This window comes from Bacillus sp. FSL W8-0116 (assembly GCF_038003825.1).
Classification (GTDB): Bacteria; Bacillota; Bacilli; order Bacillales; family DSM-4216; genus Bacillus_O; species Bacillus_O smithii.
In genome coordinates this window covers 1,956,373-2,071,715 of the sequence record NZ_JBBOPY010000001.1, presented here as the reverse complement: position 1 = coordinate 2,071,715, position 115,343 = coordinate 1,956,373, and the positions used below count along the sequence as shown (strand labels likewise).

The 115,343-nt window shown below is 40.8% G+C and carries 110 protein-coding genes, 10 tRNA genes, 3 rRNA genes, 8 pseudogenes and 2 other annotated features (1 of these 133 running past the window's edge); of the genes and pseudogenes, 16 read left to right on the top strand and 115 right to left on the bottom strand.

What is annotated here, in order from left to right; translation table 11 throughout:
• From N1I86_RS09860 to N1I86_RS09845, 4 genes and pseudogenes are all read left to right on the top strand, one after another.
• Nucleotides 1–349: the 3' end of a polymer-forming cytoskeletal protein gene (locus N1I86_RS09860; protein WP_327796764.1), read on the top strand. 383 nt of this gene lie to the left of the window's left edge; only the last 349 of its 732 coding nucleotides appear in the window; its start codon lies off the left edge, out of view; its stop codon occupies nucleotides 347–349.
• 36 nt (nucleotides 350–385) lie between these two features.
• A complete protein-coding gene (locus N1I86_RS09855; protein ID WP_341096080.1) occupies nucleotides 386–1,918 on the top strand; it encodes an MDR family MFS transporter in 1,533 nt (510 codons plus the stop codon).
• A 285-nt stretch (nucleotides 1,919–2,203) separates the two neighbouring features.
• Nucleotides 2,204–2,383 (top strand): annotated as a pseudogene (locus N1I86_RS09850) (ATP-binding protein); the annotation flags it as partial.
• 321 nt (nucleotides 2,384–2,704) lie between these two features.
• The gene (locus N1I86_RS09845; RefSeq protein WP_341096078.1) at nucleotides 2,705–3,580 is read left to right on the top strand and encodes a fructosamine kinase family protein; all 876 of its coding nucleotides are present in this window, start codon (nucleotides 2,705–2,707) and stop codon (nucleotides 3,578–3,580) included.
• Between the two features lie 40 nt (nucleotides 3,581–3,620).
• Here the strand turns inward: N1I86_RS09845 and N1I86_RS09840 are convergent, their stop codons facing one another.
• From N1I86_RS09840 to N1I86_RS09830, 3 genes and pseudogenes are all read right to left on the bottom strand, one after another.
• The gene (locus N1I86_RS09840; RefSeq protein ID WP_003353044.1) at nucleotides 3,621–3,989 is read right to left on the bottom strand and encodes a DMT family transporter; all 369 of its coding nucleotides are present in this window, start codon (nucleotides 3,987–3,989) and stop codon (nucleotides 3,621–3,623) included.
• A 265-nt stretch (nucleotides 3,990–4,254) separates the two neighbouring features.
• A pseudogene (locus N1I86_RS09835) lies at nucleotides 4,255–4,992 on the bottom strand (TauD/TfdA dioxygenase family protein); the annotation flags it as partial.
• Nucleotides 4,993–5,997: 1,005 nt separating this feature from the next.
• On the bottom strand, nucleotides 5,998–6,087 hold the full coding sequence (locus N1I86_RS09830; RefSeq protein ID WP_244878026.1) for a putative holin-like toxin: 90 nt from the start codon (nucleotides 6,085–6,087) through the stop codon (nucleotides 5,998–6,000).
• Nucleotides 6,088–6,687: 600 nt separating this feature from the next.
• Between N1I86_RS09830 and N1I86_RS09825 the strand changes: the two are divergent.
• A pseudogene (locus N1I86_RS09825) lies at nucleotides 6,688–7,846 on the top strand (DUF2515 domain-containing protein).
• A gap of 349 nt (nucleotides 7,847–8,195) precedes the next feature.
• On the opposite strand, the gene N1I86_RS09820 reads toward N1I86_RS09825, so the two are convergent.
• The 9 genes from N1I86_RS09820 to N1I86_RS09780 all read right to left on the bottom strand — a co-directional run bounded on the left by N1I86_RS09820 (nucleotide 8,196) and on the right by N1I86_RS09780 (nucleotide 19,827).
• Nucleotides 8,196–9,569, bottom strand: coding sequence for an IS1380-like element ISGsp2 family transposase (locus N1I86_RS09820; protein WP_341030492.1), 1,374 nt, complete (start codon nucleotides 9,567–9,569; stop codon nucleotides 8,196–8,198).
• A gap of 480 nt (nucleotides 9,570–10,049) precedes the next feature.
• Nucleotides 10,050–10,823 carry a polysaccharide deacetylase family protein gene (locus tag N1I86_RS09815; RefSeq protein ID WP_003353058.1) on the bottom strand — a complete coding sequence of 258 codons (774 nt, stop codon included), beginning with the start codon at nucleotides 10,821–10,823 and terminating at the stop codon, nucleotides 10,050–10,052.
• 645 nt (nucleotides 10,824–11,468) lie between these two features.
• Nucleotides 11,469–11,876, bottom strand: a complete 408-nt coding sequence (locus N1I86_RS09810; protein WP_341096075.1) for a hypothetical protein — start codon at nucleotides 11,874–11,876, stop codon at nucleotides 11,469–11,471.
• 55 nt (nucleotides 11,877–11,931) lie between these two features.
• Entirely contained in the window at nucleotides 11,932–12,525 is a 594-nt protein-coding gene (locus tag N1I86_RS09805) for an alpha/beta fold hydrolase (RefSeq protein ID WP_341096073.1), read from the bottom strand.
• A gap of 211 nt (nucleotides 12,526–12,736) precedes the next feature.
• Nucleotides 12,737–14,089 (bottom strand): dihydrolipoamide acetyltransferase family protein, encoded by a 1,353-nt coding sequence (locus N1I86_RS09800; protein ID WP_270584064.1) that lies wholly within the window; start codon nucleotides 14,087–14,089, stop codon nucleotides 12,737–12,739.
• Nucleotides 14,090–14,116: 27 nt separating this feature from the next.
• The gene (locus N1I86_RS09795; protein WP_003353064.1) at nucleotides 14,117–15,136 is read right to left on the bottom strand and encodes an alpha-ketoacid dehydrogenase subunit beta; all 1,020 of its coding nucleotides are present in this window, start codon (nucleotides 15,134–15,136) and stop codon (nucleotides 14,117–14,119) included.
• 26 nt (nucleotides 15,137–15,162) lie between these two features.
• Nucleotides 15,163–16,149 (bottom strand): thiamine pyrophosphate-dependent dehydrogenase E1 component subunit alpha, encoded by a 987-nt coding sequence (locus N1I86_RS09790; protein WP_003353065.1) that lies wholly within the window; start codon nucleotides 16,147–16,149, stop codon nucleotides 15,163–15,165.
• Nucleotides 16,150–16,396: 247 nt separating this feature from the next.
• Entirely contained in the window at nucleotides 16,397–18,325 is a 1,929-nt protein-coding gene (locus tag N1I86_RS09785) for a sigma-54-dependent Fis family transcriptional regulator (protein WP_341096072.1), read from the bottom strand.
• Nucleotides 18,326–19,005: 680 nt separating this feature from the next.
• A complete protein-coding gene (locus N1I86_RS09780; RefSeq protein WP_341096071.1) occupies nucleotides 19,006–19,827 on the bottom strand; it encodes a GGDEF domain-containing protein in 822 nt (273 codons plus the stop codon).
• 717 nt (nucleotides 19,828–20,544) lie between these two features.
• Here N1I86_RS09780 and N1I86_RS09775 point away from each other — a divergent pair.
• Nucleotides 20,545–20,883, top strand: coding sequence for a helix-turn-helix domain-containing protein (locus tag N1I86_RS09775; protein WP_003353068.1), 339 nt, complete (start codon nucleotides 20,545–20,547; stop codon nucleotides 20,881–20,883).
• Between the two features lie 219 nt (nucleotides 20,884–21,102).
• Here the strand turns inward: N1I86_RS09775 and N1I86_RS09770 are convergent.
• From N1I86_RS09770 to N1I86_RS09760, 3 genes and pseudogenes are all read right to left on the bottom strand, one after another.
• Nucleotides 21,103–22,305: pseudogene (locus N1I86_RS09770) on the bottom strand (transposase).
• 249 nt (nucleotides 22,306–22,554) lie between these two features.
• On the bottom strand, nucleotides 22,555–24,237 hold the full coding sequence (locus tag N1I86_RS09765) for a hypothetical protein (RefSeq protein ID WP_341096070.1): 1,683 nt from the start codon (nucleotides 24,235–24,237) through the stop codon (nucleotides 22,555–22,557).
• Nucleotides 24,238–24,525: 288 nt separating this feature from the next.
• Nucleotides 24,526–25,275 carry an SDR family NAD(P)-dependent oxidoreductase gene (locus N1I86_RS09760; protein ID WP_341096069.1) on the bottom strand — a complete coding sequence of 250 codons (750 nt, stop codon included), beginning with the start codon at nucleotides 25,273–25,275 and terminating at the stop codon, nucleotides 24,526–24,528.
• 488 nt (nucleotides 25,276–25,763) lie between these two features.
• Here N1I86_RS09760 and N1I86_RS09755 point away from each other — a divergent pair, with 488 nt between their 5' ends.
• From N1I86_RS09755 to N1I86_RS09745, 3 genes are read left to right on the top strand one after another with little or no spacing between them, the layout of a single operon-like run.
• Complete coding sequence (locus N1I86_RS09755; RefSeq protein ID WP_340397533.1) at nucleotides 25,764–27,062, top strand: hypothetical protein; 1,299 nt, start codon at nucleotides 25,764–25,766, stop codon at nucleotides 27,060–27,062.
• The gene (locus N1I86_RS09750; protein ID WP_341096067.1) at nucleotides 27,046–29,028 is read left to right on the top strand and encodes a hypothetical protein; all 1,983 of its coding nucleotides are present in this window, start codon (nucleotides 27,046–27,048) and stop codon (nucleotides 29,026–29,028) included. Before N1I86_RS09755 ends, N1I86_RS09750 begins: the two co-directional genes overlap by 17 nt.
• The gene (locus tag N1I86_RS09745; protein WP_340397530.1) at nucleotides 29,012–30,892 is read left to right on the top strand and encodes a hypothetical protein; all 1,881 of its coding nucleotides are present in this window, start codon (nucleotides 29,012–29,014) and stop codon (nucleotides 30,890–30,892) included. Before N1I86_RS09750 ends, N1I86_RS09745 begins: the two co-directional genes overlap by 17 nt.
• A gap of 259 nt (nucleotides 30,893–31,151) precedes the next feature.
• On the opposite strand, the gene N1I86_RS09740 is transcribed toward N1I86_RS09745, so the two are convergent.
• Nucleotides 31,152–32,197, bottom strand: a protein-coding gene (locus N1I86_RS09740) for an IS630-like element ISBs2 family transposase (RefSeq protein ID WP_076611651.1) whose coding sequence is annotated in 2 segments (ribosomal slippage) — nucleotides 31,152–31,691 and nucleotides 31,694–32,197 — 1,044 coding nt in all. Because the reading frame shifts where the segments join, the coding sequence is not laid out codon by codon here.
• Between the two features lie 787 nt (nucleotides 32,198–32,984).
• On the opposite strand from N1I86_RS09740, the gene N1I86_RS09735 reads away from it, so the two are divergent.
• Complete coding sequence (locus N1I86_RS09735; RefSeq protein WP_003354865.1) at nucleotides 32,985–33,425, top strand: hypothetical protein; 441 nt, start codon at nucleotides 32,985–32,987, stop codon at nucleotides 33,423–33,425.
• Between the two features lie 297 nt (nucleotides 33,426–33,722).
• Here the strand turns inward: N1I86_RS09735 and N1I86_RS09730 are convergent, their stop codons facing one another.
• From N1I86_RS09730 to N1I86_RS09700, 8 genes and pseudogenes are all read right to left on the bottom strand, one after another.
• A complete protein-coding gene (locus N1I86_RS09730; RefSeq protein ID WP_341095507.1) occupies nucleotides 33,723–34,892 on the bottom strand; it encodes an IS256 family transposase in 1,170 nt (389 codons plus the stop codon).
• A 246-nt stretch (nucleotides 34,893–35,138) separates the two neighbouring features.
• Nucleotides 35,139–35,717: pseudogene (locus N1I86_RS09725) on the bottom strand (DUF3231 family protein); the annotation flags it as partial.
• Between the two features lie 71 nt (nucleotides 35,718–35,788).
• A pseudogene (locus N1I86_RS16750) lies at nucleotides 35,789–36,349 on the bottom strand (methyl-accepting chemotaxis protein); the annotation flags it as partial.
• A gap of 402 nt (nucleotides 36,350–36,751) precedes the next feature.
• Nucleotides 36,752–37,042 (bottom strand): annotated as a pseudogene (locus N1I86_RS16745) (HAMP domain-containing protein); the annotation flags it as partial.
• A 308-nt stretch (nucleotides 37,043–37,350) separates the two neighbouring features.
• Nucleotides 37,351–38,793: pseudogene (locus tag N1I86_RS09715) on the bottom strand (IS1380 family transposase).
• A gap of 461 nt (nucleotides 38,794–39,254) precedes the next feature.
• The gene (locus N1I86_RS09710; protein ID WP_003355039.1) at nucleotides 39,255–40,085 is read right to left on the bottom strand and encodes a GGDEF domain-containing protein; all 831 of its coding nucleotides are present in this window, start codon (nucleotides 40,083–40,085) and stop codon (nucleotides 39,255–39,257) included.
• Between the two features lie 119 nt (nucleotides 40,086–40,204).
• Complete coding sequence (locus N1I86_RS09705) at nucleotides 40,205–40,432, bottom strand: PilZ domain-containing protein (RefSeq protein ID WP_234395499.1); 228 nt, start codon at nucleotides 40,430–40,432, stop codon at nucleotides 40,205–40,207.
• Nucleotides 40,433–40,748: 316 nt separating this feature from the next.
• Nucleotides 40,749–41,285, bottom strand: a complete 537-nt coding sequence (locus tag N1I86_RS09700) for an EAL domain-containing protein (RefSeq protein WP_341096057.1) — start codon at nucleotides 41,283–41,285, stop codon at nucleotides 40,749–40,751.
• A gap of 97 nt (nucleotides 41,286–41,382) precedes the next feature.
• Here N1I86_RS09700 and N1I86_RS09695 point away from each other — a divergent pair.
• Nucleotides 41,383–42,428 (top strand): IS630-like element ISBs2 family transposase gene (locus N1I86_RS09695; RefSeq protein ID WP_076611651.1). Its coding sequence is split into 2 segments (ribosomal slippage): nucleotides 41,383–41,886 and nucleotides 41,889–42,428, totalling 1,044 coding nucleotides; the frame shifts between segments, so codons are not numbered across the junction.
• 4 nt (nucleotides 42,429–42,432) lie between these two features.
• On the opposite strand, the gene N1I86_RS09690 is transcribed toward N1I86_RS09695, so the two are convergent.
• Together N1I86_RS09690 and N1I86_RS09685 are read right to left on the bottom strand one after the other, a co-directional pair.
• Nucleotides 42,433–42,627 (bottom strand): hypothetical protein, encoded by a 195-nt coding sequence (locus N1I86_RS09690; protein WP_341096055.1) that lies wholly within the window; start codon nucleotides 42,625–42,627, stop codon nucleotides 42,433–42,435.
• 621 nt (nucleotides 42,628–43,248) lie between these two features.
• Nucleotides 43,249–43,905 (bottom strand): TnsD family Tn7-like transposition protein, encoded by a 657-nt coding sequence (locus N1I86_RS09685; RefSeq protein WP_341097315.1) that lies wholly within the window; start codon nucleotides 43,903–43,905, stop codon nucleotides 43,249–43,251.
• A 135-nt stretch (nucleotides 43,906–44,040) separates the two neighbouring features.
• Between N1I86_RS09685 and N1I86_RS09680 the strand changes: the two genes are divergently transcribed.
• Nucleotides 44,041–44,280 (top strand): hypothetical protein, encoded by a 240-nt coding sequence (locus tag N1I86_RS09680; RefSeq protein WP_003355043.1) that lies wholly within the window; start codon nucleotides 44,041–44,043, stop codon nucleotides 44,278–44,280.
• Between the two features lie 250 nt (nucleotides 44,281–44,530).
• On the opposite strand, the gene glmS is transcribed toward N1I86_RS09680, so the two are convergent.
• From glmS to sigW, 6 genes are all read right to left on the bottom strand, one after another.
• Nucleotides 44,531–46,333: a glutamine--fructose-6-phosphate transaminase (isomerizing) gene (gene glmS, locus N1I86_RS09675; protein ID WP_341096052.1), complete on the bottom strand. Its 1,803-nt coding sequence runs from the start codon at nucleotides 46,331–46,333 to the stop codon at nucleotides 44,531–44,533.
• A 469-nt stretch (nucleotides 46,334–46,802) separates the two neighbouring features.
• Nucleotides 46,803–48,149 (bottom strand): phosphoglucosamine mutase, encoded by a 1,347-nt coding sequence (glmM, locus tag N1I86_RS09670; protein WP_340395812.1) that lies wholly within the window; start codon nucleotides 48,147–48,149, stop codon nucleotides 46,803–46,805.
• Nucleotides 48,150–48,189: 40 nt separating this feature from the next.
• On the bottom strand, nucleotides 48,190–49,509 hold the full coding sequence (locus tag N1I86_RS09665; RefSeq protein ID WP_341096048.1) for a CdaR family protein: 1,320 nt from the start codon (nucleotides 49,507–49,509) through the stop codon (nucleotides 48,190–48,192).
• Nucleotides 49,502–50,344: a diadenylate cyclase CdaA gene (cdaA, locus tag N1I86_RS09660; RefSeq protein ID WP_270584140.1), complete on the bottom strand. Its 843-nt coding sequence runs from the start codon at nucleotides 50,342–50,344 to the stop codon at nucleotides 49,502–49,504. Before cdaA ends, N1I86_RS09665 begins: the two co-directional genes overlap by 8 nt.
• Before the next feature lie 141 nt (nucleotides 50,345–50,485).
• Nucleotides 50,486–51,088 (bottom strand): anti-sigma factor, encoded by a 603-nt coding sequence (locus tag N1I86_RS09655; protein WP_341096045.1) that lies wholly within the window; start codon nucleotides 51,086–51,088, stop codon nucleotides 50,486–50,488.
• Between the two features lie 19 nt (nucleotides 51,089–51,107).
• Complete coding sequence (gene sigW / locus N1I86_RS09650; RefSeq protein ID WP_341096042.1) at nucleotides 51,108–51,671, bottom strand: RNA polymerase sigma factor SigW; 564 nt, start codon at nucleotides 51,669–51,671, stop codon at nucleotides 51,108–51,110.
• A 165-nt stretch (nucleotides 51,672–51,836) separates the two neighbouring features.
• Between sigW and N1I86_RS16740 the strand changes: the two genes are divergently transcribed.
• The gene (locus N1I86_RS16740) at nucleotides 51,837–51,998 is read left to right on the top strand and encodes an aspartyl-phosphate phosphatase Spo0E family protein (protein WP_081473101.1); all 162 of its coding nucleotides are present in this window, start codon (nucleotides 51,837–51,839) and stop codon (nucleotides 51,996–51,998) included.
• Between the two features lie 356 nt (nucleotides 51,999–52,354).
• Here the strand turns inward: N1I86_RS16740 and N1I86_RS09640 are convergent.
• From N1I86_RS09640 to N1I86_RS09575, 14 genes are all read right to left on the bottom strand, one after another.
• Nucleotides 52,355–52,427 (bottom strand) — tRNA-Ala (locus tag N1I86_RS09640).
• Between the two features lie 18 nt (nucleotides 52,428–52,445).
• Nucleotides 52,446–52,517, bottom strand: a tRNA-Gly gene (locus N1I86_RS09635).
• A 13-nt stretch (nucleotides 52,518–52,530) separates the two neighbouring features.
• A tRNA-Lys gene (locus tag N1I86_RS09630) sits at nucleotides 52,531–52,603 on the bottom strand.
• Nucleotides 52,604–52,645: 42 nt separating this feature from the next.
• Nucleotides 52,646–52,720 (bottom strand) — tRNA-Gln (locus N1I86_RS09625).
• Between the two features lie 56 nt (nucleotides 52,721–52,776).
• A tRNA-Tyr gene (locus N1I86_RS09620) sits at nucleotides 52,777–52,861 on the bottom strand.
• Nucleotides 52,862–52,866: 5 nt separating this feature from the next.
• Nucleotides 52,867–52,942 (bottom strand) — tRNA-Thr (locus N1I86_RS09615).
• An 11-nt stretch (nucleotides 52,943–52,953) separates the two neighbouring features.
• Nucleotides 52,954–53,029, bottom strand: a tRNA-Val gene (locus N1I86_RS09610).
• Between the two features lie 8 nt (nucleotides 53,030–53,037).
• Nucleotides 53,038–53,109 (bottom strand) — tRNA-Glu (locus tag N1I86_RS09605).
• Nucleotides 53,110–53,125: 16 nt separating this feature from the next.
• Nucleotides 53,126–53,198, bottom strand: a tRNA-Thr gene (locus N1I86_RS09600).
• A gap of 1 nt (nucleotide 53,199) precedes the next feature.
• A tRNA-Asn gene (locus tag N1I86_RS09595) sits at nucleotides 53,200–53,274 on the bottom strand.
• Nucleotides 53,275–53,282: 8 nt separating this feature from the next.
• Nucleotides 53,283–53,398 (bottom strand): 5S ribosomal RNA (rrf, locus tag N1I86_RS09590).
• A gap of 124 nt (nucleotides 53,399–53,522) precedes the next feature.
• Nucleotides 53,523–56,455, bottom strand: a 23S ribosomal RNA gene (locus N1I86_RS09585).
• 259 nt (nucleotides 56,456–56,714) lie between these two features.
• Nucleotides 56,715–58,269: ribosomal RNA gene (locus N1I86_RS09580) — 16S ribosomal RNA — on the bottom strand.
• Together the 16S, 23S and 5S rRNA genes with 10 tRNA genes alongside form the textbook arrangement of a ribosomal RNA operon.
• A 224-nt stretch (nucleotides 58,270–58,493) precedes the next feature.
• Entirely contained in the window at nucleotides 58,494–58,724 is a 231-nt protein-coding gene (locus N1I86_RS09575) for a hypothetical protein (RefSeq protein ID WP_003354735.1), read from the bottom strand.
• A 119-nt stretch (nucleotides 58,725–58,843) separates the two neighbouring features.
• Here N1I86_RS09575 and pdaB point away from each other — a divergent pair, with 119 nt between their 5' ends.
• Nucleotides 58,844–59,593, top strand: coding sequence for a polysaccharide deacetylase family sporulation protein PdaB (gene pdaB, locus N1I86_RS09570; protein ID WP_341096040.1), 750 nt, complete (start codon nucleotides 58,844–58,846; stop codon nucleotides 59,591–59,593).
• Between the two features lie 296 nt (nucleotides 59,594–59,889).
• Here pdaB and N1I86_RS09565 read toward each other — a convergent pair whose 3' ends face one another.
• Nucleotides 59,890–60,567: a KinB-signaling pathway activation protein gene (locus tag N1I86_RS09565; protein WP_341096038.1), complete on the bottom strand. Its 678-nt coding sequence runs from the start codon at nucleotides 60,565–60,567 to the stop codon at nucleotides 59,890–59,892.
• Nucleotides 60,568–60,713: 146 nt separating this feature from the next.
• On the opposite strand from N1I86_RS09565, the gene gerD reads away from it, so the two are divergent.
• The gene (gerD, locus tag N1I86_RS09560) at nucleotides 60,714–61,310 is read left to right on the top strand and encodes a spore germination lipoprotein GerD (RefSeq protein ID WP_341096036.1); all 597 of its coding nucleotides are present in this window, start codon (nucleotides 60,714–60,716) and stop codon (nucleotides 61,308–61,310) included.
• A gap of 36 nt (nucleotides 61,311–61,346) precedes the next feature.
• Here gerD and N1I86_RS09555 read toward each other — a convergent pair whose 3' ends face one another.
• The 57 genes from N1I86_RS09555 to sigH form a co-directional block, all read right to left on the bottom strand.
• Nucleotides 61,347–62,408 carry an Mrp/NBP35 family ATP-binding protein gene (locus N1I86_RS09555; RefSeq protein WP_270584596.1) on the bottom strand — a complete coding sequence of 354 codons (1,062 nt, stop codon included), beginning with the start codon at nucleotides 62,406–62,408 and terminating at the stop codon, nucleotides 61,347–61,349.
• Nucleotides 62,409–62,454: 46 nt separating this feature from the next.
• A complete protein-coding gene (locus tag N1I86_RS09550; protein ID WP_003354740.1) occupies nucleotides 62,455–62,604 on the bottom strand; it encodes a hypothetical protein in 150 nt (49 codons plus the stop codon).
• A 19-nt stretch (nucleotides 62,605–62,623) separates the two neighbouring features.
• Entirely contained in the window at nucleotides 62,624–63,319 is a 696-nt protein-coding gene (gene cwlD / locus N1I86_RS09545; protein WP_341096033.1) for an N-acetylmuramoyl-L-alanine amidase CwlD, read from the bottom strand.
• 93 nt (nucleotides 63,320–63,412) lie between these two features.
• Nucleotides 63,413–63,661, bottom strand: coding sequence for a DUF2521 family protein (locus tag N1I86_RS09540; RefSeq protein WP_341097313.1), 249 nt, complete (start codon nucleotides 63,659–63,661; stop codon nucleotides 63,413–63,415).
• Nucleotides 63,662–64,059: 398 nt separating this feature from the next.
• Entirely contained in the window at nucleotides 64,060–65,343 is a 1,284-nt protein-coding gene (locus N1I86_RS09535; RefSeq protein WP_270584767.1) for an IS110 family transposase, read from the bottom strand.
• Nucleotides 65,344–65,422: 79 nt separating this feature from the next.
• Nucleotides 65,423–65,662 carry a DUF2521 family protein gene (locus N1I86_RS09530; protein ID WP_341096031.1) on the bottom strand — a complete coding sequence of 80 codons (240 nt, stop codon included), beginning with the start codon at nucleotides 65,660–65,662 and terminating at the stop codon, nucleotides 65,423–65,425.
• 168 nt (nucleotides 65,663–65,830) lie between these two features.
• The gene (rpsI, locus tag N1I86_RS09525; RefSeq protein ID WP_003354745.1) at nucleotides 65,831–66,223 is read right to left on the bottom strand and encodes a 30S ribosomal protein S9; all 393 of its coding nucleotides are present in this window, start codon (nucleotides 66,221–66,223) and stop codon (nucleotides 65,831–65,833) included.
• Nucleotides 66,224–66,244: 21 nt separating this feature from the next.
• A complete protein-coding gene (gene rplM, locus N1I86_RS09520; protein WP_003354746.1) occupies nucleotides 66,245–66,682 on the bottom strand; it encodes a 50S ribosomal protein L13 in 438 nt (145 codons plus the stop codon).
• A 150-nt stretch (nucleotides 66,683–66,832) separates the two neighbouring features.
• Nucleotides 66,833–67,576, bottom strand: a complete 744-nt coding sequence (gene truA / locus N1I86_RS09515; RefSeq protein WP_003354747.1) for a tRNA pseudouridine(38-40) synthase TruA — start codon at nucleotides 67,574–67,576, stop codon at nucleotides 66,833–66,835.
• A gap of 14 nt (nucleotides 67,577–67,590) precedes the next feature.
• A complete protein-coding gene (locus N1I86_RS09510; RefSeq protein WP_003354748.1) occupies nucleotides 67,591–68,388 on the bottom strand; it encodes an energy-coupling factor transporter transmembrane component T family protein in 798 nt (265 codons plus the stop codon).
• A complete protein-coding gene (locus N1I86_RS09505) occupies nucleotides 68,385–69,254 on the bottom strand; it encodes an energy-coupling factor ABC transporter ATP-binding protein (protein WP_003354750.1) in 870 nt (289 codons plus the stop codon). The genes N1I86_RS09510 and N1I86_RS09505 overlap by 4 nt, the downstream gene beginning before the upstream one ends.
• The gene (locus N1I86_RS09500) at nucleotides 69,230–70,072 is read right to left on the bottom strand and encodes an energy-coupling factor ABC transporter ATP-binding protein (protein WP_003354752.1); all 843 of its coding nucleotides are present in this window, start codon (nucleotides 70,070–70,072) and stop codon (nucleotides 69,230–69,232) included. The genes N1I86_RS09505 and N1I86_RS09500 overlap by 25 nt, the downstream gene beginning before the upstream one ends.
• Nucleotides 70,073–70,610: 538 nt before the next feature.
• Complete coding sequence (rplQ, locus tag N1I86_RS09495; protein WP_003354753.1) at nucleotides 70,611–71,006, bottom strand: 50S ribosomal protein L17; 396 nt, start codon at nucleotides 71,004–71,006, stop codon at nucleotides 70,611–70,613.
• A gap of 45 nt (nucleotides 71,007–71,051) precedes the next feature.
• Nucleotides 71,052–71,996 (bottom strand): DNA-directed RNA polymerase subunit alpha, encoded by a 945-nt coding sequence (locus tag N1I86_RS09490; protein WP_003354754.1) that lies wholly within the window; start codon nucleotides 71,994–71,996, stop codon nucleotides 71,052–71,054.
• Nucleotides 71,997–72,161: 165 nt separating this feature from the next.
• On the bottom strand, nucleotides 72,162–72,551 hold the full coding sequence (gene rpsK, locus N1I86_RS09485; protein ID WP_003354755.1) for a 30S ribosomal protein S11: 390 nt from the start codon (nucleotides 72,549–72,551) through the stop codon (nucleotides 72,162–72,164).
• A gap of 24 nt (nucleotides 72,552–72,575) precedes the next feature.
• Entirely contained in the window at nucleotides 72,576–72,941 is a 366-nt protein-coding gene (gene rpsM, locus N1I86_RS09480; RefSeq protein ID WP_003354756.1) for a 30S ribosomal protein S13, read from the bottom strand.
• Between the two features lie 21 nt (nucleotides 72,942–72,962).
• Entirely contained in the window at nucleotides 72,963–73,076 is a 114-nt protein-coding gene (gene rpmJ, locus N1I86_RS09475; protein ID WP_003156543.1) for a 50S ribosomal protein L36, read from the bottom strand.
• A gap of 35 nt (nucleotides 73,077–73,111) precedes the next feature.
• The gene (gene infA / locus N1I86_RS09470; protein ID WP_003354757.1) at nucleotides 73,112–73,330 is read right to left on the bottom strand and encodes a translation initiation factor IF-1; all 219 of its coding nucleotides are present in this window, start codon (nucleotides 73,328–73,330) and stop codon (nucleotides 73,112–73,114) included.
• A 485-nt stretch (nucleotides 73,331–73,815) separates the two neighbouring features.
• Nucleotides 73,816–74,469 (bottom strand): adenylate kinase, encoded by a 654-nt coding sequence (locus N1I86_RS09465; RefSeq protein WP_270583947.1) that lies wholly within the window; start codon nucleotides 74,467–74,469, stop codon nucleotides 73,816–73,818.
• A 49-nt stretch (nucleotides 74,470–74,518) separates the two neighbouring features.
• On the bottom strand, nucleotides 74,519–75,811 hold the full coding sequence (gene secY / locus N1I86_RS09460) for a preprotein translocase subunit SecY (protein WP_003354759.1): 1,293 nt from the start codon (nucleotides 75,809–75,811) through the stop codon (nucleotides 74,519–74,521).
• Nucleotides 75,811–76,251, bottom strand: a complete 441-nt coding sequence (gene rplO / locus N1I86_RS09455) for a 50S ribosomal protein L15 (RefSeq protein WP_003354760.1) — start codon at nucleotides 76,249–76,251, stop codon at nucleotides 75,811–75,813. The genes secY and rplO overlap by 1 nt, the downstream gene beginning before the upstream one ends.
• Before the next feature lie 33 nt (nucleotides 76,252–76,284).
• Nucleotides 76,285–76,467 carry a 50S ribosomal protein L30 gene (rpmD, locus tag N1I86_RS09450; protein ID WP_003354761.1) on the bottom strand — a complete coding sequence of 61 codons (183 nt, stop codon included), beginning with the start codon at nucleotides 76,465–76,467 and terminating at the stop codon, nucleotides 76,285–76,287.
• A 12-nt stretch (nucleotides 76,468–76,479) separates the two neighbouring features.
• The gene (rpsE, locus tag N1I86_RS09445) at nucleotides 76,480–76,980 is read right to left on the bottom strand and encodes a 30S ribosomal protein S5 (RefSeq protein WP_003354763.1); all 501 of its coding nucleotides are present in this window, start codon (nucleotides 76,978–76,980) and stop codon (nucleotides 76,480–76,482) included.
• A gap of 21 nt (nucleotides 76,981–77,001) precedes the next feature.
• Nucleotides 77,002–77,364 carry a 50S ribosomal protein L18 gene (gene rplR, locus N1I86_RS09440; RefSeq protein WP_003354764.1) on the bottom strand — a complete coding sequence of 121 codons (363 nt, stop codon included), beginning with the start codon at nucleotides 77,362–77,364 and terminating at the stop codon, nucleotides 77,002–77,004.
• 32 nt (nucleotides 77,365–77,396) lie between these two features.
• The gene (rplF, locus tag N1I86_RS09435; RefSeq protein WP_341096024.1) at nucleotides 77,397–77,933 is read right to left on the bottom strand and encodes a 50S ribosomal protein L6; all 537 of its coding nucleotides are present in this window, start codon (nucleotides 77,931–77,933) and stop codon (nucleotides 77,397–77,399) included.
• 32 nt (nucleotides 77,934–77,965) lie between these two features.
• The gene (gene rpsH, locus N1I86_RS09430) at nucleotides 77,966–78,364 is read right to left on the bottom strand and encodes a 30S ribosomal protein S8 (RefSeq protein ID WP_003354766.1); all 399 of its coding nucleotides are present in this window, start codon (nucleotides 78,362–78,364) and stop codon (nucleotides 77,966–77,968) included.
• A 30-nt stretch (nucleotides 78,365–78,394) separates the two neighbouring features.
• Nucleotides 78,395–78,580, bottom strand: coding sequence for a type Z 30S ribosomal protein S14 (locus tag N1I86_RS09425; RefSeq protein WP_003354767.1), 186 nt, complete (start codon nucleotides 78,578–78,580; stop codon nucleotides 78,395–78,397).
• Between the two features lie 32 nt (nucleotides 78,581–78,612).
• The gene (gene rplE / locus N1I86_RS09420) at nucleotides 78,613–79,152 is read right to left on the bottom strand and encodes a 50S ribosomal protein L5 (RefSeq protein WP_003354768.1); all 540 of its coding nucleotides are present in this window, start codon (nucleotides 79,150–79,152) and stop codon (nucleotides 78,613–78,615) included.
• 26 nt (nucleotides 79,153–79,178) lie between these two features.
• On the bottom strand, nucleotides 79,179–79,490 hold the full coding sequence (gene rplX, locus N1I86_RS09415) for a 50S ribosomal protein L24 (protein WP_003354769.1): 312 nt from the start codon (nucleotides 79,488–79,490) through the stop codon (nucleotides 79,179–79,181).
• Between the two features lie 42 nt (nucleotides 79,491–79,532).
• On the bottom strand, nucleotides 79,533–79,901 hold the full coding sequence (gene rplN, locus N1I86_RS09410; protein WP_003354770.1) for a 50S ribosomal protein L14: 369 nt from the start codon (nucleotides 79,899–79,901) through the stop codon (nucleotides 79,533–79,535).
• Between the two features lie 45 nt (nucleotides 79,902–79,946).
• Nucleotides 79,947–80,210, bottom strand: coding sequence for a 30S ribosomal protein S17 (rpsQ, locus tag N1I86_RS09405; RefSeq protein ID WP_003354771.1), 264 nt, complete (start codon nucleotides 80,208–80,210; stop codon nucleotides 79,947–79,949).
• 19 nt (nucleotides 80,211–80,229) lie between these two features.
• A complete protein-coding gene (rpmC, locus tag N1I86_RS09400) occupies nucleotides 80,230–80,433 on the bottom strand; it encodes a 50S ribosomal protein L29 (RefSeq protein ID WP_003354772.1) in 204 nt (67 codons plus the stop codon).
• Nucleotides 80,423–80,857: a 50S ribosomal protein L16 gene (gene rplP, locus N1I86_RS09395; RefSeq protein WP_003354774.1), complete on the bottom strand. Its 435-nt coding sequence runs from the start codon at nucleotides 80,855–80,857 to the stop codon at nucleotides 80,423–80,425. The genes rpmC and rplP overlap by 11 nt, the downstream gene beginning before the upstream one ends.
• A 1-nt stretch (nucleotide 80,858) precedes the next feature.
• A complete protein-coding gene (gene rpsC / locus N1I86_RS09390) occupies nucleotides 80,859–81,515 on the bottom strand; it encodes a 30S ribosomal protein S3 (protein ID WP_003354776.1) in 657 nt (218 codons plus the stop codon).
• Between the two features lie 3 nt (nucleotides 81,516–81,518).
• On the bottom strand, nucleotides 81,519–81,860 hold the full coding sequence (gene rplV / locus N1I86_RS09385) for a 50S ribosomal protein L22 (protein WP_048622378.1): 342 nt from the start codon (nucleotides 81,858–81,860) through the stop codon (nucleotides 81,519–81,521).
• Nucleotides 81,861–81,878: 18 nt separating this feature from the next.
• Nucleotides 81,879–82,157 carry a 30S ribosomal protein S19 gene (gene rpsS / locus N1I86_RS09380; protein WP_003354778.1) on the bottom strand — a complete coding sequence of 93 codons (279 nt, stop codon included), beginning with the start codon at nucleotides 82,155–82,157 and terminating at the stop codon, nucleotides 81,879–81,881.
• Between the two features lie 60 nt (nucleotides 82,158–82,217).
• Nucleotides 82,218–83,048: a 50S ribosomal protein L2 gene (gene rplB / locus N1I86_RS09375; RefSeq protein ID WP_003354779.1), complete on the bottom strand. Its 831-nt coding sequence runs from the start codon at nucleotides 83,046–83,048 to the stop codon at nucleotides 82,218–82,220.
• 26 nt (nucleotides 83,049–83,074) lie between these two features.
• Nucleotides 83,075–83,359: a 50S ribosomal protein L23 gene (gene rplW / locus N1I86_RS09370; RefSeq protein WP_003354780.1), complete on the bottom strand. Its 285-nt coding sequence runs from the start codon at nucleotides 83,357–83,359 to the stop codon at nucleotides 83,075–83,077.
• Complete coding sequence (rplD, locus tag N1I86_RS09365; RefSeq protein ID WP_327797716.1) at nucleotides 83,359–83,982, bottom strand: 50S ribosomal protein L4; 624 nt, start codon at nucleotides 83,980–83,982, stop codon at nucleotides 83,359–83,361. Before rplD ends, rplW begins: the two co-directional genes overlap by 1 nt.
• A 29-nt stretch (nucleotides 83,983–84,011) precedes the next feature.
• Complete coding sequence (rplC, locus tag N1I86_RS09360; protein WP_003354782.1) at nucleotides 84,012–84,644, bottom strand: 50S ribosomal protein L3; 633 nt, start codon at nucleotides 84,642–84,644, stop codon at nucleotides 84,012–84,014.
• A 34-nt stretch (nucleotides 84,645–84,678) separates the two neighbouring features.
• Nucleotides 84,679–84,987: a 30S ribosomal protein S10 gene (gene rpsJ, locus N1I86_RS09355; RefSeq protein WP_003354783.1), complete on the bottom strand. Its 309-nt coding sequence runs from the start codon at nucleotides 84,985–84,987 to the stop codon at nucleotides 84,679–84,681.
• 348 nt (nucleotides 84,988–85,335) lie between these two features.
• Nucleotides 85,336–86,523 (bottom strand): elongation factor Tu, encoded by a 1,188-nt coding sequence (tuf, locus tag N1I86_RS09350; protein WP_003354788.1) that lies wholly within the window; start codon nucleotides 86,521–86,523, stop codon nucleotides 85,336–85,338.
• Between the two features lie 130 nt (nucleotides 86,524–86,653).
• Nucleotides 86,654–88,732, bottom strand: coding sequence for an elongation factor G (gene fusA / locus N1I86_RS09345; RefSeq protein ID WP_270583431.1), 2,079 nt, complete (start codon nucleotides 88,730–88,732; stop codon nucleotides 86,654–86,656).
• 181 nt (nucleotides 88,733–88,913) lie between these two features.
• The gene (gene rpsG / locus N1I86_RS09340) at nucleotides 88,914–89,384 is read right to left on the bottom strand and encodes a 30S ribosomal protein S7 (protein WP_003354790.1); all 471 of its coding nucleotides are present in this window, start codon (nucleotides 89,382–89,384) and stop codon (nucleotides 88,914–88,916) included.
• Between the two features lie 35 nt (nucleotides 89,385–89,419).
• Nucleotides 89,420–89,839, bottom strand: a complete 420-nt coding sequence (gene rpsL / locus N1I86_RS09335) for a 30S ribosomal protein S12 (protein ID WP_003354791.1) — start codon at nucleotides 89,837–89,839, stop codon at nucleotides 89,420–89,422.
• 94 nt (nucleotides 89,840–89,933) lie between these two features.
• The gene (locus N1I86_RS09330) at nucleotides 89,934–90,185 is read right to left on the bottom strand and encodes a 50S ribosomal protein L7ae-like protein (RefSeq protein WP_003354792.1); all 252 of its coding nucleotides are present in this window, start codon (nucleotides 90,183–90,185) and stop codon (nucleotides 89,934–89,936) included.
• Between the two features lie 133 nt (nucleotides 90,186–90,318).
• Nucleotides 90,319–93,927, bottom strand: coding sequence for a DNA-directed RNA polymerase subunit beta' (gene rpoC, locus N1I86_RS09325; RefSeq protein ID WP_341096019.1), 3,609 nt, complete (start codon nucleotides 93,925–93,927; stop codon nucleotides 90,319–90,321).
• A gap of 123 nt (nucleotides 93,928–94,050) precedes the next feature.
• Nucleotides 94,051–97,608, bottom strand: a complete 3,558-nt coding sequence (gene rpoB, locus N1I86_RS09320) for a DNA-directed RNA polymerase subunit beta (RefSeq protein WP_341096018.1) — start codon at nucleotides 97,606–97,608, stop codon at nucleotides 94,051–94,053.
• Nucleotides 97,609–97,847: 239 nt separating this feature from the next.
• Nucleotides 97,848–98,450 (bottom strand): class I SAM-dependent methyltransferase, encoded by a 603-nt coding sequence (locus N1I86_RS09315; RefSeq protein WP_270583434.1) that lies wholly within the window; start codon nucleotides 98,448–98,450, stop codon nucleotides 97,848–97,850.
• Between the two features lie 99 nt (nucleotides 98,451–98,549).
• Complete coding sequence (gene rplL, locus N1I86_RS09310) at nucleotides 98,550–98,915, bottom strand: 50S ribosomal protein L7/L12 (RefSeq protein ID WP_003354796.1); 366 nt, start codon at nucleotides 98,913–98,915, stop codon at nucleotides 98,550–98,552.
• Nucleotides 98,916–98,976: 61 nt separating this feature from the next.
• A complete protein-coding gene (rplJ, locus tag N1I86_RS09305; RefSeq protein WP_003354797.1) occupies nucleotides 98,977–99,477 on the bottom strand; it encodes a 50S ribosomal protein L10 in 501 nt (166 codons plus the stop codon).
• Nucleotides 99,478–99,519: 42 nt separating this feature from the next.
• Nucleotides 99,520–99,663 (bottom strand) — a sequence feature (ribosomal protein L10 leader region).
• 39 nt (nucleotides 99,664–99,702) lie between these two features.
• Nucleotides 99,703–100,407: a 50S ribosomal protein L1 gene (gene rplA / locus N1I86_RS09300; RefSeq protein WP_003354798.1), complete on the bottom strand. Its 705-nt coding sequence runs from the start codon at nucleotides 100,405–100,407 to the stop codon at nucleotides 99,703–99,705.
• Nucleotides 100,408–100,519: 112 nt separating this feature from the next.
• Entirely contained in the window at nucleotides 100,520–100,945 is a 426-nt protein-coding gene (rplK, locus tag N1I86_RS09295; RefSeq protein ID WP_003354800.1) for a 50S ribosomal protein L11, read from the bottom strand.
• 156 nt (nucleotides 100,946–101,101) lie between these two features.
• Nucleotides 101,102–101,632 (bottom strand): transcription termination/antitermination protein NusG, encoded by a 531-nt coding sequence (gene nusG / locus N1I86_RS09290; protein WP_040341608.1) that lies wholly within the window; start codon nucleotides 101,630–101,632, stop codon nucleotides 101,102–101,104.
• Between the two features lie 321 nt (nucleotides 101,633–101,953).
• Entirely contained in the window at nucleotides 101,954–102,136 is a 183-nt protein-coding gene (gene secE, locus N1I86_RS09285) for a preprotein translocase subunit SecE (protein ID WP_003354802.1), read from the bottom strand.
• Nucleotides 102,137–102,169: 33 nt separating this feature from the next.
• A complete protein-coding gene (rpmG, locus tag N1I86_RS09280; protein ID WP_040341604.1) occupies nucleotides 102,170–102,313 on the bottom strand; it encodes a 50S ribosomal protein L33 in 144 nt (47 codons plus the stop codon).
• Nucleotides 102,314–102,390: 77 nt separating this feature from the next.
• Nucleotides 102,391–102,996 (bottom strand): RNA polymerase sporulation sigma factor SigH, encoded by a 606-nt coding sequence (gene sigH / locus N1I86_RS09275; RefSeq protein ID WP_147542803.1) that lies wholly within the window; start codon nucleotides 102,994–102,996, stop codon nucleotides 102,391–102,393.
• 152 nt (nucleotides 102,997–103,148) lie between these two features.
• Here sigH and N1I86_RS09270 point away from each other — a divergent pair.
• A protein-coding gene (locus N1I86_RS09270; protein WP_076611651.1) for an IS630-like element ISBs2 family transposase occupies nucleotides 103,149–104,194 on the top strand; the annotation gives its coding sequence in 2 pieces (ribosomal slippage) (nucleotides 103,149–103,652 and nucleotides 103,655–104,194; 1,044 coding nt in all).
• A 60-nt stretch (nucleotides 104,195–104,254) separates the two neighbouring features.
• On the opposite strand, the gene N1I86_RS09265 is transcribed toward N1I86_RS09270, so the two are convergent.
• The 11 genes from N1I86_RS09265 to radA all read right to left on the bottom strand — a co-directional run bounded on the left by N1I86_RS09265 (nucleotide 104,255) and on the right by radA (nucleotide 115,097).
• Entirely contained in the window at nucleotides 104,255–104,764 is a 510-nt protein-coding gene (locus N1I86_RS09265; protein WP_341096014.1) for an NYN domain-containing protein, read from the bottom strand.
• A 1-nt stretch (nucleotide 104,765) separates the two neighbouring features.
• Entirely contained in the window at nucleotides 104,766–105,509 is a 744-nt protein-coding gene (rlmB, locus tag N1I86_RS09260) for a 23S rRNA (guanosine(2251)-2'-O)-methyltransferase RlmB (protein WP_003354805.1), read from the bottom strand.
• Nucleotides 105,510–105,526: 17 nt separating this feature from the next.
• Nucleotides 105,527–105,931 carry a Mini-ribonuclease 3 gene (locus tag N1I86_RS09255; protein WP_003354806.1) on the bottom strand — a complete coding sequence of 135 codons (405 nt, stop codon included), beginning with the start codon at nucleotides 105,929–105,931 and terminating at the stop codon, nucleotides 105,527–105,529.
• A gap of 4 nt (nucleotides 105,932–105,935) precedes the next feature.
• Nucleotides 105,936–107,333, bottom strand: a complete 1,398-nt coding sequence (gene cysS / locus N1I86_RS09250; protein WP_341096013.1) for a cysteine--tRNA ligase — start codon at nucleotides 107,331–107,333, stop codon at nucleotides 105,936–105,938.
• Entirely contained in the window at nucleotides 107,314–107,979 is a 666-nt protein-coding gene (gene epsC / locus N1I86_RS09245; protein ID WP_003354808.1) for a serine O-acetyltransferase EpsC, read from the bottom strand. Before epsC ends, cysS begins: the two co-directional genes overlap by 20 nt.
• A gap of 256 nt (nucleotides 107,980–108,235) precedes the next feature.
• Nucleotides 108,236–108,473 (bottom strand) — a binding site (T-box leader).
• A 39-nt stretch (nucleotides 108,474–108,512) separates the two neighbouring features.
• Nucleotides 108,513–109,970 carry a glutamate--tRNA ligase gene (gene gltX, locus N1I86_RS09240; protein ID WP_003354810.1) on the bottom strand — a complete coding sequence of 486 codons (1,458 nt, stop codon included), beginning with the start codon at nucleotides 109,968–109,970 and terminating at the stop codon, nucleotides 108,513–108,515.
• 189 nt (nucleotides 109,971–110,159) lie between these two features.
• A complete protein-coding gene (gene ispF / locus N1I86_RS09235; RefSeq protein WP_327804292.1) occupies nucleotides 110,160–110,636 on the bottom strand; it encodes a 2-C-methyl-D-erythritol 2,4-cyclodiphosphate synthase in 477 nt (158 codons plus the stop codon).
• Between the two features lie 17 nt (nucleotides 110,637–110,653).
• Entirely contained in the window at nucleotides 110,654–111,343 is a 690-nt protein-coding gene (ispD, locus tag N1I86_RS09230; protein WP_341096010.1) for a 2-C-methyl-D-erythritol 4-phosphate cytidylyltransferase, read from the bottom strand.
• 22 nt (nucleotides 111,344–111,365) lie between these two features.
• On the bottom strand, nucleotides 111,366–112,451 hold the full coding sequence (locus tag N1I86_RS09225; protein WP_341096008.1) for a PIN/TRAM domain-containing protein: 1,086 nt from the start codon (nucleotides 112,449–112,451) through the stop codon (nucleotides 111,366–111,368).
• A gap of 201 nt (nucleotides 112,452–112,652) precedes the next feature.
• Nucleotides 112,653–113,720: a DNA integrity scanning diadenylate cyclase DisA gene (disA, locus tag N1I86_RS09220; RefSeq protein ID WP_341096005.1), complete on the bottom strand. Its 1,068-nt coding sequence runs from the start codon at nucleotides 113,718–113,720 to the stop codon at nucleotides 112,653–112,655.
• Nucleotides 113,721–113,723: 3 nt separating this feature from the next.
• On the bottom strand, nucleotides 113,724–115,097 hold the full coding sequence (gene radA, locus N1I86_RS09215; RefSeq protein ID WP_341096003.1) for a DNA repair protein RadA: 1,374 nt from the start codon (nucleotides 115,095–115,097) through the stop codon (nucleotides 113,724–113,726).
• Between the last annotated feature and the right edge of the window lie 246 nt (nucleotides 115,098–115,343).

The following is a 115,343-nucleotide window of genomic DNA, read 5'->3' as shown; positions in this document are numbered from 1 at the left end:
CTTAAAAGGAGCCGTCGCCATTGGCAGAACGTTAAATGCAGAAAAAGTATCTCTCTATCTTCATTTTGAGGATAGCCGTATTGAAGAAATTGGCGGAGAAGTCATTCGCGTCACCAAAAGCAAAGCATTTAATGTCATCAATTTTCTAAAACGATTTAGACATGATTCCGCCAAGCTCGTTGCAGAAAGCATTGAAGGAGATGACATTTATTTAGAATACACGAAAGCAAAAGTCGTCAGAGGAAAAGAAGTAACGATTGGTCCAGGTTGTGAGATTGACCTAGTAGAATATCAAACCAGCTTTCAACAAGATGAAAAAGCGATTGTAATAGATAGTAAAAAAGTATAGAATCGAATCGTTCCATTTAAGGGGAGGTGGCTTTCGGTGAAAAAGAAAGAAACGAACATAGCGTGGGTTGTGGCAGGTTTATTATTAGGAATTTTCGTTGCGGCAATCGATAACACCATTGTGGCAACGGCTATGGCGACCATTGTAGCGGATCTTGGAGGACTGGACAAATTTGTTTGGGTAACATCCGCTTATATGGTGGCCGAGATGGCTGGGATGCCGATTTTTGGAAAACTTTCGGATATGTATGGCCGAAAACGGTTTTTCATTTTTGGGCTAATCGTGTTTTTAACCGGTTCGATGTTATGCGGCGTTGCCCAAAACATTGTTCAGCTCAGCCTTTTTCGAGCGATTCAAGGAATTGGCGGCGGTGCGTTAGTTCCTATTGCCTTTGCCATTATGTTTGATCTTTTTCCGCCTGAAAAACGCGGAAAAATGGGGGGTTTTTTTGGAGCGGTATTTGGTTTGTCGAGCATATTCGGACCATTGCTTGGCGCTTATATCACGGATTACTTCGATTGGCGCTGGGTATTTTATATTAACATCCCTATTGGTCTTCTATCGTTCTTTTTCGTTACCTTTTTTTACCGCGAATCGCCTGTTCATGCGAAGCAAAAAATTGATTGGTGGGGAGTCGTTACACTCGTTCCCGCGATCATTTGCCTAATGTTTGCTCTTGAACTGGGCGGAAACCAATATGAATGGAGCTCCAAAGTCATCATCGGTTTATTTTCCGCTTTCGCTGTTTTATTTTTGCTGTTTCTTTATGTGGAGACAAAGGCAAAAGAACCCATTATTTCCTATCATATGTTTAGAAAACGTTTGTTTGTAGCAAGCAATCTTGTAGGGTTCTTTTCCGGAGCTACCTATATAGTTGCCACCGTGTACATTCCAATTTTTATCCAAGGAGTGATCGGCGGTTCAGCAACGAATTCAGGGCTGGTTTTGCTGCCGATGATGTTGGCGACGACGGTATCCGCTCAATTAGGCGGTTTTTTAGCCAATAAAATGAGTTATCGAAACGTCATGATCATCTTTACATCGATTTTCATTATCGGCATGTTTCTATTAAGCACAATAACAGTCCATACTTCTCGCCTTATGATTACCTTGTATATGATTATAACCGGATTAGGGGTAGGCGCTTCTTTTTCCGTTTTAGGTATGGCGGCTATCCACCATTTTCAGCATAAAGATCGTGGGGCGGCCAGTTCAACCAATTCCTTTTTGCGTTCGCTTGGAATGACGATTGGGGTCACGGTGTTTGGAATTATTCAAAGAAATCTTTTTAAACATAATTTAACGGACACATTCAGTGGCATGTCGCAAGCACCACAAAACTTGAATTTCAAAGATCCAAGAGCGATACTATCGCCGGACACGCGCTCCCACATTCCAGAACCAGTGCTTGATAAAATCACATCAGCGTTGTCATCTTCCATTGCCCATACCTTTGTGTGGAGTCTTATTCCAGCGCTGCTGAAATTATTATTTGTAATGTTTATGACGAATGATCAACTATCCACCAATTTCAGAGCACAACCAGTTAAAATCAATGAAGGAAAATAAGGTTGTATTCTGGGGCAACAAAGCCGATATTCTCTTCATGAATGTTACAACAGATGTTTTAGATCTATCATTTTTCAACAAGACAATTGGCAACACTTTTCGTGTCCAGCATTATTAAGACACTTTGCCAGCAAAATAATAGAGTATAAACTTAAGAAAGAAAACTTGGTGTTCCATTCCCCCTTCCGTCATCGTGATGGTTAGGGGGATAAATTTATATATGCTTTCTTTCCATGATTTTTAGGCCAAATTCACGTAGGAATAATGAGTAAAAAGATAAAACGTCCTCTACTTTTCAATCGGTTTTACCGTATAGATGAAGCGCGAACACGCAACAGGGGCGGTATGGGATTGGGGCTCGCTATCGCCAAGGAATTCATATTAGCCCATGGCGGCACAATAGAAGCAGAAAGCCAACCAGGCAAAGGCACCACTTTCATCGTCAGATTGCCTTTCATGGATTGAAAACTCCGAACTCTAATTTCGAGTTCGGAGTTTGTTGGATGATTCTGATTCGTATCAGTCTCTTTGGATAAAGATGCTTCATCCAAACTGTAATTTCTTAAATTTATCCCAATGCAGTAAATGTTTCAATATGACAAGCATATGTTCCTATGAACTCTATAAAAAGATTTTCTGATATATAATAAATTACAAGCTATTTGATTCGTTCTCAACACCTTTGCTTTTAACGAGTATCGAAAATTCAATCTCTTATACCCTTTCGATCCATACACCCCCTATGATTCGTTTCACTAGTTTGCCACAATGAAAGGAGATAGTAGTATGAACCTTTCTTCGATTTTACGAGAAGCGCTTGATCAAATCGGCGACAAAACAGCGATCGTCCAATGCAAAAGCGTATCCGGCGGCGATATCAACGCTGCCTATTATGTAAGAAGTGAACATCGTTCCTATTTTGCCAAAATCAATGAGCGTATTCCTCCTCGCTTTTTTCAAAGTGAAGCAGCCGGTCTTGAATTGCTGAGGCAAACGAATGTCGTTCGTGTTCCAAAAGTATATCATTGCGTGGAAGCCGAAGACGGATCTTATGGTTTGCTGTTGCTTGAATGGATTGAAGGTGAAGAAACGGATCAAACTGCGGTTTTGCTAGGTCAGGCAGTAGCTCGCCTTCATCAATGTTACGGTCAGTATTTCGGATTAGCCGAAGATAGCTTCATTGGCCGTCTTCCTCAAAAAAACGGACAATATGAAAACTGGATCGATTATTTTCGGGAACGGCGGCTTCTTCCGCAAGTTCAATTGGCAAAACAAAAAGGAAGAATGCCAACATATAGACGAAAGAAAATGGAAGCATTGTTACAGTCGCTTGATCAATGGCTCCCACCTACATGTAAGCCATCTTTATTGCACGGCGACTTTTGGGGCGGAAACTGGATGGCAGGCGAACATGGAATTCCTTATCTCATTGACCCTTCAGTATTTTATGGGCATTCAGAAATGGATATTGCCTTCACGGAACTGTTTGGCGGATTTCCAAATGCTTTTTATCGCGCGTACAACGAAATTCAGCCACTTTCTCCGGAATATGAGGATCGAAAAGAGCTGTATCAACTGTTTTACTTGCTCGTTCACCTGAATCTGTTTGGAGAAACATACGGAGCTTCCGTCGATCGAATCTTGCAAAGGTATGTTGGATAATTTAAAGGCGAACAGTGACCATTCCTGTTCGCCATTTTCATTATTTTATATGTAGATTCGATGAAGGGACTGAAGAGACTTCTTTTCCATGCGCTTCTCCACTGACATTTAAGATAATCACACCGGCAATAATCATTAAGATGGCCACCATCTTTAAGAAAGAAAAGTGTTCTTTGAAGTATAAAATGCCTATGATGGCAATAATCGCAGTACCAAGTCCGGACCATATGGAATAAGCGATGCTTACATCTATCTTTTTCAGTGCCAATGTAACTAACGTAAGGCTGGCTCCATAAAATACAAACATGAGTACAGAAGGAATGAGCTTCGTAAATCCTGCTGACATTTTCATTGAAGTTGTGCCTAAAACCTCCGAAAGAATTCCTAATAAAAGCAAAATCCAACTCATAAACGTTTCACCTCCCTTTTTCAGAAGTACATATCATGAAAGGATATTATGAAATTTTCATCACATTGATGCCTTTACAAAGAAGGGTACCATAATACATGTGCAATCGCGATAAATCTTGTTCTTGGCGCTTCGGTTTGAGCTTGAAAATCGGACCTGGTCAAACTTTTTTCGCATTTGTTGAAATAATCCGTGCATGATATTGTGATCAGAACACAACGAATGGAACCTAAAAAGGTTCCATTCGTTGTTCCAATGATATTGCTTAATATGGACGATCCCCAACGATTGCAACGCGTTCAGCCTTACGCGGATTTGGATAATAGTCCGATACCGCATAATGTTGGGTTGCACGATTATCCCAGAAAGCGATGGAGTCCTTTTCCCAACGAAAACGCACCTGATATTCAGGAATGTGAGCTTGACGGAACAAATACTGAAGCAGCTCTTCACTCTCATCAGGGTCCAGACCTACGATTCGAGTCGTGAACGATGGATTCACAAACAAAGTCTTCCGTCCAGTTTCCGGATGGGTTCGAACGATCGGATGTTCAACAGGCGGAAATTTTTCTTGTTGAACCGCTAACTCTTCCGGTGTCAATAAATCGCTGAAAGCAGGAGTAAAATCGTGAATGGCAGTAAGGTGATCAATACGCTCCTTCACTTCGTCAGGTAAATTATCATATGCAGCGGCCATATCTGCCCATAACGTGTCGCCCCCGACAGGAGGAACTTCTATTAATCTTAATATCGCTGCTTTCGCAGGATTGGGGCGAAAAGTGACATCCGTATGCCAAATATTTTCTTTTCCAGTTTCTTTCTTCCCTTTGGAAAAGCGAACAATCTCCTCAGATTGATCTTCTTCAACAGGATAAAATGGATGAACTTCTAATTCACCCCACAGCCGAGCAAACGTCCGCTGCTGTTCACTCGTGATTTTTTGGTTGCGAAAGAAAAGAACCTTCCATTCCAATAATGCCCGATTCAACTCTGCTTGCTTTTTATTTGTCAATCTTTTTTGAATATTGTTTTTTCAATTATCACGATCAACAGCACCACAAAGCGATATATAACGAAAAAAATTCCTTCTACTTGACTTTGGATTTATCGCGATTTAATTAAAATCCTTCAAAAGTTGAAAATTCCTTTATTTTTACAGCGAAAATTTCTATACAAACGGATTCATCCTCACCTGCGTCATTTCTTGTCATCTTTCCTGTTTTATGATTATAATAAAATGGAATAGCATAAAATCGAGTAGGAGGGAGCGATTAACTCCCGTCCTCTCACACCACCGTACGTACGGTTCCGTATACGGCGGTTCAATTAAGATAATTGACGCAAGTCTTTATAACTTCCGTGAATAGCTGTTCTCTTTATGCCAGTGGTCACTCCACCCTCCAAGAGGTCTCCCACGGGATTCACCGCTTCCTCCCTCAAGTGAGGTACTACGTTTTCTGTGTTCATCATGACTCACTGAATACCAAGGGCTATTCTCTCTTAATTGTTCGGTCCTTCTTAGTTGTTCTAGACCAACTAATACTATGACCTCTGCTGACTTCTGACGGTTCAGCTACTTATCACTAAGTAGGTTATGAAGAGCACTTCACATATCCGCCAGACCTCCCCGGGTAAGTACATGCACTTTCACACCATCTATCCGCCTCATTTACTCGATATGACCTTCGACAGAAAGGGCTTTGTTTTGTTATGCAAACTCACTCCATCATACCTAGCCTTATATGAGGTTCGTGTTCCTCGGACCGGTGTTTTGCCTCCAGCTTCCTTCAGATTCCGCGTCACCACGGACACCCTTGCTCTTGGCTAACCTCTACTTCTGTCTTCGGGGTTCGGGACTTACACCCTATAGTTCATGTACATGCCGGGCGCACATAAAAAAGACATTGGCGGTCACCAATGCCCTAACATACACAGCTTACTGCAAGAAGTGCAGTGGCCCTCGTATTCGCGGATATGACCCACCCTTACTTAGGCTCGGCAGGGTGGGTTACTTTTTGTCTTTCGACACAGAAATGACGGCAACGATTAAGGCCGCAAACGAAATCATTAACGTCAACGCATCGGAAACCGTCATCATCAGTGATACCCCCCTTTCTTCAAGGGAGTAATCACTGCCCACCCTGCATGCAGCTGTGCAAGTTTATTATTCATACATAATTTCCATTTTTTTATTTTTAATCCAAATGATGTAAACTTTCCCCATAGCTGAATTCCGGAAAAACAATAAAAACGCTCTAACCTAAATCACTAAGAACTGCATTTCAAATACCCTTTCACGGGAAAGCTAAACATCCTTATCCATTTATTGACAACGATGACTAAAAAAATGATCTTCGTTCTTGTTTTGGTCCTGCCCTCCCATTTTGCGATGAACGTTTTTCGCCTGATCTACGCTTCCTACCCTTCTGCCCACTCAGTTACGTTTCTTAATTCCTGTTTGCCTTATTTCTTTATTTTCGAATTTTGCCGGCAGTGCTTTCATAAAGTCTTCATCATTTATTTTCAAAGCACGTAATAAGATGATCATATACACATCTCGTTTCCATTGGTATGACCTCTTTAGATTATCTATTTTCCATGTATTCAAGACTCAGTGGACTTCGTTTGGAACGCTAAACGTCACACTTGCCATCCCTTTCATTTAACAAAATGTTTTGTTGAGGGAGGGGTAGACATTTTGGGGCTGATAAAGAAAAAGAAAAAACGGAATACACCCCCATTTCTTCTTGAAATCAATGAGGAGTTAAAGAAAAAGGGCAAAGGTTTCAAAATGGCCGCGGTAAATGAATCTGATTTAACGATAGAGGAAAGAAAACTCATCCAACAAATACTCATCCAAACCGAAATCAAAAATCAAAACAATATCACCAGAACGAAAAGCTACTTGGATGTTTATTTGCGTCATCCGGAAATTCATTGGGCGTTTTTGGGACATATGGTTTCCAGAAACGGCGGTTGGAATATGACTGACTTAAAAGGTGATCTCTTGTCCCATTTATTAACGGAACAGGAACAACAATTTTTCTTTTCCTTTTTGGAACGTGGAAATTGGCTTATTTTTCAAGATATATACCCGCAGTTTTTGCTTTATGAAGAAAGCATAAAAAGAAAAAAACCGCTTTTTTCCCTTCTCCCTTTTTTTTCATGTCTCCACTTTTATGGAAACGATCTGGAACCACTTTTGGAAATATCGTGACCCTTATATTCTCGCCATTGCTCTTGTCATAAATGAACAAAGCTATTTAGAAAAGCGAGTCATTCAAAATGCCCTTTTTCAAAAAAACGTCTTTCATACAATAGAGTTTAAGCTTCAAGATTTTCTTCGATTAAACCATATTTTGTTTCCTTACTATAAAGAAAATGAGAAGCGAAGTATCGGTCTTATGGGGCAAACATTGCAACGTTTCGATTCCCTTCATGAACGGATTTTATTAGGAAAACGGTTATATTCCTTGCTTTTTTATAATAAAGAGGGGGTAGACACGTTCATTCGTTGGGCCGTTTCTTGCCCTCACACTGGATCTCGCAAAGATTACTGGCCCCACCTATTTCATGACGTTCGTGAATCGATTCCGGGCCGGCCCTATCGACGCCGTATGAAAAACGGCCAAATACAAAAAGGGGTCCCTCGAATCTATAGTCCAAGATTAGAGTACGCATGGAAAAACGTTTCACATGAGAAAGCAGACATTGGAGATTGGTTCCATGACTGGACGATTACGGATTATTTCAACAAGCTAGATGAAGAAATAAACGGGGAGATTGCCGATGAATATTGTGAAACGATCGAAAAAATGGAACTTGCGGTTATCGCGAAGAAAGCCATTTTCCGTTAAAAGCAAAACAATTGCTGCCTATATTTTGACCGCTTTGTTCGCCTCATGGATAGGAACTTATTTGGATCTTTATTTTGTCGGAAACGAGTGGTACAGCTTTCCGTTAAGACCCTATTCAGCCATTTTCACCTTTTGTTTTCTACCTGAATCCGTGATGAATTGAAATCGACTTTGATTTTGTTGTAATTTTGATGGATTGATAATCCATAAAACCCTTTTTATGCTTATGACCTATGTCATCTCTATTTCCGAAAATGGAACAAATCTCTTTTTTAGGTATACGAACCAAAAAAATAGACAAAAAAGCACAGGGAGTGACGTTGGACATCAGTGCCCGAACATTCGTTCGTTATCTTGCCTCTCTCCATTTCTGATAGACGTTCAGTAGGGGCTCGCTATAGCCACTCCTTCGCGTCCGTTTCATCCAGATCTGTCGTGATCGACGGACGAGTCGCCCTGCCATCGTGATCACCGTCTGAATAATCGTCTTGATGCGGCGGCGTTTCACTTTGTGGTGCAACGGATGTCTCGGATCGCTTAATAGATCTTGTCCAATCAGACGAAGAAGATTGTAAACGAAGGCTCCCATGACCAACACGAGCGCATTCGTTTTCATCTTCCCAGATGGAAGCCGCTCTAAATCTAAGTCGCTCTTCAGTTCGCTATGAAACTGTTCGCATGTCGCATGGTCATGATACAACGCGAGCACATCGCTCATTCGAACATGCTCGTATCCTTTGAGCCGCACCCAATAGCTTTCCACTTCATAATCAGGAACGAGCATCAGCTGTCCATTGCGTTCCATCGTCCGTTCCGTCACTTGGGTGACTTGAACGTACGTATACGTGTTTCCATCGATCGCTGCCTTCTGTGGAAGGCATAGCTCATAGGTTTGTACTCCTTCGCTTTGTCCATCATCGACACGTTTGCCCTTTTGCGAAGCGATCTGGAACCAAAGCGCTTTCGATTCTCGGCGTAAGTTTCGCTTGATGACAAAGTCCACGTCTTCCTTTAGGCATACGTGCACATTCGCTTCTGCATCGTTTCCTGCATCCATGCGAACAAGCAGACGAGATGAAGTCAGTTGACGAGCTCGACGGATAGCGGTGACTAAAAACGAGGGCATGTTGTCTTGCACATGTTGTTTCCCTGGACGCAACTCGGCATGAACGAGATACCCTTCCTTCCCTGCATACGCAAACAACGGTGTAAAACCGTCAAATCCTTTATACGTTCGACTGACTCCTTCTTTTTTCGTATCGGAGTTGTCAAATGGGGAACCATCTATATCAAGGGGAAGCCATGTCGTCTTTCCTTTGGTCCAACAAGGGGACAAAGTGGCATGTCGTTGAATCAACAGACGTATGGACTCCTCCCAAAGAATCGTTTCGGTCATCGGAAGACAAGCGAGCTGATCGAGTCGTTGTCGCAAGGTTGGAGAGGAAGGCACGTGCTGAATCCCCATCGATGCCGAAAAGATATCGTCCTGACGATACGCTTCGATATGATCGAAATCCGTTTTTCCTGTGGCAAGCAAGCCAATCATCGAGCGAATGACATCGCTATGGGAAATGTGCACTTCTCGACGAACCGTTGGAAGCCGAAGTGCGTTTACCCGTTTATCCAGTTTCGTTCGATGGAGTAAGTAGCCAACGAGAGCAAGCCCAGCACTTGGGGTAATCGCTTCATCTGTCAATACAAACCGAATCGGGAAATCTTTCATCACATCACCTACTTGATGAAGAATCGTCAACGTCGTTTTTCCTTATCGTATCAACGGTTTGCGACCATTGTAAAGATGTTTTGTCACGGATTCAGGTTCTATATTTTATGGAAAAGTTAAACATTTGGAAAAAAGGGGCTTTTATCATCATGGCAAGTCTAGCAATGTCATTTGTTGAAAAACAATCAGAAGCATTCGGGTGGTTTGTTCATCATAATCAATGGAAACATTCCTATTCTTTTTTTGGATATGGTCTTTTTATGATCATCGTATGGAAGTTCTTTCGATGGATGAATTCAATCATGAGTTAAATAATAAAATGTCTTTTCAAGAATAATGGTTTTGTGGCTCTCTTCCGCATGTAATCTTTATAACAGTACACTATTAGAAAAGGTTTGCAGTCGAGAGCCGTGGACATGAATTTTGCTTTAATAAAATTTGAGTGCGGATTAGCGACGTTTCCGTCCTCCGACTCATTCTTTATCCTGACGTCCAGTCAAGATATCTATACTTTGGATGCATTTGTAGTAATTCTGATACGGTCACAAATTTATATCCTCTTTTTTGAAGTTCCGGTAAAATTTTTTTTAGTGCTTCAATCGTTTGACGACGGTCTCCGCCGTTATCATGAAATAAGACAATATCCCCATTTCGGGCGTTAGATAAAACCTTTTTTACAATATTATGAACGCCCGGTTTTTTCCAATCATACGTATCTTGATGCCACGACCACATCACAACCGTATAACCTTCTTGGTTCGAAACATTAATAATGGTTTCATTATAATAACCTCCTGGCGGGCGAAACAATTTAGGAGAATATCCAGTCAGTTGCGTAATCGTTTGTTTTGTTTTTCTTAATTCATTTCTAATTTCTTCCTCGCTAAGCCCCCTAAAAACGGAATGATGGTATGTATGGTTCGCTAATTCATGTCCATCCAAAATTTCTCGTTTCACTACATCAGGATGAGCTTTTACACAGGTCCCCACCACAAAAAAGGTTGCTTTAGCATGATATTGTTTTAAAATATCCAGAATTTGCGGAGTATATTTTGAACTAGGTCCATCATCGAATGTCAATGCAATGACTTTTTGTTTGGTCGGTATTTCCCAAATGGCTTTTCCGTGTTCTTCATAAAACTTTCGGCCTCTATTCAAATCGTTCGCTTTTACGAAAACTGTACAAATAAACGACAGAGCAACCGAACAACCTATGATCAAGATACACCATAGGACGAACTTTTTGTTGATCATCAAGCAACAACACCTTTTGTGTAAATTCGTTGTTTAGGTTAGGATGTTTCAAAATCATGTCTGCAAGAATGATTCTTCCATTGTTATTTTTCACATCCATTCAAATGGAAAAAATTCAAGCACCGTTTACATACGATGCCAACAAAGAATGGAACTCTCTCCCAATTCACATCTGTCAAAAGCGGAGCAATCTCTATGGACTTAGACCCTTCAACAAGAAACGTTGAACAGAATGGAGTTAAAACAAACGAAATAACATCGGACAGCAACATACGTTTCATGGAAAACAAAAGGGATGATATCAGGTTTTACACTTTTAGATAATAGAAACGTTCTTTCGTTCGCTATTCACATCACACATCTTTTACTCATTTTTCGTCTCCCTTATTTTGTCCAGATGATTAATTTTTATCGAAAACAGATTATGCCAAAGCAACTGGACAAACATTGTTGACTACATTGACAGAAGTGCATTTCATTAATGAGTCATTTTTATTCCATTCCTTTATTCAAACAGTTTTTTTTGAGAGAGAGGTGGTTTCCCCTGACCTTTACATCAGAAAGAACCAGAGCCGGTTTTGCTCTGGTTCTTCAACTTTCGGCCATACTATATGACCTTGTTTAGAATCCGCTCTGCAGCCGTTCTCAAACGGGTGTAGACAAAAGGTTCTTCAGCTGGGCATCGATGTAATTTTTGTCTTCTTCAAAAAATCCCATCATGGTGAAGTGTCCCCACAAGCTGGGAATGACTCGCAGTTCGCTGTTAGGAATCATCTCTTGTTCGGCTTTGCAGTCTCGGACAGGGAAGAACATGTCTTCTTCAAACGGCATCACATATACTTTCGCTTGAATCCGTTCCAAAGCCGCTTTCAAGTCTCCGCCAGTGTTGCGGCTCACATCTCCCTGCTGCCATTTCCATGCCATACACAGCAAGTTGTTTGGATCCATCGGCAAAAACCAATTATCCCAGTATCCCACCAAAAAGTCGTCTAAAGATGAGAAGCCGAGACGACTCCACTGTTCCTGCTTGTAAAACTCGGTACATAGCCCCATCACTGCCCAAATTCGGGAGTGGCGGCGCAAACCACGGTGGACTTGTTGATGATCTTCATACCATCCGTCTTGAAATGCAAGGGTCAGAAGTGATTGCCTCGATTAAAGTTTCGGTAAAAAGAAAATCGTGAGGTGTATTTTTAGCCGTCCCGCCAATCGGGGCCGCTCGCTTCACCATTTCCGGATACCGCACCGCCCATTCATAGGTCTGCTGAGCTCCCATGGACCAACCGACCACCAACTGCAAAGTGTTGATTCCGAATTTTTCGGTGACCAGTTTATGTTGAGCCCGGACATCATCGCTGATCCTCACCTTGGGAAAATCCCCTCGGCCAAATGGAAACGGAGTATTGTGAGGTGAACTGGATAAACCATTGCCAAGCTGATTCGGTAGAATAATGAAGTATTTGCTTGGATCTAACGCCATCCCCTCTCCGATATAAATTTCCATCGCCTTGTGGGTTCCGGAATACATGTGGGGAAACAGGATCGCATTATCCTTCGCTTCATTCAGCTTGCCGAACGTTTTGTAGGCCAATTTACAGTCTCGAATAGTGCCTCCTTCTTCCAACTGAAAGTCTCCCAGTTCAAAGATTTCATAATCACCGTGAACTTCATGAGTATAATAAGCGTTTTCGATTGTTTTCAAAAGTAACGCCCCCTTTGTTTATTCAATATAAACAAGAAATGTTGCTGGAAAACCGTGAAAAATTTTAGTTGTTTCATAGATGAAAAGATATATGTCTCCCTTTCAATGAGCATGAAGAACAACAGCCCACTAAACCTTTGTGAAAATGTCATTCCGCTGTTTCTGTTTTTATTGATGAAACTTCAATTTTTTAGAACTACGAATGAAGTATTTACTGAACAAATAACAAATCCGGTTCGCTTAAATATTTTTTCAGTTCATTTAAAGCTTTTTGTGCTAAAACGCCGTCGATCAGGCGATGGTCGTAGCTGAGGGACAAAGCCATCATCGAAGCAATGTCAATCGAATCATGAACTACGATCGGTTTTTTCTCCATTCTGCCAATGCCTAAAATACATGATTCCGGATGATTGATAATTGGAGTAAACCAAGAACCGTCTACCGATCCGATATTGGATATTGTGCAAGTGGCTCCTGTCATTTCATCGGCTTTGATCGATCCATCTCTTGCTTTTTTCGCAAGTTCTTGGATCTCTTTGGCGATTTGAAACAACGACTTTTTGTCTGCATGTCGAATGACCGGAACGACAAGACCATGATCGGTGTCCGCTGCAAAACCGATATGGTATTCATCCTTCAAAATGATTTCATCGCGTTCATCGTCCAACGAAGCATTAAGCATCGGGTATTTTTTAAGAACGGCCGTTAATGCTTTAACTGTGTAAGCTAAATACGTCAATTTGATGCCTTCTTCTTCTGCAAACGGTTTTACCCTTTGGCGGTGGGAAACAAGCTTTGTGACATTGGCCTCGTCGAAATGAGTAACATGCGGAATGACGGACTTCGAATGAACCATGGCTTTTGCGATCACTTTTCGTATGCCGGAAAGCGGTATTCTTCGTTGGCCTTGCGGGATGACTTCTTCATTCGTTGTTTCCTTGCCGGCCGCCGCTTCCTGTTCCGCCTCTGCCTGTTGTAATTTTCGATTGGCCAAGACCGCTTCAATATCACTTTTTACGATTCTTCCGTTTGGCCCGCTCGGAGTCACTTCCTCAAGGTTCACATTGTGTTCTCTGGCAAATTTGCGTACAGACGGAGCCGCGATAAAGAATCGGTTGGACGGCTTTTCATCGGTGCTTTTTTGTACTGCGTTCCTAATATCTTCTTCCGTGACTTTACCGTTAGGACCGGTGGGCGTGACAAGACGCCAATCCACTCCAAGGTCTTTCGCCAACTTTTTGACGCGCGGAGTCGCTTTTTTCTCTACATGAACGTCTTGTAGAGACTTTTGCTGTTCCTCTTTTGAATCAGACTGAACCGTTTCTTCGACGGTTTCAATGATGGCCAATATATCCCCGATGGCGGCAGTGTCTCCTCTTTTTTTCCTGATTTCTTTTATGATCCCTGACTCCGGAGCTTGAATTTCCGAAACGGCTTTTTCGGTTTGAACTTCCACGATCGTATCGTCTTTTTTGACTTCATCCCCTTCTGAAACATGCCAAAAGGTGATCAAACTTTCATCATGAGTATCGGATAGTCGAGGCAATTGAACTGAGATTGACATGGCTACCTCCTGTATGGAAAATCCATTTTATTCATTTACTAGCTTGATGGCTTCAAGAAAAATTTTATCGGCATTCGGCAAAACAAATTGTTCAAGTGGACGGCTGTATGGAATCGGCACATCCGGAACGGCCAATCTTTTGACAGGTGCATCCAAATCATATAAACCGTCTTCTGCCGCAATGGCTGCAATTTCTGAAGTCATGCCGTATGATAAATAATCTTCATCAACGACCAATAAGCGATGTGTCTTTTTAATCGACTGAAGAATCGTTTCGCGATCTAAAGGTACGAGCGAACGCAAATCGATGACTTCTGCCTGAATTCCTTGCTGCTCCAACTTTTTCGCTGCTTCTAAAGCGTGATGAACCGTCATTTGAATGCCCACAATTGTGATGTCGGTTCCTTCTCTTACCACTTTGGCTTTGCCGATCGGAACTGTATACGCTTCTTCCGGGACATGTCCGACGGATGCGTCCAATTGATCCATCCAGCCCAGTCCTTGCAATGTTTTATGAAACATAAAGACGACCGGATTATCGTCCCGGATGGCGGAAATCATCAAGCCTTTCAAGTCATACGGAGTCGAAGGCGCCACCACTTTCATTCCCGGCAGATGGGCAAAAGTGGCGTATAATGTTTGGGAATGCTGAGCAGCATCGTTGTATCCTCCGCCGACACCGGTCATCAGCACCATCGGAAGCTTGATTCGACCGCCTGACATATACGGAATTTTGGCCATATGGTTATAAATTTGGTCCATACAAACACCAAAGAAATCGACGAACATTAATTCAACGATCGGCCGCATTCCATCTGCAGCAGCTCCAACGGCCGCTCCGATAAAAGCGGTTTCAGAAATCGGTGTATCCATGATTCTTTCGGGACCAAACTTTTGAAATAATCCTTCCGTTGCTCCAAATATCCCTCCGTATGCGCCCACGTCCTCTCCCATCACAAACACGTTCGGATCTCTTTCCAACTCTAACCGAATCGCTTCTGCCACTGCTTTATTTCCTGATAACAAACGCTGTTTTGTTTTTTGCATTTTGGATCGCTCCTTTCTTTCCATTATTAGACAAATAAGTCTTTTAAAGCATCTTCCGGTTCAGGATATTCACTTTCACGCGCGAACTGATAAGCAGCATCGACTTCTTGTTTCGCTCTTTGTTCCAATTCCGCCAGCTGCATGTCTTCTATTCCGTGTTCTGTCAATAAGATGGAGCGCATTCGGACAATCGGATCTTTTTCCCTCAGTAAAGTCACTTCGTTTTTATCTCTGTAAACTTCAGGATCTCCTTGGAAATGTCCTAAATAACGGTACGTTTCAATTTCAATGATGGCTGGTTCTCCATTTTTTCTTGCTTTTTCTACCACCTCTTTTGACACTTTATACATTTCGATCGGATCATTCTCTTCCACATAATATCCCTGAATTCCATAAGCGGCGGCTCTTATAGCGTTGGAGGAAACGGATGTGGATGATGACTTTGGAACAGAAATTCCGTATTGATTGTTTTCAATGACAACAATAAGAGGCAAATTCCACAATGCCGCCATATTTAATGACTCATGAAAAGCCCCTTGGTTGGCAGCTCCTTCCCCAATAAAAGCCACCGCTACGGAATCCGTTCCTTTTTTCTTCGCTGCAAGGGCCGCCCCCAATGCATGTGGAATGCCGGCGCCTACAATTCCTCCGCAAGAAAATTTCACATTCGGATCAAATAAATGCATGTGTCCGCCTTTGCCTTTTCCGAGCCCAGTCGCTTTTCCAAAAATTTCAGCTGTCATTCTGTTCAAATCAACCCCTTTTGCGATGGCATGATGATGCGGACGATGTGGAGACGAAACAGTGTCTTCTTTTGTTAAATGAATACATATACCAACTGCGGCCGGTTCCTGCCCTGTTGCCAGATGCATTTCACCCGGTACAGGCCCTGCACCGATATTAAAGACAGGATTTTTTCCTTCGGCATAAGCTTCTGCCATTTTGTCCTCGTAATAACGAATCTTGTACATCGTTTCATACATCCAAATAAGATGTTCCCTGGAAATCGTCAACTTGCTCTCCTCCTTTGCGGAAATAAAACGCTTTCATTGGTTGATAGTGCAATAAATGTGCCAAAAAATAAGAAAAAAACACATATTTTCGAAAAATCAGAATTATTTTATTATTTTTCCTAAAATAAGTGGAAACGATTTTTCCTTGATATTCGTTTTCACTCTTGTTTTTCAAAAAAAGTGTTCCAAAATGGAACACTTTGTTGCAACATATTGAAACAATTTGATACAAAATGAAACAATTGCTTTAATAAGTAATGTGAAATTTTCTCATTTGTCTGTAAAACGTGCTTCTGGAAATGCCTAAATGCTTGGCTGCTTTTGTGACATTTCCATGAAATAGGCATAACGCCTGAAGAATGGCCTGTTTTTTTATATCCTCTTTATGCATGAACGACTTTTCTTCTTTTTGCCCGGAAAACAGATGGAACACTTCCTCCGGCAAATCTTTTGCCGATAAAACCGGCTTTGTCTGTCGATTTAACGTTCTTTCTATAATATTTTGCAATTCTCGTATGTTCCCCGGCCAATCGTATTGAAGTAGTGCTTGCAAAAAATCCGGTCTGATGTCCGGAAACGGCTTGTTTAATTTTTTGCTCAGTTTATCAATAAAATGGCGGACCAGAAGCGGGATATCCTCTTTTCTCTCTCGTAAAGGCGGCAAGGTGATGGGCATGACATGGAGCCGAAAAAATAAATCTTCTCTAAAGCTCCCCTTTTGGACTTCCTCGCGAAGATTTTTGTTCGTAGCGGCGATAATTCGGACATCTACCGGTATGACTTTATGGCCGCCGATCCGCATCACTTCTTTTTCTTGGATAACCCGTAAAAGAAGAACCTGCATTTCCAAAGACATTTCTCCTATTTCATCTAAAAACAGAGTGCCGCCGTCAGCCAGTTCAAACTTCCCCGCACTTCCTCCTTTTTTGGCCCCGGTAAAAGCACCGTCGACATAGCCAAATAATTCACTGCCCAGAAGATCACGGGGAATTCCACCACAGTTGATGGCAATGAACGGTTTGTTTCTTCGATCACTTTCATGATGAATGGCTTGTGCGAACATTTCTTTCCCCGTTCCGCTTTCTCCCAATATTAAAACGTTTGAATCCGTCCTTGCCGCTAATTTCGCTTCTTGAATTTTTTGAATAAAAAGGGGATGCTGCCCAATAATATCATCGAATGTAATTTTGGCTTGATTTCCGGATAAATGATTCACAAATTGACGCACTTTATGAATTTCTTTCATCATGATCATCGAACCGATCCATTGTTTGTCTTTATAAATGGGGATTTTATCAACCATAACATGATAGTTTTTTCTTGATGGCCGGACTGCAACATGCAGTTCTTCATTTTGAAGATAGATGGGACCATTGGAAACGATCGTTTGATTTTTAAAAAGTTCTTGGATCTTTTTTCCTTCCAAACCGGATGGGTCAAGATTCATCATTTTCTTCAGTTGTTCGTTCGCTTTAATAATGTTTCCTTCCGTGTCGGTGATAAGAATGCTTTCTTTCATATTGTTGGTGGTCGCTTCAAGAAATCTCTGCATCATACTATTTTTTTCCGCATTTTCATTCAATGCCATTTGATACTCTATCGCTTTAACCGCTGAAACAACCATTCCCAATGTGTGAGGATGCACTTTTTCATAAGGACCGGATACATTTAATACGCCGATAATATTGCCTTTTGCATCATGGATCGGCGCAGCGGAACAAGTCCAAGATTGACAAATTTCGGAATAATGTTCCTCTGCAACAATTTGAATGGGCTGATCCATGACAATGGATGTGCCAATCGCATTGGTGCCGACGGATTGTTCGCTCCAATCGGCTCCTTCCACAAAACCGATTTGTTCAGCCATTAACAACGTGTCCGGGTCACCGATCGATTTTAACAGCTGACCTTTTTCGTTGCAAAGGATGACTAAAAAGCCGGAACCCTTTACGATGGAATAAAGCCCTTCCATTAATGGCATGGCCCAATCAATAAGAGATTGATATCGTTCGATTTCGATTTTTTTGATAGGACCGAACGGTTGAAAAGGGTTGACTTTCCATTTTTTTGATCGAATCCATGACTCTTTCACTATGGGAGAAAGTTCATCATCTAATTCATTTTCAAAAATAAAGCGCTTCCATAATTCTTTGACCCCTTCCCGCCGTATCTTCACCCGAAAACACCTCCGAAACTTTTAAAGAATGGGGACTGTCCATGAACCATCTGACGATTTCTTTTGCTTCTTTAATCAAAATTCCTGTCAGCGTTTCGAACGTGCCGTGTAAATCATTTGTTTTTTATATTGTACCATTGAAAACAGATTTCGTTAGAATTTTTCGAAAAAACGACAAAAAGAAGCATCATCTTCAGAAAAGATCAGTAAAAAACTACCGATACCTATGTTTAGAAAAAAGCTGACTCGGTTGGAGCCAGCCTTTTCGACCATATTCGAGATCTTTTTTGCAGTTGACCGCACAAATGAACGAGTACTTTCTCTTTTTATTTTCTTCCATATACTGTTATAATTTATTTGCCATATTTTTAAAAAGGCAACATGTCTTTGTAGATTACATAATAATCGAATATTTCAAAAATACAGGATGCTTATTCTCCGGAAATGTTTTTCGACCAAATGAAAAGAAAAAGCCATTTCCTAATACTTTCTCATTCAGAAAACACGATTCTCACGTTTTGCCCATACTTCTAACGTATTCTCAAAGAAATTTCGAGAAGTAAGACTATCCACTTCGGTCTACCTTCTGACCCGTCTTTTTACAGAAAAAAAAGATGGGAGATCATTTGACTACCCTTCCAAAGATTCCAATCTCAACATTTTTTCAAAATCATTCTTTTTTAAATGACAACCACTTTGTTGCGTCCCGTTTCTTTTGCTTGATACAAAGCCTTATCCGCTTTCTCCATAAACTCTTTCAAGTCTTTCTCTTTGCTGTATTCTGAGACCCCCACACTGATCGTTACATATATCTGTTTGTCTTTATATACAAAATCCGTCTCTTCCACTGTCTTTCGAATGCGCTCGGCGAGTTTAATGCCTTGTTCTAATGAACAATCTAGCAAAAAAATCAGAAACTCTTCTCCACCCGTTCGAACAAATATGTCAGATTCACGAATGATTTCCTTAACGACTCTACATACTTTTTTTAAGACCATATCTCCTGCATTGTGGCCAAATGTGTCGTTAATGGCTTTGAAATAGTCGATATCAAACAAGATCAACGTCATCGACTCTTCTTTGTTTTGAAACAAACTGCTCTTTTCCAAATTCAAATCTAAATATCTGCGATTATAAATTTTAGTGAGCGGGTCTGTTAATGCAAGATTTCCCAATTCCGCGATCATCTTTGCAGTTCTGATTTGAAAAAAAGAAGCCGTCATGAATATAATCCATTCCACTGCTCCTGTGATCATAAGATGAACCGCATCCCGAAATGAAGGTTGTACCCGATGAAATACAAATTCGGTTATCACCATCAAAATGAAGCTTGAAAATCCAACCGTTATGGCTGCTTTCCACGTTGGGCATAAGATGACGGTCGTAACAGCAGGGATCAAGATAAGCATCCATAACGATTCCAAAGACGAATAGTAATTCACCACCAAAACGATTGACAAAGACAACAAAATAAATGCATACATGAACTTTCGTTTTATCATTGTTCTTCCTTTAATCCAATTATTTTAAGCCCTTACCCTTTCTTTTATTAAGATTTTTGACTGTTTGGCATCGTCTTACAATAGTGACTGTCCGTAATGAACTTTCAATGATTTTGCAAAATGGTTCATTGCATTAGCAATCCCCTTATTATTCCAGAAATTATTTTTTATACTTTGATCATTTTAAACCTATTGCTTCGATAAGAAAAGAAAAATTCTCTTGAGTTTTAGCGAAAATTAAAAAGAAGGGGGGCAAAAGAAGAAAAAATTCATCCATCATTTTATCCGTGACTTAATGAAGTCACGATCACAGAACAACTATAACCGTCTTTTCATTGGCGCCGTCATTTTCCCGCCCATCAAATTCAACTTCATATCCTTACACTTGCCCATTCATTAGACATCATTCCGACACTCTTACAGCATCTCTATGCTGTCCTTAAAAGAATTCTGATTGTTTTGGGACCAAAATAAATTGCACCTATACCATCATTTGAAATTCCATTTTGGATCAAGATATTTAAGAACAAAATCATGGGCGGATATGCCTAAATTCTAGTCATTTCGACGTCATTCGACATGGTTGCTACATAAAATAGGCATCTCGTCCCTTCCCAGAAAATACTATTTATAGTATATCATAATTTATTTTGAATATCCATGGTATCTTGGGAAGCTTAATGATTAAAGCTACAGTTACCTAAGAGGTGGTAAAATATGAGTGAATTGCCAAGGATTATTGGAGAGCGGATTCGAACTTTTCGAAAAGAAAAGGGATTGAGCCAGGAAGAATTAGCTGATATAGCCAATCTACACGCTACATATATAGGACAATTGGAAAGAGGTGAAAAGAATGCCACTCTGGAAAGCATCGAAAAGGTTGCTAAGGCTCTGGAGATTTCTTTAGAAGACCTCTTTCGTTCAATCCACCCAAATCCTAACTCTCAAGAATACACACTGTCCCAAATCATTACTCGCTTACAAACACAGAGCATTGAAAATCAAAAAATCTTTCTCCATTTGCTGGAAGTATTGCTTGAATGGAAAAATCGATGAAAAGTCATTCAATTCATAAGTATTCTTGATGATGGCGGAAGTTTCCATTCCGCCCTTTTTTATTTCAAAAATGACTATTTACATTCATATAACGTTCCTATTCGTTTATTCCCGATATGAAAATGTGGACAATCTCTCAACACACCGCCTGCAATTATTTTTAACAGAAGAACGATTCCAACAGGAACGATGATCAGCAATTTTTCACATTGAATTTTTTTAAGCGGCTTTCTTCCCTTTATTTTCCTTTGCCATCGCTAGCGCTGAAACAAGTAATACAATAGCGTTCAGGTAAATATGGGTCTTTACTTTTTCAATTCCCCATACATGTAGGGAGTTCGCCGTAAGGTAGCTTTTCATTCTTGAATTACAGCGTTCTACACTTGTCCTCTCGTTGTAAAGCTCTTTCCAACGTTTTGTATCACGGTGCGGATTGGAATATCGGCGCACATCCTTTTTGATGTCGACTTTTACCACCATTCCATAGTTGGAAGATGAACAGGCTGCCATTCCTAATGGGCAATCCACTTTGCCGGTTGCGTGAGGACATCTGAACTTGAGCTGGTCCTTATCAGCTCCCCAATAAGTCATTTCATAACCCATGGAACAACGCGGAGTTCCATTGGAAGAAATCCCTTCAGGAGGCTCTTTTTCGTTGCGCAAATTGAGCGGGATAATGGCTTGCGCTCCAATGTTTTTGGCTGATTCATAGTTTTTTAGTTGGTCATATCCGCCATCCATGATCAGAAATTCAATTTTGGATTTGGTACGCTCTGCCACTTGCTCTATTCATTCTGGTGCGACTTCTCCATCGTTCACATGGGCAGGGGTTACTTTTATGGCCATTGGCAGTTCGCTTGCGGTATCGACTGAAAGATGCATCTTATAGCCAAACCAGGTAATTTTATTGCCGAAGGAATCATATTTTGCGCCCCAATTGGCATTACCCGTTTGTTCACTACGCTTTTTGGGCTGTTTCTTTTCATAGGCATCAATGGCGGCACTGTCGATGGCCTGGTGGCTGCCGTCAATTATTCCTTCCTCCTGAGCTAACTGTACCAAGTCAAGGAAGATCTTTTCAGCCAGCTTTTTTTTGGTAAGTGCCGCAAAAACCCGGCTGAGAGTGGAGATAGACGGTGCGGGGCGATCAATCGATAAACCGCATTGATAACGGAAACGAAGGTCTTTATCCAATCGATGATGAAGGGCGGTAAAGGTGTCGATGCCTTCGAGTGGGGCAGCGATGAGAGCCCTTAGAATCCCTTCTCTGGAATGACCGTCAGCCCCTCGGGGTGAAGAACTTCTCAACTGTTTAGCATAAGGGCGTAAATCAAGCGAGCTAAAAAAGATAGGTAATTTCTCTTTTGACTCTAATTTTTGCAGTTCTTCAAAGGAAAATAGGCTTTCTTGTAGAATATACAAAGTGACTTCCTCCTTTTGAATTTTTGTGCTTTCGTCACTTCAAAAATTCTACATTTTAGGGGTGAAGTCCTTTTTTGTGTCTTTGAAATCCTTATGGCTCTTGGGTCAAAAAATATGCAAAATGCTCAAATAAAAACTTGCCGCTCCCTCGATTTCAGACTTGATCTGTTTGAGCTCCACAAACATCTAATCATCAAAGGGAAGCGGCAAGCTGTAACTCTATCTCCCAGAGAACAAAAACACTTTTCCTTATTTTTCGAGACCTTTAATCGTCATCTCTTTTACTGGCAAAAATAGTTCTCCCGTATTTAAATATTTCACATTTACTCGATCTCCCGGCTGCAAGTAAATAGCGAGCGGAACAAGTTCTGAGCTGACAACAAAATTCTCTTTATTGTTCAATAAGAATGATACGTTCGTATAATCACCCACTCTTTCTTTAAATACACGTACAACCGTGCCAGCAACGGTTTTAGCATCTGCTTTTGAACTGCCGTTTACGGTGCTGTCGCTGCGTTGAAGAGCCGTTTTGTACATTTTTAGTGCTTCATTTGGTGTGTCTGCGTATACAGATACTTCAGGGTTGGCAGCAGAGACGATGAAATATTTTTGCAAAAAGCCGTTCGAATCTAGCACAGGTGTTAACCAACTTGCTTCACCGTAAAAATTATAAAGAATCGGCATCGAACCTTTCCATTTTTTCTCAATAAATTTTTTCTCGATAATTTGCAAATCTCCTTGTGAATCCATATACGATTCCTGTAAGTTCCCTGTATAATACGTCGCTTTTCCCGTTCTGCCATTGGTCAATGAATAGCCGAGCATGGAGTCAACATCTTTTTTAGGACTCGTGAAATCGGTAAAGTAGTACATATTTCCATGATCATCAAAAACAGGACTTACATTGGCTTCGGTTCCTTCATCAGTTGGTAATTTGACATCTCTTTTTCCGAAAATACTGTTCCAAAAACCATGAACGTATTTACCAAAATAACGATTTTGCAAACTGACAGCCTCAGGAGATACTGCGCCATCTATAAAAGCCGGCACTTTCTTCAAAGAATAAGATTTTGTATCACCCGTTGCCGGATCGACGACAACGACTCCTGTTGTTTGAAAACCATTCCGTGCTGAGATAAAATGCCCGTACGTACGAATGTAATAAGGTTTTCCCTCATCGTCAATTTCTAACTGCGGGTCGCCATAAAAAATTTTCGTCGGGTATTTTAAGCGCATATGCCGTTCTACATTTTTTTGGAAGAAAGAAGATGGTGTGTACGCCATTTCTCTGTTTACAAATTTCGGATTATCGTCTGCATTGGTCGCACTCATCATAAAGTAGCCGGGGGTCACTTTCCCTTTCCACCATTTAAAAAAACCAGAAAACTCTACCGGTGCGATATATACATATTCGCCCTTTACTTTTTGAATTTGCAAATTTCCCAGCTCATAATAGCTCGCATTCGGAACTTGCCCAAACGCTTTTTTCATTTTATTCCGCGCAAATTTAGGCGGAACACTGGCTGGCTTCTCTTTTTCATCAAATGGTTCTATATCTACTTTTTGATCCATTTTGGCAACTTTATATTTTTCATTCGCATTCCATAATGGCGCTGAAAGCATATAGACAGCCACGATTAAACTTCCTAAAAAAAGAACCCCTTTGATGAGCCGTTCTTTCCCATCCGCCAAGAAAAACCCGAATAAAGTCGTTATCATGAATAACGGCCATAAAGCCGTCCAGTTGCGGTCGATGTTCGTCACATAATACACGATAACGGCCACGATAAAAACAACCGCGACGATGCTTATAAAGAACTTCCCTTTCCCCGTTATGTATGCCTTTCCTTTTTTATTTCCCCCCGTCATCGGTACAACAAGCACCGCTGTACCAAAAGCAATGATAATGGATAACAATATGATTGATCCCATTTCCATTCTCCTTTCTCTTCTTGTATTTCTACGAATATACTGGAAAATGGTTTCATTTTACCCGATTGAAGTTATAAAAGCGAATATTTTACAGTTTGATTGGACAAAAGAAACTATGAGGGCGGATAAAATGCGGGTTTGTGCTTATCTCGTAAAGGCCAATCATTCTGCAAAATAATTGATCTAAAAATGAAGAGGGTGCCCCATCTTTCCACTTTCGGGGCGCCCTTCTCTCCATATTCTATTGCTGTGTCCATAAGCACCTATATTCTAAATAAAACCCACACTTCATTCTTCATAGATCATTTTGATCGTCATGCCACCGTCTATAACAATGTTTTGTCCAGTAATAAAATCATTCTCAGGATCGGTTAAATAAAAACAGCCTTTCGCAATGTCAATCGGTCGGCCTACTCGCCCCGCAGGATGTTGAGAGTGATCGATTTCGTTCAAATTCTCGTAATTTTTCGTTTCAATCCAACCCGGACTTATGGAATTGACACGAATATGATAAGGGCTAAATGAAACAGCCAACGCATGAGATAATGCAACGATTCCACCTTTCGTCGCCGCATAAGCTTCTGAGTGAGGCTCCGACATAAAGGCGCGAGTCGAAGCCATATTCACAATCGCACCGCCATTTTCATTCTTTTTCATATATTTTGCCGCTTCACGTGAACAGAGAAAGACACTCCTCAAATTCGTATGGATGATATCTTCCCACTCTTCCACTGTCAGCTCTAGCGGATCTTTCCATCGAGAAACTCCGGCATTATTAATTAAAATATTCACCTTGCCGTACATTTCATTGGTTTTCTGAAATAAGTGGATAATATCATTCGGTTCACGCACATCGGTTTGAATAGAAACCGCTTCTCCTCCTTGCGTTTTGATTTGTCTGGCAACTTCATTTCCTGTCTCTGCATTCAGCTCAGCGATGACCACTTTTGCCCCTTTTTTCGCATATTGTTCTGCGATGGTTTTGCCGATTCCGCTCCCTGCTCCTGTAACAACTACCACTTGATCTTGAAAGTTCATGGAATCTCACTCCTTTTTCGTATTCAATTAATGACCCTGTTTTCCCCATTGCAAAATATGTCACTAATATCGGTTTTTTGTCCATATATTCCGGACATTCAGTTTCGTTTTTTCAAAAAAATGGATACACCTAAAAGCGTGAACATTTCAAATAAAAAAAGCTTATGGCCACAATCATTATACAAAGAATTTAAACTAATGAATTTTTCTTATTATAGCGCAAAGAGCCCTTTTACTACACTTCCATAAAACTGTTTTCTTGCTTTTAAATTTCTTGTTGGAAGGAAATGTCATTTTTAGCTAAAATGGGTTATACCATGACAAGGTTTTCGACAAACTTTGGATGGTGAACGCTTAAAAATGCTATAATTATATGTAAAAAATGGAGGTATTAGATGAATTTATGAGAAACTTGATAATTATTGTCAAAAAAGCAGATATTGAAGGTATTGAAATCTTTATACAAAGGATATGAAGGGGCGAATACAATGAAACAACTTCCAAAGGAAATGTATGAGAGCTCTTTTGTTGAACAAGTGATCGAGTTAATGTCAAAAAAAATTTTATTAGAAACGACAAAAATGGTAAAATTAAAGGTTCCCGGTTTTTCTAGCAGCAAAGTCAAAACAATCCCTGAAGTAGTACTAAGAAACCATTTAAAAAAAAAGTTGCAAAAAGTAAATAATGCCAAAATATTATTCACAAGTGTGATCGAAGCCACAGAAAATGAATATAGCGGGCTTCCGCAAGAAGAATTTCTATATAAATTGGAAAATGACAAGGAAATCGAGCCCCCTATCAAACTAATATTACTTACTTATTATTTCCCTGCTCTGTATAAAAATGAAAAGGATACAATCATAAAAAGTCTATCAGAAAAGAGTAATTTAGCTGAAGCTTTGTTAGGGGAAAAAGATATAAAAAAAGAGTTAAAAGCTCTTGCTGCTCTTTCCATGAATGATTTGGAGGAAAGGCTTTCCACAATTTTCCCGAATATAGAGCAAGTTTTTTTAGATAGTAGCGATACGAAATCAGTCGTTTATCCATTTTTTAAAGTATTAAAAGAAATGGAGAAAGATACATTTCACGGTATAGATATTGATCAGTTAAATCAAGAAAGTTATTTACATATATGCATTTTATTCATTCAAAAACTGATCGAAAAATGGGAGGAGGAATTGGACCGCAATGAACGCTCAATGAAATTACAAGATAACAAAATTCAGCAATTAAAAGATATGAATGAAAGGTTAAACAAACAACTAACAATGATAAAAAATGAAATGAAGGCTATGAAGACAGAACGTGAACAACTCGCAAAAGAAGTGACAAACAAAGAACTGGTTCTGCAAAAAATCATAAAAGAAAAAGAAATTTCTGAGCATCAGTATAAAAAAGAAATTGAACAATTGCATAAACAAATGGAGAAAATGTATTCCATTCAAGAAGAATCAAACAATAGAGTCCAACCTTTTCAATTAATCAGAGAAGACATTAAAGTGTTTTTGTCAAAAAACGATGAAATTATAGAAACGCTGATTGGGAAAGAACGCGTTTGCTACTTTTCTTCAATCGATCATTTTTCAGAACAGTTAAAAATGATCGAAAAAGAACTTGTATTTATCGTAACAGACGGTATTTCAACGAAGGATATATTTAAAATTGAAAAGCTATTAAAAGAGCATCATAAAATCCAATATCGATTGGTAAGCCAAGGAACACAAAACATTATCCGTTCAATCATTTCATATTTAGAAGGGGAATTGCGCTATGAGGTTGTTAACTAGAATGAATCCAGAAGTTGAACGAAAATTAAAGGATGCATATTTTGTCGGACGATTGGTTTCAGAGAGCGAAATAGCAGGAACATTGCTGGATGAAGCATTGAAATATAAAGATGAATATAATGAAGATATCCAATTTTATATTAAATGTTTATCACCTATCCCTGAAGAAGTTTCAAAACATTTTTCGTTTCAAAACAAAATTTTAACAGGGAATACTCGCAGCAGGCAAAATAGAAAATTATTTAACGAGTTGATCGACTACGATCATCTTATGTTTTATGAAAGGCTTGAGAAAGTCAGAGAGTTATTGGAAGGAAAGCTCCTTGTATTTAAGCTGGATCCTAAGCCGGAGTTTGTTTATGTAGATATTGTGAAAGTGGAAAATATCGAGCCAAAAAGCAAGTATGCGTTAATCCCTGGTCCGCAATTAAAGGTGGAAGAAACGAAAAAAGATTTAGAAATGAAATTGGTGAAAAAAGGATATCCGATTACGCTCAATTCTTATCCTAATATCTTCGATTCTCCTAAGTTTATTTATTATGAAGGTACTTTATATCAAGTATCATTCAATAAATCGAACAATCCGACAACGTATTCACAAAAAGATGGAGTGGATGTCCGTTTTATTGAAATAGAAGATGAATTTGCAGAAATCGTTCACGCTAGAATTGACAATGATTTATATTTTATCGAAAACAAGGAATTGTCGAATTTACAAGATAAAGTCTATAAAGAAGGGATAAGCTTAATTGAGCAATTTTCATATTCCGAACCGGAAGAAGGAATTGAACAGGAAATTGAAGATCATTTTACAGACCAAAATGTAAAGCGTACGTTTAATAAAGAAGAATATGAATTTTTGCAGCGGTTTATTGAAAAAGCTCAAAACCAATATCGATTGTTTTACGATGAAAAAGATATGATCTCCTTCCATGTCAGTGTAAAAACAAACATGCTAACGATTATTGGCGGAATGTCCGGGACAGGAAAAACGCAGCTAGCCAAAATTTATGGAGAAACGTTAGGTCTTGAGCTTGGAAAAAGAATGTTGATCATTCCTGTTTCTCCGTCATATAAAGAACCAAATGACGTACTAGGTTTTTTAAATCCTTCAACAGGTGTTTATCATGAAAGCGAAACTGGGCTAGTCAGTTTATTATTAGAAGCAGAAAAACATCCGGATCGCATTCATATGGTGATATTTGATGAAATGAACTTATCACAAGTCGAACACTGGTTTAGTCCTTTTATATCCCTATTAGAATTAAATGAGGAAGAAAGGTATTTAACACTCTTTAGTGATCAAGATCGTTGCATTAATGGCCATTACAAATCCAAAATCAAAATTCATAACAACATTATTTTTGTTGGAACGGTTAATTTTGATGAAACGACCACAGATTTTTCAGACCGTCTATTAGATCGTGCGAACGTCATTTATCCGAGAAAAAGAAGCTTTATCGGAATAAAAAATGATTATAAAAAATATCAAAAAGTAAAAGAAGTTGAACCTTTAAACGTGATTCATAAAGCGTTTTTGAAAAATTCCAGCTTAGATGATGATTTGTTAAATCTATTATCAACAGATGAATTAACCTTGCTTGATCAAATTCATGAATTGCTTCAAACCTATGACAAACAGAAAGGTGTTTCGTTTAGAACGGTCAACGGAATTGCAAGGTTTATTGCCAATGTCCCCGTTAATGAAGAGGGAGAAGCCATGATATCAAGAGAGGAAGCTTTCGATTTTCAAGTCGTCCAACGAATTTTATCGAAAATCAAAGGAATTGAAACATTTGTAGGTCCGCTAGTAGGAACATATGTGGATGAAAATCAGTATGAAGAAGGAGCATTAGTTAAAATCTTCATGTCAGAAACCGGACAAAAAGTATCAAATTTCACCAATTCAATTAAGTTTATTAAACAGAAAGCTAAAGAGTTGATGCTATATGGATACGTTCAATAATTGTATGGTAATAGATAAAAAACATCGCTTACCGTTTCATCTGCACTTAGAAATAGGAAATCACAAGCAACCGATCGGCCATTTAGTTTCAGACATCAAAAATGTTATGAACTATGTATATGAAATTGAGGAATATAAAAAGCTAGCAGTGGTGTTAAATAGTGAAGGAAATGATATCGAAATAGAAGTCATTTGGAACAAAATATTCGGAGAAGACGAAAAAGATTTTTATGATGTTTTCATTTTAAATAATCTAAACAACCAAAAAGTGTTATATCAAGAAAACGAAAATACCGTTTATCCATGGCGGTGTGGAACTTATATTTTTGAAATTCGCTATCATTCACAAAGCTATTATGGTGCTTTTTCGATCACACCAAAAAATGTCACGAAAATCCAGTTAAAAAAAATTCACAATTTATTAAATGAAAAAATCCAAGGGATTACTGAAGATATAATGAATTTTAATCATGGATTAGGAGAGCAATCGATCTTTGACAAGAGTCATTTTGTTTCTTTTTATAAATGGTATGAGAAAGCGGAGAAAAAATTATTTGCCTCCCTTGACAGCATTCAAAAGGAAAGCGAATCAACCATCATCTATGATTACGTGGTCGAGAATATCCCTAAACATCTCGATTCAACCAGCATTAAATGGCAAAATAGTTCCAAAGGCTTTCTTTTCAAACAGTCTAAATATTTAAACCGTAAATATATCACATCTGTGGATACGGACAATAATCGAATGGTAAAAACGAAAATACATGAATTACTAAAACGGTTAACAGAAGGGAAAAACGAATTGAATCCTTATTTATCCAAACAAAAACAAAAAATAGAGAACACATTACAAGATTTAAACCAAATAAAAACAGAAATAAATAGCATTTCGAATCGAAACACGATCACCTATTCACATAAGAAAAAAATCGAAAACACCTATCATCGGCTGGAAAGAAAGTTGCAACAATATCGGATCGAGGAAAAACAGTTATTAAACTTGATGGAAAGGGTGAAAAAATCGAGTAATCGATTACAAGCCGTTTTAGAGCATTCGTTTTGGAAATCGATTTGCCACCACCAAGTAAAAAGAAAAACAAAAATTCATAAAAAAAGTTACTTGTTATTTGATCATATCATGCAACAATTAAAACAACAGTCAAATCCAGCTCACACAGAGGAATGGATCATTCCAGCCTATAAACCTACGTATTTGTTGTATGAGTATTTTGTTTACTTTGTTGTCATTGAAAGTCTGCAATATTTAAATTTTCATTTTCCTGCTGATTATGATTTAAAGGAGCAATTAAAGCTGTCATTATATAAAGACGGATTAGATGACGGAACAAAGATTACTCTCGAAAACGAGGAACGCCGTTGTTTGATTGAAGTCATTTATAACGAGGAACTGGAATATAATTCACGATTAGCCATTGAGAAAAACAAGCATTTTTTCAGTACAAAATTCCGAAAAAAGCCTGATATTAAAGTTGATTTATATAAAATGCAAGATCATCAAAAGATCTTCCAATCTTCATTTGTTCTGGAAGTCAAATACCGTCCATTATACAATATATTCCAGGAGTATGGTTCCACCTCCACGATGGAGCAAATGGACGATTATAGAGGAATTAAATATACCGATGACAAAGGAAAAATAAAATTCAATATTGTCAAAGAAGTTGTTTGTATATATCCCGGCGACGATTATAAAGAAGTATTATTTAATACGGATTATGGCTATTTTTTGCAGCTCTTCCCTGACGATCAAGAAGAATCAGACCTCCTCATCGGTGTAAATGAATTGCAAAAATTATTAACCGAATGGATTGATTGCTTTTGTCCGATTCCGGTCTCTAAATAAGAACTAGTTTGATTTTCAGTTTGTTCATGGAATATGAATCAATTTTCCTCTATTTTCATAGTGATGAAAACAAAAGCATCAAAACTTTCGGCTGTTTATGTATTTCTCTCGTTTGACTTCCAATACCATTGATCGATGATTGGTATTATTGATTCAATATGGGAATAAAAAGAAAGCCCTCTCTTATTTTAATGACTGTGGAGAGGGCGCTTCTTTTACGACCATTTAAAAGTAGATCTATATAAGTTGAATTAAAGATTTACAACTGAACACACAAACGATCGATCGTTTGTTCTGGTTTCTGGTTGATTCGCTGAATAAAGGCTTGGACATTCTTTCTAATTTCTTGCACACTCGAATAGAACACGTTGTAAATCACGTCTGATTTCAGCCATTTCCATAGCCCTTCAATCAAGTTCAATTGCGGACTGTATGGTGGCAAAAAGACGAGCTCTAACCGATCTTCGTGTTCTTTTAAAAATGGCTGAATGAGTTTGGCATGGTGAATTCGAGCGTTATCTAAAATCATCACTATTTTGCCTGTGGGATAGCGTTCTAACACAAGTTGAAGAAATCGAAGAAATGTTTCCGCGTCATAGCATTCTTCTTCGATGCAAAACACTTCCCCTGTTTCGTAGTTCAACGTGCCAATCAGCTTCAGCCCTTGATGTTTTCCAAACGTCGGAATGATTCGTTGTTTTCCTTTGACAAACCATGTTTTTTGAATCGCTTGGTAATCACGAATCATCGACTCATCTTGAAAGAGGACATGGGCGATGTTCCCATCTACCAGTTTTTTTTTACTTCAGGGAAGGTGATTTCGACGAATTCTTTTTGTTTCTCTTCATCGGCATTGGCTAGTGTATAGGTCGGTTTCGTATAGCTTAGCCCTAACCGATGCAGAATGTCACTTGTTCCGCGAAGCGTGTATGTTGGCCCCCACTTTTGTTGAATGAGTTCAGCGATTATCGCAAGCGTCCAATTATATTTTGCTTCGAATCCCACATCTACGGGGAGCTGATGTTCAATGATCAAAGCCAGCTCTTTTTCCTGCTCAGGGGTCAATCGACGTGGGGCGCCAGGTGAGTATTTCATCTCCAGTCCATCAAGACCGCGCTGGGCGTAGGCATGAATATAGTTATAAATAGTTTTCTTGGATCGACCAATAATCGTTGCGATTTCTCCTTTGGTATATCCCTGCAAATGAAGATAAATCGCTTGGTAGCGTTCATATGCTCGTTTACTTTTTGCTTCTTTCATGGCAGTGGACAACTTTTCGATCTCGTCTTTGTGATTTGGCATCATATTTTCTCTCCGTTCCCCTATTTTCTCTTTGTATTTATTCGCCGTGGAATGGGAGAAAACCTTTATTTCAATTTATATATATCGTTATTTCGAAACATAGATGATAAATATTCGCTTTCGGTAAAAATTATTTTCTCTACAGCAACTTTATAGTAACCTTTTATTGATACAGGATTTATCAAAAAATTGCCTTATCATCTATTTTTTATTTACTGTTTGTTATTTTAATTTCTTCTTTTTCATTTACAAGTAATATTGTTTATCTTGAAGCTAACAATGGTACAATAAATCATTTTTTATTATCTCATAATAAATTAGTAACGTTTGTGATAATTAGATCTTTAATTCATTGCTTCAAAACAACTGCTACAGTATTTATAATGCTTGTTTTTATAGTAATTTTATTGAAGATTAACATAAATTTAGCATCTTTAATTGGAGTTACTTTTACTGGACTTATTGGTTTGTATGGCATAGGAATAGCTTTTTCAAGTCTATCTCTTGTATTTAAAGATATTAAAGCAATAATAAGTTTATTTAAGGTTGGATTTATTTATTTATTTATTGTTTAAACAAAATGAAAACATTTTTATTCCTTTTTCATATGCGAAAGGATTAATTTGGGATATAATCTTAAATGAATATAAAATATCGGATTTTCCTATTAGTTCATTAAGTATAGTTCTTTTAAATTCTTTGGTATACTTTATAATCGGATTAATTATGTTTAATTACTTTGAAAAGATAGCAATGAAAAAGGGAATTCAAAGTTAAAGAGGTGATATTAATGTTCAAATTGGTAAGAATGTTGAAATTGCGAGACCTAGAGTTGTTTCGTTTAGATAATCAAGATAATGAAACTGTCTGTATGCTATTGATTTTAGATTACAGAAGACCTAGTGTTTTAGATGATTTTCCTATTTTAAAGGAAATAGAGGATGAGGATTCATTTGAAGGCGCGGAGAATTATATCCACACGGTAATAATTTCAGAAAAAAAATTAGAAGAAAATATTGTGGACCAAATTGCTGAGGTAATCGAAGGGTTAGTTGAACATAAGCCAAATTGTGATAATAATAATTCTTTTTATATTAGTAAATTCCCTGATAATTTTGAGGCTGGCACACATTTAATAGAGTATATTAAACCTATCTTAGATAAGATGAATTTTGACATTGATCTAACATATATCACTGATAAACATTTTAATTACTTGACTCAAGAATAATCTTTAATTTAATTGTGGTTCTTGAGTGGTACAATGGGCAATGTAGCGGTGAACATTGATCCAATCGTTAACCTAAAAATAGCATTGAATGCCGCAGGAATTAGGGGTGGGAGGATTTTCGACAGCGATGGTAAAAAAGGTACCGTCAAGAATTTTGTGTAATGTAAATGGGGTAGGGTTTCTCTGAAATGGATTTGAATTGATAGGGGACTGATTTTCTCCACACAAGAGACTGAATATTCAGTCTCTTGTGTGGAAAGGGAGAATCCCCTTATTTTGTTTATTTACAATATTTGGTTAACAATAACGTTCTTCAAACATTCGTTGAAGAGCTTCATGCGCTTCGGCAAATCCTCGTAACTTTCTTCCTGCCCATTTCTCGTTAAAATCTTGAATCGTCAAATACACGATTTTTTCAGCGGCTTCTAAACTACTCAAACTGTTCATCGGCTTTAGACGTTTCCGAATCTCTTTGATCGTTCGTTCAATGGCATTGGTCGTGTAAATCACACTTCGAATACTGCTTGGATAATCCATAAATGTAAGGAGGACATCCAACTCATTGGCCCAAGATTGAACTTCTCTTGGATATTTGCTGGACCATTTCGACTCAAACTGTTGAAACATTTGTAACGCCATCTCCTTATTCGGCGCACGATAAATCAGCTTGAGATCCTCGGCCACTTCGAATTGGTCTTTTTTCCGAACACGATTTAGGGTGTTGCGGACTTTGTGAACGACACAGCGCTGCACATCGGCTTTCGGATAAACAGCCTTAAAGGCTTCCTCTAGCCCCGGAAGGCCATCAAATACGCCCAGAAGCACTTCCTGTACGCCTCTTTGGTAGAGGTGTTGAAGAATTTCCTGCCATACATAGGCGCTTTCTTGTCCTCCCACAAAGAAATCAAGAATTTCGCGATATCCTTCTTCGTTCACCCCTAACACCACATAAACCACTTCTTTCTCCACGGTATCGCGACGAAGTTTTACATACAAGCCGTCTAAATATAAGACAGAATAACGTTTGTGCAGGGGACGTTTGTGCCATTTCTCAATGTCTTCTTTCACGATATCGGTCATACGACTGATCGTTGAAGGAGAATAGGCCTTGCCTAAAATTCGTTCAATAAACTTGCCAATTTCACGCGTACTCATACCACTTTGATACATCTTGATGATGGCTTCCTCGAGCCAGCCCGTATGGCGTTGGTAAGGAGCGAACAATTGGGTTTGAAATTCTCCGTTTCGGTCTCTAGGGACCAAAAGACCTTCAATCCGGCCATATTGCGTATCTAGATTTCGTTGATAGTAGCCGTTTCTCATATTCGATGTTCCGGCCTGCTCTATTTCGAGGAAATTCTTGATTTCTTCCCGCATGATCAGTTCTAATTTTTCCTTTACAAACTGACGAATGACACTTTCCAGTTGATTTGCCCAGTCGACATTCGGTATACTTCTTTTAGACATAGGTAGGGTACTCCTTTCTCTAAGATTTTTGGTCCAATCAGAGAATACCCTACCTTTTTTCTTTTGTTCTAGCAAAATGCTTTACACAAAATTTTATACATCATCCCTTTTTTACAGGAGCTAAATTGGATATATATGTTAAGATAGAAGTAAGATTGCGAAGATTTACACTTAAACTATAGGTTTAGTTCATAAAAAAATGAGTTGAAAAAATGCCCTATGCTGTTTGCGTGGGCAATTAAAGTTTTATTTATCTTTTGCAATTTCTTTTCTATTTGGAGCAAGTGGTGGTTCCTCTAACCACTTATTTTTGGTCATTAAGTTGAACCATTCTTTTGTAACTGTTAGGTTTTTCAAAATGATTTTTTCATAAGCCATTGCAAGGTCTAATCGCATGGCTGAAGCAAGTCCTGCTCCATGGTAGGATTGAGCTGTTTGTAATAAGAAACCAATGTGATGCAACATTAATTTATCCGAAAATGGAGAATCTGTAGAATCGGTGACTTCTGATTCCCAAGACATCGGTATAGGTAAATTATCTTGGTGTAATATTTTACCCAATGATTGAATTTGTTCATCTGAAGTTTTTTGTGCTGATTTTAAAAATATCCTAACTTCTTCTGACTGAGTAACCTAGCTAAATCCCATAGACAGAGACTTTTCTAAAATTTTCTTTTTCATATTCAGTGATAAAGCGATTATTTCAGTCGAGGCTAATGGACGTTTGTCACCAAAAAAGCCATCTAAAAATTGTTGACCTTGGACGAATTCCGGGTTTGCTTTCGGATAAAAATAAGGGTCTCTTTGGAAATGTCCTTTTTCCAATGTTTAGTGTTGACATACCATTTGTCCACTTTCATTTGACGAGGGCTCCAAGCAAAGGGCTATTTTACGATCTATTTGTTTTCAGCATCACTCGTAACAACATATCCTTTTGTAACTTCTTCTAAATTTCTAGACATTTCTTGGAGTACGCTTGATGATGCATCTAAATTTCGGGCAGTATGTACTTGTTCCTCAACAGTCGCATTTAACTCTTGTGTTCCAGCCGAAATTTGTTGAGCAGCACTTGCGATGGAATCAATAGCACGATTTAATTGTTCTATTGCTGAAGCTTGCTGCTCCACAGCACCTGCAATATTTGTAGTATTTGCGTTAATTTCTTCTGTCACAGACATGATGACGGTGAGTGCTGATTTTGCTTTATAAGCTAAATTTTGACTCTCTATCACTTCATCTCTAACTTTATCGATTTCAGATACGGTTTCATCTGTACTCTTCTTATTTCGACTAACAATTTCAATAATATTTTTTGCAGCTTTTGCACTTTCTTCGGCTAGTTTTCTAACTTCTTCGGCTACAACGGTAAAACCTTTCCCATACTCACCAGCACGGGCGGCTTCAATCGCTGCATTTAATGCAAGTAAATTGGTTTGATCACTAATATTCGTAATTACACTCACAAGTTGTTCAATTTCGTTAGACTCGTCACTGAGTCTTGAAATCGTATTTTTTAATTTTTCAGAGTCGGACGCAACCAATGTTAGTCGTTGAACAACATACTCGACTGCGTCAACACCTTCTTGTGAAGTTTTTAGGGATGCATCCGTAACAGAATTCGCTTGTTGTGCGGAAGCATTGATTTCCTCAATAGCAGCGTTTATCTCTTCAATCGTTGCTTGAATTTCTTCAATATTAGCACTTTGCTCTTGAACACTTGCGGAACTCTGCTGGATAGCTGCAAATAACTCTTCTGTTGCTTTCATAGATAGATTTACGGATTCAGATAACGAACTAGAGAAATTAGCTAATTCATTTGAATCGTTTTGAAGCTTTATAATAAGATTTCGTAAGCTTTCAGTCATATTATTTATTGTTCTAGCCAGTACTTCAAGATCGCCTTTTGCATCGACTTGAACCGTTTGGCTTACATCACCATTTATAATAGCTTGCGTCCGTTCGATTAACTGGGAAATCGGTTTTACTAAAAAATATTGGAGAATTCCAAAAGACACAAGAATTGACACCACAGATATAACCAAAGAAGTAATCCTACCGCCGATAATATCCTCAAGCAAATATTGAGTAAGATATTGAACTGTTTCAAAACCTATAAGAGTGAACAAAATAAGCCAACTCGAGTATGTCATTCTTAATTCCATTTAATTCTTCCATCCTTTCTAACTTGTAGTCTTACCTGTATTATCTATGTTGTTTATTTTTCACATAATCTTCAAATTAGAAAAGAAACCTGAATCCGTGATGAATTGAAATCGACTTTGATTTTGTTGTAATTTTGATGGATTGATAATCCATAAAACCCTTTTTAATGCTTATGACCTATGTCATCTCTATTTCCGAAAATGGAACAAATCTCTTTTTTAGGTATACGAACCAAAAAAATAGATAAAAAAGCACAGGGAGTGACGTTGGACATCAGTTCCCGAACATTCGTTCGTTATCTTGCCTCTCTCCATTTCTGATAGACGTTCAGTAGGGGCTCGCTATAGCCACTCCTTCGCGTCCGTTTCATCCAGATCTGTCGTGATCGACGGACGAGTCGCCCTGCCATCGTGATCACCGTCTGAATAATCGTCTTGATGCGGCGGCGTTTCACTTTGTGGTGCAACGGATGTCTCGGATCGCTTAATAGATCTTGTCCAATCAGACGAAGAAGATTGTAAACGAAGGCTCCCATGACCAACACGAGCGCATTCGTTTTCATCTTCCCAGATGGAAGCCGCTCTAAATCTAAGTCGCTCTTCAGTTCGCTATGAAACTGTTCGCATGTCGCATGGTCATGATACAACGCGAGCACATCGCTCATTCGAACATGCTCGTATCCTTTGAGCCGCACCCAATAGCTTTCCACTTCATAATCAGGAACGAGCATCAGCTGTCCATTGCGTTCCATCGTCCGTTCCGTCACTTGGGTGACTTGAACGTACGTATACGTGTTTCCATCGATCGCTGCCTTCTGTGGAAGGCATAGCTCATAGGTTTGTACTCCTTCGCTTTGTCCATCATCGACACGTTTGCCCTTTTGCGAAGCGATCTGGAACCAAAGCGCTTTCGATTCTCGGCGTAAGTTTCGCTTGATGACAAAGTCCACGTCTTCCTTTAGGCATACGTGCACATTCGCTTCTGCATCGTTTCCTGCATCCATGCGAACAAGCAGACGAGATGAAGTCAGTTGACGAGCTCGACGGATAGCGGTGACTAAAAACGAGGGCATGTTGTCTTGCACATGTTGTTTCCCTGGACGCAACTCGGCATGAACGAGATACCCTTCCTTCCCTGCATACGCAAACAACGGTGTAAAACCGTCAAATCCTTTATACGTTCGACTGACTCCTTCTTTTTTCGTATCGGAGTTGTCAAATGGGGAACCATCTATATCAAGGGGAAGCCATGTCGTCTTTCCTTTGGTCCAACAAGGGGACAAAGTGGCATGTCGTTGAATCAACAGACGTATGGACTATAGAGGACATGGCGGAAGTTTTCGATGAAAGGCTGTACCATGTCGTTGAATCAACAGACGTATGGACTCCTCCCAAAGAATCGTTTCGGTCATCGGAAGACAAGCGAGCTGATCGAGTCGTTGTCGCAAGGTTGGAGAGGAAGGCACGTGCTGAATCCCCATCGATGCCGAAAAGATATCGTCCTGACGATACGCTTCGATATGATCGAAATCCGTTTTTCCTGTGGCAAGCAAGCCAATCATCGAGCGAATGACATCGCTATGGGAAATGTGCACTTCTCGACGAACCGTTGGAAGCCGAAGTGCGTTTACCCGTTTATCCAGTTTCGTTCGATGGAGTAAGTAGCCAACGAGAGCAAGCCCAGCACTTGGGGTAATCGCTTCATCTGTCAATACAAACCGAATCGGGAAATCTTTCATCACATCACCTACTTGATGAAGAATCGTCAACGTCGTTTTTCCTTATCGTATCAACGGTTTGCGACCATTGTAAAGATGTTTTGTCACGGATTCAGGTTATAACATCCCCTTCAACCGTTGGGTAACCGAATACAAAGAAAATAATAGTATGAGCTTTGTGACTCAGACAATATTGATATTTTTACAGTCATTCATCGCTCAGCGTATCACCATGCCAATTTGAAGCTACTTACTACGCTAATCAGAAACGAGTGGCTACATAGGTTCAGCTATTTCGCTCTGTTTATCATGTCTATTTTCTTGACATAACATGAGCATGTTTGTACAGTAGCTTCTTCAATTAGTTAGCGAAAACTTTTCAATCTGCTTAAGAAAAAAATAATTGTGAAAGTAAGTCTATAAATATAGCTGTGCACTTGTATAAAGTTGAGTTACCGTTCTAGCTTTGGAATGCCATCGTGTTATTCACCCCATACTACTTTGTTTCTGCCCGTTTCTTTTGCCTGATACAACGCTTGATCTGCTTTTTTCAAAAATTTCTCTAAGTCTTGCCCTTCCGTGTATTCGGTAACTCCAATACTAATCGTTACGAATATACGTATTCCCTTATAAATAAATTTGGTGTTTTCAACGGTTTTTCGAATTCGTTCAGCAAATTTTATTCCATGCTCTAATGAACAATTTGGTAAAAGAATGATAAACTCTTCCCCACCTATCCGAACAAATACGTCAGAATGAAGAATAACCCCTTTTATAACCCTAGCTATTTTTTGTAACACCATATCTCCAGCGTGGTGACCATAGGTATCATTAATCTTTTTAAAATGATCGATGTCAAACATGATTAATGTCATTGTTTGCTCTTGTTCTTGGGATAAAGGGATTATTTTTTCCATATATAATTCCAAATATCTACGATTGTAGATTCCAGTAAGCGGATCGGTTAACGCAAAATTTCCCAGTTCGATTATCACTCTTTCCGTCTTTATTTGAAAAAAGGCAATAACCGTGAATATGATCCATTCTAATATTCCTGTTATGATGAGATAAATTATGTCTTGATACAATAGATGCCTTTGATGAAATAAAAATTCGGAAAGAATGATAAGAATAAACCCTAATATCCCAACAACGATGGTTGTTTTCCATGTTGGTGATAAAAATACAATTGCAACAGCAGGTATTAAAAGAAGCATCCATAGCGATAGTAAAGAAAAATAGTAATTAATAACTAAAGTTGCTATTAACGATGTGAAAATAAATACATATATGGACTTACCCCCATTATTCATTCCCCCTCCCTTCACCTGGTAACTAAAATTTCTCTTCAGATCAACGGTATACAGCGAATATTCATATGTTTAAACTTTTGTTTGAAAATGATTTGCTGTAGTTTCAGCTCGTGTAACATTTATTTCTTCTTTCTTTCTAATTCTAATTTTCTTATGACTTGATATAAACGTTGTTGATCTTGATGATGCAGTTCAATGAATTCAATTCCGTAAAAAATATCGTCCATTCGTTCCTCTTTTCTCACAATTTTTCCTTTCAAAGAAAACTCTTCATCACAGAGAACAAAATGGAGACGCAAAAAAATCTTTTTTCTAACAGGAAAATCTAACTTACAGCTCAATTTCATGCCCAAGTAACTGATATCTTTTATCTTTCCTTCTCCTTTTTTATGCTTTAATGGTTCCAGCAATTTGTCACCAAACCCAATTGATTCGAATTTACATTCTTGATCTAGGAGTTTTATGCGAAACGCTCTCCTTCTTTCTACTTCGTTCCACTTCGCTTTTAGATCGGTCAATGATTTTTTCAATGTATCAATTTTTGGTAGTCTTTTTTTCTTAATTGTCTTGCATAAAACCAGTGTATTAGTGGCTGCACCATCAGAAGCATAATCAATATACTTTCCAATGTTGCTATTTCCATACCACTAATTGCCCCTTCTTTTAGCGGATCTTGTTGATTGGCAATGGTTTTCCTAATAGATATCCTTGTCCTAAATGAACGCCTAATTTTTTAGCCATCGCTAAATCTTTCGGTTCCTCGATTCCTTCTAACACTAAATAAATATTCTTTTGTTGACAAACGTTCAAAATCATTTGAATTTCGTTTTGTTTTTCTATAGAAATCGATAAATCGATAGAATAATATCGGTCTAATTTCACAAAATCTGGTTCAAGCTCCATGACGGTATATAGGGAAAATTCCCCTTTTCCAAGATCGTCAAGGGCAACAGAAAAACCATTAGTTCGTAAAAAATGTATCGCTTTCCTTAGTAAATCAATATCCGATATTTTTTCCGATTCATTAATTTCTAGCACAATATTTCGGTGAGAGGAGCGTATCCTCTTTAGTTTTCGTAAAAAATCGGGAAATGATGGATGAATTATAGTCGAAGGATAAACATTGATAAATAATTGAATATATTGCATGCGAGCCAAAGTCAAAGCATGGAAAATTGAAGAAATATCTAATTCATACAATCTGTTTTTTTTCATTGCTATATAAATTGAAATAAAGGTTTTCTCCCGTTCCACGGCGAATAAATACAAAGAGAAAATAGGGGAACGGAGAGAAAATATGATGCCAAATCACAAAGACGAGATCGAAAAGTTGTCCACTGCCATGAAAGAAGCAAAAAGTAAACGAGCATATGAACGCTACCAAGCGATTTATCTTCATTTGCAGGGATATACCAAAGGAGAAATCGCAACGATTATTGGTCGATCCAAGAAAACTATTTATAACTATATTCATGCCTACGCCCAGCGCGGTCTTGATGGACTGGAGATGAAATACTCACCTGGCGCCCCACGTCGATTGACCCCTGAGCAGGAAAAAGAGCTGGCTTTGATCATTGAACATCAGCTCCCCGTAGATGTGGGATTCGAAGCAAAATATAATTGGACGCTTGCGATAATCGCTGAACTCATTCAACAAAAGTGGGGGCCAACATACACGCTTCGCGGAACAAGTGACATTCTGCATCGGTTAGGGCTAAGCTATACGAAACCGACCTATACACTAGCCAATGCCGATGAAGAGAAACAAAAAGAATTCGTCGAAATCACCTTCCCTGAAGTAAAAAAAAACTGGTAGATGGGAACATCGCCCATGTCCTCTTTCAAGATGAGTCGATGATTCGTGATTACCAAGCGATTCAAAAAACATGGTTTGTCAAAGGAAAACAACGAATCATTCCGACGTTTGGAAAACATCAAGGGCTGAAGCTGATTGGCACGTTGAACTACGAAACAGGGGAAGTGTTTTGCATCGAAGAAGAATGCTATGACGCGGAAACATTTCTTCGATTTCTTCAACTTGTGTTAGAACGCTATCCCACAGGCAAAATAGTGATGATTTTAGATAACGCTCGAATTCACCATGCCAAACTCATTCAGCCATTTTTAAAAGAACACGAAGATCGGTTAGAGCTCGTCTTTTTGCCACCATACAGTCCGCAATTGAACTTGATTGAAGGGCTATGGAAATGGCTGAAATCAGACGTGATTTACAACGTGTTCTATTCGAGTGTGCAAGAAATTAGAAAGAATGTCCAAGCCTTTATTCAGCGAATCAACCAGAAACCAGAACAAACGATCGATCGTTTGTGTGTTCAGTTGTAAATCTTTAATTCAACTTATATAGTTGAAAAAGCAATTCAGGATTTTGAACAAACTCGCAGCGCAATAAAGCTTCATAGGCAAATAAATGCCAATCTTTCAATGCGTAAATCGGTTGGAATACATGATAAAACTTTTTATTTTGTATAATGTCATCTAAAAGTATAGTGCCCTGTAAAGCCATCCCTTGTTCGTCTAACATATTGCTCCCCCTATTCCTTTATTATGAAAGTGGCTTATCCTTATCACAATACAGGAATAACAGATTAGGTATTTATAACTACTATATTATACGATATAATTCTCCTTTTTTCGACATTTTTTCACCAACCTCATGCTCTTTTAATTCCATAATTCGTTACTTTTTAGCTTAACGTTAGCTTTCATTTTTTAGTTCCTTAGAGTTTGAAACAACCTCAAAAGCTGAGAACTATCAAAAAAGTCGTTTTCCAGAATATCGATAATAATTTGTAAATGTAATTAAACATATTACCCTTGGCATTGATCTTTGCTCGTGCGTCTATCATTTTGATTTATTTTTGCAATTCTTCCCAACTTAGCTATATAAATAGCATCACATTAAAAATCGAGACAGATAAATGATTCACCAAAAAACCAGTTATGTGCTCTTTTCGTTTATAATCAAAATAATTAGTTAAGAGCCTATGTAATAAAAAACGGTCCCTACGTTATCTTGCAGGAAATATAAGGTCGTTTAGAGTTGAGAAAGAAAACTAGACATTAAGTTAATCTAAAATGTTATATGCCCATTTCTTGATTATTAACCCCTATATCATCAAGATTACGTAAGAACCATTTTTATTTAGCAATTGTAACTTTCTTTTAATTTATCAATTTTAGACATAGTTTCGATTGATGCTTTGTGCAGATTAGCCATTTCCATAACCTTGCTCTTAGAAACATGCATTCCTTGTTTTTTTATCATTTCAATTGCCCATTTTGCTCTTCTTAACTGAAATTGCTCGACACTTTCAAGTTTTGACAGAATATACTGTTTAGTCTCCGGCATTTTTTCCAACTTTGATTTTAATCCTGAAATACCTGCTTCTTGCGCAATTCGATAGAGTGTTACTCGGATAGGCTTTTCTTCATTTAGAATTTTCTCTATAGCTTTCTTAATTAGTGGTAATACCTGTTTATCTCTTTCCTCCCAATTAAATCTTTTATTTCCGTTATGATATGTTTTTCCCTTCGGAGAATTTTGTTGTAACCATTCTTTAGCGTAATAATATAATAATGTATACAACCCCTTATCTAACTCCCTAATTTGATTTTGAGAATAGTTCGGATATTGCTCAACAAGATTTAACCATCGCTTTTTTAGTTCATCTAATTTTTTTATTGTAGGCGCTTCCTTTTTGGGTTGTTTTTCAAAACCATTCAAATATCTCCTTACTGTCTCAATACTGACATTTAACCTTCTTGCTGTCTCTTTTTTACTAAGGTTTTCGTTATTAATGAAATAGTTAATTACGCTGAAGAATACTACTTAAAGAAGGTTCCAGTTCTGTATTATGACAATGAAACACAAATAAACTATATTGATGAGCAAAAGAACATAAAAGCATTAAGAATAGGTCCAGAAACAACAATAATGACAGAGACAACTGAAAACATCGATCCAGACGAGATGTATTTCGGCCCAGAAACAACGCGTCAAACAGCAACAATTGAGAATAGTGATGAAAATGAGTATTTTATAGGTCCCGATACCACTAAACGCACCTTTACGATCGAGAGTGAAGATAGAGATGAAGTGTATCTAGGTCCAGATACTACAAGGTTAACAAAAACTATTGAAAATAGTGATCCTGATGAAAGTATAATTATGTGATTTTAAATTGCCAAAAACAACTTGACAGATAGCTAAAAATTTTTCTTTATTCAATCTAGATCTTCCTCCTAAAAATATAGCCTCTAACGTTAAAACGTTAGAGGCATAATTTTTTATTTAAATTATTATCCTAAAATATTTTGGCGAATCAAAATGGAGTATACAACTTTTTTGTCGAGTATACGACTTTTTTGTTCAGTATACAACTTTTTTGTCACTTAACAATAGGTCACAACGAACAAAACTTATTTTATTCCACCGTTACGCTTTTTGCCAGGTTGCGCGGTTTATCGACATCGCAGTCGCGATGCAGAGCTGCGTAGTAAGCAATAAGCTGTAACGGAACAACAGAGATAAGAGGTGTTAACAAGTCGTGAATTTGCGGAATGACGAAACGGTCTGATTCCCTTTCCAATCCTTTCATGGAAATCACGCAAGGGTTAGCGCCGCGAGCAACGACTTCCTTGACATTTCCGCGTATACTTAAGTTCACGTTTTCTTGTGTAGCCAGTGCGATAACAGGCGTTCCTTCCTCAATTAAGGCAATCGTACCGTGCTTCAGTTCACCGCCGGCAAAACCTTCTGCTTGGATATAAGAAATTTCTTTTAACTTTAAGGCACCTTCCAAGCAGACAAAATAGTCGATAGAACGGCCGATAAAGAAGCAATTGCGTGTAGTTGCCAAATATTCCCGAGCGATTCGTTCCATTTCATCTTTGGCATCGCAAAGAATTTCCATTGCGTTGGCTGCGATTCCCAGCTCTTTCACTAGATCAAAATCAACTGCAATATTGCGTGCTTTCGCTGTTACGTTCGCCAAGATAGCAAGTACAGCAATTTGTGCTGTGTACGCTTTTGTCGATGCTACGGCGATTTCCGGACCGGCATGGAGAAGCAATGTATAATCGGCTTCCCGTGACAATGTCGAACCCGGTACGTTGGTAATCGTCAACGCCGGATAGCCCAATTTTTTCGTTTCAACTAAAACGGCACGGCTGTCTGCTGTTTCACCGCTTTGGGAAATGAAAATAAACATCGGTTTTTCAGATAAAAGCGGCATATTGTAGCTAAATTCGCTGGCAACATGAACTTCCACAGGAATTTTTGCCATTTTTTCAATCAATTGTTTTCCAACAAGACCAGCATGGTAGCTCGTACCGGCCGCTATAATATAGAGACGGTCCGATTGATTCAAGGCTTCTACGATTTTAGGATCAATTTCTAATTCCCCGTTTTCGTTTTGGTAAGCTTGAATCAATTTGCGGATAACTAGCGGCTGTTCGTCAATTTCTTTCAACATATAATGAGGGTAAGTACCTTTTTCAATGTCGCTTGCATCAAGTTCAGCTGTAAATGGAGCGCGTTCGATTACTTCTCCATCAAGATTTTTGATCACTGCACGATCTTTTGTTACAATGACCATTTCTTGGTCCATCAATTCTTTAAATTGATTCGTTACTTGAAGCATTGCCATCGCATCAGAAGCGACTACATTAAAGGATTCGCCGATGCCGACAAGAAGCGGGCTTTTATTTTTCGCTACAAAAATCGTATCCGCATTTTGTTCATCCAACACTGCAATTGCATAGGAACCTTTAATTTGTTTCAATGTTTTTCTAATAGCTTCTTCGACTTCCATACCTTCGTTGACGAACAGTTCAATTAATTGAACAACGACTTCCGTATCCGTATCGCTTTGCAAAGGAACATCTTGCAAATATTGTTGTTTCAATTCTTCATAATTTTCGATTACACCGTTATGAACGATCGTAAAACGGCCTGAAGCACTTTGATGTGGATGGGCGTTCCTTTTGCTTGGCACTCCGTGTGTAGCCCAGCGAGTATGCCCAATTCCGATATTCGCTTTCACACTATTATCCACACTGTTGCGCAGATCGGCAATACGGCCTTTTTCTTTGAACACATGAACGCCTTCGCCGTTATTCACGGCAATTCCAGCAGAATCATAGCCTCTATATTCAAGTTTTTCCAGACCTCTTAACAAAATTTCTTTCGCATCTTGATTACCAATATAACCAACAATTCCGCACATGGTGTTCTTCCTCCCTTTAGACAAGGGGGCAAGAAATCGCGGGGGCGTTTCTGCCCCCTTATCTCCGTTTTCAATTTTATCAACATTCGTCAGTACATCCGACTGCTATCTTGAAATCGCATTTCCCTTCCTTTGTCCACCAGGTCGCCCTGATGTTTTAAGAAGAGAATTCACGGCTGTGCGTTCAACCGGGAGGCATCCGCCGAAAACTCGATAAACCTCCTCCTCGTCAACTAAGCCTGTTTTCTCCGCTCTGGGCTTAGTTCGGGCGCTATTATTATCAAAACAACGTGCTAAACCTTGATCCTCCTTTCCTTTTGGAAACTTATTCAAAACACGTTAATCATACACTATTTTTTTGGATTTCGTCAACTAAAAACATCAAAGATTGCGAAGAAATACACATTCTTTATAAAAAATATGCATAAGGAATCAAAATGTTTCCTTATGCATATCATTTATCTATATATTAATCTAACCCCATTTCTTCTTTTACCACATTGACGATCTTTTCAACATAGCGATTGCATTCTTCTTCTGTAGGAGCTTCCGCCATCACTCTGACAAGAGGTTCCGTTCCCGACGGCCGGACAAGGATACGGCCATTTCCTTTCATTTCTTCTTCCGCTTCTTGAATCGCTTTTTTCACCTTTTCATTTTCCAACACTTTATGTTTATCGGTAACACGGACGTTTACAAGTTTTTGAGGAAATTTTTTCATTTCTGCTGCCAACTCGGATAACGGTTTTTTGGTTAATTTCATAATGTTCACCAGCTGCAGCCCGGTCAAAAGGCCATCGCCCGTTGTATTATAATCAAGGAAAATGATATGTCCCGACTGTTCGCCCCCTAGGTTGTAGTTGTTTTTCTTCATTTCTTCCACAACGTAGCGGTCGCCGACAGCCGTCTGTACACTCTTGATTCCTAACTCTTCCAGTCCTTTATGGAACCCAAGGTTGCTCATAACGGTTGACACAACGGTCGACTGCTTTAAACGGCCTTCTTGTTGTAAATACTTTGCACAGATGTACATGATTTGATCGCCATCGACGATTTGGCCGTTCTCATCCACTGCAATAAGACGATCGCCGTCACCGTCAAAGGCCAAACCTACATCCGCGCCTTTTTCTTTTACGAATTGCGCCAGCGCTTCCGGATGAGTAGACCCTACTCCGTCATTGATATTTAATCCGTTTGGAGACGCACCCATTGTCGACAGATCGGCTTCAAGATCCGCAAACAAATGAGTGGCCAGCGAAGAGGTTGCGCCGTGAGCACAATCCAACGCAATATGTATTCCTTCAAAATCTTCATCCACAGTCTGTTTTAAATACTGAATATATTTTTGCACGCCTTCAAAATAATCCGTTACTTGTCCAAGTTCTTTTCCAATCGGGCGAGGAAGATTGTCTTCATTCGCATCTAAAAGCTTTTCAATTTCCAATTCCTCGTCATCGGAAAGTTTAAAACCGTCCGGACCAAAAAATTTGATGCCATTATCAGCCACTGGATTATGAGAAGCAGAAATCATAACGCCCGCTTGAGCTCCCATTACTTTTGTCAAGAAAGCAACACCCGGAGTGGAGATAACACCTAAACGCATCACTTCCGCTCCAATCGATAACAGACCTGCTACGAGCGCTCCTTCCAGCATGTGGCCGGAAATACGGGTGTCTCGCCCAATTAATACTTTAGGTCGTTTCGCGTTTTTCGTGAGCACATAGCCGCCAAAACGCCCTAATTTGAAAGCTAACTCAGGCGTCAACTCCGAATTAGCCACCCCTCTAACTCCATCCGTACCGAAGTATTTTCCCATTATCTTCATCGCTCCTTTATAAACTATCCATCCAGGTATACTAACGTTTTTTTACCGATAATTGAACGTTTACTTGATCATCCGATAGTTTCCAATCTGTATTGTTGGGTCCGTCTCCTTCAATCTTTAGCTGATGTTCCCCCACTGTCAAACCGGAAAGGTCTATGAACAGGGAAAAATCGTCTTTGCTCAATTTGTCGACGACGCTCTCTTCCCCGGTCACCTCCGCATTTACAGTTGAGGGAGACATCGAATCAAGAACGTAATCATTGCTTAACCCTCGAGTTTCGATCGGGATATCAGCAATCGTTTTCGTTATGACGGAATTCGGTGAATTTGTGTCGTTTGTTTGAGTTTGATTGTCATCAGGCGTAATTTCAGCAGTTCCGTTCTCGTCCTCTTTTGGCTTGGTTCTTTTATCCACTGAAACGACAACTTTTACTTTTTGAGGCGAAACATAATTCAAGCCTTCTTTCAAATGAATTGGAACCTCTTTTACCGTATCCCTTTTTATTTTACTTAAATCTATATTGATTTCCACATTATTTAATTTATCCAATGCCGATTCTTTGCCGTAGACGGTTACTTCTTTTGGATCTATGTCGATATCCTTAATGCTCACGCCTTCCGGAGGATTCCCTATTTCTTTTACAGACACGGGCACTTTTTTATTTGGATTTTTGACTTTTACTGTTACTTCCACCGTCTCGGGATCGACAGCTACATCCAATTTATTCAACTCGCTGTCCAGTACACGCACCCTTGCTTTTCCTGTAAATTCACCATCGATCAGCTCATCGCTGTCAAGGGTTGCTTTCACATACGCAATTTGATTAATTACGTCTTTAGCCCCGGTGATTTCCACTGTTTTAGGACTGACGGACAAACTATCCACTTGGTAGCCGTTCCCCAGCATGCCATCGCTGATTTCCGCTCCCACTTTAAATTCTTTTGTCACTTTTTCTTGAATGGAAACCTCTGCATAAGCAGGTTCAATTTTCACTTTTAATTGATTCGATATATTGTCATATTTTATAGGAACATCATGAGTCCCTACCCCTAGATTGGATAGATCCACATACACTTTAAAATCTTTCAGCGCTTTTGTGGACTGTACAATGCTTTTTGGACCCTCGATCGTTACACTTACTGTTTGTGGGACTCCGGATACCACAAGATTATCCGAATCGTAATATACATCCACCGGCACATCTTCTATCGTCGCAACATTATCGTTAGGAACATTTTCCGTTTTTTTCTTCAAATCCACTTCTTCCGCGTTAACTGACATATATAATAATATTGCCAAAAACAGCGCTAAAATTCTCAATACCCAAGGGCTTTCAATCCATCTATCCATTTTTTCGTTTTCCCCTCCAGCTCCACAGAGTCGAGGATCCATGTTTCGATTTTCCCAGGAGCAGTTCTTTTTCCAAAAGTTGTCGGAAGTCTTCTGCAGATAGATCTCGATGCAGCTCTCCATTTTTCGTGACTGAAACGGAGCCTGTCTCCTCTGATACCACGATGGTTAAACTATCGGTCACTTCGCTGATACCGAGGGCAGCCCTGTGTCTAGTTCCTAACTCTTTAGAGATAAAGGGACTTTCAGACAACGGCAGGTAACAAGCAGCAGCTGCAATTTGATTTTTTTGGATAATGACCGCCCCGTCATGTAGTGGTGTATTAGGGATAAAAATGTTAATCAATAATTCGGAGGATACTTTAGAATTTAAAGGGATCCCCGTTTCAATATAATCGGTCATCCCCGTTTCCCTTTCTATGGAAATGAGCGCGCCAATTCTACGCTTAGCCATATAGTTCACCGCTTTGGCCATGGATTCAATGAGATGCATTTGCTCTTCATCTTCTTGTGCTAAACTGCGGCGCGAAAAGAATCTTCCCCGCCCCAGCTGTTCCAGCGCTCGCCTGAGTTCCGGTTGAAAAATGATGATGACGGCTAAAAAACCCCATGTCAAAGCCTGTTCCATCATCCAACTTAAAGTATGAAAGCCAAGGACGCCGCTGAAACCTCGAACAATGATGATGACGAAAATTCCTTTCAGCAGCTGAACAGCTTTTGTTCCACGTATAAGGGTCAGTATTTTGTAAATGACAAACCAAACAAGCAAAATATCTATAATATTGGATAAATAATCCAGTATTGAAAAATTATCAAAATTCCTTAAAAACGGCATATTACATCCTCCAATAATGTAATGAAAAATAGCCGTATAGGGGCCTCTTTCCAATGAATTTATTATATCATACTTCAGACATCGAACTTAAATCAAACAATGGGACAAGATTGGAATTATTTTAAGAGCTTAAGATGCCTTTCACTGCGCTACCAATTCTTTCATATGAAACCAAAGCCATTTAAACATCTGATGAATCTCTTGTATATTCCCGGTCACTTTTCCGGCAGACGCCATATATTTTTCACCATTAATGACCGTAACATCCCCATCCACTTCTCCCTCAATTCGGATGTCTCCGTTCCGAACAACAAGATCTCCCTTCACTGTTTTCCCTTTTGGAACAATGACCGTATTTCCTTTCACAACAAGATTGGGCTGCTTCGTAAATGAAAACTGTTGATCTTGCTCCCATAAAGCGACAAACGCCCCCATCATAAACACAAAAAATATAGCGCAAGTAGTCAAAAATGGATGGAGGTGGAACCATCTCTGCAGTTTTATCGTTCTTTTTTCTTTTGGCAACAGAGATAAAACATTTTCGGTAAAATGCTCAGGAGCTTTCACGCTATTGGAAAGACCCCTCACAAACATAATAGACTGTTTCAATTCTTGAAAATGCTGATGACAATCTTGGCATTGCTCCAAATGTTCCCTTAGTTTGACAACTTGTTCTTTTGGCAGTTCACCATCTAAATACTCATGCATATAGCGCGTTATTTCTTTTTGGCAGTCTGCGTTCATCTTATAGCTCATCCCCTCGCTATAATTTGCGCAAATATTTTCGAAGAGCTTCTCGGCCCCTATGTAATCTTGTTTTTACCGTCCCAACCGGCATATCTAATATTCCTGCGATTTCTTCGACAGATAATTCTTCCATGTATTTTAATATTATGACCGCTCTGTATTTTTCAGAAATCTTTAAAATCGCATGCTGAATCGACTCTTGTAATTCCATATGTTCTACTTCTTGCTCCGGCAGGTGGCTGGATGAAGCAATTTGCGAATACAGCGTTAAATTTTCAGATCCTTCTATATCTGCATCTAAATGGTAGTCCGGTTTTTTCTTTCTTATTCGATCAATGCAAAGATTGGTCGTAATTCGATACAGCCAGGTTGAAAATTTTCGATTTTCATCATACCGTCGAATGTTGAGATAAGCACGTAAAAACGCTTCTTGTGCTACATCTTCTGCCTCATGCCGATTTCCCAGCATCCGATAACAAAGCTGATACACTTTATCTTTATAAATTTCCACAATCTCTCCAAATGCGTTCTGATCGCCCTTAAGCACTTGCCTTATTTTTTTTCTAATAAAAACATCCATTCACTTGTACCCCCGCTCCAGCGGCAATATATAAATACGAATCAACGAAAAAGAAAGTTTCAAAAATCTTCTCTTCCATCATAACAAATATTGACCTAATCAAGTTTGCACATTTTTGAAAACGGATATGATAATAATAAAAATCAGCAAAAGCGGTGATAGACAATGTCAACAACAGAACATGACTTGCTTCTTCAAATTGAAAACTGCCGAGTAGAAATGATTTCCCAGGCAATGAAAACTTCTTTTGCAAATGATGAAGTGCTTGCATTAAGTGTAAAGCTGGATCAGCTTTTGAATCTGTATGAATCTCAAAGTCCAAAATAAACGCAGCAACCTCGTATGCAGGAGGCTGCTGTCTATGAAATGGACATAAATGCAGCCGCTGCTATGGCCGCTTGATATTTGGAAGAGATTTTTTGAATTTCAAGTACAGCAGAATCTTTCCCACTCTTCGAACAATTTTGTTTGTAAACAACATCCGCAATGCGAAAGTTCGTCCAAACGAAAGTCTATTAGATTAAAATCAAGAATATCATTATTTTGTCTTAAAATTAGAAACATTTTCTTCCTACTTAAATTAAGAATCAAATGATAATGTATCTAGAGCTGATCCAAATAGAAAAAGCCTCAAACCTAACGGTTTAAGGCAAAAAACGTAAGCTTCCTATCTGAACTGAAAATGGAGCCTAGCGGGATCGAACCGCTGACCTCCTGCGTGCGATGCAGGCACTCTCCCAGCTGAGCTAAGGCCCCATATCTTCCGGCAAATAGAGCGGAAGACGGGACTCGAACCCGCGACCCCCACCTTGGGAAGGTGGTGTTCTACCACTAAACTACTTCCGCAAATACAAAAAAATGAGCCATGGAGGATTCGAACCTCCGACCCTCTGATTAAAAGTCAGATGCTCTACCTACTGAGCTAATGGCTCATCAAAAAACAATAAAAAATCCTTCAAAAGGATCAACAATAATGGCTGGGCTAGCTGGATTCGAACCAGCGCATGACGGAGTCAAAGTCCGTTGCCTTACCGCTTGGCTATAGCCCAATGATGAGTGAACATTATTAGGATATCCAACGATACAAAAACTATTCAAAATTAAATGGTGGAGGGGGACGGATTCGAACCGCCGAACCCTGAGGGAGCGGATTTACAGTCCGCCGCGTTTAGCCACTTCGCTACCCCTCCGCTGCTGGTGCCGGCTGTAGGACTTGAACCCACAACCTACTGATTACAAGTCAGTTGCTCTACCAATTGAGCTAAGCCGGCTTGTTTAAGTATGGTGGAGGTTGACGGGATCGAACCGCCGACCCCTTGCTTGTAAGGCAAGTGCTCTCCCAGCTGAGCTAAACCTCCATTGAGGATGACCCGTACGGGATTCGAACCCGTGTTACCGCCGTGAAAGGGCGGTGTCTTAACCACTTGACCAACGGGCCAAAAAAATCACAGGAAAGCTTCCAACCGGGCTCGAACCGGTGACCTCTTCCTTACCATGGAAGTGCTCTACCTGCTGAGCTATGGAAGCATGGCTCCGCAGGTAGGATTCGAACCTACGACCGATCGGTTAACAGCCGATTGCTCTACCACTGAGCTACTGCGGAACGATATCGCCTGGCAACGTCCTACTCTCGCAAGGGGAATCCCCTCACTACCATCGGCGCTGAAGAGCTTAACTTCCGTGTTCGGTATGGGAACGGGTGTGACCTCTTCGCCATTGTCACCAGACATTCAAGACAGGTAATATTATAACATAAATCATGCAGATTGCAATAACAAATGGATATTTAGGAAAAAATTATTCCTTCAAAACTAGATAGAAGAAGCAGTTTCACCGATCTCGCGCTTTCTTTTGGTTAAGTCCTCGATCGATTAGTATCCGTCAGCTCCACGTGTCACCACGCTTCCACCTCGGACCTATCTACCTGATCATCTTTCAGGGATCTTACTTTCCGAAGAAATGGGAAATCTCATCTTGAGGGGGGCTTCATGCTTAGATGCTTTCAGCACTTATCCCTTCCGCACATAGCTACCCAGCGATGCCTCTGGCGAGACAACTGGTACACCAGCGGTGCGTCCATCCCGGTCCTCTCGTACTAAGGACAGCTCCTCTCAAATTTCCTGCGCCCGCGACGGATAGGGACCGAACTGTCTCACGACGTTCTGAACCCAGCTCGCGTACCGCTTTAATGGGCGAACAGCCCAACCCTTGGGACCGACTACAGCCCCAGGATGCGATGAGCCGACATCGAGGTGCCAAACCTCCCCGTCGATGTGGACTCTTGGGGGAGATAAGCCTGTTATCCCCGGGGTAGCTTTTATCCGTTGAGCGATGGCCCTTCCATACGGAACCACCGGATCACTAAGCCCGACTTTCGTCCCTGCTCGACTTGTAGGTCTCGCAGTCAAGCTCCCTTCTGCCTTTGCACTCTGCGAATGATTTCCAACCATTCTGAGGGAACCTTTGGGCGCCTCCGTTACCTTTTAGGAGGCGACCGCCCCAGTCAAACTGCCCACCTGACACTGTCTCCCACCCCGATCAGGGGTGCGGGTTAGAATTTCAGTACAGCCAGGGTAGTATCCCACCGGCGCCTCCACCGAAGCTGGCGCTCCGGCTTCCAAGGCTCCTACCTATCCTGTACAAGCTGTACCAAAATTCAATATCAGGCTGCAGTAAAGCTCCACGGGGTCTTTCCGTCCTGTCGCGGGTAACCTGCATCTTCACAGGTACTATAATTTCACCGAGTCTCTCGTTGAGACAGTGCCCAGATCGTTACGCCTTTCGTGCGGGTCAGAACTTACCTGACAAGGAATTTCGCTACCTTAGGACCGTTATAGTTACGGCCGCCGTTTACTGGGGCTTCGGTTCGCACCTTCAAGCAAAGCTTTAAGCGCTCCCCTTAACCTTCCAGCACCGGGCAGGCGTCAGCCCCTATACTTCGCCTTACGGCTTCGCAGAGACCTGTGTTTTTGCTAAACAGTCGCCTGGGCCTATTCACTGCGGCTTCTCGGGGCTATGCACCCCAAAAAGCACCCCTTCTCCCGAAGTTACGGGGTCATTTTGCCGAGTTCCTTAACGAGAGTTCTCTCGCACACCTTAGGATTCTCTCCTCGCCTACCTGTGTCGGTTTGCGGTACGGGCACCTTTTTCCTCGCTAGAGGCTTTTCTTGGCAGTGTGGAATCAGGAACTTCGGTACTATATTTCCCTCGCCGTCACAGCTTGAGGTGAGTGGCAACGGGATTTGCCTCGCTGCCCCTCTCACTGCTTGGACGCACATCCAACCGTGCGCTTACCCTATCCTCCTGCGTCCCCCCATCGCTCAAACGGAAAAGAGGTGGTACAGGAATATCAACCTGTTGTCCATCGCCTACGCCTGTCGGCCTCGGCTTAGGTCCCGACTAACCCTGAGAGGACGAGCCTTCCTCAGGAAACCTTAGGCATTCGGTGGAAGGGATTCTCACCCTTCTTTCGCTACTCATACCGGCATTCTCACTTCTAAGCGCTCCACCAGTCCTTCCGGTCTGGCTTCTCTGCCCTTAGAACGCTCTCCTACCGCGGACACCCGAAGGTGTCCACCCGCAGCTTCGGTGATACGTTTAGCCCCGGTACATTTTCGGCGCAGAATCACTCGACCAGTGAGCTATTACGCACTCTTTAAATGGTGGCTGCTTCTAAGCCAACATCCTGGTTGTCTAAGCAATTCCACATCCTTTTCCACTTAACGTATACTTTGGGACCTTAGCTGGCGGTCTGGGCTGTTTCCCTTTTGACCACGGATCTTATCACTCGCAGTCTGACTCCCAAGGATAAGTCGCTGGCATTCGGAGTTTGTCTGAATTCGGTAACCCGATGAGGGCCCCTAGTCCAAACAGTGCTCTACCTCCAAGACTCTTTCCTTGAGGCTAGCCCTAAAGCTATTTCGGAGAGAACCAGCTATCTCCAAGTTCGATTGGAATTTCACCCCTACCCACACCTCATCCCCGCACTTTTCAACGTGCGTGGGTTCGGGCCTCCAGTAAGTGTTACCTCACCTTCACCCTGGACATGGGTAGATCACCTGGTTTCGGGTCTGCGACCCCATACTCATGCGCCCTGTTCAGACTCGCTTTCGCTGCGGCTCCGTCTTTTCGACTTAACCTCGCATGAGATCGCAACTCGCCGGTTCATTCTACAAAAGGCACGCCATCACCCGTAAACGGGCTCTGACTACTTGTAGGCACACGGTTTCAGGTTCTCTTTCACTCCCCTCCCGGGGTGCTTTTCACCTTTCCCTCACGGTACTGGTTCACTATCGGTCACTAGGGAGTATTTAGCCTTGGGAGATGGTCCTCCCAGCTTCCGACGGGATTCCTCGTGTCCCGCCGTACTCAGGATCCACCAGGGAGGGAACGAAGTTTCGACTACAGGGTTGTTACCTTCTCTGACGGGCCTTTCCAGACCTCTTCGTCTACCTCGTTCCTTTGTGACTCCACCATTGGTGTCCTACAACCCCAGAAGGCAAGCCTTCTGGTTTGGGCTGTTCCCGTTTCGCTCGCCGCTACTCAGGGAATCGCTGTTGCTTTCTCTTCCTCCGGGTACTTAGATGTTTCAGTTCCCCGGGTTGCCTTCCTTACCCTATGGATTCAGGCAAGGATGCTGCCCCATTACGGGCAGCGGGTTTCCCCATTCGGAAATCTCCGGATCAACGCTTACGTACAGCTCCCCGGAGCTTTTCGGAGTTAGTCCCGTCCTTCATCGGCTCCTAGTGCCAAGGCATCCACCGTGCGCCCTTTCTAACTTAACCATGTTGGTTTTATCCTAGATGGCGATACTCGGTTTATGCTGCTTCTTTCTTCTATCTAGTTTTCAAGGAACAACTTGGAAGGATGAAATCCTTCAAAACTGAACAAAACGAAAGCGCTCCTTCATATCTGTCCAGCTCCGGCTCCTAGGTGCTCGAGGTCACAATCCATCTTGCTGCGGTGGTTGAAATACTACCTCCTCGCAAGCTGTCTTGTGCTTGTCGCACCTGAACAGTCGCCTCTGCTTTTCTTCTTCCTTAGAAAGGAGGTGATCCAGCCGCACCTTCCGATACGGCTACCTTGTTACGACTTCACCCCAATCATCTGCCCCACCTTCGGCGGCTGGCTCCCGTAAGGGTTACCTCACCGACTTCGGGTGTTGCAAACTCTCGTGGTGTGACGGGCGGTGTGTACAAGGCCCGGGAACGTATTCACCGCGGCATGCTGATCCGCGATTACTAGCGATTCCGGCTTCATGCAGGCGAGTTGCAGCCTGCAATCCGAACTGAGAATGGTTTTTTGGGATTGGCTCCACCTCGCGGTTTCGCGACCCTTTGTACCATCCATTGTAGCACGTGTGTAGCCCAGGTCATAAGGGGCATGATGATTTGACGTCATCCCCACCTTCCTCCGGTTTGTCACCGGCAGTCACCTTAGAGTGCCCAACTGAATGCTGGCAACTAAGGTCAAGGGTTGCGCTCGTTGCGGGACTTAACCCAACATCTCACGACACGAGCTGACGACAACCATGCACCACCTGTCACTCCGTCCCCCGAAGGGGAACCCTCTATCTCTAGAGGTAGCGAAGGATGTCAAGACCTGGTAAGGTTCTTCGCGTTGCTTCGAATTAAACCACATGCTCCACCGCTTGTGCGGGCCCCCGTCAATTCCTTTGAGTTTCAGCCTTGCGGCCGTACTCCCCAGGCGGAGTGCTTAATGCGTTAGCTGCAGCACTAAAGGGTGGAAGCCCTCTAACACTTAGCACTCATCGTTTACGGCGTGGACTACCAGGGTATCTAATCCTGTTCGCTCCCCACGCTTTCGCGCCTCAGCGTCAGTTACAGACCAGAGAGCCGCCTTCGCCACTGGTGTTCCTCCACATCTCTACGCATTTCACCGCTACACGTGGAATTCCGCTCTCCTCTTCTGCACTCAAGTCTCCCAGTTTCCAATGACCCTCCACGGTTGAGCCGTGGGCTTTCACATCAGACTTAAGAGACCGCCTGCGCGCGCTTTACGCCCAATAATTCCGGACAACGCTTGCCACCTACGTATTACCGCGGCTGCTGGCACGTAGTTAGCCGTGGCTTTCTGGTCAGGTACCGTCAAGGTACCGCCCTGTTCGAACGGTACTTGTTCTTCCCTGACAACAGAGCTTTACGATCCGAAGACCTTCTTCGCTCACGCGGCGTTGCTCCGTCAGACTTTCGTCCATTGCGGAAGATTCCCTACTGCTGCCTCCCGTAGGAGTCTGGGCCGTGTCTCAGTCCCAGTGTGGCCGATCACCCTCTCAGGTCGGCTACGCATCGTCGCCTTGGTGAGCCGTTACCTCACCAACTAGCTAATGCGCCGCGGGCCCATCTGCAAGCGGCAGCTTGCGCCGCCTTTCAACCTTCCTTCATGCGAAGGAAGATATTATCCGGTATTAGCCCCGGTTTCCCGGAGTTATCCCCGTCTTGCAGGCAGGTTGCCCACGTGTTACTCACCCGTCCGCCGCTAACTTTCAAAAAGCAAGCTTCTTGAAAGTCCGCTCGACTTGCATGTATTAGGCACGCCGCCAGCGTTCGTCCTGAGCCAGGATCAAACTCTCCAAAAAGAAATTTGACTTGGCTTGTTTCTATCGAAACATTGGTTTACGCTTCGTTTTGTTCAGTTTTCAAGGATCCATATTCGTCACTCTTTTTAGCGAGCGACTCTTCTATTGTAACATCCCACTAAAGGAATGTCAATAACTTTTTCTTGTTTAATGCTGTCCATCAAGGACAAGTAATACTATATCAGCATAATGATGGAGTGTCAACATCTTTTTTCAAAAAAAATTTATTCTCTGCTTTTGGTTCTTTTTCCTACTCGTAAATATTTCATACATTCATGATGACTCGCAACTCTCTTAAATAAATTGAATAAAATGTTATACCTCTCCTTCATTGCCCTTTTCACAACATGATCAATTCTGTGATCATTAAGATCAAACAGAATTTCGTCCATTTCCCTTTTCAACAAATAATAGATCTCTTCTTTTTCCTTTTCATTTATTAGTATTCCGATCATGTAGGTCACTCCTTTTGATAAGTGTCTTATGCGTTGCGAAAAAACCCGGGAACTGGTTCTAACGTTTGCAAGGCCGTCATACAAATAGAAGCAAAGACTTGTCTAATGGAGGGCCGAAAATGAATTTTTGGTATGTGATAAAGGATAAAAGAGTGAAACAAACATTATTGATTGTTATTATTTCATTTTTTACTGCATTATTATTGTTTACTCAAAATATACTCCATATTCCTGTTTTGGCGGGAAAAGAAGGTCCTCAAGCAATCTACAGAGGTGAAAAAGGAATTGCTTTAACGTTTGATATCGGCTGGGGAGATGAAAGAGCAGAGCCGATTATCAACGTCTTAATTAAAAACAAAGTGAAGGCGGCCACTTTTTTTCTTTCGGGTTCTTGGGCAGAAAGACATCCCGATTTAGTCAAAAAAATAGCCGATCATGGATACGAAATTGGAATGTTAGGTTACAGTTACAAAGATTATACCGCTTTGGAAGATGAAGAATTGAAAAAGGAATTTTTAAAAGCGAAAGAAACATTTAAAAAACTTCAGTTGAAAAATGTTCATTTATTCCGTACACCGACCGGCCACTTCGACAAGAGAGTGATTAAAACAGCCGATCAATTCGGATTCACGATTGTTCATTGGAGCGTTAACTCTGAAGATTGGAAAAATCCCGGAGTAGATCATATTGTCAAAAATGTTTCAAAGGCGAAAAACGGTGATATCATTTTGCTTCATGCTTCCGATTCCGCTAAACAAACCAAAAAAGCTTTGCCTTTAATCCTCAAGACACTTCAGCATAAAGGAAAATTTGTGACCATTTCGGAAATGATTGCAAACGGCAATGTCGATACTACATTAATCCCTTAATTCTTCATTAGCTCCTTCAACAAACTGCCTGAAATCGGAAGATAATAGAAATAAATCAGGAGAATAAACAGAACCGCTGAAAAGAGAAAGAGGAAAAAACATGAACAGCATTCATTAGACTTTAAAAATTAGCGGGAGCATTGGAAAAAGCTCCGAATATACATATGGCATTTGCGGGTAAACGACAGGTTTGGCTTCCTTCATCCAAGAGGAAGCCATTCCTTTTTATCGGTGCTACGAACAAAAGAGTCCATACAGTAAACATCCGCTCATCCTTTTTATTTTAAGAAAATTCACTATTTTCCTTTTACAGCAGGGTGATTTTTTTCATTTGACGGATAGACGATAGCCTTCTTTTTTCGGGAGATCTCTTCTTGGGATCTCTCAATGTATTTAGGCAGCATAAGAAGCTGGTAAGCATTGCAGAACAGGAGAGCAAACAGCATTAAATACAGCCAGCTTTTTTCATTCACCGTTAAAACCGGCAGCCATTCCAGAACGGTGGCCACCACCATAAAAAAGAGAGCAGAAGCAAACATTTTTTTATTGGATTGTTTTGTTTTGATCCAAGCGACCACAATCGCAAAGGACAATAAAAAAGCCGCCAATCCAAAATAAGGGATAAGTGATTCTCCTTTATCCGCAAAAGCTTGGAAGCGAAAATACACCAAATCAAACAATACAAACGCCACTAAAATCATTTGAACAGCATTCCAAAGAGAATTGGAACGAAACATGCGCAGTCCGAATTGATGAATGGTCAAATAGGCAAAATACCCCATTTGGCTGATCACACTAAACGTGAATCCTACACCGACAAGCCATATAAATACCGAGAAAATGTTAAGAACATCCCCTTTTTGAAACAAGGGAGAAAACTCATCCCAACGAATTATAAACCCCATAATTCCAGCCGTTATTCCCCCAATAAACAGCGTATGTATAAAAAAACGAACCCAATTTCGAATCGTCACGCCGAGTTCCCCCATTTTTCCAGTATTGTATTGATTTTACCAACAGAGGAGCAAAAAATCCAGTTGATAAATCCTTCCCAAAGAATAAATTTTGGCCCTTAGATTATCCTAACGATAAGAAAGTTCTTAGAAAGGAGCTTTTTTTCATGAGAATTGTACGGCCTCTTCTTCTCGTATTTTTTTTATTAACGGCCTGTTCTGGCGATGAACAAATTAGCAGCCGCATGAATTATGATGAGACGAAAAGAATGGTCATTGACATATTGAAAACCGATGACGGCAAAAAAGCCATAAAAGAGGTATTGAAGGATAAAGATTTGAATAAAAATTTAGTAATGGAGCAACCGGAAATCACAAAAACGATCGAACAAACACTAACATCGGAAAAAGGCAAAAAATTTTGGGAAAAGTCATTTCAAGACCCTAACTTTTCAAATTCTTTTGCGAATGGCGTAAAAACAGAAAACGAAAAGTTATTAAAAAGTTTAATGAAAGACCCTGAGTACCAAACGATGATGTTGGATATTTTAAAAGATCCGTCCTATGAACAAGAAGTCATGAAGCTTTTAAAAAGCAAAGATTTCAGACAGCACCTTCAAAAAATCATGCTCGAGACGTTTGAGAGCCCTTTATATAAAAAGAAAGTAGCGGATTTACTGGTGAAAGAGGCTAATGATCAGCTCAACGGCAAAAACGATCAGCAAAACCAAACAACGAGCGGCGGCCAAAAGTTTAGTCCATAGAAAAAAGCCGGCTCTGAAGTTGCCGGCTTTTCTTGCTTAATTTTGGCTGACCAGTTTTTGATCCACTTTCTTTGCAATATCCATGTAAATTTTTCCGATCGGATGATCTTCTGAATAGACTGACGGAGCAAAATCTGCTTCATTCCAGTCAGGCTGTTGAAGCGGAATTTGGCCAAAAAGATCGGTTTGCAATTCCTCTGCCAGCTTTTCGCCGCCGCCTTTGCCGAAAATATATTCTCTTTCGCCCGTTTTTTTACTTTCAAAGTAAGACATGTTCTCAATGACACCAAGTATTTCATGCTTGGTCCTTAAAGCCATTGCTCCTGCTCTGGCCGCTACAAAGGCTGCTGTCGGATGAGGAGTCGATACAATAATTTCTTTACTGTGTGGAATCATCGTATGAACATCCAATGCCACATCTCCTGTTCCCGGAGGTAAATCCAAAATCAAATAATCCAATTCTCCCCACTCCACTTCTTTGAAGAAGTTGTTGAGCATTTTCCCAAGCATCGGCCCCCGCCAAATGACAGGCGCATTATCCTCTACAAAGAATCCCATTGAAATGACTTTGACCCCAAATCGTTCCACAGGTATAATCTTATTGCCTTTGACGAGCGGGCGATGAGTGATCCCCATCATATCCGGAACACTAAATCCATAAATATCGGCGTCAACAAGTCCGACCTTTTTGCCGAGGCGGGCCAGCGCAACGGCTAAATTAACCGATACCGTGGACTTTCCTACTCCCCCTTTACCGCTCGCGATGGCAATAAACTCCGTTTTACTGGCAGGAGAAAGCAAATCATGTCCGGAATCCCCTGCTTGTCCTTTGAATTTTTCCAGCACTTCTTTTGGTAGTTCCGCAAAGCGAATCCCAACCGTTTCTGCCCCGGCATTTTTCAAGAGATTGACAATTTCCATTTGAAGCTGTAATTGCTCAGAGGTTCCCGTTTTGGAAATAGCCACCTTCACACTTACATGTTTCTTTTCTTCTTTTATTTTGACTTCCATAATTCCATTGGTCTCTTCCAACGTTTTATGTAAAAATGGATCTTGTACCTTTTTTAGTAACTCCCGCACTTCTTGTTCGCTAATCATGCTCTACACCTTCCTTTTCATTCCTTTTCAATAGTATAGCATATATTCAGACAATCCATAAAACTTCGCTACTATGTCCATTTTCCCGTATAGTCGCTTCCGTAATGTTAACCGATTCCCCGCCATCCGCAATTATCGCCGCCTTCGCTTTATGATTCTCTAAGTGGAAAGCAGAAAGGCCAAAATAAAAAGCCATTGGATTCTCCTCCCTCCGGCTATTCGGTAAAATATCTTAAAACTCCTTTATAAATGGACGCTGCCACCTTTTCCTGATAGTCATCCGTTTTTAATTGTTCTCTTTCTTCTTGATTGGATAAAAAGCCGATTTCCACTAAAGCTCCTGGCTTTTTCGCATATCTTAAAATATATACATGGTCAATGGCTTTCGCTAAACGATTGGTGTTTTCCAAGTTTGAAACTAGTTCGTCTTGGATTAATTTTGCGATTTTTTGATTTTCTTTATAATGCGGGGAAAAAAACGTCTGGGCTCCTCTCCAATGCGGGGAAGGGATAGAATTTAAATGAATGCTTATAAAAAGGTCGGCATCCGATTTATTAATGAGATCCAGTCTTTTTTTCAAATCTTCTGTTTTGCGTCGGCTTAGTCCGCTCGTATCTTGGTTTGCTAAGTCCTTATCCTTTTCCCGTGTCAGCACGACGAGCGCTCCCTGCTGTTGTAAATAATCTCTCACCTTTTTGGCTACATTTAAAGCAATGTCTTTTTCCTGCGTACCGTCTTTTGTAGCGCCGCCGTCAGGACCGCCATGCCCAGGATCCAAATAAATGATTTTTCCCGATAACGGCAGATTCCAAGGTTTCCATGAGTGGTTTTCCAAAAATTTAAACTGGATTAGTAAAAAAATGAGCACACAGCCTAATATATAAACTCCCCACTTTAATCTCCGGTGCATAGAGCGCGTCCCCTCCTTGTTCTCTCTACTTTTCAACATATGGGACAAGGGGGGATTTTAGAACAATCCGAAAGCTATTTTCTTATGACCGAGTTAATGAAGCCGTAGTTTTAACCGTTTCTTTCCTTGGGAGTACCCTTCATTCCACCAGTAATCAACAAACTGGCTGCAATTGTAGAAAGTGGATTCATCGATGTTATCAGCCACGCCGATTTTCCACCAATACAGCCAAAAATGATATAACGTATCCGTCAAATATTCGGTTTCCTGCTGACACCTATTTTTCACCACATTGGTGTCTTCACCATAAAATCCAAATTTGCTGTACTTTCCTCCCTCAATAAAGTTTATTTTTCTCCCGAATACTCGCTTTTTCTCAAAATTTCATAGACACTTAATAGAATACACACCTCATTTAATGGATATATGTTGAATTTTTTTAAATAATTTACATGGTAGGGGGCATCCTATCAACCAAATTGTATTTATTTGGTAAAAATAAGGTATAACCGTGCTTCATCATCTCCACATCACTCACGGTCGCTAACCCTCCCACATCTCTCCGGATTGAATTCCATACATTCCTTCGTCCTGCGTATCCATGAGGTGGAGGTTGGATATGCTCCTTTGCTGGGTCACATGCCCGTATGGAATAAATAAGCTCCAACTCTGCACTATTGGTGTTTGTCATTTGAGATAATTACGGTATTCTGAAATGATTTCATGAACTTAATAAAGCCTTAAGCTGCCTGTAATGAATCGATTTGAGGCAAACCTCTCAATAACTTTGAACCATCAAATTCACACTGTTTTTGACCAATGACAAATAAGACACGTAGTAATTTACAACACAAGGCAATCAGTGACTGCTGTTTCTTCAAAGGTCGATCAGGACGCTTTGTGTAGTATTGATGCAGGGCTTTAAACGTTGGATTATGGGCAACGAGTGGACGAATGGCCAAGTATAAAGCTCTTCGCAATCGACTTCGTCCTCGTTTTGTGATCTTGGTTTGCCCCTTAAACTTCCCGGAACTATGTTCACGTAATGACAGCCCTGCCAGATTTACTAATTGCTGGGGATGACTATACTTTGTTATATCCCCGACCTCAGCGAAGAATAGCGCGACTGTTGTAGGACCTAAGCCTTGAATATTGATCATTTCCTTCGCTCCAGGTATCGTTACTACAAGTGCTTCCAGATCCTTATCTAACTGTCCTAATTGCTCTTTGTATAGCTCATATTGATCGAGTAAATAATCCAATTCACGTTTAGCAAACTTGATACCAATTTGGATACCAATGCTCTTTTTCGCTGCTTCTATTAACTTTGTAGCTCGTTTGATTCCTACACCACGGTTTACTTCTTGTTTCCATTTCGCAAGAACTTCTTCTGATGTCATTTCTTTAATCTGAGAGGGGAATGGAAAGTTTCTTAATGTACAAAGAGCTGCCTTTCCTTCCCAGTCTTTAAATACATCGAAAAACTCCGGAAAGTAACGCTGGATGTGATTTTGAATACGACCTTCTGTGATCATAAGCTGCTGGATGAGCTGATCTCTTAATTTGACGCCTTCTCTTAGCTCTGCATAGATGCCATCTAAGAGATTTGGTACGGAGTATCGCCCATCTTTAATCAGCTGTGCAATCACACGTGCATCTTTCGTATCGTTTTTAGTTGGAGAGTTATCATCCAGCTCTTTAGTTTTTTTGACATGCATAGGATTGACCAAGACAAAGTCATAACCTTTAGCAGTCAAGAAATAGGCTAGACTCAGCCAGAAATGACCGGTCGGCTCAACACCAAAAATGACATGTGTTTTTTGGTGTTCCTTTTGATGCCTCGAAACCCAATCAAGCAGTTTTTGATAGCCATGTATGCGATTTTCAAAGATCAGTCTTTTTCCAAATTCGATTCCTCGATCATCCTGAGCTCGAGCGACGTGTTTGTCTTTGGCGATATCAATGCCTACAATTAATGTTGATGGTGTAATTTGCGAGATTTTACGATTTTGCGTATAATTCATCTTGAGTCCTCCTTGGTAATTATTAATTCGGGGTCAATGCATTGACACCCTGTACTATACCAAGAGGGCTCTTTTTGTTTCAAACCTCAAATTTCTTCATTACAGGAATAGCTCCTAATAAGTAGGATTCGATCCCCACATCAAAACAAGCATCCTCAAATCCCGGATCCATCAAAACATTTCCAAAAAGATGGATCGTGCCAAAGTACATTCGAATGCTGTTTTGCAAATTTTGGATAGAAAGTTCCTTTAACAGACTTCGTTCAAGTTGAATTTCCTTTTTTCGCAATCGTTCTGTAAAGGAAGTAATAACAGTCATCGATAGAATCCTCCTTTGTCCTATTTTTCGACAAAAAAAAGAAACTATACGATGCTTGTTCCCTTGGCGTAGAAGGGAGAATCTTTACTGCCATCTAGAGTGAATATAATTTCTTCTAAATAAATAAGACCCCCAACCATGAAGGTTGAGAGCCTTTGATACGTACAATTAACGTTTTGAGAATTGTGGTGCACGACGAGCGCCTTTGAGACCGTATTTTTTACGTTCTTTCATGCGTGCATCGCGAGTCAAGAGTCCTGCACGTTTTAGTGGTTGACGATATTCCGGATCAGCTTGAAGCAGCGCACGAGCGATTCCGTGGCGAATAGCGCCTGCTTGACCAGTATAACCGCCGCCTTTTACGTTTACTAATACATCATAATTTCCAAGCGTTTCTGTAATCACTAAAGGTTGTTTAATCACTTCACGTAAAGCTGCGAATGGAATATAATTTTCAACATCGCGGCCGTTAATGACGATACGTCCATCGCCAGGAACTAAACGAACGCGAGCAACTGAGCTTTTACGACGACCTGTTCCGTAATATTGAACTTGTGCCAAATTAATACCCTCCTCTTTCAATTATCCGCGAAGTTCATAATTTTCCGGTTTTTGCGCTTGATGTGGATGTTCCGGACCAGCATAGACATGCAATTTTTTAAACATTTGACGTCCAAGGGAGCCTTTTGGAAGCATTCCTTTAACGGCTAATTCAAGCATTTTCTCAGGATAGTTCGTCCGCATTTCTAAAGCTGTACGAGCTTTTAATCCGCCTGGATGTTGAGAGTGGCGATAATAAATTTTGTCCGTTAATTTTTTTCCAGTTAATTCAATTTTTTCCGCATTAATAATAATTACGTGGTCACCAGTATCAACATTCGGTGTGTAAGTTGGTTTATGCTTACCGCGCAAAATAGATGCTACTTCACTTGCAAGACGTCCCAAAGTTTGGCCTTCGGCGTCTACAACGTACCATTTACGTTCGATTTCATTTGCTTTCGCCATATACGTCGTACGCATGTTTTTTACCCTCCCATATAATCAAAGTCGTTTCATATGATTTATTTAAAAACACGAATAAGTTTCCGGGGCTTATCGTGGGGCTAAATAACATACCATATCTATGATAAAGGTTTCTAAAAGCAATGTCAAGAAAATGTTACGCCTGGATTAGTTGTCATAGAATACGTTCCATAAATACAATCCCTCTGGCGGAACGGTTTTCCCGGCTTTCGATCTGTCCTTCGCTTCTAAGATTTCAGGGATTTCTTCTGGAGATCGTTTTCCTGTCCCACATTCCAAAAGAGTGCCGACGATAATCCTGACCATATTGTACAAAAAACCGTTTCCGACCAGCTGAAAAACAATCTCCTCCCCTTCTTGGACAATCGCTATTTTGCGGATGGTTCGTACTTTATCCTTGACCTCCGTCTTGGCTGAACAGAAGCTCGTAAAATCGTGCGTTCCCGTTAAATAACGAGCTGCCTCTTCCATCGCCTCTATATTTAATGAATAAGGGAAATGATAGGCATAAAACCTCTTCAAAGGATCGCGGTGGGGAGTGGTATACAGTCGGTAACGGTATTCTTTGCCCGTTGCAGAAAAGCGGGCATGAAAGGCATCGTCGACCGCTTCTACTTGAATGGCTGCAATATCTTCAGGAAAAATGCTATTTAACACTTGCACCCACTTTGTTTCCGGAATCGGAAGGGACGTATCAAAATGGATCACTTGACCGCGAGCGTGAACGCCAGCATCGGTCCGACCCGATGCTGTCACTTTTACTGCTTCTCCTTTATGTAGGACCTTTAATGCTGATTCTATTTCCGATTGGACCGTTCTTTTAGCCGGTTGAATTTGATAACCGGCAAAGCCTGAACCATCATACGAAATCACACATTTCATTCTAACCATATAGGACACTCCATCTAGCTTCTTAATAGCCATAGCACCACAGCAAAAATAATGATGATCACAAGAACAAAAGTATCGCGAAGTTTCCAAGTCAACAGACGATATTTGGTACGTCCTTCTCCGCCTTTATAGCCTCGCGCCTCCATGGCCACGGCAAGATCTTCCGCACGTTTAAAAGAACTGACAAACAGCGGAATTAATAGCGGTACAACCGCTCTGATCCTTTCTTTAAGCGGCCCTCCGGAAAAATCAGTTCCTCTAGCCGTCTGCGCCTTCATAATTTTTTCTGTCTCATCCATAAGAGTAGGGATGAACCGCAGTGCTATCGAGATCATCAACGCCAGTTCGTGGACAGGAAGCTTGATTTTTTTAAACGGTCCAAGAAGGCTTTCCAGCCCGTCCGTAATCGAAATCGGTGTCGTCGTCAGCGTCAATAAAGATGTGACCAACACCAGAATGAAAAAGCGCAACGAGATAAAAACTCCCTGCTGGATTCCCACTTGATAAAATTTGATAAATCCCAGCTGAAAAACGAGAGGCCCTTCTCTTGTAAAAAAGAGTTGAAGTAAAAACGTAAACAAGATCAACCATAAAATCGGCTTCAACCCCGCCAGCAAAAAACGAAACGGAATGCGGGACAAAAAGATAAGGAAAACCGTAAATGCGGTTAAAATGCCATAGGTCGCCATATTATTGGCCAAAAACACAATACACACAAAAGCAATCACAAAGACAAGTTTTGAGCGCGGATCCAGCCTATGTACAATGGAATCTCCCGGTACATAGCGTCCAAAAATCATCTTTTCCATCATGGCTGACCACCCCGCTTGTACAACCGCTCCAACTCATCAGCTAATTCTTGAACGGATAAACACGTTTTTCCTAAACGGATTCCTGATTTTTTTTCAAACATGTATTGAAACTTCACAACATCAGGCACGTTTAATCCTAAGCCAAACAATTCCTCGGGGGAAGAAAAGATCTCTTCTGGCTTTCCTTTTCTGGCCAGTTTTCCTTGATGCATAATGACGATTTCATCAGCATATAAGGCAGCATCTTCCATACTGTGGGTGACTAAAATGGTTGTCATTTTTTTCTCTTGGTGAAGCTTGTAAAAGAGATCCATGATTTCCCGCCTTCCCCGCGGATCCAAACCAGCGGTCGGTTCATCAAGAACGAGCACTTCCGGTTCCATTGCCAGTACGCCAGCAATCGCCACTCTTCTCATTTGGCCGCCTGACAGGTCAAATGGAGATTTCTGCAGTACATCCTCCGGCAGCCCTACTTTCTTAGCTGCCAGACGTGCTCGCCGTTTCGCCTCTTCTTCCGGCACCCCAAAATTGATCGGTCCGTAACAAATATCTTTTTCAACGGTTTCCTCAAACAATTGGTGTTCCGGAAATTGAAAGACAATCCCTACTTTTTGCCTTATCGGTTTTAAATTCTTATTTTTTCTGCCTGCCTCAACCACTCGCTCTCCTATTTTCACTTGCCCGCTTGTCGGTTGCAAAAGAGCATTTAAATGCTGCAAAAGAGTTGATTTCCCGGAACCGGTATGGCCGATGACAGCAAGAAATGTCCCTTCCGGTATATCGAATGAAACATCCTTGAGCGCAAAACGTTCAAATGGAGTTCCGGCCGAATATCGATATTCTACATGTTGAAGTTTAATGTCCATAAATCATTCACCAACTCATCTTCTGTCAAATGATTTTGGGGAATATGAAGTCCCCGTGAACGTAGCTCTTTGCTCATTCTGACCGAAAAGGGGATATCAAGACCGAGCGCTATCAGCTCTTCGTCCATTTGAAAAATTTCCTCAGGAGTTCCCTCTTTATAAACCTTTCCTTTATTTAAAATGATCACACGATCCGCTTTGGCCGCTTCTTCCAAGTCATGTGTAATCGACACAACCGTTAGATTGCGATCCTCCTTCAATTCTCTTACCGTAGCCAAAACTTCTTCTCTGCCACGGGGATCCAGCATAGATGTAGCCTCGTCTAGGAGAATAATATCCGGTCTTAACGCCAGAACGCCGGCAATCGCCACACGCTGTTTTTGCCCTCCAGAAAGATGATGCGGTTCTTGTCTGGCAAAAGCGCTCATTCCTACTTTCTCCAAGGATTCTTGCACTCTTATGACCATTTCATCATGATCTACACCATTATTTTCTAAACCGAACGCGACATCATCTTCCACCGTTGTACCTACAAATTGATTGTCAGGATTTTGAAACACCATCCCCACTTTTTTGCGAATATCCCAAACGGTATCTTCCCCTAACAAAATGTCGCCCACCACAATTTTCCCTTTTTCAGGAAAATGAAGACCGTTTAGTAATTTGGCCAAAGTAGATTTCCCGGATCCGTTATGGCCGACGATCGCCAGCCATTCCCCTTTCGCGATCGATAGACTTACGTCTTCAAGAGCATATCTCGGTTGTTCAGGATAACGAAAAAATACGTGCTCAATCTGAACAACTATTTCTCTTTTCAATTCGAATCCCCCCTAAACGAACCCGTCCCTGCTTTCTTTTCCTTTATACCACGGTTTGACAAAACGATGAAGCAAAAGTCGGACACATATCGACATCATTAAAACGTGCCATAAAAAGCTGGCGCGCCCAAGGTAGATATTTGGTTCATTTAACAGGATTCTAAAGAGACGAAAAGCGCCCTCAGATTGCCGCACAACCGGCGAAAAACAGAACCTTGCAAAATAAACCAAACATCCACTGCTAAGTACTTCTTTAACAGGCTAAGCATTATCTCTTCTCTGAAGATCAGCCCACCATCAAACCGTTGTTTTGCAGCCCGCAGAGCAGCATGATCTTATTATAATTTTCGCAAAATACAAAAAAAGCCCGCGCCTCTTTTCACGAATGTCGAATGAAAGAGGCGCACGAGCTAGACGAGTCTTATCATTGCTCATCATAACGCTCAAGCTTTGTTGCAATCGCGTACATTAAAAATATAGAAAAAGGGCAGTGGTCAGTTGCTGTCAACTGTCCCGCCCCAATGGTCTACCTTCGTCATTAAACTAATTCAATAACGACCATAGGTGCACCGTCGCCACGACGAGGTCCGATTTTCATAATGCGAGTGTAACCGCCTTGGCGTTCTTGATAACGAGGTGCGACGTCGTTAAACAATTTTTGCAAAGCGTAAACCGGTTTTTCCTTTTTCTTTCCATCTGCACCTTCTACTTCAATAGTATCTGCTACTTCATGACGCAAGAAGGCAGCTGCTTGACGGCGAGCATGCAAATCTCCGCGTTTGCCAAGTGTAATCATTTTTTCTACGACAGAGCGCAATTCCTTTGCACGCGCTTCTGTTGTTTCAATGCGTTCGTTAATGATTAAATCTGTTGTCAAATCGCGAAGCAATGCTTTCCGCTGATCGCTTGTACGTCCTAGCTTTCTATAAGACATGAAGATTCCCTCCTTTGTTGAGCTATCTATAACAAAATCGTATGATTAATCGTCTTTACGCAAACTTAGCCCAAGTTCATTTAACTTGGCTTTTACTTCTTCTAATGATTTTCGTCCAAGGTTTCGGACTTTCATCATATCTTCTTCCGTTTTATTTGCCAATTCTTGTACTGTATTGATGCCCGCACGTTTTAGACAGTTGTAGGAACGAACGGATAGATCCAATTCCTCGATCGTCATTTCCAGAACTTTTTCTTTTTGATCTTCTTCTTTTTCGACCATAATTTCAGCATTTTGAGCCTCATCGGTCAAATTAACGAAGATATTTAAATGCTCTGTTAAAATTTTGGCGCCAAGGGAAACGGCTTCCTTCGGTCCAATACTGCCGTCAGTCCAGACATCAAGCGAAAGTTTATCGTAGTTGGCGACTTGACCAACTCTCGTCTTTTCTACTTGATAGTTCACTCTTGAAACTGGAGTATAAATAGAATCTATCGGGATCACGCCGATTGGATGATCTTCGCGTTTGTTTTGATCAGCTGGAGTGTAGCCGCGCCCACGCCGCGCTGTTAACCGCATGCGCAAACTGCCGTTTTCCGCCAATGTAGCAATGTGTAAATCAGGGTTTAAAATTTCCACATCGCTGTCATGGGTAATATCTGCAGCGGTCACAACACCTTCACCCTGCACATCAATTTCAAGCGTCTTTTCTTCATCAGAATATATTTTTAAAGCTAATTTTTTTATGTTCAAAATGATGGATGTTACATCTTCAACGACGCCTTCAACTGTTGAAAACTCGTGCAAAACTCCGTCTATTTGAATAGATGTGACAGCGGCACCTGGGAGTGAGGATAATAGGATACGACGTAAGGAGTTACCCAAAGTTGTACCATATCCACGCTCAAGTGGTTCTACGACGAACTTCCCATAAGTGGCATCATCGCTGATCTCAACCGTTTCAATTTTTGGTTTTTCAATCTCGATCATTCAATTATACCCTCCTTTAAAACGTCGAAACCCCGGCTAGAACAATCACCGAAATTCCCCATGTTTTCGTTCCCGATTGTGCACAATGAAAAGATTTTTTCTGTTTAAACAAAAATATCATTAGTATCCCATTATTGACAGAGATACAAATAATATACAGAAAAATTAAACACGGCGACGTTTTGGCGGACGGCATCCATTATGAGGTACAGGAGTCACATCTTTAATTGCTGTAACTTCCAGTCCGGCAGCTTGAAGTGCACGAATCGCAGCTTCACGTCCAGCACCAGGTCCTTTTACTGTTACCTCAAGAGATTTCATTCCATGTTCCATGGAAGCTTTTGCAGCTGTTTCTGCTGCCATTTGTGCTGCGAATGGAGTGGATTTGCGGGAACCTTTGAAACCAAGAGCCCCTGCACTTGACCAAGCGACAGCATTCCCATGGACGTCAGTAATAGTGACAATCGTATTGTTAAATGTAGAGCGAATGTGCGCAATTCCAGTTTCAATATTCTTTTTGACACGACGTTTACGAGTAGTTGTTTTACGAGCCATTGTTGGTGTTACCTCCTTTACCTATTATTTTTTCTTGTTCGCTACAGTTTTGCGCGGACCTTTACGTGTGCGGGCATTATTTTTCGTATTTTGTCCACGAACAGGTAAACCGCGGCGATGACGAAGTCCACGATAGCTGCCGATTTCCATTAAACGTTTAATGTTCAGCGATACTTCGCGGCGAAGATCTCCTTCAACTTTTAATTTATCGACAAGATCACGGATTTTGTTCACTTCTTCATCTGTTAAATCACGAACGCGAGTATCTTCAGAAACACCAGCTTCTGCCAAGATTTTTTGAGCAGTAGATTTACCGATACCATAAATATAAGTTAAAGAAATCACAACACGTTTATCACGCGGGATATCTACACCAGCAATACGTGCCATATAAGAGCACCTCCTTCAAAATTAACCTTGTTTTTGTTTATGTTTTGGATTTTCACAGATTACCATAACTTTTCCCTTTCTGCGAATGACTTTGCATTTTTCGCAGATCGGTTTAACAGACGGTCTTACTTTCATTTTCCAAACCTCCTTAATTATTTCGGAGTGCAAAACTATTTATAACGGTACGTAATTCTACCGCGTGTCAGGTCGTACGGAGATAACTCAACCGTTACTTTATCCCCGGGCAAAATCCGGATGAAGTGCATACGGATTTTCCCAGAAACGTGCGCAAGCACCGTGTGACCATTTTCTAATTCCACTTTAAACATCGCATTTGGCAAAGTCTCAGTAACGGTACCTTCTACTTCAATAACATCGTCTTTCGCCATCGTATCGTCTCCCTTCTTCCTTCTTGTAGGACCCGCTTCACGATTCATCGTCTAAGCATTGCTCGAAGCTGCAAAAAACATGCTGACAGCCACAACCATCTATATGAAGTAAAACCACTTAAAAAAGGGTATGTTTAAGCCGTTTGATCAGGTGGTCAAACAAAACAGCAACCGCCTAAAACAGATTCACTCATGAAAATGAAACTACAAGGCGATCAAACACTTATTTTATCACCCAATTCATCACAAATCAACTCTTATCGCAACGGTCAATAAAAACGATCTTTCCTGTAAAACACAACAGGAAGCGGCACCATACTAGTGGAACCGATCTTGAAAAAATGTTCATTTTCACTGTTGACCATTCTTACCATCAGCTAAACATGATGAATTCATCTTGATAACCAATTTGAAAAACGTCTCATAGCCGTTGAACGGGTCGCTTTTCAATAAGAAACTTATGACCAATCCTAAACAACAATATATTAATTAGCAAGCTTGCCTAGCAGTTGATCGATATCTTCAAATACCTTATTTATTTCCTGCGTGCCGTCAATATTTTTCAAATAGCCTTTTTCACCATAAAAATCAAGCAAAGGTTTTGCTTGTTTTAAATTGACATCCAAGCGGTTTTGAACAGTTTCCGCATTGTCGTCAGCCCGTTGATACAGTTCTCCTCCGCATCGGTCACATTTGCCAGCCACTTTAGGAGGATTAAAGACTAAATGATAGGTGGATCCGCAGCTTTTGCAAATTCTGCGTCCTGTCAACCGTTCCAACAATAAGTCTTTATCGACATCAATGTTGATCACATAATCGATTTTTTTTCCAAGATCGCTCATAATGGACTCTAACGCCTCAGCCTGAGCAACGGTTCTTGGAAATCCATCTAATAAAAACCCTTTTTTGCAGTCGTCTTTGCTTAGACGTTCGCGAACGATGCCAATAGTCACTTCATCGGGAACTAGCTCGCCTTTATCCATATAAGACTTGGCTTTTAAACCCAGCTCCGTACCCTCCTTCATAGCTGCACGGAACATATCTCCAGTAGAAATATGAGGGATTTCGTATTTCTCGACAATTTTTTCGGCTTGCGTACCTTTTCCGGCACCCGGCAGCCCCATTAAAACAAGATTCACTCTTCTACCCCCTCAGGTTAAATAAGTTCATATATATCAACGATACAAGCTATTTGATAAACCCTTTGTAGTGACGTTTTACAAGCTGCGTTTCTAATTGTTTCATCGTTTCCAAGGCAACCCCGACAATGATCAACAAACTGGTGCCTCCAATACGTGATGAAGGGGGAAGTCCTACAATATCAACAAAGAAAACAGGAAGTACAGCTACCACTGCAAGGAATATGGACCCTGCAAAGGTAAGACGATACAAAACGCGTGTTAAATAATCTTGCGTATTTTTGCCGGGCCGAATACCCGGAATATACCCGCCTTGCTTTTTTAGATTATCTGCTAATTGTTCTGGATTCACTTGCACAAAAGCGTAAAAATAAGAAAACGCAATGATCAATGCGACATAAATCAACATGCCGACAGGTTTTGTATAATCAAAAATATTATGGATCGTACTTGTGACTTTCTCGTTCCCAAAGAAAGTTGCAATCGTTTGAGGAGCAATGAGAAACGAGATCGCAAAGATAACCGGGATTACTCCGGCTGCATTAACCTTTAACGGCAAATGCGTAGATTGTCCTCCAACAGGGCTTCTTCCAACAAGACGTTTAGCGTATTGAATAGGAATTTTTCGCAAAGCCTGCTGAACAAAAATAACACCGACCACAATCGCTAAGACGGCGACAGCAATCAGAAGTAGGACAATAATTTTTAAGAACAATTGATCTCCAGCATTTTGAAGTTGCTGCGCATAAATTTGGTTAATACCGTTTGGAATACCTGCTACGATTCCCGCAAAAATAATGATTGAGATTCCGTTGCCGACCCCTTTAGCGGTAATTTGCTCTCCCAGCCACATTAAGAAGGCGGTGCCGGCCGTCAATACAAGAGCAATCAGGAGATAGGTGCCAATGCCATTACCTACAATTAATAGCCCTCCATATAAACGATTGAATCCATACGACATTCCCAGAGCTTCAATGAAGCCTAGTACAATCGTAAAATAACGAGTAAACTGATTCAGTTTTCTTCTTCCTACTTCACCTTGCTTCGACCATTCCGTGAATTTCGGAACTACATCCATCTGAAGCAATTGAACAATAATGGAGGCAGTAATGTAGGGCATGATCCCCATTGCAAAAATGGAGAAGTTTTTCAATGCACCACCCCCGAAAGTATTTAAAAAGCCAACAAGTCCGGCCTGCTCTTGCATTTTAAATACATCGGCATTAACGTTCGGCACTGGGATAAAGGTTCCGATACGGAACACAATCAACATAAGAAGGGTGAATATAATTTTTTTTCTTATATCACCCACGCGCATAAAATTGGAGACTGTACGAAACATTAAATCACCTCGGCTTTACCGCCGGCAGCTTCAATAGCTTCTTTAGCAGCGGAAGAGAACTTATGAGCCTTTACCGTTAATTTTTTCTCAATAGCACCCTTCGCTAAAATTTTGATACCTGCTTTTTCTTTGCTGACAACCCCTGTTTCAATCAGAAGTTCTGGAGTTACTTCTGTACCGTCTTCAAAGCGATTTAATGCTTCCAAGTTCACAATAGCATATTCTTTTCGATTGATATTCGTAAAGCCGCGTTTTGGAAGTCTTCTGTATAAAGGTGTTTGCCCACCTTCAAAACCTAAACGCACACCACCGCCGGAACGAGCGTTTTGTCCTTTTTGACCTCTTCCAGACGTTTTTCCGTTCCCTGAACCAATACCACGGCCTACACGATTGCGTTTTTTGCGAGCCCCTTCAGCAGGTTTTAACTCATGAAGTTTCATTTTTCGAGCACCTCCTTATTCAATGATTGATCCTTATTGTTCTTTCACAGTTACAAGATGAGACACTTTGTTGATCATACCACGAATGGCTGGATTATCATCATGTTCAACGGTTTGATGCAGTTTACGAAGCCCTAATGCTTTAACTGTTTCACGTTGATCTTTTGGACGACCGATCAAGCTGCGAGTGAGGGTAATTGCTAACTTGTTTGCCATTTTACTCCCTCCTTATCCTAACAGTTCTTCTACTGATTTACCGCGCAATTTCGCTACATCCTCAGCACGTTTTAATTGTTTCAATCCGTCTACTGTTGCACGAACCATATTGATCGGCGTGTTGGAACCTAGGGATTTGGAAAGGATATCTCCTACACCTGCTAATTCCAATACGGCACGAACAGGACCGCCGGCGATAACACCCGTACCTTCAGATGCAGGTTTTAAAAGAATTTCCCCTGCACCAAAGTGTCCGATTACTTCATGAGGAATCGTCGTTCCTACTCTTGGTACTTCAAAAAGATTTTTCTTTGCATCCTCAACCGCTTTACGAATAGCATCCGGAACTTCTTGCGCTTTTCCAGTTCCGAATCCAACATGGCCGTTTTTGTCACCTACAACCACAAGAGCAGAAAAACGGAAACGGCGACCACCTTTTACAACCTTCGCAACACGGTTTACGGTAACAACGCGTTCTTCTAATTCAAGCTTGTTTGGATCAATGCGACGCATTCAAGTTTCCCTCCTTTTATCTTAAAATTGCAAGCCATTTTCGCGTGCAGCATCAGCCAATGCTTTTACACGACCATGATATAAATATCCACCACGGTCAAATACAACAGAAGTAATTCCTTTCTCAACAGCTTTTTTAGCGATAAGTTCTCCCACTTTCGCTGCAGCTTCGACATTACCAGTGGATTCTAAATCGAAATCCTTTTCTAATGTTGAAGCGCTGGCAAGAGTTACTCCTTTCGTATCATCGATCAGCTGAGCATAAATGTGTTTATTGGAACGATAAACATTTAAACGCGGACGAGCAGAAGTACCGGAAATTTTCGTACGTACACGTGCATGTCTTTTTTTGCGCACTTTGTTTTTATCTGGTTTTGTAATCACCAAAGCTCACTCCTTTCTTTACCTAAGCGGCATTACTTCCCTGTTTTACCTTCTTTGCGGCGTACATATTCTCCTTCATAGCGAATACCTTTTCCTTTGTAAGGTTCAGGTGGACGAACATCGCGGATATTGGCAGCAAGGGCGCCTACACGCTCTTTGCTTACCCCTTTAACGACGATTTTCGTATTAGAAGGAACTTCGATTTCGATGCCTTCTTCAGGTTCTATTTCTACTGGATGTGAGTAACCTACGTTTAAAACAAGTTTTTTACCTTGTTTTTGCGCACGGTATCCAACCCCGATCAATTCAAGGGATTTTTCAAATCCTTTTGAAACACCTTCGACCATATTGGCCAGAAGTGCGCGAGTCGTTCCGTGGAGAGCACGGTGTTCTTTTGAATCAGAAGGCCGTGTTACAATAATTTCTTTTTCTCCTACTTCAATGTTCAAATCTGGGTTAAAGGTCCGGGTAAGACTTCCCTTCGGCCCTTTTACTGTTACGGTATTTTTTTCAATGGTAACAGTAACGCCTGATGGAATTTCAATAGGTTTTTTTCCGATACGAGACATTTAAGCTGCACCTCCATTCATAAAGAGAATTATTACCAAATGTAAGCTAAAACTTCTCCGCCCACTTTTTTAGCACGTGCTTCTTTGTCTGTTAACACACCTTGAGAAGTGGAAACAATTGCGATTCCTAAGCCGTTTAACACTTTAGGCACTTCGTCCGCTTTTGCGTAAACACGCAAACCTGGTTTACTGATTCTTTTCAAACCAGTAATTACGCGTTCGTTGTTCGGTCCGAATTTCAGAAAAATACGGATAATGCCTTGTTTATTGTCTTCAATGTATTCAACGTCACGAATAAAACCTTCACGTTTTAAGATTTCAGCGATTTCTTTTTTGATTTTTGAAGCCGGAAGTTCTAATTTTTCGTGACGAACCATATTCGCATTACGGATACGAGTCAACATATCTGCAATTGGATCTGTCATTACCATAGGTTTTTACCTCCTTCCCTAATTCGGGTATTACCAGCTAGCTTTTTTCACGCCAGGAATTTGACCTTTATATGCGAGTTCACGGAAACAAATACGGCAAAGTTTAAATTTGCGATAAACGGAATGTGGACGTCCGCAGCGTTCGCAGCGTGTATATTCACGCACTTTAAACTTTTGAGGCCGTTTTTGTTTCACGATCATTGATTTTTTAGCCACGATGTCGCCTCCTTTTTGTATGTTAAGAGCGATTATTTTTGAAATGGCATTCCAAATTCAGTCAACAGTTCACGTGCTTCTTCGTCTGTATTGGCAGTCGTAACAATAACAATATCCATTCCGCGCACTTTGCTTACTTTATCGTAATCAATTTCAGGGAAAATCAATTGTTCTTTAATTCCTAATGTGTAGTTGCCACGGCCGTCAAACGCTTTTTTAGAAACACCACGGAAGTCTCTTACACGAGGTAGAGAAACGGAAATTAGTTTATCAAGAAATTCATACATGCGTTCGCCGCGAAGGGTAACTTTCGCACCAATCGGCATTCCTTCGCGAAGACGGAATCCAGCAATTGATTTTTTTGCACGGGTAACAAGAGGTTTTTGTCCCGTAATAAGTGACAATTCTTCTACAGCATTGTCTAATGCTTTAGCATTTTGTACAGCGTCACCTACACCCATGTTGACAACTACTTTTTCGATTTTAGGTACTTGCATAACAGATTTGTAGTTGAATTTTTTCATTAATGCAGGAGTAATTTCTTTAAGATATTTTTCTTTTAGGCGGTTCATTTAGAATACCTCCCTTCATCTAAAAACTATTTATCTAATGGTTGACCAGATTTTTTAGCAATTCTAATTTTCTTACCGTCCACAATTTGATAGCCTACTCGGGTAGGCTCATTCGTTTTCGGATCTAAAGGCATGACATTTGATACATGTATAGGTGCCTCTTGGCTGATGATACCGCCTTGAGGATTCAATTGAGAAGGCTTCGCATGTTTTTTAACAATGTTTACTCCTTCCACAATCACGCGGTTTTTCTTAGGAAATGCCGCCAGGATAACCCCAGTTTTTCCTTTATCTTTACCGGAGATCACCATTACTTTATCGCCTTTTTTTACATGCATTTTGTAGCACCTCCTTGAAAGGCCTGAAAAATATTTGGTTTATTAAATTACTTCTGGAGCAAGAGATACGATTTTCATAAAGTTATTGTCGCGCAATTCGCGTGCCACAGGTCCAAAAATACGAGTTCCGCGAGGGCTCTTGTCATCACGAATAATGACACAAGCATTTTCATCAAAACGGATGTAGGAACCGTCAGAACGGCGAACACCGCGTTTTGTACGTACAATTACCGCTTTTACAACGTCGCCTTTTTTGACAACGCCTCCTGGTGTTGCTTGTTTAACCGTACACACAATCACATCACCAATATTAGCGGTTTTGCGTCCGGAACCACCTAAAACTTTGATCGTAAGAACTTCGCGAGCTCCAGAGTTGTCAGCAACTTTTAATCTGGATTCTTGTTGGATCATTTGTGTAACCTCCCTTCGGAATGAGCATCAATCCGAACAAATTAATTAAATGATAACAGCTTTTTCAACAATTTCCACTAAGCGGAAACGTTTCGTAGCAGAGAGCGGGCGAGTCTCCATAATACGAACAATATCGCCTACTTTTGCTTCATTTAATTCATCATGAGCTTTATATTTTTTCGAGTATTTAACCCGTTTCCCGTAAAGTGAATGTTTTTTGTATGTTTCCACCAAAACGGTGATCGTTTTATCCATTTTGTCAGAAACAACGCGTCCAGTATAAACTTTTCGGTTATTACGTTCGCTCATTAGGCAAACCTCCTTTCAATTATCGATTGTTAACACCGATCTCTCTTTCGCGAATAACAGTTTTCATACGAGCGATCGCTTTACGTACTTCACGAATACGAGCAGTATTTTCAAGCTGACCAGTCGCTAATTGAAAGCGAAGGTTAAAGAGCTCTTCTTTTAAAGACTTGATTTTTTGTTCAATTTCGGCAGTGGTAAGTTCACGGATTTCATTAGCCTTCATTTGATTCACCACCAATTTCTTCACGTTTTACAATCTTGCACTTAATCGGCAGTTTGTGAGATGCAAGACGAAGCGCTTCGCGTGCAACTTCTTCTGATACACCGGCAATTTCAAACATGATTTTGCCTGGTTTTACAACAGCTACCCATCCTTCAGGAGCCCCTTTACCGGAACCCATCCGTACTTCCAACGGTTTAGCCGTATACGGTTTATGAGGGAAGATCTTAATCCAAACTTTACCGCCACGTTTAGTATAACGAGTCATCGCAATACGGGCAGCTTCGATTTGACGGTTTGTGATCCAAGCCGATTCAAGAGCTTGAAGGCCGAATTCTCCGAATGAAACTTCTGTACCGCCTTTTGCTCGTCCGCGCATTTTTCCGCGATGTTCACGGCGATATTTAACACGTTTTGGCATTAACATATTAATTTCCTCCTTCCTCAGATTTCTTCTTAGCAGGAAGGACTTCTCCACGATAAATCCATACTTTCACGCCGAGTTTTCCATAAGTTGTATCTGCTTCTGCATGAGCATAATCAATATCAGCGCGAAGAGTATGAAGAGGAACAGTTCCTTCACTGTAATGTTCAGAACGAGCAATATCAGCACCGCCTAAACGTCCTGAAACCATTGTTCTGATTCCTTTAGCGCCTGCACGCATAGCACGACTGATTGCTTGTTTTTGTGCACGACGGAAAGATACACGGTTTTCAAGTTGACGAGCGATGTTTTCTGCAACTAATTTAGCGTCTAAATCAGCTTTCTTAATTTCGACAATGTTGATGTGAACTCGTTTTCCGGTTAAATCGTTTAAAGCTTTGCGGAGAGCTTCAACTTCAGTACCGCCTTTACCAATAACCATTCCAGGTTTTGCAGTATGAATCGTGATGTTGATACGGTTTGCCGCACGTTCGATTTCCACACGGGAAACGGATGCATCTTCTAGGCGTTTTGCAATATATTCACGAATTTTTAAGTCTTCGTGTAAAAGGTCTGCGTAATCTTTTTCTGCGTACCATTTCGAATCCCAATCACGGATTACACCAATACGCAAACCGTTAGGATGTACTTTTTGACCCACGAATTATCCCTCCTTTTTTTCTGATACCACGATCGTAATGTGGCTTGTGCGTTTATTAATTTGGCTAGCTCTTCCCATAGCGCGAGGACGAAATCTTTTTAAAGTCGGACCTTCATCCACATAGGCTTCAGAAACCACAAGATTGTTTACGTCCATGTCATAGTTATGTTCTGCATTCGCAACAGCAGATTTTAATACTTTTTCAACGATAGGAGATGCTGCTTTTGGAGTAAGGCGTAAAATCGCAACAGCTTCACCTACTTGCTTTCCTCGGATCAAATCAACCACTAAGCGAGCTTTACGAGGAGCAATTCGAACTGTTTTTGCAACAGCTTTTGCTTGCATTAGGATAACCTCCTCTCATTAACGTCTTGTTTTCTTGTCGTCACCGGCATGGCCTCTGAAAGTACGAGTTGGTGCAAATTCACCCAACTTATGACCTACCATATCTTCAGTAATGTATACAGGCACATGTTTGCGGCCATCGTAAACAGCAATTGTATGTCCGACAAAAGATGGAAAAATTGTTGAACGACGAGACCAAGTTTTAATTACTTGCTTCTTATCACTTTCATTCAATTTTTCGATCTTTTTCATTAAATGGTCATCAACAAAAGGTCCTTTTTTCAAGCTGCGACCCATATTGGTACCTCCCTTCTCGATTGTTCTACGGCTCTTAAATCGAACCGTAGTGCAATCTTATTATTTTTTGCGTCTGCGAACGATAAATTTATCGCCCTTATGATTTTTCTTGCGAGTTTTATATCCAAGAGTCGGTTTACCCCATGGCGTAACAGGAGTTTTACGTCCAATTGGAGCACGTCCTTCCCCACCACCGTGTGGATGGTCGTTCGGGTTCATAACAGATCCGCGAACAGTTGGGCGTTTACCAAGCCAACGAGAACGTCCGGCTTTTCCGATATTAATTAATTCATGTTGTTCGTTACCAACTTGGCCGATCGTAGCACGGCAAGCAGCTAAAATCATTCTTACTTCACCGGAAGTCAAACGAACAAGTACATATTTTCCTTCTTTCCCAAGTACTTGTGCAGATGTTCCGGCAGAACGAACTAATTGTCCACCTTTACCTGGTTTTAATTCAATATTGTGAATGATTGTACCAACTGGGATATTAGCAAGCGGCAATGCATTTCCGACTTTAATATCCGCTTCAGGTCCAGACATTACTTCCATGCCGACCTTTAAATTTTTAGGAGCTAAGATATAACGTTTTTCTCCATCTACATAGTTGATTAAAGCAATATTGGCGGAGCGGTTTGGATCATATTCGATCGTAGCAACGCGTCCTGGTATGCCATCTTTATCGCGTTTAAAATCGATAATGCGGTATTGGCGTTTATGACCGCCGCCTTGATGACGAACAGTAATTTTTCCTTGGTTGTTGCGACCGCCTTTTTTATTTAAAGGCGCAAGCAAGGATTTTTCCGGGGTATCAGTCGTAATTTCAGCAAAATCAGATACCGTCATGCCGCGACGACCGTTGCTGGTTGGTTTATACTTTTTGATCGCCATTCTTGATTCCCTCCTCTTCTGCTAAATTAAGCTTCAAATAATTCGATTTCTTTACTATCAGGAGTTAATGTAACAATCGCTTTGCGACGTTTGTTTGTATATCCAGCGAAACGTCCCATGCGTTTGAATTTTCCTTTATAGTTCATAATGTTGACTTTTGCTACCTTCACGTCGAAAATTTCTTCGACAGCTTGTTTCACTTGAGTTTTGTTCGCTTTTACGTCAACTTCAAAAGTATATTTCTTTTCGGCAGTTTGTTCCATTGAACGTTCAGTAATAACGGGGCGCTTAATAATATCACGAGCATCCATTATGCAAGCACCTCCTCTACTTTTTCAACGGCAGATTTCGTCATGATTAATTTGTCATGACCAAGTACGTCCAATACATTGATGCCGTTCGTATCAATGACAGTCACACCAGGAATGTTGCGGGCTGACAGAACCACGTTTTCGTTGGAACCGTCCGTTACAACAAGTGCTTTAGTATCTACGGAAAGGTTTTTAAGAACTTTAGTGAATTCTTTTGTTTTTGGAACATCGAAATTCAATGCATCCACTACTACGATGTTATTTTCATTCACTTTAGAAGAAAGTGCAGATTTGATAGCCAAACGGCGAACTTTCTTCGGAAGTTTATAGCTGTAGCTGCGTGGTGTTGGTCCAAATACGGTACCACCTCCGCGCCATTGTGGTGCACGAATCGAACCTTGACGAGCGCGACCGGTTCCTTTTTGACGCCATGGTTTGCGTCCTCCACCGCTAACTTCGGAGCGATTTTTCACTTTATGTGTGCCTTGGCGCAATGAAGCTCTTTGCATTACGACCGCTTCATGCAATACATGTTCATTTGGTGTAATACCAAAGATGGAATCATTTAATTCGATATCTCCTACTTTAGTTCCGCTTTGATTGTATAAAGCTACTTTTGGCATTCCTGTTTCCTCCTTTCTTTCGTCAGATTTTATAATGATTTAACCGCAGTTTGGATTTTTACTAACGATTTTTTCGGTCCAGGAACATTGCCTTTAATAAGGATCACATTACGTTCAGGATCCACTTTTACGATTTCAAGATTTTGAATCGTTACTTGTTCTCCGCCCATGCGTCCAGGAAGTTCTTTTGATTTAAATACTCTGTTCGGAGCAATTGGACCCATCGAACCAGGGCGACGATGATAACGAGAACCGTGAGCCATTGGACCGCGAGATTGTCCGTGGCGTTTAATAGCCCCTTGGAATCCTTTTCCTTTAGTTACTCCTGTAACATCCACTACATCGCCTTCAGCGAAAATATCAACTTTGACTTCTTGACCAACTTCATATTGGCTGAGATCAACCCCGCGAATTTCGCGAATGAAGCGCTTAGGAGCAGTGTTTGCTTTTGCAGCATGGCCTTTTTGCGGTTTGTTAGCTAATTTTTCGCGTAGATCTTCAAATCCTAATTGAATAGCTTCGTAACCGTCCGTTTCAACTGTTTTCTTTTGCAACACAACATTCGGAGTTGCTTCGATAACAGTTACCGGAATTAAATCACCATTTTCTGCAAACACTTGCGTCATGCCAATTTTTCTTCCTAAGATTCCTTTTTTGGTCATCAGTCACACCTCCTAATAATGATCTGCTTTATCTTTACAATTTAATTTCAATGTCAACACCAGATGGAAGATCTAATCTCATAAGTGAATCAACAGTTTGTGGTGTTGGATTCACAATATCAATCAGACGCTTATGAGTACGCATTTCAAATTGTTCACGAGAATCTTTATATTTGTGCACCGCACGAAGAATTGTATAAACCGATTTTTCCGTTGGCAACGGAATCGGACCAGATACTGCAGCGCCAGAGCGTTTCGCAGTTTCCACAATCTTTTCAGCAGATTGATCTAAAATTCTGTGATCATAAGCTTTTAAACGAATGCGAATCTTTTGTTTTGCCATTATTTTCCCTCCTTCTCCGCCTATTTTCAAATAGACATTCTCCATGGAAATTTCCTCACACACTCGCCATGGCAAAGCGGCCGGGTGTGTCAGCAACCTTCCACTTCATCGCAGTCAAAAACCAACATTGTCTATTATACATAAAAAATGGTGCAAATGCAACACAATTTAAACAGACAATAGAAATAGCCTCCACTATTATACTGGGGTATTGCCGCAAATTCAAGATGGTGGATAATCAATGGCCGCAGATTAACTTGTAAGGATAAAAACGATGAAACAAAAAAAGCAACAGCACGACATTAGTCGCGCTGTTGCTTCATATTATAAATACTAACTGACTATCGATTATTCAAGGATGCTAGATACAGAACCAGCACCTACTGTACGTCCGCCTTCACGAATAGAGAATTTTGTTCCTTCTTCGATCGCGATTGGCGAAATCAATTCAACAGTCATTTCAACGTTGTCGCCAGGCATAACCATTTCTACGCCTTCTGGAAGAGTGATAATTCCCGTTACGTCAGTTGTACGGAAATAGAATTGAGGGCGGTAGTTAGAGAAGAATGGAGTATGACGTCCACCTTCTTCTTTAGACAAAACGTATACTTGTGCTTTAAATTTAGTATGAGGAGTGATAGTTCCTGGTTTTGCTAATACTTGACCACGTTGAACTTCTTCACGGGAAATACCACGAAGAAGGGCACCGATGTTGTCACCAGCTTCAGCATAGTCAAGAAGTTTACGGAACATTTCTACTCCAGTAACTGTAGTTTTCTTAGGTTCGTCGGAAAGACCGATGATTTCTACTTCGTCACCAACTTTTAATTGACCGCGTTCTACACGACCAGTAGCAACAGTACCGCGTCCAGTGATAGAGAACACGTCTTCTACTGGCATCATGAACGGTTTGTCAACTTCACGTTCTGGAGTTGGGATGTATTCGTCTACTGCATCCATTAATTCAATAATTTTGCTTTCCCATTCAGGATCTCCTTCTAAAGCTTTAAGAGCAGATCCTTTGATGACAGGAATGTCGTCACCAGGGAATTCATATTCAGAAAGAAGATCGCGAACTTCCATTTCAACTAATTCAAGTAATTCTTCGTCGTCAACCATGTCGCATTTATTTAAGAATACAACGATGTAAGGAACACCTACTTGACGAGAAAGAAGAATGTGTTCGCGAGTTTGAGGCATAGGACCATCAGCTGCAGATACAACAAGGATAGCCCCGTCCATTTGAGCAGCACCAGTGATCATGTTTTTAACGTAGTCAGCATGTCCTGGGCAGTCAACATGTGCATAGTGACGGTTGTCTGTTTCATATTCAACGTGTGCAGTAGAAATAGTAATACCGCGTTCACGTTCTTCAGGAGCACCGTCGATTTGATCATATGCGCGAGCTTCTGCTTTACCTTGTTTAGCAAGAACAGTGGTAATAGCAGCAGTCAAAGTTGTTTTACCATGGTCAACGTGACCGATTGTACCAATATTAACGTGTGGTTTTGAGCGATCGTATTTTGCTTTACCCATTAGGGAATCCTCCTTTTACAAAATAAGGTTAAGTATATATATATGGGGCTTTGAAGATAGAAGTGTCCCTATCTTCAAAGATACCATAACTTACAATGTTATTTATACTTTATTGCTCACTATAAATCAATTATTCGCCTTTATTTTTTTTAATAATTTCTTCAGCGATGCTCTTCGGAACTTCTTCGTAATGATCGAAGTGCATAGTGTATGTTCCGCGGCCTTGAGTGTTGGAACGCAAGGATGTTGCGTAACCAAACATTTCAGCGAGTGGTATAAACGCTTTTACAACTTGAGCATTTCCGCGAGCTTCCATGCCTTCCACTCTTCCGCGTCTGGAAGTGACATCGCCCATGATATCTCCTAAATATTCTTCAGGAATAACAATTTCTACTTTCATGATTGGTTCAAGAAGAACCGGATCACATTTCGAAGCAGCGTTCTTCAACGCCATAGACGCCGCAATTTTGAACGCCATTTCACTGGAGTCGACATCATGGTAAGAACCATCAAAGAGTTTTGCTTTGATGTCAATTAAAGGATAACCAGCTAAAACACCGTTTTGCATAGCGTCTTCCAAACCGGCTTGTACAGCTGGGATATATTCACGAGGAACAACTCCTCCGACAATCGCATTTTCGAACTCGAAACCTTTTCCTTCTTCATTTGGCGAAAATTCGATCCAAACATGTCCGTATTGACCACGACCACCGGATTGACGAACGAATTTTCCTTCCACTTGAGCAGATTTACGGAACGTTTCGCGATAAGCAACTTGAGGAGCACCTACATTCGCTTCTACTTTGAATTCCCGTTTCATACGGTCGACGATAATATCAAGATGAAGTTCTCCCATACCTGCGATAATGGTTTGACCTGTTTCCGTATCAGTATGGGCATGGAATGTTGGGTCCTCTTCTTGCAGCTTGCTTAATGCGATGGACATTTTATCTTGGTCGGCTTTTGATTTCGGCTCAATAGCAACCTTAATAACCGGATCCGGGAATTCCATGGATTCCAAAATAATTGGGTTCTTTTCATCACATAGAGTATCTCCAGTTCCAGTATCTTTTAAACCAACAGCCGCTGCAATATCTCCCGCATAAACGGTTGAGATTTCTTGGCGGTGGTTAGCGTGCATTTGAAGAACACGTCCAACGCGTTCACGTTTATTTTTCGTCGAGTTCAATACATAAGAACCAGAGTTCAACGTTCCAGAATAAACACGGAAGAACGTTAATTTACCAACATAAGGGTCAGTCATTACTTTAAACGCCAAAGCAGAGAATGGTTCGTCATCGCTTGCATGGCGTTCTTCTTCTTCGTCTGTATTCGGGATCGTTCCTTTAATAGATGGAATATCCACTGGAGACGGAAGATAATCGATCACACCGTCCAGCATTAGCTGAACACCTTTGTTTTTAAACGCAGAACCACAGAACACTGGGAAGAACTCAACATTTACTGTTCCTTTACGGATAGCAGCCTTTAATTCCTCGTTTGTGATTTCTTCACCTTCAAGGTATTTCATCATTAAGTCTTCATCCAGTTCCGCAACAGCTTCGATTAGTTTGTTGCGATATTCTTCTGCTTGTTCTTTGTAGTCATCTGGAATTTCACGTTCTTCGATACTAGAACCTAAATCGTCAGCATAATAGTATGCTTTCATTTCAATCAGGTCAATAATCGCTTCAAATTGATCTTCCGCACCAATTGGAAGTTGGACAGGGTGCGCATTTGCTTGAAGACGCTCATGAAGCGTTTTAACAGAATATAAAAAGTCTGCTCCGATTTTGTCCATTTTATTGACAAACACAATACGGGGAACTCCGTATGTAGTAGCTTGGCGCCAAACAGTCTCTGTTTGCGGTTCAACCCCGGATTGGGCATCAAGAACAGCTACGGCACCGTCAAGTACGCGCAAGGAACGTTCAACTTCTACAGTAAAATCCACGTGCCCAGGAGTATCGATGATATTAATACGATGACCTTTCCATTGAGCAGTCGTAGCGGCAGAAGTGATCGTAATACCGCGTTCTTGTTCTTGCTCCATCCAGTCCATTTGGGATGCACCTTCATGGGTTTCCCCAATTTTATGAATGCGTCCCGTATAGAAAAGAATACGCTCAGTTGTTGTTGTTTTACCGGCGTCAATGTGAGCCATGATACCGATATTGCGAGTCTTTTCTAAGGAGAACTCTCTTGGCATGTTGTCTTTCTCCTTCCTTCACAAAATAATAAAATAAATCCCGCTAGCAATCTCCCGATCATCTCGTAAGTTTCAAGGAGATTCAGAACAAAAATTCAGGTCCAACACCCTTATCCATCATAAGGGGATAAAGAAATCCCCTCTGACGAAATTTCAAGAAACAGCAAGTGTCTGTCCATTCTTACCAACGATAATGTGCAAAAGCTTTGTTAGCTTCAGCCATTTTGTGAGTATCTTCGCGTTTTTTCACTGCTGCACCTGTGTTGTTGGCAGCATCCATAATTTCGTTGGCTAAACGTTCTTCCATTGTTTTTTCACCACGAAGACGAGCATAGTTCACTAACCAACGAAGTCCTAAAGTGGTGCGACGTTCTGGACGAACTTCAACCGGAACTTGATAGTTGGCTCCACCAACACGACGTGCTCTTACTTCTAATACAGGCATGATATTTTTAAGTGCTTGATCAAACACTTCCATAGGATCTTTGCCTGTACGTTCACGAATGATATCAAATGCAGAGTAAAGAATTTTTTGCGCTTTTCCTCTTTTTCCGTCGATCATAATTTTATTGATCAAACGAGTGACTAGCTTTGAATTGTAAATGGGATCTGGCAAAACGTCTCTTTTTGCCACTGGTCCTTTACGAGGCATATGATTTCCTCCTTTCGATACTGATTATTTGTGCATTATTTTTTCTCTTTTGGTTTTTTCGTACCGTATTTTGAGCGGCCTTGTTTGCGGTTTTCAACACCCGCAGTATCTAATGCTCCACGAATAATATGATAACGAACCCCTGGTAAGTCTTTTACACGTCCTCCACGAATGAGCACAACGCTGTGTTCTTGGAGGTTATGTCCGATACCAGGAATATAAGCAGTAACCTCAATACCGTTTGACAGACGAACACGAGCGTATTTACGCAATGCAGAGTTCGGTTTTTTCGGAGTCATTGTACCAACACGTGTACATACTCCGCGCTTTTGAGGCGAAAATACATCTGTTTGTACTTTCTTAAAGCTGTTTAATCCTTTATTAAGCGCCGGAGATTTAGATTTAGTTATTTTAGATTTACGAGGTTTACGTACTAATTGGTTAATTGTAGGCATGAAATTTTCCTCCCTTCGTTTTTGTTTAAGCCCACACATCCAGGTGGTTCATTTTTTGGCAAAAACAAAGTTTTTGTAGTCATCTACAAAAACGCTATTCATTGACAATAGCAACAGCCGCTGCACCAACATCGATCCCACAAGCTTTTCCGAGCTTTTTCATCGAACTGACATAAGTAATAGGTACATTCGATTGTTTCGCTTCTTGAATCACTGCTTCGACGACTCTGCTATCAGCGTCGGAAGCAACGACTACTTCTAGGGCACGATTATTCTTGATGGCTTTTGCTGTTTGTTTTGTTCCTATAATCACTTTTTTTGCCTGTGCTACTTTTTCATAAGACATATTGAAACATCCTCCAAAGTAACAAGGTATAGATAGGAGCACCTTGAATATAGTAACACTTTCAATTTTTAATGTCAACGTCAGAATGAAAATTTTCATCCGGCACCGGTGAAGACCGGCGCCGGATAGGTGATTAATCTTGTGCTACAGGCTGTTCCTCTTTTTCTTTAGCTTTTTTTGTAACAACCGGTTCTGATTTGCGATAACGCTGCATTCCCGTACCTGCTGGAACAAGCTTACCAATGATGACATTTTCTTTCAAGCCAAGCAATTCGTCCCGTTTGCCCTTGATGGCAGCATCTGTCAACACGCGAGTTGTTTCTTGGAACGAAGCTGCGGATAAGAAAGATTCTGTTTCCAAAGATGCTTTTGTGATTCCTAACAGCACCGGACGACCGGTTGCAGGGGTCTTACCTTCCAATAATACTTTTCGGTTTGCTTCTTTAAATTGATGTATATCCAGTAATGAACCTGGAAGTACATCGGTATCACCGGCATCAATGACACGTACTTTCCGAAGCATTTGTCTTACCATAACTTCAATGTGTTTATCGCCGATTTCAACCCCTTGCATACGATAAACTTTTTGAACTTCTTTCAACAGATATTCTTGAACAGCAGACACATCGCGAACTTTGAGCAATTCTTTCGGATCGATGGATCCTTCCGTGATTTCCTGTCCACGTTCTACTTTATCATTCACACTTACTTTTAATCTTGCGGTGTAAGGAGCTGTATAAGTTCGAGTTTCAACTTCGCCTTGAACCACTATTTCGTATTGACGATCTCGACCTTCGTTAATCGCTGTAACGACACCGTCAATTTCAGAAATGACCGCTTGCCCTTTCGGATTACGGGCTTCAAACAACTCTTGGACACGTGGCAAACCTTGCGTGATGTCGTCTCCTGCTACACCACCTGTATGGAATGTACGCATTGTTAATTGCGTACCAGGTTCCCCGATGGATTGAGCAGCGATAATACCGACAGCTTCGCCGACTTCCACTTCCTGTCCAGTCGCCAAGTTGCTTCCGTAACATTTTTTACATACGCCATGGCGTGTGTTGCAAGTGAAGGCAGAACGAATCCAAACTTGTTCAATTCCAGCATCTACAATAGCTCTTGCTGTATCTTCTGTAATCAATTCGTTTTCGCGAACAAGAATTTCTCCTGTTTCCGGATGTTTGACCGTTTTTCTGGAGTAGCGGCCAACAAGACGTTCTTCTAAAGGCTCGATTACTTCTGTACCATCTTTGATTGAAGAAATTAACAAACCACGATCCGTTCCGCAATCCTCTTCACGGACAATGACATCTTGCGCTACGTCGACCAAACGTCGTGTTAAATAACCAGAGTCGGCAGTTTTCAACGCCGTATCAGCAAGACCTTTACGAGCACCGTGAGTGGAAATGAAGTATTCGAGTACGGTTAAACCTTCACGGAAGCTGGATTTAATCGGCAATTCAATAATCCGGCCAGCCGGGTTTGCCATTAAACCGCGCATACCAGCTAACTGCGTAAAGTTCGAAGCATTACCACGGGCACCGGAGTCACTCATCATGAAGATTGGGTTTGTTCTATCTAAGTGTTCCATCAGTCTGCCTTGGATTTGATCTTTGGCAGCACTCCATATGGAAATAACCCGATCATAACGTTCATCTTCTGTAATAAGACCTCGTTTGAATTGTTTCATGACCGTATCGACCTTAGCTTGAGCTTCTTGCAAAATTTGCGGTTTTTCAGCCAGTACGACGATATCGGCAATACCGATCGTAATTCCTGCTTTTGTAGAATATTTGAAACCGAGGTCTTTCATCCGGTCAAGCATCTTCGAAGTTTCCGTGATTTTGAAACGTTTAAATACTTCCGCAATGATGCTTCCCAAGATTTTTTTCTTAAACGGTTGGATAAGCGGTTGTTTTTTAATATGTTCTTTCACATCCACCGTTGGATCCACAAAATATTTTTCCGGCGTTTTACCTTCCAAATTTTCTTTTGTTGGCTCATTAATGTATGGGAATGTGTTTGGCAAAATTTCGTTGAAAATAAGTTTTCCTACAGTCGTAATCAATAATTGTTTATTTTGTTTTTCTGTAAAGGTTTGGTTATGAAGCGAACCGGCATGAACCGCAATACGAGAGTGCAAATGGACATAGCCATTTTGATAAGCGATCAAAGCTTCGTTCGCATCTTTGAAGACCATTCCTTCTCCGACTGCATTTTCCCGTTCAAGCGTTAAATAATAGTTACCAAGCACCATATCCTGAGATGGCGTTACGACTGGTTTACCATCTTTAGGGTTCAAGATGTTTTGAGCGGCCAACATCAACATCCGAGCTTCTGCTTGTGCTTCCGCAGACAACGGAACGTGAACAGCCATTTGGTCTCCATCGAAGTCCGCATTATAAGCTGTACAAACAAGCGGATGAAGACGAATGGCGCGACCTTCTACCAATGTTGGTTCAAACGCTTGAATTCCTAAACGGTGAAGCGTTGGGGCACGGTTCAGCAATACAGGATGTTCTTTAATGACTTCTTCTAGTACATCCCATACTTCTGGTTGAACTCGTTCAATTTTTCTTTTAGCGCTTTTAATGTTGTGCGCTAATCCTTTTTCAACAAGCTCTTTCATTACAAAAGGCTTAAATAGTTCAAGCGCCATTTCTTTCGGCAGTCCGCATTGATACATTTTTAAGTTCGGACCTACAACAATAACAGAACGGCCAGAATAGTCAACACGTTTTCCTAGCAAGTTTTGACGGAAACGACCTTGTTTCCCTTTCAGCATATGAGAAAGAGATTTGAGCGGGCGATTTCCAGGTCCAGCTACAGGTCGACCGCGACGTCCGTTATCGATAAGAGCATCGACTGCTTCTTGCAGCATTCTTTTTTCATTTTGAACAATAATGTTAGGAGCACCTAAATCTAAAAGACGTTTTAACCGATTGTTTCTGTTGATAACCCGACGGTACAGATCATTTAAGTCGGAAGTAGCAAAACGTCCTCCGTCAAGTTGAACCATTGGGCGCAGTTCAGGAGGAATAACCGGAAGAACATCTAAAACCATCCATTCCGGTTTATTGCCGGAATTACGGAAAGCTTCCAATACTTCCAATCGTTTAATAGCACGTGTTCTTCTTTGCCCTTGAGCCGTTTTTAATTCTTCTTTTAATGTTTCTACTTCTTTATCCAAGTCGATGTCTTGTAAAAGCTTTTTAATAGCTTCTGCACCCATCGATGCTTGGAATTTATTTCCGTATTTTTCTCTATACGTACGGTATTCTTTTTCAGAGAGGAGTTGTTTTTTCTCTAAAGTTGTTTCCCCAGGATCCGTCACAACGTAAGAAGCAAAATAAATAACTTCTTCTAGGGCTCTAGGCGACATGTCCAAGACAAGTCCCATGCGGCTTGGAATTCCTTTGAAATACCAAATGTGGGACACTGGCGCAGCCAATTCAATATGGCCCATTCTTTCCCGACGAACTTTCGATTTGGTGACTTCCACACCGCAACGATCACATACAACACCTTTATATCTCACTCTTTTATATTTTCCGCAATGGCATTCCCAGTCTTTTGTTGGACCGAAAATACGTTCACAGAATAAGCCGTCTTTTTCTGGTTTGAGAGTTCGATAGTTAATCGTTTCGGGTTTTTTTACTTCACCGTAAGACCAAGACCGGATTTTATCCGGAGACGCTAGACCGATTTTCATATACTCGAAATTATTTACATCTAGCAAGGGGCCTACCTCCCTTTTTATATAGAGCTTTGCAAGTTTTAAATCGTTCCTCCCTATTTGGTCATCCGGGAGGAACGACCTATCTGCCAAAAATCTTTTCTGAGTCTATAGAACGACTGAGCATCATTCTTTAGTGCCGACTTTTTCCGATTCTTCATTGCCTTCCGTCACAATGTTTAAAGAGTCAACTTGCTGAATATCGTCTTCATCTTCCAGCTCTTTCATTTCAATTTCTTTTTCATCGCCTGAAAGAATTTTGACATCTAAGCCTAAACTTTGAAGTTCTTTGATCAATACTTTGAAAGATTCAGGAACTCCCGGTTCAGGAACATTTTCTCCTTTAACAATAGCTTCGTATGTTTTTACACGGCCAACTACATCGTCGGATTTCACCGTGAGGATTTCTTGTAGCGTATAAGCTGCACCATATGCTTCCAGCGCCCACACTTCCATTTCTCCAAAGCGTTGCCCACCAAACTGTGCTTTCCCACCAAGTGGTTGTTGGGTGACGAGTGAGTATGGTCCTGTTGAACGAGCGTGCAGTTTATCATCGACCATGTGAGCCAGTTTGATCATATACATGATACCAACTGATACACGGTTATCGAACGGTTCCCCAGTCCGGCCATCGTAAAGAATGGTTTTGCCATCTCTAGGCATTCCTGCTTCTTCGATCGTTTCCCATACGTCATCTTCACGGGCACCATCAAATACAGGAGTTGCAACATGGATTCCCAGCTTACGGGCAGCCATACCCAAATGGAGTTCCAACACTTGCCCGATGTTCATCCGTGATGGCACCCCTAATGGGTTAAGCATGATATCGAGAGGGGTTCCGTCCGGTAAAAACGGCATATCTTCCTCAGGCAAAATGCGTGAGATAACCCCTTTGTTACCATGGCGTCCAGCCATTTTGTCTCCTTCATGGATTTTCCGTTTTTGAACGATATAAACACGAACCAACTGATTGACGCCAGGTGGTAGTTCGTCTCCATCTTCACGGTTAAAGACTTTTACATCCAAGACAATTCCGCCGCCGCCATGAGGCACTCTTAAAGAAGTATCTCGGACTTCGCGGGCTTTTTCACCAAAAATGGCGTGCAGCAAACGTTCTTCAGCCGTTAATTCTGTAACGCCTTTAGGAGTTACTTTTCCTACTAGAAGGTCACCGTCTTTTACTTCAGCGCCAATGCGGATAATTCCACGTTCATCAAGATTTTTCAGCGCATCTTCTCCAACGTTCGGAATATCGCGGGTGATTTCTTCCGGTCCAAGTTTTGTATCGCGTGACTCGGATTCATATTCCTCGATGTGGATCGATGTATAAACATCATCTTTTACGAGGCGTTCACTCATGATAATAGCGTCTTCATAGTTATAACCTTCCCAAGTCATAAATCCGACCAAAACATTACGGCCTAACGCTAATTCACCTTTATCCATGGACGGACCGTCAGCTAAAATTTCACCTTTTTTCACTCGATCTCCAACTTGGACAATAGGACGTTGGTTGTAGCACATACCTTGGTTAGAACGAACAAATTTAAGAAGACGGTATTTATCCAAGTCGCCTTTTACTTCTTGGCCATCCACTTCTGATACACGTCGAACCCAAATTTCTCTTGCCTCTACGTGTTCAACAATACCGTCATGCTTACAGATAACAGCAGCCCCTGAGTCTCTTGCTGAAACATGTTCCATTCCTGTTCCAACAATTGGTGCTTCAGGCTGAATGAGCGGTACTGCTTGACGCTGCATGTTGGCTCCCATTAAAGCACGGTTGGAGTCGTCGTTTTCAAGGAACGGGATACATGCCGTTGCCGCAGACACAACTTGTTTTGGCGAAACATCCATGTAATCAACACGTTCTTTCTTGACGACCGTGTTTTCGCCTCGGATACGCGCAACGACTTCATCATCAACAAACGCTCCGTTTTCATCTAAACGGGCATTTGCCTGTGCAACGACATAATTATCTTCTTCATCAGCCGTTAAATAATCAATTTGGTCAGTCACTCTTCCGGTTTCCGGATCTACGCGGCGATACGGAGTTTCAATAAAACCGAAACGATTGACTTTTGCGTAAGTAGAAAGAGAGTTAATCAACCCGATATTCGGACCTTCAGGGGTTTCAATTGGACACATACGACCATAGTGGGAATAGTGAACATCCCGTACTTCAAAGCCCGCACGTTCCCTCGTCAATCCACCTGGTCCCAATGCTGATAAACGACGTTTATGTGTTAATTCTGCAAGAGGATTGGTTTGATCCATAAATTGAGACAGCTGAGAACTTCCGAAAAATTCTTTGATCGACGCGATGACTGGTCGAATGTTAATTAATTGCTGAGGCGTAATCGTATTGGTATCTTGAATGGACATTCTTTCACGAACAACACGTTCCATTCTCGATAAACCAATGCGGAATTGATTTTGCAGCAATTCACCTACCGAACGCAAGCGACGGTTTCCTAAATGGTCAATATCATCAGTATGTCCCACACCATACAGCAAATTAAAGAAATAACTAATAGATGCAATGATATCAGCTGGAGTGATGTGTTTTACATTCTCATCCGGCACCGCATTGCTGATAATGTTGATTACTTTGTCTTCATCACTGTTGGGGGCATAAACTTTTATGGATTGGACCACGATATCGTCTTCCAAGACACCGCCCGTTTGGCGATAGGTTTTAAAACCAATACCATTTTCGATGTTAGGCAAAATTTTGTCTAAAGTCCGGCGATCTAAAACGGTTCCTTCTTCGGCAATAATTTCTCCCGTCTCAGGATCAACAAGTGTTTCTGCCAAACGTTGACCGAAAATGCGGTTTTTAATATGAAGTTTTTTGTTAATTTTATAGCGTCCTACATTGGCCAAATCATACCGTTTCGGATCGAAAAAGCGGGAAATTAATAAGTTTCTAGCGTTTTCAACCGTCGGCGGTTCGCCCGGACGCAGGCGTTCATATATTTCAATAAGAGCTTTTTCCGTATTGTCTGTATTATCTTTTTCTAATGTATTTCGAAGATATTCGTTGTCACCAAGCAACTCGATGATTTCTTGATCAGAGCCAAAACCAAGAGCCCGTAGAAGAACCGTAACAGGCAGTTTTCTTGTCCGATCAATACGTACATATACGATATCTTTGGCATCTGTTTCGTATTCAAGCCAAGCTCCGCGGTTCGGTATAACAGTTGCTGTAAATCCCTGTTTTCCGTTTTTGTCCATTTTACCGTTGAAGTAAACGCTTGGCGAGCGGACCAATTGGGAAACAATGACCCGTTCAGCACCGTTAATGATAAACGTTCCCGTTTCCGTCATAAGCGGGAAGTCACCCATGAATACTTCTTGATCTTTCACTTCGCCTGTTTCTTTATTGACTAAACGCACCTTTACTCGAAGAGGAGCAGAGTAAGTTGCATCTCGCTGTTTCGCTTCTTCCACCAAATACTTTGGTTCACCGAGACTATAGTCGATAAATTCCAAAGATAAGTTTCCAGTGAAATCCTCGATCGGCGAAATATCCTGGAACATTTCTCTTAGTCCCTCATCAAGAAACCATTGATAAGAGGATGTTTGAATTTCAATAAGATTCGGCAATTCTAAAATTTCACTGATACGTGCATAACTTCTGCGTTGGCGGTGTCGTCCGTATTGAACTAGTTGACCTGTCAACTGATTCACCCCTCAAATCAAGCGTTTTAGTTGCATCTATCCTTTTATGTCGGGGATAGCCCCTAACAACTAAGGCAAAAAGAAAAAGGTTTTTTCTTAGAAAACCTCAAATTCACATGAACTAGTTATTATATTATCTTTTCCATAATACCCAAAATTTAACCATTAGCTTATTTTTTCAATTAAGACTTGGATAATATATTGGCATTTTATAATATTAACACAACCATTATTTGTCGTCAATGTTTTTCTGCTTTTAAAACGTAATAACCTTTCTTTTTCTCTTCAACGGAAACGGATTGAAACAGTTCCTCCAGTTTTCTCATTGCTGATGGGGCGCCTTGTTTTTTTTGGATCACCGCCCAAAACTCTCCTCCGGGTTGAAGTTTATCATAGCTTTGCGAAAAAATTTTATGGACAATCGCCTTGCCCGCTCTTATCGGGGGATTGGTCAGTATAGCAGCAAAGCCATACTCTTTTACGTTATCCAAACCATCGCTTTCATAAATCTGTACATTTTCAATGCCATTCATATCTGCGTTTTCCTTTGCAAGCGACAAAGCGCGCAAATTGATATCGACCATATGCACCGTTCTTTCGGGACAATAAGCAGCAACCGCCAACCCAATAGGACCGTAGCCGCATCCGACGTCGAGTACCGGACCTTCTAAACGAGGCGCTCGAAAACTTTCAATCAGTAAACGCGAGCCAAAATCGACTTCCTTTTTAGAAAAAACTCCGGCATCGCTTTTAAAATGAAAGGAATGATTTTTTAATTGATAATCCCAGTAAATCGGGTTGCTTTTGATTTCGGGGGAACGCGAAAAATAATGATCTGCCAAATTGTATCCCCTCCAAAGGAGTGATTGCGAAGAATTGGTTTAAGAAGAAAAAGTGCAAAAAAGCCCGCTGATTCAGCGAGCTTTTTCATAAAATTGTAATTACTTAACTTCAACGCCAGCTCCAACTTCTTCAAGTTTCGCTTTGATTTCTTCAGCTTCTTCTTTAGAAGCGCCTTCTTTAATTGGTTTCGGAGTATTGTCAACAAGTTCTTTTGCTTCTTTAAGTCCAAGACCTGTGATTTCACGAACCACTTTAATAACTTTGATTTTTTGTGAACCTGCATCAGTCAGAATTACATCGAATTCTGTTTTTTCAGCAGCGTCAGCGCCACCACCAGCAGCACCAGCGATAGCCACAGGAGCAGCAGCCGTTACGCCAAATTCTTCTTCAATAGCTTTTACTAAGTCGTTTAATTCAAGAACGCTCATTTCTTTGATAGCGTCGATGATTTGTTCTTTCGTCATCTTTATTTTCCTCCTTAAATTATTTTATCACAATGCAGTCATATAATCATAGCAATAAGGATTATGCGCCTTGTTCTTCTTTTTGTTCAGCCACAGCTTTAGCCGCAAGAGCAAAGTTGCGGATTGGTGCTTGAAGCACGCTAAGCAGCATTGAAAGCAGACCTTCGCGAGACGGAAGTTCAGCCAACGCTTTGATTTCTTCTACGGAAACAACTTTTCCTTCGATGACCCCAACTTTAATTTCAAGCGCTTCGTTTTCTTTAGCGAAGTTGTTTAAAATTTTAGCCGGAGCTACAACATCATCGTTGCTGAAAGCGATGGCGTTCGGACCTGTCAACACATCGTTGATTTCCGCCAATTCAGCCGCTTCAGCAGCACGGCGTGTTAAAGTATTTTTATATACTTTAAATTCCACACCTGCTTCACGAAGTTGTTTACGAAGTTCTGTAATTTCCGCAACGTTTAATCCACGGTAATCTACCACAACGGTCGAAACGCTGTTTTTAAATTTTTCCGTAATTTCTTCCACAATTTGTTTCTTTTTTTCGATTGCAGTGCTCATCTTTACACCTCCTATATATGGCAGATGAACATTTATACCGCGCGAGCCAATAAAAAACCTCCATGCGTAGACACGGAGGCAAAGAAGACAATGTCAAAAGGACATACATCTATCCAATCTTACCTCGGCAGGAAATTAAGCTTCAAAGAAAGCACCTGCTGTCTACGGTACAAATGTTATTCGTTTTTTAAACGTGTTTCATTATATTATAACTTATGCAAATTGTCAATTTGATTTTACAGCAACGGAAGCTGGATCTACTTTAATTCCAGGTCCCATCGTAGAAGTAACGGAAACATTTTTCATATATGTTCCTTTAGCAGCAGCTGGTTTTGCTTTTAATAAAGTTTCAAAGATCGTTGCAAAGTTTTCAACAAGCTTTTCATTATCAAATGAAACTTTACCAATAGGAACATGAATGTTTCCAGCTTTATCTACACGGTATTCTACTTTACCGGCTTTAATTTCTTGAACTGCTTTCGTTACATCAAAAGTAACGGTTCCTGTTTTAGGGTTCGGCATTAAACCTTTAGGACCTAAAATACGACCTAGTTTACCGACTTCACCCATCATGTCCGGGGTTGCCACAATCACGTCAAAGTCAAACCAGCCTTCGCTGATTTTGTTGATATATTCTGTATCGCCAACGTAGTCTGCGCCTGCCGCTTCCGCTTCTTTTGCTTTTTCACCTTTCGCAAACACAAGAACTTTCGCTGTTTTACCAGTTCCATTCGGAAGAACAACAGCTCCGCGAATTTGTTGGTCCGCTTTCTTCGGATCAACGCCAAGACGGAAAGCAGCTTCAACCGTAGCGTCGAATTTGGTATAGTTCGTTTTCTTTACTAAATCAATTGCTTCTTCAATAGAATAAGCTTTCGAACGATCAACAAGCTTAAGAGCTTCTAAATATTTCTTTCCTTTTTTAGCCATTTCAATATCCTCCTTATGTGGTATTAACGGAAATCCTCCCACTAATAAAGGCTGCGAGTGAAAGTAATCCAATACATTCAACTTCGCAACCTTGTCAACAATCACTTAAGCGTTAGTCTTCAATCACAATGCCCATGCTGCGTGCAGTACCTTCAACCATTCGCATAGCAGCTTCCACGCTGGCTGCATTAAGGTCCGGCATTTTCAATTCAGCGATTTCGCGTACTTTGTCGCGTTTAATTGTTGCTACTTTGTTGCGGTTTGGCTCACCAGAACCAGATTCGATACCGGCTGCTTTTTTAAGCAATACGGCAGCAGGCGGTGTTTTGGTGATGAATGTAAATGAACGGTCCTCAAAAACCGTAATTTCAACCGGAATGATTAAACCTGCTTGGTCTGCTGTACGAGCATTAAATTCCTTACAGAATCCCATGATATTGACACCAGCTTGACCAAGCGCAGGACCTACTGGCGGAGCAGGATTTGCTTTACCTGCAGGGATTTGCAATTTAACTACTTTGATTACTTTTTTAGCCACGAGACACACCTCCTTAAGTCCGTGATGTGGTACTTGGAGAATCCAATCTCCTCCCACTCATGCAGTCATCTATCAAAATCAGCCTCCCAATCGAGAGACACACTGACTTATGAAATAGTACCATTTTTTTAGCGAAAATTCAAGTTGGTTACAAAATTATTTCTCGACTTGATCAAAATCAAGTTCAATTGGCGTCTCCCGACCAAACATATTCACCAGAACTTTCAACTTTCCTTTGTCATAGTCAATTTCTTCAATGGTTCCGGCAAAATTCGCAAACGGACCTTCTTTCACCGTTACCACTTCACCAATTTCAAAGTGAACGTCAAGCCGTTTTTCCTCAATGCCCATTTGTTTTAAAATGGCCTCTACTTCTTCCGGCAAAAGAGGAGTCGGCTTAGATCCAGAACCAGAAGATCCGACAAAACCGGTGACACCAGGAGTATTTCGTACTACATACCAAGAATCGTCAGTCATGACCAGCTCCACCAGTACATAACCGGGGAAAACTTTTCTTTTTACTACTTTCTTTTTCCCGTTTTTTACATCCGTTTCCTCTTCCTCCGGCACAATTACACGGAAAATTTTGTCTTGCATTCCCATTGATTCAACTCTTTTTTCTAAATTTGCTTTTACTTTATTTTCGTAGCCTGAATACGTGTGTACTACATACCAATTTTTCTCCATTTCCAAGGGACTTAGCGTCCTTCCCTCCTCCTAGTTATACAGCTCTCTGTGGACAGCCACGGATCATTTTTCATTGCAGGAAGATCATTTTCTACAGACCTGCCACATTAGCTTATTAGTGCGTTCGATTGAAAACCGTAAAGAAATATCTGTATCTTCATGGTTTTAGACTTTCGATGAAAACACATGTGGTCAGTTCGCTCTTTTTATCCAAATGAAAAAACCCGAATATCCCGGGCTTTTTCTGCATCTTGACTATTTTGTTTTCATTATACCATGTATGAAGAAGGTATATTCAAGGGAAATAAAAAGATTTTACCATCATTTTAATATCCAGCGAACGATCGAAGAAATTCCCAAGTCCACGACCGCGAAAAAAACGGCCAAAAACGCGACGGTCGCGATAACTGTTATGGTGTAGTTCGTTAATTCTTTCCGATTAGGCCAGCTGACCTTTCTCATCTCAGACGCGACGTTACGGAAAAATTGGGCAATACGTGACATGTCGAAACCTCCATATAATGCTTGCTCTTACGATTATTTCGTCTCCTTATGAATCGTATGTTGATTGCAATATTTGCAAAACTTTTTCACTTCTAAACGCTGAGCAGAGTTGCTCCCGTTAACAGAATAATTTCTTGAACCGCATTTTGAGCAAGCTAAAACGACTTTTTTTCTCATTTTTGGTCACCTAATAAGATTATAACGTTGAAATGTTAAAAAAATATCACTATAATTGTAAAATGTCAAACAAACGTTTAAATAGATAATTGTTTTATTTCAAGATAGCGCTCAAGTTTTCTTTTTACCCTTTGTAAAGCATTATCAATCGATTTGACGTGGCGGTTCAGCTCTTCGGAAATCTCTTGATAAGACTGACCGTCCAAATACAGTGCCAATACCTTTCTTTCAAGATCGCTCAATAGCTCATTCATTTTTTCCTCGATGCTGTCAAATTCTTCTCTGTTGATTAACAGCTCTTCCGGATCAAGCATTTTTGTCCCCGAAATGACGTCCATAAGCGTCCGGTCTGATTCTTCGTCATAAATCGGTTTATCAAGTGATACATAAGAATTTAAAGGTATATGTTTTTGTCTCGTAGCTGTTTTAATAGCGGTTATAATTTGTCTTGTAATGCAAAGCTCCGCAAAAGCTTTAAAGGTTGTAAGCTTGTCCTCTTTATAATCACGGATGGCTTTGTAAAGGCCAATCATTCCCTCCTGAACAATATCTTCCTTATCGGCGCCAATCAGGAAATAAGAACGAGCTTTGGCCCTTACAAAGTTTTTGTACTTGTGAATCAGAAAATCCAATGCTTCACTATTCCCTTGATGAACCAATTCGATAATTTCTTCGTCATCCATCTTTTCCAATACCCCGCCGTTTAAGCTCCGATTATTCAAGCTCACACCATCCCCTCGACCGCAAAAACATAGATATATAAATTAAAATAAAGGTTTTCTCCCGTTCCACGGCGAATAAATACAAAGAGAAAATAGGGGAACGGAGAGAAAATATGATGCCAAATCACAAAGACGAGATCGAAAAGTTGTCCACTGCCATGAAAGAAGCAAAAAGTAAACGAGCATATGAACGCTACCAAGCGATTTATCTTCATTTGCAGGGATATACCAAAGGAGAAATCGCAACGATTATTGGTCGATCCAAGAAAACTATTTATAACTATATTCATGCCTACGCCCAGCGCGGTCTTGATGGACTGGAGATGAAATACTCACCTGGCGCCCCACGTCGATTGACCCCTGAGCAGGAAAAAGAGCTGGCTTTGATCATTGAACATCAGCTCCCCGTAGATGTGGGATTCGAAGCAAAATATAATTGGACGCTTGCGATAATCGCTGAACTCATTCAACAAAAGTGGGGGCCAACATACACGCTTCGCGGAACAAGTGACATTCTGCATCGGTTAGGGCTAAGCTATACGAAACCGACCTATACACTAGCCAATGCCGATGAAGAGAAACAAAAAGAATTCGTCGAAATCACCTTCCCTGAAGTAAAAAAAAACTGGTAGATGGGAACATCGCCCATGTCCTCTTTCAAGATGAGTCGATGATTCGTGATTACCAAGCGATTCAAAAAACATGGTTTGTCAAAGGAAAACAACGAATCATTCCGACGTTTGGAAAACATCAAGGGCTGAAGCTGATTGGCACGTTGAACTACGAAACAGGGGAAGTGTTTTGCATCGAAGAAGAATGCTATGACGCGGAAACATTTCTTCGATTTCTTCAACTTGTGTTAGAACGCTATCCCACAGGCAAAATAGTGATGATTTTAGATAACGCTCGAATTCACCATGCCAAACTCATTCAGCCATTTTTAAAAGAACACGAAGATCGGTTAGAGCTCGTCTTTTTGCCACCATACAGTCCGCAATTGAACTTGATTGAAGGGCTATGGAAATGGCTGAAATCAGACGTGATTTACAACGTGTTCTATTCGAGTGTGCAAGAAATTAGAAAGAATGTCCAAGCCTTTATTCAGCGAATCAACCAGAAACCAGAACAAACGATCGATCGTTTGTGTGTTCAGTTGTAAATCTTTAATTCAACTTATATAGAAACATTATACAGTAGAAATTTTTTGAACGTCAACGAATCATTTTTCACCACGGCGCCATTTTTCAAAAATTTCCGCCACTTCGTCACTAAGAAAGATTTTTGAAACAGATTTCGCTTCTTGCGTTTTCTTCACTTTCTTTTTTATTTTTTTCTCGATTTCTTTCATCTCGATCAGCAATTCCCGTGCTGAAATACGAAGCGCCCCTTGCCCGAAAATGGCCCATTGTTCCGTATAATCGGATGTTGCTACATATACTTGATTGCGAATATTCGTCAATTCAATCGCCTTTTTTTCAATCCATTCATCGGCAGATTCATTTTCTCTCGTAAAGACGACTTCGACTTGATAATTTTGATATCTTTTTTCAATCCCCTTTACATAGTGGGCATCAAACACGACGATCACTTTAAATCCGCTGTATCCTTGATATTCTGCCATTTTTTCAATTAAACGGTCCCTTGCTGCCGCTAAATCTTTTTTCTTCAATTCCTGAAGTTCCGGCCAGGCTCCGATAATATTGTAGCCGTCGACTAATAGGATGTTCATCTTAATCCCCTAAAGGATAACGATTTCTAAAAATCTCATACATGAGCAATCCGGCTGCAACCGATGCGTTTAATGAGGTTACATGGCCTCTCATCGGAAGTCGATAGAGAAAATCGCATTTTTCTTTTAACAGCCTGCTCATTCCTCGCCCTTCACTGCCAATAATTAAACCAAGCGGAAGCTTTCCGTCAAGACTTCGATAATCCTCATTGCCTTGAGCATCTGTCCCCGCAATCCAAAGGCCTCTCTCTTTAAGCTCGTCCACTGTCCGGGCCAAGTTCGTAACGCGGGCAACAGGGATATATTCTATGGCACCGGTGGAAGCTTTCGCTACCGCCGTCGTCAGTCCTACCGCTCTTCGTTTCGGAATGATAATTCCATGGACACCGACAGCATCGGCCGTTCTCATGATAGAGCCTAAATTATGCGGATCTTCGATTTCATCTAAAATTAAAAGAAAAGGCGTTTCCTTTCTTTCAGCGGCCACTTGAAACAATTTATCTATATCTGCATACTTGTATGCTGCCACTTGTGCGACAACACCTTGATGGTTTTCGTTCACTAGTTGATCAATCTTTTGTTTCGGGACAAATTGAACGAGAATGTTCGCCTTTTTTGCTTCTTTAATGATCGGCGTCATAGATCCTTTTTGAGCACCATCCGCAATCCATATTTTATTGATCTCCCGCTTGGATCGAAGGGCTTCCAACACAGTGTTCCTGCCGGCAATTAATTCCTTATCCAATGGGGCTCCTCCTCCTTTTAATCTGTTGGTATTTGCAAAGATTGATCGATGATGTCATTCAATCGGGATGACTGCCCCGTTAAAAACAAATAGCCGATCAGTGCTTCAAAAGCAGTGCTGTAGCGATAGGTTTGCACATCGGTATTTTTCGGAACCGTGCCGGATTTTGCATTTCTTCCCCTTTTTACTATAGACAACTCCGTTTCGGAAAGAACGTGATCATCGATCAATTTTTTCAAAATCATAGCCTGCGCTTTGGCTGAAACATAATGAGTGGCAGCTTTGTGCAGACGATTCGGTTTTACATATCCGTTTACTAAAAGATGTCGGCGAACATATACTTCATAGATCGCGTCGCCCATATAAGCCAGCGCCAGTCCATTTAATTGTTCAGCGTCCTCCATTTGTTCAAATTCCATCATTCTTTTATCCTCTTTTCCATCTCGTCCCTTGCGGCGTATCTTCCAAAATAATATTCATATTCTTTAATTGATCCCTAATTTCATCCGCCAGCTGAAAATTGCGCTCCTTGCGTGCTTGGTTCCGCTTTTCAATCAGCTGCTCGATCTCTTCATCCAGCCACTCATTCACTTCCAGCTTCAATCCCAAGATGGAAAAGAGATCTTCGAATTCTTTCATAAACGTGGAAATGACTTTTTCAGACGTATGTTTCTCCATCAAATAGTAATTGGCTTGCCGAGACAGTTCAAACAAAACCGAAATGGCGTTCGCCGTGTTGAAATCATCATCCATTTCCTTCACAAACTCATCGTGAAGCTTTTGAATTTTTTCCATCCATTCATGATCATTTTCGGTTAAATTGGTACTGGCTTCTTTCCTGTGTTTTAAATTTTGATAAGAAGTTTTCAACCGTTCCAGCGATGTTTTAGCGTTTTCCAGCAATTCTTCGCTGTAATTGATCGGATGGCGGTAATGGACAGACAGCATAAAAAACCTCAATGCGTCGGGATCATGCTTTTGAATAATATCATGGACCAAAACGAAATTTCCTAGCGACTTGGACATCTTCTCATTATTAATATTAATATAACCGTTATGCATCCAATAACGAGCAAATGTCTTGCCGGAAAGAGCTTCTGATTGAGCAATTTCGTTTTCGTGGTGAGGGAACGTTAAATCTTGCCCTCCCGCATGAATATCAATAGTATCTCCTAAATAATGGCGAGCCATCGCCGAACATTCAATATGCCATCCGGGACGTCCTTTTCCCCACGGGCTATCCCAAGAAATTTCGCCTTCCTTTGCCGCTTTCCACAACGCAAAATCAAGAGCGTCTTCTTTTTTCTCGCCAACCTCGATCCGGGCTCCCACTTTCAATTCATCAATGGATTGATGGGAAAGCTTCCCGTAGTCTTTAAACTTTCTCGTGCGGTAATAAACATCACCGTCTACTTCGTAAGCATAACCTTTCTCTTCCAACGTTCGAATAAATTCAATGATGATGTCCATATTTTCCGTAACTCGAGGATGAATGTCCGCCCGTTTGCAACCGAGGGCTTCTACATCTTCAAAATAAGCGTGGATAAACCGATTGGCAAGTGTCGGGACATCTTCTCCCAGTTCTCTTGCCGCCCGTATCAATTTATCATCCACGTCTGTGAAATTGGAAACGTATTGGACATCATATCCACGAAATTCCAGATATCTTCGCACTGTATCAAAGACGATCGCGGGGCGGGCGTTTCCGATATGAATATAATTGTATACGGTCGGACCGCACACATACATTTTCACTTTTCCTTCTTCCAGGGGAACGAAGGTTTCCTTGCGTCTGGTGAGCGTATTATAAAGTTGAATTGGCATTTTCTTTTTCCCCTTTCCGCAGGTTTTCGATTTCCTCTCGAAGTCTTTTAATTTCCTGTTCCATTTCATGTATTCGATCAGAAATTGGATCCGGCAAATCACGGTGATTTAAATCTTTTTTGATCTTCTTTCCATTTTGGACGACAATTCTTCCGGGGATACCAACCACCGTGGAGTTCGGGGGAACATCTTTTAAAACAACAGAACCCGCCCCAATTTTAGAATTCTCGCCAATCGTGATCGAACCGAGGACTTTTGCGCCTGTGGCGATCAACGCATTATCTTTAATGGTTGGATGGCGTTTTCCTTTTTCCTTCCCTGTGCCGCCGAGAGTAACACCTTGATAAAGTGTCACATTATCACCAATTTCACAAGTCTCGCCAATCACAACTCCCATTCCATGATCTATAAATAATCTGCGGCCAATTTTGGCTCCAGGATGGATTTCAATTCCGGTAAAAAAACGGCTTATTTGCGAAATCACTCTCGCAAGAAAATAAAACTTTCTTTTAAACAAAGCATGCGCAATTCGATGAGCCCAAATGGCGTGCAAGCCAGAATAAGTCAAGATGACTTCAAGATAGCTTCTTGCAGCTGGATCTTGTTCGAAAACCACTTCAATATCTTCTTTTAATGTTTTAAACATTCAGCTCTCCTCCTTTACATTCATGATTTTGTACAGCTAATTACTGCTCTTGCTTCCTTATCAAGATTAGCAATAAAAGCAGATCCTGTATTCGGCTATGACTTTTATTGTCGTTTATTAGGTGCTTTTTCTTCATCCCGATTTTTTATTTTCATGCAAAAAAGGAGACTAATTTGGCTAAGCATTCAGCTTTTTAAATAGCCAGCTGCAAACAAGAAACCCCCTCCCCTTTATGCAAAAAAGCGTCCCTGTAAAAGACAGAGACGCTTTCAGCGCGGTTCCACTCTGTTTGAGAACATCAGCCGACTGGCCTGTTCCCCAAACTCAATTCCTGTAACGGAGGCTGCCGCCGCATCTTACTTTAACCCTATCAGGCATTTCAGATGCGGACTCCGAGGTGCATTTCGAAAACCGAGAGGTTTAAACCACTTTCAGCCGATGATGGTTCTCTCTGTCAAACATCGGTTTCTACTTCTCCTCATCAACGCTTTATCCTTTATAGTATTCAATATATTGTTTTTCGAAAAATAATGTTAACGAAGAAGATTTTCAATTCGTTCAACCACTTTGTCTTTTCCGAGAAGCTCAATCGTGTTCGGAAGTTCAGGACCGTGCATTTGCCCCGTCACAGCCACACGAATCGGCATGAACAGCTTTTTCCCTTTATGGCCTGTCTCTTTTTGAACAGCCTTAATCGTCTTTTTAATTTCAGCAGCTTCAAACACATCGAGTTCACGAATTTTATTTAAAAAGGATTCTAGGACTTCCGGCACTTGCTCTTCGGAAAGAATGGCCTTTGCGTCTTCATTATACTCAATTTTATCTTTAAAGAACAGCTCGGATAGCTCTACAATTTCCGCTCCATAGCTCATTTGTTCTTGATAAAGAGCGATTAATTTTCTTACCCATTGTTCTTCATCCGGAGACAAGTTTTCCGAAACGCGACCCGCTTTAATAAGATGTGGAAGAGACAACTCCACTACCTTGTCCAATTCCAGCTGTTTCATATATTGGTTATTCATCCACATAAGCTTTTGCTTGTCAAAAACAGCAGGAGATTTAGAAAGACGGGCCGGGTCAAAAATTTCGATGAACTCTTCTCTTGAGAAAATTTCTTCTTCTCCTTTTGGAGACCATCCCAATAATGCAATGAAATTAAACAACGCTTCCGGCAGATAGCCAAGTTCTTCATACTGTTCGATAAACTGAATAATGGATTCATCGCGTTTGCTCAATTTCTTGCGGTTTTCATTGACGATCAAAGTCATATGACCAAATTTCGGCGGCTCCCAACCAAAAGCTTCGTAAATCATCAATTGTTTAGGCGTATTAGAAATATGGTCATCACCGCGGAGAACGTGAGTCATGCCCATTAAATGATCATCGATCGCAACCGCAAAATTGTATGTCGGCATTCCGTCTTTTTTCACAATGACAAAATCGCCGATTCCGTCCGATTCAAAAGACACATGGTCTTTGACAATATCATCAAATTCATATATTTTTCCTTCTGGCACGCGAAAACGAATGCTAGGCTGACGTCCTTCCGCTTCCAAAGCTTCCTGCTGTTCTTTTGTTAAATGGCGGCATTTACCCGAATATCTCGGCATTTCTCCTCGGGCAAGCTGAGCTTCCCGTTCTGCTTCTAATTCCTCTTCCGTACAATAACATTTATAAGCAAGACCTCTTTCTAACAGGTCTTCATAATATTTTTTGTATATATCCGTGCGTTCCGACTGACGGTATGGCCCATATGGACCGCCGATATCAACACCTTCATCCCAGTCCATTCCAAGCCATTTTAGATATTTTAACTGACTTTGCTCGCCGCCTTCTATATTCCGTTTTTGGTCGGTATCTTCAATCCGGATCACAAACTTTCCGCCTCGGCTTCTGGCGAATAAATAATTAAACAATGCGGTGCGTGCATTTCCAATATGCAAATGTCCTGTCGGGCTCGGAGCATATCGCACACGTATTTCACTAGCCATTATTTGAATGCCTCCTCTTGAATTCAAACGCTAATCGATTCGATGTATGTTTCTGCCGCCGTTGTTTCGACTCTTTTGCTGAAAAAGCAGAAAACAGAAACTGCCATCTATCCTGATCAATAAAAATTCTCTATACGTTTTCTTCCTGTAGTATTTTATCATCTTTGCCTTATTGAATAAAGGTTATTCTCATTCTTTCTCAATCAGGACCACAGCCAAAGAAGCAATCCCCTCTCCTCTCCCGGGGAATCCCAGTTTTTCCGTGGTCGTAGCTTTGATATTTACTTGGCTGATATCTGCTTCTAAAATTCTTGCAATGTTTTCCCGCATTTGTCCAATGTAAGGGGCCATTTTAGGCTTTTGAGCGATGATAGTGCCATCGACATTGCTCAATCGGAACCCTTTTTCTTGCACCAATTTCCATACATGGGAAAGCAAAAAAGATGAGTCAGCATCTTTAAAAGCAGGATCTGTATCAGGAAAATGGGATCCTATATCTCCTTCTCCAATAGCCCCTAAACAGGCGTCTGCTATGGCATGCAGCAAAACATCCGCATCTGAATGACCCAGCAGTCCTTTTTCATAAGGAATACGGACACCGCCTATTATCAAAGGCCGGTTTTCCACCAATTGATGAACATCAAATCCTTGTCCCACTCGAAACATTTCTTTTAACTCCTTTGTCATTGTTCATTCAAACGTTTGTTTAAAATAGCTTCAGCAAAAAATAAATCTTCTGGAGTCGTCAATTTAATATTATCATAATCTCCTTCGACAATTTGAACCGGAATTCCAAGCCTTTCTACTAAGGAAGAGTCATCCGTGCCTAGAAAAGAATCCCGTTCTGCCGCTTCGTGTGCCTCTAACAAAATTGGCACACGAAAAGCTTGTGGCGTTTGTACTGACCACAAGCTTGATCGATCAATCGTTTCAGACACCAAACCATCTGTCCCTTTTTTGATCGTATCTTTCACAGGAACAGCAGCGATCGCAGCAGGAAACTCCGTTAACCGATCCACTAATCGATGAATGACGTTGATGGTGATAAAAGGACGGGCTCCATCATGGACAAGAACAGCCTTGCAGTTTTTTAACATATTCAAGCCGCTTCGAACACTATGCTGTCGTTCTCGTCCGCCCGCAACGATGGACTGAACCTTTGTAATTCCGTGTTGTTTCACCAATGATAAAAATATTTCCTTTTCCTCTGGTTGAGTGGCTAAAATAATCCCTTCACACCAAGGATCGCTTTCAAAAACTTTTAAAGTATGAACAATCACCGGCAAGCCGCGCAATTCCATCAACAATTTGTTCTTTTTGGCTCTCATCCGTTTTCCTTGCCCGGCTGCCGGAATGACTACTTGATAATTCATACTTATCCAACTCCATTATCGCTTATAATGCTTTTTCTAATAATTTAGGTTTGGCAAAAATCATTCGTCCCGCAGATGTTTGCAAAACGCTTGTGACTAGAACGTCAATTTGTTTTCCGATAAAGTCTTTTCCTTCCTCTACCACAATCATGGTTCCGTCATCTAAATAAGCAACGCCTTGATTATGTTCTTTCCCATCTTTAATCACTTGAACGTTAATTTCTTCACCCGGAAGAACAATTGGCTTCACGGCATTAGCTAAATCATTAATATTCAAAACCGGAACTTTTTGAAATTCACATACTTTGTTTAAATTATAGTCATTTGTGACAACGATTCCGTTCATTACTTTTGCCAGTTTCACAAGCTTGCTGTCCACTTCTTGGATTTCTTCAAAATCTCCTTCGTAAATCTGAACTTCAATTGGGAGTTCTTTTTGAATTCGGTTTAATACATCCAGCCCTCTTCGTCCCCGATTTCTTTTCAGCGCATCCGCCGAATCGGCGATATGCTGAAGCTCTTCAAGAACAAATTGAGGGATCACGATCACACCTTCCAAAAATCCAGTCTGGCAAATATCCGCAATTCTGCCATCAATGATGACACTCGTATCCAAAATTTTAAATGTTTTCCGTTCAGGCGATTCGGGCTCGCTTTCCTTTCTTCTGCTTACTCTATTCGACGTAAATAATGCTTTGATTTCATCTCTTTTCTTAAAACCCACTTGAAAACCTAAATACCCTAAAAGCAAAGTCAAAAAAATCGGGGCAACTGTATTAATGATGGGAATTTCAATTTTGTTGAGCGGGATCCCTAATAAATAAGCGACAATCAACCCCACAATCAGCCCAACACATCCTGATATCATATCCACAACCGGCATTTTAACCAACCGGTCTTCGATCCATTTTACAAAATTCACAACATAATCCACAGCCCAGAAAGTCAATAAATAAAATATAATGGCTCCTAAAACAGTAGTTGTGTATGGATTGTACAATAATCTTGTCTCAGGCAATTTCAATAAATGAAATAATTCCGGCAAAACAAACAGACTTAATGTTCCACCCAAAATGATAAAAATGGCTTGCACAATACGTCTTAGCATGTACAACATTCACCTCCTCTTTACCATTATAAACACTTTTCTTTTATTATAACCTTTGCAAAGAGAATAATTTTTTTATTATAACATAGATGAAAAATTTTCTTTACATTTGAAAAATTTGCCGTCTAATTTCAGGAAAATCTTAGTAACTTGAGAGTAACATCCCACAATGCAACTGTCAATTTAAATGAATGCCTCTCTCTATAATTGACGATCAGCTAACATTTGATCCTTTATTAACTTTAATCCTTCTTTTATTTTTCGCGCCCGCACTTCTCCAATCCCTTCTACGTCATCTAGTTTATCGACATCCGCTTTCACAATTTCCGGCAGCCATTTAAACTTTGAAATTAAATTTTCGATGATGACGATAGGAAGGCGCGGAATTTTTCTTAAAGCGCGATAGCCTCTGGGACATATTCCTTCTTCGATCGGAACGTGGCCCGAAAAACCAAGAAGCTTTAATAAAACCGAATCATCCAGCAGTTCATTCGTCACCAGCTCTTGAAATTTGGAGAGTACTTCAAACGGTTTAACTTGACGGTCTTTTGAATAGTCGCGAATAATCAGCATGGCTTCGTCTTCCATGTCAGACAGCAATTCATTCATCTGCAGTTGTATCAGACGCCCCTCCACACCAAGCTCGTTTAAATAAGCCAACAATTCTTTTTTAATCCGCAGAACCATTTCAATTTTATGGAGAACTTGCAAAACATCGCTATATGTAACCAATTCCTCAAATTCCAGCATGGTCAAATTGGCAATGGCTTGATCGAGGACCATTTTATATTTTTCCAAAGTTTGTATGGCTTGATTCGCTTTAGTCAAAATGACTCCAATGTCTTTTAGCGCGTAACGGAACTTTCCCTGATATAAAGTAATGACATTTCTTCTTTGTGAAATCGCAATGACTAATGAATTCGTTTGCCTGGCGACTCTCTCAGCCGTCCGATGGCGCATCCCCGTTTCCGATGAAGGAATGGACGAATCAGGAGCAAGATGGGCATTCGCCAAAATGACTTTCGTACCCGTTTCATTCAAAATAATCGCTCCATCCATTTTGGCCAATTCATATAAATTGCTCGGTGTGAAATCACAATCTATATAAAAGCCGCCATCTACCAATTCTTTCACTTTCTCATTGTAGCCCATGACAATTAGGCCGCCCGTTTTGGCTCTTAAAACATTGTCTATCCCTTCACGAATAGGTGTTCCAGGAGCCACTAATTTTAGAATATCTGAGATGTTTTTCTCCTTTTTATCCTCCATTCTCTATCCTCCCAACGCATACTCCAATGCTTCTTCTACTGTTGAAACTCCAATCACCTCTATTTTCCCTGGAGTATTCCAACCACCAAGATTATGGGCCGGAATAATGACACGGGAAAATCCCAGCTTTTCTGCTTCTCGCACTCGCTGTTCAATTCTCGTTACCCTTCTGACTTCGCCGGTTAATCCTACTTCTCCAATTATACAATCTGTTGATCGTGTCGGCTTGTCGCGGAAACTGGACACAATGCTGACAGCAACCGCTAAATCAATGGCAGGTTCATCAAGCTTGACTCCCCCAGCCACTTTTAAATAAGCATCTTGATTTTGAAGAAGAAGGCCGACCCTTTTTTCCAATACCGCCATTAAAAGAGACACTCTATTATGATCGATCCCTGTGGCCATTCGACGCGGATAATTAAAACTGGTCGGTGCTATCAATGCCTGTATCTCAACCAACACGGGGCGTGTCCCTTCCATAGAAGCAACTACCGTTGACCCCGATGCACTTTGCGCACGCTCCTCCAAAAAGATTTCCGACGGATTTTCCACCTCTATGAGTCCGGTTTCCTTCATTTCAAAAATTCCCATCTCATTTGTAGAACCAAAGCGATTTTTAACCGCTCTTAAAATGCGGTAAGAATGATGCCGCTCCCCTTCGAAATAAAGAACTGTATCAACCATATGCTCCAAAATTCTAGGACCGGCAATCGAGCCTTCTTTCGTTACGTGCCCTACAATAAAGATAGCCATTCCTTGGACCTTCGCCATTCTCATGAATTCAGCCGTACTTTCCCGCACTTGGGAAACGCTGCCCGGGGCGGAAGTAACTTCAGGGTGGTAGACCGTTTGAATCGAATCAATGATGACAAATTCTGGATTTAATTGATCGATCGCAAGGTTTATTAATTCCAAATTGGTTTCTGAATAGATATAGAGATTGCTAGAATCCACATTCAAGCGATCCGCACGCAGTTTGATTTGTTTCGCCGATTCTTCTCCGGATATATATAAAACTTTATGGCCCCCGCTCGCTAGCTGTCTGGAAATTTGCAGCAACAATGTCGACTTTCCGATACCCGGATCTCCTCCGATTAAAACAAGAGAGCCGGCGACGATTCCTCCGCCTAAAACACGGTTGAATTCTTTCATATTGGTTGTCGTTCTAGGCTCTTCCGTTGATTGTACTGTAATGAGCGGTGATGGCTTCGAAATCCGCGAAGATTCGGAATGAATAAATGTTTTCTTTTGTCGCCCCGTCATATCCACTTCTTCCACCATTTGGTTCCATTCCCCGCATCCGGGACATCTCCCCATCCATTTCGGCGATTCATATCCGCATGATTGACAAATAAATTTTGTTTTTTTCTTTACCATATGGATCCTCTTCCTTTATATTATGAACACATTTGAACATTCATGTGAAACAATTCATTTCCTCTGGAATTTGCCTTACAGATGTGTGAGATTATTATAACAATCCAAGATAAAAAAGAGGTACACGGATGCTTATCATACGCGTACCTCTTGTTGATTTCCCCCCTGGACAGACATCATCCTCAAATTTCCTTGGGAAAAGGTCCTTTATTCAAAAGCCTGATAACTCCCTGACCTGCTAACTGA

Excerpts from the sequence above, each read along its gene's own strand:
- N1I86_RS09845 (WP_341096078.1), top strand. The coding sequence starts at position 2,705 with ATGAACCTTTCTTCGATTTTACGAGAAGCGCTTGATCAAATCGGCGAC.
- N1I86_RS09840 (WP_003353044.1), bottom strand. The coding sequence starts at position 3,989 with ATGAGTTGGATTTTGCTTTTATTAGGAATTCTTTCGGAGGTTTTAGGC.
- N1I86_RS09830 (WP_244878026.1), bottom strand. The coding sequence starts at position 6,087 with ATGATGACGGTTTCCGATGCGTTGACGTTAATGATTTCGTTTGCGGCC.
- N1I86_RS09820 (WP_341030492.1), bottom strand. The coding sequence starts at position 9,569 with ATGAAAGATTTCCCGATTCGGTTTGTATTGACAGATGAAGCGATTACC.
- N1I86_RS09815 (WP_003353058.1), bottom strand. The coding sequence starts at position 10,823 with ATGATCAACAAAAAGTTCGTCCTATGGTGTATCTTGATCATAGGTTGT.
- N1I86_RS09810 (WP_341096075.1), bottom strand. The coding sequence starts at position 11,876 with ATGGGGCTATGTACCGAGTTTTACAAGCAGGAACAGTGGAGTCGTCTC.
- N1I86_RS09800 (WP_270584064.1), bottom strand. The coding sequence starts at position 14,089 with ATGTCAATCTCAGTTCAATTGCCTCGACTATCCGATACTCATGATGAA.
- N1I86_RS09795 (WP_003353064.1), bottom strand. The coding sequence starts at position 15,136 with ATGCAAAAAACAAAACAGCGTTTGTTATCAGGAAATAAAGCAGTGGCA.
- N1I86_RS09780 (WP_341096071.1), bottom strand. The coding sequence starts at position 19,827 with ATGATAAAACGAAAGTTCATGTATGCATTTATTTTGTTGTCTTTGTCA.
- N1I86_RS09775 (WP_003353068.1), top strand. The coding sequence starts at position 20,545 with ATGAGTGAATTGCCAAGGATTATTGGAGAGCGGATTCGAACTTTTCGA.
- N1I86_RS09765 (WP_341096070.1), bottom strand. The coding sequence starts at position 24,237 with ATGGGATCAATCATATTGTTATCCATTATCATTGCTTTTGGTACAGCG.
- N1I86_RS09760 (WP_341096069.1), bottom strand. The coding sequence starts at position 25,275 with ATGAACTTTCAAGATCAAGTGGTAGTTGTTACAGGAGCAGGGAGCGGA.
- N1I86_RS09755 (WP_340397533.1), top strand. The coding sequence starts at position 25,764 with ATGAAACAACTTCCAAAGGAAATGTATGAGAGCTCTTTTGTTGAACAA.
- N1I86_RS09750 (WP_341096067.1), top strand. The coding sequence starts at position 27,046 with ATGAGGTTGTTAACTAGAATGAATCCAGAAGTTGAACGAAAATTAAAG.
- N1I86_RS09745 (WP_340397530.1), top strand. The coding sequence starts at position 29,012 with ATGGATACGTTCAATAATTGTATGGTAATAGATAAAAAACATCGCTTA.
- N1I86_RS09735 (WP_003354865.1), top strand. The coding sequence starts at position 32,985 with ATGTTCAAATTGGTAAGAATGTTGAAATTGCGAGACCTAGAGTTGTTT.
- N1I86_RS09730 (WP_341095507.1), bottom strand. The coding sequence starts at position 34,892 with ATGTCTAAAAGAAGTATACCGAATGTCGACTGGGCAAATCAACTGGAA.
- N1I86_RS09710 (WP_003355039.1), bottom strand. The coding sequence starts at position 40,085 with ATGAATAATGGGGGTAAGTCCATATATGTATTTATTTTCACATCGTTA.
- N1I86_RS09705 (WP_234395499.1), bottom strand. The coding sequence starts at position 40,432 with ATGAAATTGAGCTGTAAGTTAGATTTTCCTGTTAGAAAAAAGATTTTT.
- N1I86_RS09690 (WP_341096055.1), bottom strand. The coding sequence starts at position 42,627 with ATGTTAGACGAACAAGGGATGGCTTTACAGGGCACTATACTTTTAGAT.
- N1I86_RS09680 (WP_003355043.1), top strand. The coding sequence starts at position 44,041 with ATGACAGAGACAACTGAAAACATCGATCCAGACGAGATGTATTTCGGC.
- glmS (WP_341096052.1), bottom strand. The coding sequence starts at position 46,333 with ATGTGCGGAATTGTTGGTTATATTGGTAATCAAGATGCGAAAGAAATT.
- glmM (WP_340395812.1), bottom strand. The coding sequence starts at position 48,149 with ATGGGAAAATACTTCGGTACGGATGGAGTTAGAGGGGTGGCTAATTCG.
- N1I86_RS09665 (WP_341096048.1), bottom strand. The coding sequence starts at position 49,509 with ATGGATAGATGGATTGAAAGCCCTTGGGTATTGAGAATTTTAGCGCTG.
- cdaA (WP_270584140.1), bottom strand. The coding sequence starts at position 50,344 with ATGCCGTTTTTAAGGAATTTTGATAATTTTTCAATACTGGATTATTTA.
- N1I86_RS09655 (WP_341096045.1), bottom strand. The coding sequence starts at position 51,088 with ATGAACGCAGACTGCCAAAAAGAAATAACGCGCTATATGCATGAGTAT.
- sigW (WP_341096042.1), bottom strand. The coding sequence starts at position 51,671 with ATGGATGTTTTTATTAGAAAAAAAATAAGGCAAGTGCTTAAGGGCGAT.
- N1I86_RS16740 (WP_081473101.1), top strand. The coding sequence starts at position 51,837 with ATGTCAACAACAGAACATGACTTGCTTCTTCAAATTGAAAACTGCCGA.
- N1I86_RS09575 (WP_003354735.1), bottom strand. The coding sequence starts at position 58,724 with ATGATCGGAATACTAATAAATGAAAAGGAAAAAGAAGAGATCTATTAT.
- pdaB (WP_341096040.1), top strand. The coding sequence starts at position 58,844 with ATGAATTTTTGGTATGTGATAAAGGATAAAAGAGTGAAACAAACATTA.
- gerD (WP_341096036.1), top strand. The coding sequence starts at position 60,714 with ATGAGAATTGTACGGCCTCTTCTTCTCGTATTTTTTTTATTAACGGCC.
- N1I86_RS09555 (WP_270584596.1), bottom strand. The coding sequence starts at position 62,408 with ATGATTAGCGAACAAGAAGTGCGGGAGTTACTAAAAAAGGTACAAGAT.
- N1I86_RS09550 (WP_003354740.1), bottom strand. The coding sequence starts at position 62,604 with ATGGCTTTTTATTTTGGCCTTTCTGCTTTCCACTTAGAGAATCATAAA.
- cwlD (WP_341096033.1), bottom strand. The coding sequence starts at position 63,319 with ATGCACCGGAGATTAAAGTGGGGAGTTTATATATTAGGCTGTGTGCTC.
- N1I86_RS09535 (WP_270584767.1), bottom strand. The coding sequence starts at position 65,343 with ATGAATTATACGCAAAATCGTAAAATCTCGCAAATTACACCATCAACA.
- N1I86_RS09530 (WP_341096031.1), bottom strand. The coding sequence starts at position 65,662 with ATGACTGTTATTACTTCCTTTACAGAACGATTGCGAAAAAAGGAAATT.
- rplM (WP_003354746.1), bottom strand. The coding sequence starts at position 66,682 with ATGCGTACGACGTATATGGCGAAAGCAAATGAAATCGAACGTAAATGG.
- truA (WP_003354747.1), bottom strand. The coding sequence starts at position 67,576 with ATGGTTAGAATGAAATGTGTGATTTCGTATGATGGTTCAGGCTTTGCC.
- N1I86_RS09510 (WP_003354748.1), bottom strand. The coding sequence starts at position 68,388 with ATGATGGAAAAGATGATTTTTGGACGCTATGTACCGGGAGATTCCATT.
- N1I86_RS09505 (WP_003354750.1), bottom strand. The coding sequence starts at position 69,254 with ATGGACATTAAACTTCAACATGTAGAATATCGATATTCGGCCGGAACT.
- rplQ (WP_003354753.1), bottom strand. The coding sequence starts at position 71,006 with ATGTCTTATAGAAAGCTAGGACGTACAAGCGATCAGCGGAAAGCATTG.
- N1I86_RS09490 (WP_003354754.1), bottom strand. The coding sequence starts at position 71,996 with ATGATCGAGATTGAAAAACCAAAAATTGAAACGGTTGAGATCAGCGAT.
- rpsK (WP_003354755.1), bottom strand. The coding sequence starts at position 72,551 with ATGGCTCGTAAAACAACTACTCGTAAACGTCGTGTCAAAAAGAATATT.
- rpsM (WP_003354756.1), bottom strand. The coding sequence starts at position 72,941 with ATGGCACGTATTGCTGGTGTAGATATCCCGCGTGATAAACGTGTTGTG.
- rpmJ (WP_003156543.1), bottom strand. The coding sequence starts at position 73,076 with ATGAAAGTAAGACCGTCTGTTAAACCGATCTGCGAAAAATGCAAAGTC.
- infA (WP_003354757.1), bottom strand. The coding sequence starts at position 73,330 with ATGGCGAAAGACGATGTTATTGAAGTAGAAGGTACCGTTACTGAGACT.
- secY (WP_003354759.1), bottom strand. The coding sequence starts at position 75,811 with ATGTTTCGTACAGTCTCCAATTTTATGCGCGTGGGTGATATAAGAAAA.
- rplO (WP_003354760.1), bottom strand. The coding sequence starts at position 76,251 with ATGAAACTTCATGAGTTAAAACCTGCTGAAGGGGCTCGCAAAAAACGC.
- rpmD (WP_003354761.1), bottom strand. The coding sequence starts at position 76,467 with ATGGCAAACAAGTTAGCAATTACCCTCACTCGCAGCTTGATCGGTCGT.
- rpsE (WP_003354763.1), bottom strand. The coding sequence starts at position 76,980 with ATGCGTCGCATTGATCCAAACAAGCTTGAATTAGAAGAACGCGTTGTT.
- rplF (WP_341096024.1), bottom strand. The coding sequence starts at position 77,933 with ATGTCTCGTATCGGAAAAAAACCTATTGAAATTCCATCAGGCGTTACT.
- rpsH (WP_003354766.1), bottom strand. The coding sequence starts at position 78,364 with ATGGTAATGACAGATCCAATTGCAGATATGTTGACTCGTATCCGTAAT.
- rplE (WP_003354768.1), bottom strand. The coding sequence starts at position 79,152 with ATGAACCGCCTAAAAGAAAAATATCTTAAAGAAATTACTCCTGCATTA.
- rplX (WP_003354769.1), bottom strand. The coding sequence starts at position 79,490 with ATGCATGTAAAAAAAGGCGATAAAGTAATGGTGATCTCCGGTAAAGAT.
- rplN (WP_003354770.1), bottom strand. The coding sequence starts at position 79,901 with ATGATCCAACAAGAATCCAGATTAAAAGTTGCTGACAACTCTGGAGCT.
- rpsQ (WP_003354771.1), bottom strand. The coding sequence starts at position 80,210 with ATGAGCGAACGTAATAACCGAAAAGTTTATACTGGACGCGTTGTTTCT.
- rpmC (WP_003354772.1), bottom strand. The coding sequence starts at position 80,433 with ATGAAGGCTAATGAAATCCGTGAACTTACCACTGCCGAAATTGAACAA.
- rplP (WP_003354774.1), bottom strand. The coding sequence starts at position 80,857 with ATGTTAATGCCAAAACGTGTTAAATATCGCCGTGAACATCGCGGAAAA.
- rplV (WP_048622378.1), bottom strand. The coding sequence starts at position 81,860 with ATGCAAGCAAAAGCTGTTGCAAAAACAGTTCGAATTGCTCCTCGTAAA.
- rpsS (WP_003354778.1), bottom strand. The coding sequence starts at position 82,157 with ATGGGTCGCAGCTTGAAAAAAGGACCTTTTGTTGATGACCATTTAATG.
- rplB (WP_003354779.1), bottom strand. The coding sequence starts at position 83,048 with ATGGCGATCAAAAAGTATAAACCAACCAGCAACGGTCGTCGCGGCATG.
- rplW (WP_003354780.1), bottom strand. The coding sequence starts at position 83,359 with ATGGATGCTCGTGATATTATTAAGCGCCCCGTTATTACTGAACGTTCA.
- rplD (WP_327797716.1), bottom strand. The coding sequence starts at position 83,982 with ATGCCAAAAGTAGCTTTATACAATCAAAGCGGAACTAAAGTAGGAGAT.
- rplC (WP_003354782.1), bottom strand. The coding sequence starts at position 84,644 with ATGACCAAAAAAGGAATCTTAGGAAGAAAAATTGGCATGACGCAAGTG.
- rpsJ (WP_003354783.1), bottom strand. The coding sequence starts at position 84,987 with ATGGCAAAACAAAAGATTCGCATTCGTTTAAAAGCTTATGATCACAGA.
- tuf (WP_003354788.1), bottom strand. The coding sequence starts at position 86,523 with ATGGGTAAAGCAAAATACGATCGCTCAAAACCACACGTTAATATTGGT.
- fusA (WP_270583431.1), bottom strand. The coding sequence starts at position 88,732 with ATGCCAAGAGAGTTCTCCTTAGAAAAGACTCGCAATATCGGTATCATG.
- rpsG (WP_003354790.1), bottom strand. The coding sequence starts at position 89,384 with ATGCCTCGTAAAGGACCAGTGGCAAAAAGAGACGTTTTGCCAGATCCC.
- rpsL (WP_003354791.1), bottom strand. The coding sequence starts at position 89,839 with ATGCCTACAATTAACCAATTAGTACGTAAACCTCGTAAATCTAAAATA.
- N1I86_RS09330 (WP_003354792.1), bottom strand. The coding sequence starts at position 90,185 with ATGTCTTATGAAAAAGTAGCACAGGCAAAAAAAGTGATTATAGGAACA.
- rplL (WP_003354796.1), bottom strand. The coding sequence starts at position 98,915 with ATGACGAAAGAACAAATCATCGACGCTATCAAAGAAATGAGCGTTCTT.
- rplJ (WP_003354797.1), bottom strand. The coding sequence starts at position 99,477 with ATGAGCACTGCAATCGAAAAAAAGAAACAAATTGTGGAAGAAATTACG.
- rplA (WP_003354798.1), bottom strand. The coding sequence starts at position 100,407 with ATGGCTAAAAAAGGAAAGAAATATTTAGAAGCTCTTAAGCTTGTTGAT.
- nusG (WP_040341608.1), bottom strand. The coding sequence starts at position 101,632 with ATGGAGAAAAATTGGTATGTAGTACACACGTATTCAGGCTACGAAAAT.
- secE (WP_003354802.1), bottom strand. The coding sequence starts at position 102,136 with ATGTCACGTATTGCCCAATTTTTCCGTAACGTCGCGTCTGAGATGAGA.
- rpmG (WP_040341604.1), bottom strand. The coding sequence starts at position 102,313 with ATGAGAAAAAAAGTCGTTTTAGCTTGCTCAAAATGCGGTTCAAGAAAT.
- sigH (WP_147542803.1), bottom strand. The coding sequence starts at position 102,996 with ATGGATGACGAAGAAATTATCGAATTGGTTCATCAAGGGAATAGTGAA.
- N1I86_RS09265 (WP_341096014.1), bottom strand. The coding sequence starts at position 104,764 with ATGAACATCCTATTAGTCGACGGCTACAATATTATCGGAGCCTGGCCG.
- N1I86_RS09255 (WP_003354806.1), bottom strand. The coding sequence starts at position 105,931 with ATGATGGAATTTGAACAAATGGAGGACGCTGAACAATTAAATGGACTG.
- cysS (WP_341096013.1), bottom strand. The coding sequence starts at position 107,333 with ATGCCAATTCAACTTTATAATACGCTCACCAGACGCAAGGAAACCTTC.
- epsC (WP_003354808.1), bottom strand. The coding sequence starts at position 107,979 with ATGTTTAAAACATTAAAAGAAGATATTGAAGTGGTTTTCGAACAAGAT.
- gltX (WP_003354810.1), bottom strand. The coding sequence starts at position 109,970 with ATGGCTAGTGAAATACGTGTGCGATATGCTCCGAGCCCGACAGGACAT.
- ispF (WP_327804292.1), bottom strand. The coding sequence starts at position 110,636 with ATGTTTCGAGTGGGACAAGGATTTGATGTTCATCAATTGGTGGAAAAC.
- ispD (WP_341096010.1), bottom strand. The coding sequence starts at position 111,343 with ATGAATTATCAAGTAGTCATTCCGGCAGCCGGGCAAGGAAAACGGATG.
- N1I86_RS09225 (WP_341096008.1), bottom strand. The coding sequence starts at position 112,451 with ATGCTAAGACGTATTGTGCAAGCCATTTTTATCATTTTGGGTGGAACA.
- disA (WP_341096005.1), bottom strand. The coding sequence starts at position 113,720 with ATGGAGGATAAAAAGGAGAAAAACATCTCAGATATTCTAAAATTAGTG.
- radA (WP_341096003.1), bottom strand. The coding sequence starts at position 115,097 with ATGGTAAAGAAAAAAACAAAATTTATTTGTCAATCATGCGGATATGAA.